A 115,343-nucleotide genomic window follows, 5' to 3' on the forward strand; every position below is an offset into this window, starting at 1 on the left:
ACAGCTCAATGAATTCTGAATTTATTTTAATATCTTTCGATATTGAATTGACTGTGCCGAATAATTACCGAAATAACTATTCTGTTGGTCACTCAGTTTTCAATTGAGACTCTAATTTTTTTGCCTCGCTACCTAAGTAGGTTGGCTGTTAGAACTCAATCTGTACGAGTGCCCACACAGATGATTGCTTTATATTGTTAAAGAACGTTTTGAGTCGCTTTAGCGTCTCAAGGGATGCGAATAATACACCCTTTATTTTTCGAGTCAACACTTAGTTTTAAACTTTCTTTCGACAATTTAAAACCGAAGTTTTATTTAACTCTCTGAGTAGTTCGTGCCTCGCTATGCGTTGGCGTTTCCTGTCTCAGTGGGGTCGCATTATAGGGAGCGGCGGATTTTACGCAAGCGTTATTTGCATAAAATAGTAATTAAAATTAAGCCCCAAGCAAGCACACACGATAAGCACAAGTTACCCACAAAACCCTGTTGATAACTCTGTTTTTGAACTTTAAAACTAAACACTTTTATCCTGATGTGATAAGTTGCGGTCACTTTTTTTAACTCATGTATTTAGGCAGTATCCATGACAGACATAATAAACAGTATAAGTGCCCTTCTATGGGGCCAAGTTCTCGTCTACTTATTAATAGCAGCAGGCCTCTTTTTTACTTTTCGACTAGGCTTTATTCAGTTTGTGCAATTTCCACATATGTTCAAAGTTATGTTTGGCTCTCGTAAATGTGCCGATAACGAAATTTCATCCTTTCAGGCTTTTTGTACTTCGTTAGCTGCACGCGTTGGTACAGGTAATATGGCTGGTGTTGCTGTTGCCTTATACCTAGGTGGGCCAGGTGCTATTTTTTGGATGTGGCTGATTGCATTAATAGGTATGGCTACAAGCTTTGCTGAAAGTACTTTGGCTCAGGCTTATAAAACAAAAGATGCTGAAGGCAATTTTAGAGGCGGTCCTGCTTATTATATGCAAAACGGTTTAGGTAAACGCTGGATGGGGACTTTATTCTCGTTATGCTTAATTTTAGCCTTTGGTTTGGTATTTAACGCCGTACAGTCAAACTCTATTGCTGCAGCATTTGAAGTAGCGTTTGATGTACCTAAGTATATAGTAGGCATTTGCTTGGTTATTGGCTCTGGTATTATTATTTTTGGTGGTTTGAAAACGATTTCTCGTTTTGCTGAAATGGTTGTCCCATTTATGGCATTAGCTTACTTGTTAGTGGCTCTTTATGTATGTGCTATTAACTTTACTGCATTACCTGATGTAATTGTACTTATAATAAAAAGTGCTTTTGGTATTGAACAAGCTGGTGCAGGTGCAATTGGTTATGGTGTTACACAAGCTATGATCCAAGGTATAAAGCGTGGCTTATTCTCAAACGAAGCTGGTATGGGTAGTGCAGCTAATGCTGCAGCCACTGCGACACCTTACCCTCCTCATCCAGCATCACAAGGTTATGTGCAAATGCTAGGTGTATTTATTGATACTATTGTTATTTGTACAGCGACTGCTTCTCTTATTTTACTATCGCAGCAATTAGTACCTGAATCTGGTGTTATGGGGATTGAACTTACACAAGCAGCATTACAAGAACATGTCGGCGACTGGGGTACTTACTTTATTGCCATTGCTATATTGTTTTTTGCTTTTACTTCTATTGTGGCTAATTACTCTTACGCTGAAACAAATTTAATGTTTTTAGAGCACAACTCTAATAAAGGTATGTTTATCTTTAGACTTGTTGTTTTAGGTATGGTGATGTTTGGTGCTGTTGGTGAGCTTGGTTTAATTTGGACGCTGGCAGATATATCAATGGGTTTAATGGCCATTGTAAACGTTATAGCGCTATTTATGCTTTCAGGTGTTGTTGTATGGCTCTCTAAAGATTACAACGAACAACGCAAAAAGGGCTTAATACCCACCTTTGACAAAAGTAAGCATCCTAAACTTGCTAAAGAGGTCGATCCCGAGGCCTGGAAATAAACAATAAACAGCGAGCTACGGCTCGCTTTTTTAGTTCTAAAAATAAAAAGTCCTGACACATAGCACTCGATCATTTATAAATAAAAGCTGTTACGGACGATAAGAACTGTATAGACATTATCTGATTATCAGCCTAGACAAGACAACCTACAAAAACAGATGTTTAATGCCCATAGCTCTGCATTATGTATAAGCACTTTATTGTTTACCTATTTGAAGTTCTCACCATAACTCTAGACTTACTCTTACCCGCGATTTTTAACTTCCAATGAGCATGTGTTAGCAACCAATTCGACAACTATACCAACCTGCATAAATCTCTGAGCAATTTAACGAATTAAATTGCACTATAACGTCGTTAAAAATTTTTATTTAGAACACTAGATACAAAAAATTTTGCCTAGATCTAGCGTAATTTCCTTAACCTTAAATAGACCCGATATATAAGCAGATTGGTATTACTTTATGCTACCAGCACATAGGTGTTTGAACTTTACTTTCAAGGTTGTTTGCTCTCGAGGTGTAGATTGCTTTACTGTTTTGAATTTTTTAAAGCTAATGGCCTACTTTACTGGTTGGTATCATAAGTCTATGACGCTTTAGTTCAGTTCAAAGTGTATTCATTAGCATTAAGTACTGTGTGTCGCTAAAGATTGCATGGCTGGTTTATTTGAGGCGCTATAGGATTGGGTTTGGAAATATTACATTATGCTTACTCATATATATCTTTAATACGATAGATATACAAACTCTTAATGAACTATCACACAACGCTATTATTGGGTAGACCATGCATAAAATAGTGCATATCAAGATAATATAAACCATAGAAAACATAAAAATGATAAATCAGGATTTTTACTGGATATTTTATAGATATTAGAAGATTTATTAGATATTTTTTAAGCAGAGCGCTTAATAGAGAGATGGTGCCCGAGGCCGGACTTGAACCGGCACGACTTGTTAGTCGAGGGATTTTAAATCCCTTGTGTCTACCAATTCCACCACTCGGGCATCGAGTTTGCTAATTAAAGCGTGTGGAGTAAATTATATGGAGGCGGAACCCGGAGTCGAACCGAGGTAAACGGATTTGCAATCCGGTGCATGGCCACTCTGCCATTCCGCCTAAATGTATCCAAATAATTTGGAGCGGTACACGAGGCTCGAACTCGTGACCTCGACCTTGGCAAGGTCGCGCTCTACCAACTGAGCTAGTACCGCAAAATACTGTTTTATCAACTTCAAATCATCTTGGTAAAATAATTTAAAGTGGTGCCCGAGGCCGGACTTGAACCGGCACGACTTGTTAGTCGAGGGATTTTAAATCCCTTGTGTCTACCAATTCCACCACTCGGGCATCGAGTTTGCTATTAAAAGCAAGTGGATAAAACTAATATGGAGCGGTACACGAGGCTCGAACTCGTGACCTCGACCTTGGCAAGGTCGCGCTCTACCAACTGAGCTAGTACCGCATCATATTAATTCTAAATTAACCATTTTATAAATTACACTTGGTAATGTAATTAAACCACAAAGTGGTGCCCGAGGCCGGACTTGAACCGGCACGACTTGTTAGTCGAGGGATTTTAAATCCCTTGTGTCTACCAATTCCACCACTCGGGCATCGAGTTTGCTAATTAAAGCGTGTGGAGTGTTGAAATGGAGGCGGAACCCGGAGTCGAACCGAGGTAAACGGATTTGCAATCCGGTGCATGGCCACTCTGCCATTCCGCCCCAATACTGGAGTAATAACCTTGAGATAAACTTGGAGCGGTACACGAGGCTCGAACTCGTGACCTCGACCTTGGCAAGGTCGCGCTCTACCAACTGAGCTAGTACCGCATTTTATTTATCAGTTATTTGAATTAACACATGATGATTTATGTGAACATTCAGGTAACTGATTAATTACCGTTTTGTTTATCTCGGGGGCTATGCCCTCTCAACACGGACGCATTCTACAGAGATTATTAAACGCGTCAATACAAAAAATGCTAGTTTTGAACTGTTTGCTTGTTTTTTATCTAAAACGGTGCGTTATTATACATTTAGAGTTAATTTTTAGTCAATTCACCCCATGCTGCACGTAAATATTGCATCATAGAACTCAAGGTTAAAAAGGTCGCAATGTACAGTAGTCCAAAACTTAAATAGTTCATCCACGTATCATATTGCCAAATCAAACCGATAATGGCTAACATTTGTGCAGCCGTCTTTATTTTACCCATATTTGATACAGCTACATTACCACGCTTACCCTGCTCTGCCATCCATTCACGAAGTGCAGATATGATAATTTCACGGCTTATTATAATAAGAGCAGGTATTGTCATGTACATTGACTGGTACTGATCAGATAACGCTACAAGTGCAGCACATACCATTACTTTGTCAGCAACAGGATCTAAAAAAGCACCAAAAGGGGTTGATTGCTCAAGCTTTCTTGCCAAATAACCGTCTAATATATCGGTGATCGATGCAAGCCAAAAAATAAAGGCGGCAGCAAAAAAAGCCCAGCTATAAGGCAAATAAAATATCACCAAAAAAACGGGGATAAGAAAAAGTCTAAATGTTGTGAGTGTGTTTGGAATATTCCACATAACTACTTGGATATGTCTTTTTTGCTATATTCGCATGTAGGGCTAGCCCTTGTCATGCAAATGGTTAAATATCTTCTCAGCCATGTCAGGGCTGATCCCAGGAACTTTCTTTAACTGTTCTATATTAGCAGCTTTTACACCCTGCATGCCCCCTAAATATTTTAATAATGTTTGGCGACGCTTAGAACCTACTCCATTTATTTCTTCTAGTAGTGATTGTGTACGTTGTTTTTGTCGTTTATTACGATGCCCTGCAATAGCAAAACGGTGAGACTCATCACGTATATGCTGAATCAAATGAAGCGCAGGCGCATCTGAATCCATCGGAATGGTTTTGCGTCCACCGTCAATCAATAGTGTTTCAAGACCGGGTTTACGACTCGTTCCTTTTGCAACACCGACTAATAAGGGCATTTTAGTGTGCGACCAATTAGAAAAGTACTGCTCAGCGCGTCCTAACTGCCCCTTACCGCCATCAATAAAGATAACGTCTGGAATTTTGTCTTCGTCTACTAACTTGTTATAGCGCTTGTTAAGTGCAAATTCCATTGCAGCATAATCATCGCCACCTGTAATACCTGTTACGTTGTAGCGCCTATACTCTTTTGTATTTGGGCCTTGTGAGTCAAATACAACACAGCTTGCAACGGTGTTCTCCCCCATGGTGTGGCTTATATCAAAACACTCCATTCGGGTAATATCGTCAAGTCGCAGTGTTGCTTTTAATTGTGCATAACGTTTATTAATAGAGTCTTGGGTACTTTGTTTAACCGCAATACTGTTTAATGCATTTTTATTGGCCAGTTGTAAGTATTGCGCACGCTCACCACGAGTGACCACTTTAAGGATTACTTTGCGCTCACTTATTTGTGTAAGCGCTTCGCCGAGTGCCCCGCTCTCTTCTATTTCAAACGGTAATATGATTTCTTTTGCAATACGCCCTGTTGCTCCTGGCGCTAAATAGTACTGTCCTAAAAATGAAGTCAATATTTCTTGCTCACTCGAATCTTTAGGTACTTTTGGAAAATAGGTTTTACTACCCAGTACTTTATGATCGCGGATCATTAATAAATGAATGCCGTTTAACCCGTTTAAATGCGCAAAACCGACAACATCCATTTCTGCAAAGTTGCCAGAAATAGACTGTTGCTCCTGCATTTTACGAAGTAGCATTATTTGGTCGCGAACTTTTGCCGCCAATTCAAAGTTTAATTGCAGGCTGGCTGCTTCCATTTTTTTTATTAAATCAGCAATAACTTCGTGAGATTTACCCGTTAAAAATTTACGAACATAGTCAACTTGCTCACTGTAATCATCATCAGTTACTTTATTTACACATGGAGCTGAGCAACGTTTAAGTTGATATTGCAGACACGGGCGACTTCTTGCGCGGTAATAAGCATCTTCACATTGACGAACAGGAAATATTTTTTGCATTAAGCGCAAGCTTTCAGATACCGCTCCTGCGCTTGGGAAAGGCCCAAAGTACTCACCTTTAATTTTACGACTGCCACGATGAAATGCTAAACGAGGGTGTTTATGGCTAGTGAGTAAAATATAGGGGTACGACTTATCGTCGCGTAATAATATGTTGTACCGAGGCTGATATTTTTTTATTAGATTATTTTCAAGCAGCAGCGCTTCGGTTTCAGTATTGGTGAGGGTGACTTCAATGTTACAAATATTACTCACTAAAACGCGTGTTTTGCTATCGGTAATGTTACTTCTAAAGTAACTGCTCACACGCTTTTTTAGATGCTTTGCTTTACCAACATAAATAACTTGGTTGTCACTATCAAGCATGCGGTATACGCCCGGCTCACTTGATAGCGTTTTGAGAAAATGTACGTGATCGAATTCAGACATAAATTATAGTTAGTACGAAACGTCTATATCAATCATTTTATGACGAATAGCTAAATGGGTAAGCTCAACATCACCACCTACATTTAACTTTTCAAACATACGGTAACGATAGCTATTTACTGTTTTAGAGCTTAAATTTAAGCGTTCAGCTATATTTTGTGCTTTTTCACCTTTGGTGATCATAAGCATAATTTGCAGTTCGCGCTCAGATAAACTCTGAAAAGGGTTTTCATCTGTGCGGCCTGTCACTTGTGCAAGCGCTATCTGCTGTGCAATTTCAGGTGCAATGTAACGCTGACCAGCATGAACACAACGAATGGCACGCACCATTTCATCAGAGCCCGCACCTTTAGTTAAAAAGCCATGTGCACCAATTTGCATTACCTTGCTCGGAAACGGGTCTTCACAATTAACAGTAAGCACAATAATTTTTACATCTGGGCAGTAACGACAAATCTTTTTAGTCGCTTCTAATCCGCCCATGCCTGGCATATTCATATCCATTAATACTATGTTTGGCGCATGCTGACGACAAAACTGTACAGCCTCTTCGCCAGTTTTAGCTTCGCCAATTACTTTAAACCCTCGTACGTCATCAAGAATACGCTTGATTCCTGTTCGTACAAGTTCATGGTCATCAACTAAAAGTACATTAATCAATGGAACATCCTCACTTACCTAACAACATGCAATTTAATTAAATTAATTTGCCACAGTAACATACATAAAGCGAAACAATAATTAATATTATTGCCTCGCTCTAATAGTTTAAGATGACGATTTTTCGCTAAATCTGTCAACCCATAACGCAATGATACCATCACCCGTTACATTACACGCAGTACCAAAGCTATCTTGTGCTAAATAAAGTGCAATCATTAATGCAACAGCACCTTCATTAAACCCAAGCATGCTTGTTAATAAACCAAGCGCCGACATGACTGCACCACCTGGAGCACCCGGTGCTGCAATCATTACTACACCTAACATCATAATAAATGGCAGCATACCCATCAATGAAGGAACTTCCATGCTTGGCGATAAAAACATAACAGCCATTGCACAGGTTACTATAGTGATAGTTGAGCCAGATAAGTGAATAGTCGCGCAAAGTGGCACTGTAAAGTTAGCTACATCTTCTTTAACGTTATTTGCTTTACTTGATTGAAGCGATACTGGAATCGTTGCTGCACTTGACATAGTACCTAACGCTGTAAAGTAAGCTGGTAGCATATTTTTAACTAATTCGATTGGATTACGTTTTAACAATATACCTGTCGCTATATATAAAACACTTAGCCATAACCAGTGCATAACAAGCGCTGCTATTAAAACTACGCCAAATGTTTGCAATGTATCAACCACAGTGCCTGCTACCGTCATTTCGGCAAATACGCCAGCAATGTAAAATGGTAAAGCTGGAATAATTACTTTCGATAATAACCCGTCCACTACATCACGACCCTGATCAGACACCTTTTTAAGCGTATCAAGTTCTAGTTGGCTCATGCCTGTACCAAATACAAAAGCAGTCACTAATGCGGTCATTACACCCATCAGAGGTGGAATTTCTAAATCAATAAAACTACCTATTTCAGTAGCAACTTCTGCTTCAAACGTAATACCACCGCTTAAAAACGGAATTACGGCACTCACTAATAAAAATGCAAGCGTGCCGGCAATAATGGTAGAGCTGTAAGCAAACCCGACTGTTTTACCAAGTAAGTGACCAGACCCTTTTGGTAGGCCAGCAATACCCGATGCAATAAAAAATAAAATGATAAGAGGGATGGTAAAGGAGATAATTTGACCAATCAGCTCTTTTACTGTGAATAAAAGTTCAACACCAGTTATAGGTACATATAGTCCGACTAAGATACCGGCCACAATACCGGCAATTAATTTTAAGATTAACTTCATTGTGATTGCTTAATTGAATTTAGATACGTGTTTTTATCATGTTTTAGACGCATTGTGTGATAAAACTATTCAAGTTACATTCATATGCACAAATAACGAACAAATACAGCTTAATCCAATGCTCTTTCGAACATTTTTTGACTAAACGAGTTTTTACTCTTTAAATTTCAAATTAAGCCCGCACCTACAATAATTAAAGCACCGTTAATAATTGATTTTTATTTCGGCTGGTTATAAGCCCAATAGATATATGTTATAGCCAAACTTTACTTTAGTTTTTTTAAACTCACAGTAAAGTGTGTTTATATAGTTAGTAGCAAAGGCTATTAACACGTTGATCAGATTGCATCCAAAGGAACATTATGTCTACTATTTTTGAAGATAACTCACTAAGCATCGGTAATACACCGCTGGTAAAACTTAACCGTGTTACAGGTGGGAATGTATACGCTAAAGTTGAATCTCGTAATCCAAGCTTTAGTATCAAATGCCGCATTGGTGCATCGATGATTTGGGAAGCTGAAAAGTCAGGTCAGCTTGTTGAAGGTAAAGAACTTATAGAACCAACATCGGGGAACACCGGTATTGCACTTGCATTTGTTGCAGCAGCACGTGGTTACAAGTTAACGCTTACTATGCCAAACACCATGAGCCTAGAACGTCGCAAGCTATTAAAAGCATTAGGTGCAAATCTAGTACTTACCGACGGTGCTAAAGGTATGAATGGCGCAATTGAAAAAGCAAAAGAAATTCAAGCAACAGCTCCTGATAAGTATATTTTATTACAACAATTCGAAAACCCTGCAAACCCAAAAATTCACTTTGAAACAACAGGCCCTGAAATTTACGATGCGCTTGACGGCAAAGTAGACTTTTTTGTAGCGGGTGTAGGTACTGGTGGTACTATTACAGGTGTTAGCCGCTACCTTAAAACAGAGAAAGGTTTAAACGTTAAGTCTATTGCTGTTGAGCCAACTAACTCTCCTGTTATTAGCCAAACGCTTGCCGGTGAAGAAATTAAACCTGGCCCTCATAAAATCCAAGGTATTGGTGCAGGCTTTATCCCTGGCAACTTAGATATGGACTTAATTGATGGTGCCGAGCTTGTATCTAACGAAGACGCAATTGCAATGGCGCATCAGTTAATGAAAAAAGAAGGTATTTTAGTCGGTATTTCGTCAGGTGCTGCGGTTGTTGCAGCTAAGCGAATTGCTGAAAAACCTGAAAACGCAGATAAAAATATTGTTGTTATCCTACCTAGTGCAACTGAGCGTTACTTATCAAGCCCAATGTTTGATGAAGAATTTAGTGAGCAAGAGTTAGTACAATAAGTAATTTTAAGATTTTTAAAAGGATGCTTTAGGCATCCTTTTTTATTATTTATTATCCAATTTTCTATTTATTGCCCCCCATACCTTTACATCTTCCTAGATAAACCACACACTTTAAAAAAACTAATTAATAATAACTAATATGAAAAAAATCACGAGTTTATTAAGTTTGGTTATCTGTTTATTTTTATCAGCCTGTGGAGACGATACCAAAACACTTGGCGACACTCCTGGCGATACAGCAACCGCTTATTTTGATGCGCTTTATAACCAGCAAGACCTTCAAAAAGCCAGCACCATGGCAACACCCAATCTTACGCGCATCATGAAATCCTACGGCACTGCAAAACAGTTTTCCCGTAACTTAGTAAATATGCAATATGATGAAGTAACCATTGAAGTTGATATGACCAATATGAGCATCCGTGAACAATACGGTGATAACGCCAAAATAAACCTTATTTTTACCGGCTATTTAAATGGTGATAAAATTGACGAAATGCGCAGTGTAAAAATGCTTCGTAAAAAGGGCAAATGGTACATAGATAAAATAGTTGCCGACCCTTACGCTCGTTAAAAATAAATGAATTAAACATAAAAAGGCCTTACATTCGTAAGGCCTTTTTATGTTTAGCTAGGGCGTGTTGATCTTTGTGGATTGAAGTTTGTTCAATCTAGGGGCGATTTAATCGCGGCGCGAGGTTTGTAACCTAGTGGGCTAAGTAAAAACCGAGCAACAAAGAGTTAATCGTCCCTAGAAAGAACCCAAAGGGCAGCGCATGTTTGGCATTTATGCTGCGTTATCGCCTATTTATGGGGAATAACCACACTACATAGGCTCTGCCTTGCCTAAAAACCAAACAGCCTGCTGCAAATTCAACCACGAAGGGTCATCACGCCCTAGTATTTAAAGTACTGCGCTACAGCTCGCCTGGTTGAAAATTATCAACTGCAATGGCTTTCTTTCGTAACTTATTAGCGTGATGCATTGCATCAGCATCCGTTTGCTCTAATAACTTATTTTCAAGCGCATAATTTATAGCACCTTCAATATCAAGCGTTGCAGGCACACTGCCCTTACGCTGCCATTGTTTTAGATCTTTAAACTGCGCCTGCATATCATGCATAGCTAAAAATGCGCTTTCCATGACCCCTGTACCTGCATTTTCATCTACATAACATAAATGCGTTAAGCGGTTTCTAAATACACCCGGTTGAGTCATACGCTCACAAATACTTTGTGCAATTTCATCACTTGGTCTGTGGTAATGATTTCCAAGCGGGAAGACGATACGTTTAAGGGTAAAATTAACAACCGGATTTGAAAAGTTTTTAAAGAAGCCATTAAACGCTTGGCCAATTTCAAATAATGAGTTCTCAATAGCATATTTTACAAATGGTAAATCAGCTTGTTGGCGCCCTTCGTCTTCATAACGTTTTAAAACAGTTGATGCTAAGTACAAATGACTTAATACATCACCCAAACGTGCCGATATCATTTCTTTTCGTTTAAGCTCACCGCCAAGCATTAACATAGCCACGTCTGTGCAAATAGCTAAGCCTCGGCTCATTCTGCTCAGTTGCTTATAATAAACAGCCGTTTCACCACCTACAGGCGCTTTAGCAAAATAACTACGTGTTAAGCCATGCACAAATGCCATACCTGCATTACTTGCTGCAAATATTATATGGTTCATTAATAAACCATCAAATTGTTCCAGTGCTGCGTCGTCATCTTCCATTGCAGCGGCTTCCATTTCTTTTAAAACAAATGGATGACAGCGTGTTGCACCTTGGCCAAATATCATTAAGTTACGCGTTAAAATATTCGCGCCTTCAACCGTAATTGATACTGGAATACCCATATAGCCATGCGCCAAATAGTTATTAGGCCCTACTTGAATTCCTTTACCTGAATGAATATCCATTGCATCGTTCATTACCGTACGACCCATTTCAGTCATATGGTATTTAGCAATCGCGGTTACAACCGACGGGCTTAATTTTAAATCAATCGCACCTGCGGTCATTAATCGGCACGACTCAAGTGTGTAAGTTAAACCACCAATACGTGCAAGTGCCTCTTGCACACCTTCAAACTGCCCTATAGATACACCAAACTGCTGGCGTACCATGGCATATGCCGATGTCATTTTTGAAGCTAAATGTCCAGTTGCTGCACTCAATGCTGGTAGTGATATACCACGCCCTGCACTTAAACACTCAACAAGCATTCTCCAGCCACGCCCTGCACACTCTTGACCACCAATGATCCAGTCCAGTGGTATAAATACATCTTTACCGTAAGTGGTACCATTCATGAAGGCCATATTAAGCGGATAATGACGCTCACCCGTTTCAACACCCGGATGATCGGTTGGTATTAGTGCACATGTAATGCCTAGCTCTTTCTTATCACCTAATAAAGCATCAGGGTCATACATTTTAAATGCTAAGCCGAGTACAGTAGCCACAGGTGCAAGCGTAATGTAGCGCTTTGACCAATTTAAACGCAGGCCCATTACTTGCTCGCCATTGTGCTCACCCATACACACCATGCCTGAATCAGGAATGCTGCCAGCATCAGAGCCCGCCTCTGGTCCCGTTAATGCAAAACAAGGAACATCTGTACCATTAGCTAAACTTGGCAGCCAACGATCTTGCTGCTCTTTAGTACCATAGTGAAGAAGTAACTCGCCCGGACCTAAGCTATTAGGCACCATAACAGTGACTGCGGCTGTTAAGCTTTTAGTCGAAATTTTTGACACTATCGTTGAATTAGCAATTGCCGAGAACTCACGACCGCCAAATTTTTCAGGAATGATCAGCGCAAAAAAACCTTCTGTTTTTAGGTAATCCCACACTTCTTTTGGTAAGTCTTTGTCTTTTTGTACAATTTGATAATCATCAAGCATCGCCAATAAGGTTTCTACTTGGTTAGCCATAAATGCGTTTTCTTTATCGCTAAGCTCTGGCTTAGGAAAGCGGTGCAGTTTTTGCCAGTCTGGGTTACCACTAAATAACTCACCATCCCACCAAACATCACCTGCTTCCATCGCCTCTCGCTCTGTTTGCGATAATGGCGGAAGCACCTTTTTGAACATTTTAAACGTAGGACGACTAATCAAGTTTAGGCGAATATCTTTAACCGCAAAAATAACCACCACCACGACCAGCAATATTATAAATATTAACATGCGCACATTCCTTACACATTGAATGAAAATAGTAACTTAATTATGACCCATCTTAATTTAAATACAATCATTGCACGACGAGTCGTGAGCCTTAACGCATTCATTTTATTGTTTTAAACATCACTGCTATTATCAACGTTTTAATAACAATAAATTAAAGGAATAGCATGACCCCCTTTCGATTTAAACTAAGTATGAGCGCCTTAATGGTAGCAAGTACTCTTGCTTTAACGGCCTGCGATGCGCAAGTAACGATAGACACTACCGATTCAGCACACACTAAAAAAGCTGTAACAGCTAAAGATGCAAATACATTTATAACAAACACAGAAAAAGAACTGAGTGCACTTTATTTAGAATCGAGCCGTGCAGAATGGATTTACGCAAACTTTATTACTCATGATACGTCGGCTCTATCGGCTGAAGTTAACCGTAAAATGACCGAAACAGTCGTGCGTTTAGCAAATGAAGCTGCAAAATACGACGAACTAGAGCTTGATTACGATGCTCGCCGTAAGCTTGATAAACTAAAACTAGCACTTACACTTCCTGCCCCACAAGACGCTGATAAAACAGCGCAACTTTCACAAATTGTCGCAGAGCTTGGCGGGCTATATGGTAAAGGTAAATACTGTAAAGAAGATGGCACCTGTTTAAGCCTTGGCGACATGACCTCAAAAATGGCCACCAGCCGAGATTACAACGAACTACTTGATTTATGGCAAGGCTGGCGTGAAATATCAAAACCCATGCGCCCACTTTACGAGCAACAAGTAGCACTTACCAACGAAGGTGCAAAGGAGCTTGGTTATGCCGATACGGGCGCTATGTGGCGCAGTAAATACGATATGCCTGCTGATGACTTCACCACTGAGCTTGACCGTATTTGGGGCCAAGTTAAACCACTGTATAACTCGCTACACTGCCATGTTCGCGCAAAGTTAGGTGAAAAGTACGGCACCGAAAAAGTACCTCAAGATCAGCCAATACCAGCGCACTTGCTTGGTAATATGTGGGCGCAAGCATGGGGTAATATTTACGATGTAGTTGCACCAGAAAACGCCGATCCGGGTTACGACGTAACCGAGTTATTAGCTCAAAATAATTACGACGAACTTAAAATGGTAAAAGGGGCTGAAAACTTTTTTACCTCAATGGGTTTTGACGCACTACCAGAGACATTTTACGAGCGTTCACTGTTTGTAAAACCAAAAGACAGAGATGTGCAGTGTCATGCATCAGCATGGAATATCGATAGCAAAGACGATTTACGCATTAAAATGTGTATTCAGCGCACAGGCGAAGAGTTTTCAGTTATTCACCATGAATTAGGTCATAACTTTTATCAACGCGCATATAATAAACAACCTTTATTTTATCAAGAAAGTGCAAACGATGGTTTTCATGAAGCCATTGGTGACACCATTGCCTTATCGGTTACACCGGGTTACTTAAAAGAAATCGGCTTACTTGAACAAGTACCTGATGAATCTAAAGATATTGGTTTATTAATGAAAATGGCACTTGATAAAGTCGCCTTTGTGCCGTTTAGCTTAATGGTTGATCAGTGGCGCTGGCAGGTATTTTCAGGGGAAGTAGCACCAGAAAATTACAATAAAGCATGGTGGGAACTACGTGAAAAATACCAAGGAGTGCAAGCTCCTATCGCACGTAGCGAAAATGATTTTGATCCGGGTGCTAAGTACCACGTTCCGGGTAACACGCCTTATACACGTTACTTTTTAGCGCATATTTTGCAATTTGAGTTTCATCGTAGCTTATGTGAAATTGCCGGTAACGATAAAGCCATTCATCGCTGCTCTATTTATAACTCAAAAGAAGCAGGGGATAAGCTAAACGCTATGCTTGAAATGGGTTCGTCTCGCCCTTGGCAAGAGGCGCTTGAAACTGTAACAGGTAAGCCGCAAATGGATGCAACAGCAATGCTCGATTACTTTGCACCATTACAAACTTATTTAGATAAACAAAACGAAGGCCGCAACTGCGGCTGGTAAATAGCGCTGAACAAAAAGCCCGCTCAAATGAGCGGGCTTTTTATTCATATTCTAATTTTCTGTTAAATTAGAACTGTAAGCTTACATTTGCAAAGTAGGCATCATAATCAGAATCATCCCAGTTATTGCCGTAACCTGCTTTTAAACCAACATTGTTGTTGAAAAAGTGTTGAGCACCAAGAGTGTAATCATCATTTTTATTAACTGTAACAAAAACCGATGTTGCTTTGCTGAAATAGTAGTTAGATGCTAATTCCCAGTTACTTGAACCGCCATCAACATCTTCAAATTTACCTTCAACAGTCAAGTAGTTACCTTGCTGTAAATCAACAAAGTACTTAGCTGCTACTGCACGGTAATCAAACTCATCATCTGCTGTTACTGTAAAGCCGATGTAATCAGTGCTGTTTAACTGATGGTTATATGCTAAGTCAAACACAAACTGATTGTCAGCATCTTCTACATCAACAAACGTTGCTTTTAATACAAGGTTTGGATTAAAGAAGTAACCCGCTGAAAGTTCAATTACATCCGTGCTTGAGCCAAAATCACTATCGAGATTATTGTACTGTGCACCTAATACAAAATCTTCTACAAAATACTCACCGCCAATGCTAGTAACATCTCCAAGATCATTATCACTGTATGCACCATAAACATTTGTTTGCTTATTGATGTATTCAAATTGATCGTAAGGACCTAAAGTCGCTTTTGGAGAAAAATAATATGTTGAGTCAACACTTACTGTGTCATCACCATCTACGTCCACATATCCTACATGGCTGATTGATTGGTAAGTATCTGCGGCTATTGCAGTGGTTGCAGCACTTGATAATAAAATGCTCGAAATGATAACGGCTAATTTTTTCATTTTAAATTCCCTATAAATATTACTTTTTATGCCTCAGCTGTCTAGCCAAAGTCGGGGCGCATCCTAACGTCAGAAAAATGAACAAAAACTGAATAAAAGGTCAGATTAAACTCAGTGTAATTGTAATAATTTATACGTAAATGTAAATACAAAGTATCCATTAAATCTACAAGACAATATCATGTCATCATTTAAATTTAAAAAGTAACAAATACGGTACAAACTGTCGCTAAATTGAACACAACTTAATTATTCGATAAACCTCATCAATATAATTTCCTCTCACTAAATTTTTTTAATTTCTCAAAAAAATTACTCTGTTTAATTCATTATTTCTGTATTTATAATGAAAAATAGGTTTGTATCAGTGCATATTTTTATCTGTTTTTTCCAATAACCATTGTTTACTAGCAAAAACAACTCCAATACTTACTATTTTATAGCTATTATCATCGACTGCACTTAATGGCTTTAATAACAATTTAGCCATTCATGGCGCTCTATTTATAACTTAAAGGAGTTATTTAGATGAGCAAAATAAAGTCCGTAATAATGGCTGGTAAAAGTTTATAGTTAAAAGCTCAAACGTTTAAAAACGACAAAGCCCGCTAAATTTAGCGGGCTTTTTAATATTACTTTTGTATTAACTAAGTACGGGACTTAATTAAAACTGAAAACGCATGTTAGCAAAGTACGCATCGTTGTCAGAATCATCAGCGTTGTTTTCGTAACCCACCTTTACACCAATATTTTTATTGATGAAGTGTTGAGCACCAAAGCTATAAGTATCTTGCTTATTGTAGTTAGCAAATACAGATGTTGCTTTTGAGAAGTAGTAGTTAGTTTCTGCTACCCATTGGTTTTGGGCATCATCAATGCTTTCGTATTTACCTTCAAAAGTAAGGTAGTTACCTTGCTGTAAATCAATAAAGTATTTAGCAGCTACTGCACGGTAATCAAAATCGTCGTCTGATGTAAGTGTAACACCTACGTAATCAGTGCTGTTTAGCATGTAGTTGTAAGCTAAATCAAATAATGCGTAATCATCGCCGTCTTTGTTTTCAACTAGTGTTACTTTTGCAAGTAAATCAGGGTTGAAAAAGTAACCACCCGTCAGTTTATAAAGCTCACTGTTAGAACCTGAATCTGGGTCGAGGTTTTCGTAAGATGCGCCAACAACAAATTCATTAATGAAGTATTCACCACCAACTGATGTTAAATCGCCAAAGTCGTCATCAGCGTAGCCACCATATACGTTAGTTTGTTTATTGATGTATTCAAACTGATCGTACGGACCTAAAGTTTTTTTAGGAGATAAGTAGTAAATAGAATCTACAGCAACGGTGTCGTTGTTATCGCTATTTTTATAGCTTAGGTTACTAATTGAATTGTAGCTGTCTGCAGCAGCCGCAGTGCTAGATAATAAAATGCTCGAAATAATAACTGCTAATTTTTTCATTGTAAGACTTCCCTATGTACATTGCTTTTTATGCTCTAGCTGTATTGCTAAAGTCGAGGCACATGCTAACGTTAGGAAACTGAATGAAAACTTAACTAACCAGTTGTATTTATTAAGTTAATTGTAAGGAAGTGTTGTAAACTGTAAAATTAAAGTAGTTGCAACATCTAGTCAACAACTACTTAAAACATGTACCGCAGCTTAAAGCGCGTGTTGGCTAATAATACGATAAACATCGTTAATATTATCGCCAGACTTAAACTCTTTACTAATTGGTGTTGGATCTGAGCCAACCCATATTTTTAGCTCGGCATCTAAGTCAAAATGGCCTGCACTTTCTTTACTAAACTTGGTAATTTTAGAGTAAGCAATACTCACCATTTCCATTTTAGAGCCGGTCATACCTTGCTTATCAATTAAGATTAAGCGCTTATTAGTAAAAATAAACATATCACGTACTACTTTATATGCTTTTTCTACTTGCTCGCCGTCAATTAATGTATTGGCGAGGATTTTCTCTAAATCAGAATCGTCAACTTCGCTTGCATTACCCATAAGTCCGCTAAGTAAACCCATTATACTTTCTCCTGTTTAAATATTTGATTCTCTAATGTGTGACCATTAACTAACTGCCTGTACTGCCAGTGTTGCTGATGACAAAAATTCAGTAGTGCAATATCAAGTGGATCGCTCGTTGGCTGATACTCAACAACATATTCTTTATGTTGGCTCATATACACCCGGCTCACCCCTGCAATTGCTTGAAGCTGTTGCTCAACATTTTGATAAGCTTCGCTTAGCATTAATGTATAAAAGTGTTTATCGGTATTGTTTGTTTTTGTTTGATGCTCGCTTAGTACGCCTTTATCTAAATGAAGCACCTGTGAGCATAGTCGTTCAAGCTCAGTTAAATCGTGAGAGCTTAAAATAAACGTAGCCTGTTCACTTAATTCAGATACTAGCTCGCGTACTTCTCTGGCATGAATCGGATCAAGCCCTGCGGTTGCTTCATCAAGCATTACAATTTGTGGCGCGCCAATAAGTGCTTGCGCTATCGTAACGCGCTTGCGCATACCGTGCGATAAATCCCCTGCACGCTGCTTTGCAATTTCTTTTAAGCCAACCAAGTCAAGTACACGTAGCGCCTCAGTTTGACTTTGCTTAGCACCCATACCTTGCAGTTTTGCATAAAAAGCGAGTTGCTTATCTATATTAAAACGAGGGTCAAGTTGCGCGTCTTGCGGTAATGCACTTACTTTATTAAATAAAGCAGCGCTCCCTGGCTTATGCCCTAATATTTCAAGGCTGCCTTTACTTGGCGCTATATAGCCGCACAACAAACTAAATAAGGTGGTTTTACCCGCACCATTTGGCCCAACAAGCGCAACTGGCGCACCTTTATTAATCTCAAAGTCCACATTATTAAGCGCAAGTTTTGTACCATACGATTTACTCAAACCGCTGGCTGTAATTAATGGTCTCATAGTGAGCTCCTTGCAAAAATACGTTGAGCAACGCTTAGTAATACCGCAGTTTGCACAAGGGGAATAGCCACAGCGCTTAATAATGGTAAATTTTGCCCCGCTAATAACTCTATTTGCACACCCGGAAATAAATAATCAAGCAAGCCTAATGCGGGTATTTGCCATTGCAGTATACCAACTACAATACCGCCTGCTGCAAAATATAAAATTGCCAATACAATAGATAAACGCGATGAGCGAGCAAAGGTATTTATTAACGTCATAAGTGCTACAAATGGACACAGAGTAATCACTAATATTAAAAATATAGAAAGCGCACGGGCAAAACCACCAGCCAGTAAACTTGGATCTCTAAACCCTAGTACAGCAAGCGTAGCCACAAGAGTAATGCCCACTAAGCAGGCTAATACCGCTAATTGTCCTAAAAAACGACCAAACAGTATTTCAAAGCGAGTGGAGCGCAGTGATAAAAACCTTAGTGTGCCGCGCTCTCTATCGCCTACCGTTTGGTCGCTACAAATAAATAAACCAAAAACGGGAAAGCTATACAGGGCTATTAACCAGTACATAGCAAATTCGGCCTCAGGCCAATCCAATAATTTACTTAAACCAATAGAACCTGATATATCACGGGCTATTTGCTCAAAATCGGGCGCACTTACAATGCCTACTGCCTGCCCTATTGGGTAGCGCAGTATTATTAGCCACACCAATGCAAAGGCAGCTAATGCAATAAGTCCACGTTTAGTTAAAAACATACGTACAAGCTCAAATCCCGCTATTTGCGTTAATCGCCCTACGTTTATCGGTAATGGTGTTGTCATTGACTATCCTTAATGACTTTTTATTTTCTGTGTATTTATCCACACTAAGTGTAAACACCTTGAATTACCAGCAAAAAAAAGCCCACCTATGGTGAGCTTTGTAACAATACATTTAAATGTAACAGCATAAATTGCGATATAAATTATAAATGCTGCTTATAAACCTCAAGTGCTTGGCTTAAATCACTAATTAAATCATCTACATCTTCAAGACCAATATGCAAGCGAATAACCGGGCCTAAATCCCAACCTGTATTTGAACGCAGCCCTTTCATAGTTAAATTAGCGGTTACTAAACTTTCAAAACCGCCCCACGAAAAGCCCATTTTAATATGCTCAAGGCTATCTAAAAATGCATCAATCGCTTTTTGATTGCCGGTTTTCATAACAAATGAAAACAACCCATTACTGCCATCAAAGTCACGTTTAAAAAACTCATGCCCTGGGCAGGTTTCAAATGCAGGGTGGCGAATATGATCAACAAGCTCATGTTGTTCAAGCCATTTAGCTACTTCTATTGCTGCTTTTTCATGTTGATTTAAACGCACACCCATTGTACGAAGGCCTCTAAGCGCTAAATACGCATCATCGGCACTGGTACATTGCCCTAGTAAGTACGAGTTTTCGCGCAAGGTTGGCCAGTACTTTTTATTAGCAACAGCCACACCCATCATCACGTCTGAATGGCCGACAATATACTTCGTTGCAGCCTGAATACTAATATCAACACCGTGCTCTAGCGGACGATAATGCAAACCGTTGCCGTAGGTATTATCAAGTATGGTCATTACGCTATGCTCATTGGCTACTTTTACCATAGCAGGCACATCTTGCACTTCCATCGTAATAGAACCTGGGGATTCTAAAAACAATACTTTGGTATTTGGCTGAATGTAGTCTTTAATACCTGCGCCAATGGTTGGCGGGTAGTAGGTTGTTGTAATGCCCAGCCCCACTAAAATTTTATCGCAAAAATCGCGAGTTGGTTCGTACACGTTATCAACCATTAAAATATGATCACCGGTTTTTAAAAACGATAAAAATACTTGGCTAATCGCCGCCGCGCCACAAGGGTATAGTGCACAGCCTTCGCCGCCTTCAAGTTCTGTAATCGCTTCTTGTAGCGCAAAGTGTGTTGTTGTTCCCCGGCGCCCATAAAATAACGTTTTATCGCCACGGGTTTTAGCTGCTTCTTTTAGATCTGCTACGGTATCAAATACAATGGTAGATGCACGCTGTACAACGGGATTTACTACGCCATGTGTATAGGCTTTTTTGCGCCCTGATGATACCAGCTGAGTGTTTTTATTACTTTTACTCGACATTGTTAATCCTTAAGGGTTTGTGCGCCAATGCTCAATTAAATAACGAGAGATAGAGTCGGTTCTAGGCAGCTTTAAATGCTCCCCTTCTTCGTGCCAATTACCAAATTGCTCTAAGTCTTCACGGCTAAACCATTTTGCATCGTCTAGCTCTTCTTTATCTACGTTAATTTCCTCAGATGTCGCCTCTGCAAAAAAACCAAGCATAATGGACGATGGGAACGGCCATGGCTGAGATGCAACATAACGTACGTTATCAACCTCTATACCTGCCTCTTCTTTAACTTCACGCGCAACAGCTTGTTCCAGTGTCTCCCCTGGGTCTACAAATCCAGCAAGCGACGAATACATACCAATAGGCCACGCGGCTTGGCGACCTAATAAACAGCGTTCTACTCCGTCAGCAAAGACTTTAGTAACGACCATAATTACCGCAGGATCGGTACGCGGGAATGTAGGATGCTTACAGTTTTCGTTTTCACATACACGAGAATGCCCTGCTTCCACTGAACGGTTTTTACTACCGCAGCGCCCACAAAAACGGTGCGTGGCATGCCAATAACATAAACCTCTCGCAAGGGCGGCTATTGAGGCATATTTAATGGTTACTTGAGGCCCATATTGGCGAATATCAAAAAACTGAGCGCCCTCTATTAAAGGCGTAAGTACGCTTTCATCCAGATCAGAAACATCCAATGCAAACACACCATGTTTAGCATTGTTTAAACCAACAAAAATAGCACTCGTTAAATCTAAATGCGCCACTTGTTGATACGTTAAATAGCTTACTTTAGGGGTATCTTTAATAAATAGGGTTTGATTATTTTTAACTAAAACCCATTTACTTTGCGCCGACATTTGCGCTTTAAGCCACGATGGGTCTTTACGAAAATTTGAGCCTCTATCTAGTGGCATGTTGCTGTAATGAAGCATGTAAGTCCTTGGTAACTCGTTATGCTTTAAAATTACCATAATCATTTAGCAAACCCAATTGATTACAGTAATAAAAAAAGCCTATATAAGGCTTAATTCATCTATTACGGCTTTGTATTAAAATCTCTCATGTTGCAGGCACTTAGCTTGCACCTTTTTAACTATTTTTTGCTGTTAAAGGAGCAAGGTATTATCAATTAAATGAAATTGCTCAGCGCTTTGTTTTAATACCTCTGCAGTTAACCGGTCAGCACCGTATACATCGCACGGTACATTATATTGATTTTTTAAATGCCCAAGTAACAAAGCAAAGTCACCATCGCCAGAGAGCAAAATAACCTTATCAAGATTCTTACCCTGCTCTAACATGTCTATTGTTATGCCTACATCCCAGTCACCTTTTGCACTGCCATCACGACGTTGAATAAATGGCTTTAGCTTTACGTCAAAGCCAATCGCACGCAAAATATTTTGAAACTGATTTTGCTTTTCATCACCTCGATAAATAGCGTACGCAAAAGCACATTCAATATTGTATTGCGCCTGCATTACCCGCCAAAACGCATTGTAGTCAAAGTTTTTTCCGTAACTCTCGCGGCACGTGTAATAAATATTTTGCACATCAACAAAAATACCTACGCGTGGTTTCGTGCTTTGCTGCTCGTTTTGTAAAGTCATTTAGTGTCCTAGTGAGGATTAATAGCAATAAAAGTAACATTATAAAATAAGTGTACCTTGCAATTTATATTTAAGTAACCTAAATTAGTTACATACCCTTATGTAACCAATATTGGTTACATATTAAAAAGTAACCATTTTGAGATTTTTATGATTGGTGTGATCAGCGGCGATATTATTAAATCGCAAACAATCCCTAAGCAGCAATACGATGCCATGCTTTATCAACTAGAGCAAAGTTTGCGAAACATTTCGGGGGAGCAAACACTTTGGAATATATACCGAGGCGATGCCTTTCAGTTACAAGTTAATAATCCTGAGCTCCTTTTTAAAAATGCCATACTTGTATATTTACACCTTAAATCGTCAGGTTATGAGCTACGGCAAAGCTTGGCACTTGGGCAAATAGATAACCCACGCAGCGATATAAAAACAGCAACCGGTTCTGCTTTTACCCTTTCGGGGCAAGGCCTTGATAAAATAGGTAATCAACGCTTTGTTTTTAATATTAATGAGCAGCAGCTTGATGAAAGCTTAAATCTTAATTTAGCCTTTGCCGACGTATTACTCACTAAAATCACGCAAAAACAAGCAAATGCCCTGTATGTCTATTTAACATCATCAGACAACAGCCACGCGGCACTGGCTAAAGAGCTTAAAACAAGTCGCGAAAATGTAACAAAACTACTAAATTTAGCGCACTACCAACTTATAGAACGCTTTATTAAGCACACACAACACGTTATAAAAAATATAATTAAAGGAGGTGAATAATGGAGTTTTCACTTTTACTGGTCGCGCTTATTATTGGCCACTTACTCGCTGATTTTTACTGGCAACCTATGAGCTGGGTAAACGACAGAAACACCCGTCACTTTAAAGCCAGTAAGCTTTATTTTCATGTACTTGTGCATGGTGTAACAAGTGCACTCATTATTACCGTGTGGGAATACACATTCGGGTGGCAACAACTAAGCAGTGTTTTAATTGCCACGGCGAGCATTATGTTGAGCCATTACTTTATTGATATAGCTAAATCGTATTCTAATAAAGGCGTGGTGCCTTTTTTACTTGATCAAATAGCGCACATACTCGTTATTATTGCGCTCAGTATTTGGCTAACTGATAACAATAGCTTTATGACAGCAATTAATAATATGCTCACTGATCCCAAAATACTGTGGGTGGTATGCGGTTATTTAATTATTTTAAGTCCTAGCGCCGTATTTATAAGAATGATGTTAGAGCGTTTAACAAGTAACTTTTCAAGTACTGGTAGCTTACCACTTGCAGGGCAAAGCATAGGTATGCTTGAGCGCGTACTTATGCTGAGCTTTATATTGCTTGACCAATTTGCAGGGCTTGGCTTTTTACTTGCGGCAAAGTCAGTATTTAGGTTTGGCGATTTAAGTGCAAGCAAAGATAAAAAACTTACCGAGTACGTTATGCTCGGCACACTACTTAGCGTAAGTGTGACTTTATTTGTCGGCTTGGGTATTAACTATTTAATCAGGTAGGCAATACAGTAAGTACAAATTACAGACAATAAAAAACGCGCTGCTTCTATTTATTCAAAAGAAGAGAGCGCGTTTTTTGTATCAGCCTTTAACCAAGTTCTAAATTAATTAAACGCCAATATGATCATTAATCGTTATTTGTGCGACGACGGCGTTGGCCACTACCGCCAACAGATTCACGCTTTGCCCATGGGTTTTGCGCGCTGTCATCTGTTTTAGCAGCTGGCTTTTTAGAACCACCACGGCGTGGGCCGGTACCATTACCACCATTATTTGGCTTTTTACTGTTAGGCTTGCTGCTATCAGATTTAGGCTTATTAAAAGGCTGCTTTTTCTTAGGCTTTTTAGACGGCAGTGGGCGAGCATCTAATGCGCGCTCTGCTACTGGGTTAATAGGCTCAAAACCGTCTTCTTCAGCACGTGGGATAAGCTCACCAATAAAGCGCTCAATACCGTATAAATCAACAGCATCTTCTGTTGTTACAAACGAAATCGCATGACCCGACGCACCGGCACGGCCTGTACGGCCAATACGGTGAACGTAATCTTCATATACGTTTGGTAAGTCGTAGTTAACAACATGCGGTAATTCAACAATGTCTAAACCACGTGCAACAATGTCTGTTGCTACTAGTACACGTACTTCACCACTTTTAAAACCATCAAGCGCTTTAACTCGTGCGCCTTGTGATTTATTACCATGAATAGCCGCGCCTACAATATCATCGCGCTCTAGTTGTTTAACTAAGCGGTTAGCACCGTGCTTTGTACGGCTAAACACTAATACTTGTTGCCAATCGTTAGTGCGAATCAAGTGGCTTAGCAATGCTGTTTTACGTGTTTTATCTACCGCGTAAACGCACTGAGTAACACTTTTTGCAGTGGTATTTTTTGCAGCAACTGAAATTTCAACAGGGTCATTAATTAACCCTTTTGCTAATGCACGAATTTCATCTGAAAATGTAGCCGAAAACATCAAGTTTTGACGTTTAGCAGGCATTTTAGCAATTAAGCGTTTAATGTCATGAATAAAGCCCATGTCTAACATGCGGTCAGCTTCATCGAGTACAAGCACTTCAACGCTATCAAATTTAACTGCATTTTGATTATGTAAGTCGATTAAACGACCCGGCGTTGCTACTAAAATATCAACACCTTTACGAAGACGCTGCATTTGTGGGTTAATTTTAACGCCACCGTAAACTACAAATGAGCTCACATCCGAATGCTTAGCGTACTCTTCAACGTTTTCGCTTACTTGCAAAGCAAGCTCACGTGTAGGCGTTAAAATAAGTGCACGTACGTGGTTACTTTTAGCTTTAGGGCCTGACGACAAACGCTCAATAAGTGGTAATGTAAAACCCGCTGTTTTACCTGTACCTGTTTGCGCTGCTGCCATAACATCACGGCGTTCAATAATTGCAGGAATTGCTTGAGCCTGAATCGGCGTTGGCGTTTCATAGCCCTTTTCTAAAACCGCATTAACCAAAGACTGTGATAAACCTAAACCTTCAAAACTCATATAAACTCTCTTTTAAATTAGGCTACATTAGCCAGTTGCGCGCATTATACCTGTAGTAGCTAAGAATGCATGCCATTATTTACGTTGCGAGCAATTGATCATAGCTTAATAAAATTAAACCTGTGCTCAAGTTGCTTAAAAATGCAAAAAACGGCCATAAGCCGTTTTATATTTATACTTAATTACTCTAAGTATAAGAGTTACTTAACACCTAACTCACGCAGGCGTTCTTGCAAGTAGCTATCTGCCGTGTAGCGCTCTGAAAGCACAACATCTGGATGCGGGTGTAAAAATAACGGTAGTGAAATACGCGATTTAGTAGATGCTTTACCCGTTGGGTTAATTACACGGTGAATTGTCGATGGGAAATACCCGCCCGACGCTTCTTGTAACATGTCGCCGATATTAATAATTAAGCTGCCAAAATCACATGGCACGTCTAACCAACCGCCATCTGTTTTTTGAACTTGTAAACCAGGCTCATTAGAAGCTGGTAATACAGTCAATAAGTTAATATCGCCATGGGCTGCTGCGCGAATAGCACCTGGCTCTTCATCACCCGTCATAGGCGGATAATGTAGGATACGTAACAATGTTTGCTCAGAGCCTGCAATCATGTCTTTTAAATCAATCGAAAACTTAGCACGTACATCAGCCGGAGATTCAGCCTGAACCCAGCTTAACAATGTGCCAGCAAATTCACTTGCTAAACGGTAGTATTCACGTACATCAGCTTCAAGCTCTGCAGGAACGCGACCTTTAGGGTACACATGGAAGTACTCTTTAATGTCTTTTATTGTAAAGCCTTTCGCTACTTCAGATACTGAAGGCGGAAAGTAACCGTCTTGAGTGTCTTTAGAGAATAAAAAGTCGTGCTTTTGCTCTGAGTTAAAAAAGTCTTGCCAATTTTTGTAAATAGACTCAACTAAAGACTGTGGGATTGGGTGGTTTTTTAAAACGCCAAATCCAGTATTTCTTAACGATTCAACAAATTGTGCAGCCGCATCGGGAGCTTTATAATCAACAGTAGGTAATTGCATTGTACGTTCCAGTGAATAGGTTGTGTGAAGTGAGTTGCTTTTAATAGTGCTAAATTACTTATATAAAGTAGCAAAGCCTTCATTATAGCGCTATGCGAGGATAGACAAATGACCTCAAAAACATAAGGACATATGTCCGCAAAGCATAGTCACCGCCACTTGGCTTGATCAAGATCAACTTATAAAAAAACGTTGAATTTGCAAGGTTTAGTGCTTATATATGGTCTACTAATATAATATATTTTATTTGTGTAAATAAGGCTCCCCATGCGACAAAAAGTATCTTTTAAAAGCGGCGATTTAGAACTTGCCGGCCAACTTGAACTTCCCTCTGGTGACGTTAAGTTTTACGCGCTATTTGCACACTGCTTTACCTGCGGTAAAGACATTGCAGCAGCCACCCGTATTAGCCGAGCTTTAACACAACAAGGCATTGCCGTACTACGTTTCGACTTTACCGGTTTAGGTAATAGCGATGGCGACTTTGCTAACAGTAACTTTTCATCAAACATTCAAGATTTAGTATCTGCGGCAAATCATTTACGTGAGCATTTTGCGGCGCCGCAACTACTCATTGGCCACAGTTTAGGCGGGGCTGCCGTTCTTGCTGCTGCGGAGCATATTCCTGAAGTATCGGCTATTACAACCATTGGTGCACCGTCAGATGCGCAGCACGTAGCGCATAACTTTGAAGCACACCTTGATGAAATTAACGCAGCAGGTGAAGCTAAAGTTAACTTAGCCGGCCGTGAATTTACCATTAAAAAGCAATTTATTGACGATATAGCCAAGTACGATAAAAGCCACATTAGTAAACTTAAGCGCGCATTATTAGTAATGCACTCCCCTATTGATGCGACTGTAAATATTAGTGAAGCTGAAAAAATTTATGCATCAGCCAAGCATCCTAAAAGCTTTATTAGCCTAGATAACGCCGATCACCTTTTAACAAATAAAAACGATGCCGACTACGCTGCACAAATAATAGCAACGTGGGCAAACCGTTATGTTAAGTACGACAAAACTAAATACACGGCAAGTTTAACGGGTGGCAATGTACTCGTTGAAGAAAAAGACCATGTATTTACTCAGCACGTAAGTACAAAAGATCATACTTGGCTTGCAGATGAGCCAATAAAAGTAGGTGGTAAAAACTTAGGTCCTGATCCGTATCATCACTTATTAGCGGGGCTTGGTGCCTGTACGGCCATGACACTGCGTATGTACGCTACACGTAAAAACTTACCACTGGAGCATGTAAAAGTAGAGCTTGATCACACTCGCGATTACAACAAAGATTGCGACGATTGTGAGCAAACAGGTAACCTTGAAGCCATTACCCGTAAAATCACCTTACGTGGCGACTTAACTGAGCCACAGCGCCAGCGTTTACTCGAAATAGCCGACAAATGCCCAGTACATAAAACACTGCATAACAACCCGGTTATTGTAAGTGAACTGGTAGAGTAACTACCATAAAATTAATATAGCGCAGCTAACACTGCGCTGTGATTTAACTTTTATAAACCTAATTTTTACTATCTAAAAATCCTTCTACTTCTTTACTCATTCTGTCCACCAGCCATTTTGGCCCGCCATCGTACATATCGTTATGGCGAGATTTTTCTATTAGTGTTTGTGTAACAGGAAACTTATCCAGCTCTGAATCGTTTAACAACACATTCGCATCAGCTGGGTAATCACTACCGCGAAGTGTAAGTACGCGAATGTTTTTATTGCGCGGGATCAACATGCGGCGATGATCGAGCGTAATAATAGTGCTAACTTCGTTTGGATAAATAGAGCCATATAATGCGGAAATATCACCGCCATTAGAATGCCCAAATAAGGTGAGTTTTGTAAAATCATACGCTGGGTATTTACTCGATAGCTCATTAACTAAAAACTTAAGCGTCACTACGCCACGATGCCAGTTTTCCATACGCGTTGTTAAGTAAGGCTGCTCACGATTAAGATCAGGGTCGCTTTTTAGTTCATGTGCAACGGCTACTGTTAAATATCCACGCTGACTAAACGCATTACTAACAAACGTATATTCATTATGGCTAATCCCGTAGCCCGCATTAATAAACGCTACAGAGCATTTTACTTGAGCTGTACACTTAGCATTGTTACTTGGCAATGTAATATTGATAGGAATAGTGCGATTACGGCTTTCATCAGTTATAACGCCATCGTTTGCATAGCTTGTTGCGCCTATTACTGATGTGCTTATTGCTGATGTACTTATTATTGGTGTAGTTAAGGCTAGTGCGCTTAATATAAAAAGCTTTTTAAGTGTTTTTTGCATATTTAAATTTATATAAATTATTGTTTTTAATTAAAAATAACTTTTACTTTATAGCTTTGCATTCTCTATTGTCAAACTATGCGATAATAGCCGCCATTGTTTAAATATATTTAGTAAAAGATCCAATAAATGAAATCATACAATAGCATTCAAGAACGTATAGAAATTTTAGAAGACAAACTAACTGCAATACATGACGAAATCGAAACACTAAAAGCACCTGCTAAAAACAACAATGAACGTATTATTTTTAAGTTTATTGAAACAGGCAGCACAGGTAAAACGAAGGATTTTGTTCGTGAGTTAGGTATTAAATCACCGCGTGACGGTTTGTTTTCGTCAGGTGACGTTACAAAACTAATTAAAGATGGCGCTGAAGATATTTCACCTGCGTTATTAGAAATCGCAAGACAGCTTGCCAGTGCACGTAATAAAAATGGCCCAAGCCGTTAATTACCCAGTCACGCCGTATCTAGAAGCCCAGCCAAGCTGTCGCTTCTAGATATGTAATCATATTAAACTAAATTAATCACACAATTCTATATTAAGGCAGGTAAGCAAATTAAGTGCTTCGAAGCGATCAAACTTAGCATTCGCTAAAATATTATTATTCAAATCTATATTAAACGCCGTGGCACCTACAAAATCACATTTTGTTAAGTTAGTTTGAAAAAACTCACTATCGCGAAAATCTGTTCCTGTAAATTCACTACCGCTTAAATCAGCGTGTCTAAAATCAACATTTTTGGCAAAGCAGTGTGTTAGTTTGAGGGCTTTGAGGGTTAATTCAAAAAAAGAACTATTACTGAGCTCGCAATAATTAAAACTCACCGGTGCGTTAATACTAAGCGCTGGCCAATCTACATCAGCCCATTGCAAACTATTTAATTTACAGTGGCTAAAACTTACATTTTCAAGCGAGCTGTAGTTCCATTTTAGTGACGATAAATTACAGTTTTTAAAACTACATTCTATAAATCGGCAATTTTTAAACTGCCCGCCTGAAAAGTCGCAATCGATAAATATACATTCTTCAAACTCAGAGTTTTCAGTTAGCTGCTCTGCGTACTGCAAAGCATTAAATTGCTCATCAAAATACTGGTTATTGTTACTTAACAACACAATTCACCTATTAAATTTAACCCGTGTAGCCATTACTTTTAGGTAAATCTTTTTTAAGCGCAAGCACTGCAATAAAAATCAAAGCAAATAGTGGAAATAGCGCTAAACAGCCACCCACAAAAGCTAAAACACCCGGCATAGTACTTTTACGCTTACCTATTTTGTAGCTAATTACAGCAAAAATAGGAATACACAGCACAATAATAAAAACTAAAAACTCACCAAATAAGGTTGCATTGATCGACATAATAATTCCTTTTCATCTGTTCGTTTAAAATACACTCTGCAGCAAATTTAACCATAAAAAAACCCTTAAGCATATAACTTAAGGGTTTTTAAATTTAGCTCAAAAAAGCGAAACAAAGATTACTCTTCGTTAGGTATCGCTTTTTCTACAACACTTATTGCAAGTTCAGCTAACGAGTCAAGGTTAGGTTTGCTTGGCGCGTTGGTTAATAAACACGACGCTTGTGTTGTTTTAGGGAAAGCAATAACGTCACGAATGTTATCGGTACCACATAAAAGCATTGCTAAACGGTCAAGACCAAATGCTAAACCAGCATGTGGTGGTGTACCGTATTTAAGTGCATCAAGTAAAAAACCAAACTTGTCTTGTTGCTCTTGCTCGTTAATACCTAAAATTCTAAATGCAGTTTCTTGCATATCTGCATTATGAATACGTACCGAACCGCCACCCACTTCGTAGCCGTTTAATACCATATCGTAGGCATCTGAAATAGCAGCTGCTGGGTTTGCTTCAAGCTCACTGGCGTTAATGTCTTTTGGTGCAGTAAATGGATGATGTACAGCATGTAATGTGCCTTCGTCATCTTCTTCAAACATTGGGAAGTCTACAACCCAAAGTGGTGCCCAGCTATTAAGGTTAGTGATTTCTAAATCAACACCAATCTTAACGCGCAGTGCGCCCATTGCTTCATTTACTGTATTGCGCTTATCGGCACCAAATAAAATGATATCGCCAGACTGTGCATTAGTACGCTCAAGTAATTTAGTGATTACGTCTTCGCTTAAAAACTTAGCTACTGGTGATTGAACACCCTCAGCGCCTGCAGTGTGGTCGTTTACTTTCATCCACGCCATGCCTTTAGCGCCATAAATACCAATAAACTTAGTGTAATCGTCAAGTTGTTTACGAGAAAGCTTAGCGCCACCCGGTACAGTTAACACAGCAACGCGACCTTTTTCGTCGTTAGCCGGACCTGAGAAAACATTAAACTCTACGTCTTTAACTAAATCTGCAACATCAACTAATTTCATTGGGTTACGTAAATCTGGCTTATCAGAACCGTAAAGGCTCATTGCCTCGCTGTAAGGCATGATTGGAAAATCGCCTAAATCAACGTTTAGCAATGTTTGCCACATCTCGCGGATCATTTTTTCAGTCATACCACGTACTTGATCAGAGCTCATGAAAGAGGTTTCTATATCTATTTGGGTAAATTCTGGTTGGCGATCGGCGCGTAAATCTTCATCACGGAAACATTTAACAATTTGGTAGTAACGGTCAAAACCAGACATCATCAACAATTGCTTAAACAACTGTGGAGACTGTGGTAATGCGTAAAAACTACCTTTATGAACGCGGCTTGGCACTAAGTAATCGCGCGCGCCTTCTGGCGTTGCTTTAGTAAGTACAGGTGTTTCGATGTCTAAAAAGCCGTTTTCATCTAAAAAGCGACGAACAAAGCTGCTTGCTTTAGCACGTAATTTAATACGGTCACTCATTTCTAGACGACGTAGGTCTAGGTAGCGGTATTTTAAACGACGCTCTTCTGAGTTTACTTGGTTAAAATCAAGCGGTAATGGCTCAGAGCGGTTAATAATATTAAGCTCTTTACCTAAAATTTCGATCTCGCCTGTTGCCATGTCTTTATTTACTTGGCTGTCTGGGCGTGCGCGAACAATACCTTTTAACTGAACACAAAATTCTTGGCGAAGTGTGTTAGCCGAACTCATTAACTCTTCAATGTCAGAGTCGAATACAACTTGTACTAAACCTTCTCTATCGCGTAAATCGACAAAGATAAGTCCACCAAGGTCACGTCGTTTGTTGATCCAGCCACATAGTTCAACTTCTTGATCTACGTGAGTTTTATTTAGCTGTCCGCAATATATAGAGCGCATAGTTTTCCTGTCAGATAAAAGGCTTAAACGGCTAAACTTATTTGTTTTAAGGCGTGTGATTTAAAAAACAGGTCACCACAATACAAATAAAGCCGCTAGCAATCTAAAAATAATCAAATTAAGCCCTGCATTATACTCAACTAACATTAAGATGCTAGGGCGTGTGCCGCTTTTGCCCCTGAATTTACAGCAGCTCGTTTTGTTATTTGCTACACTATCGCCACTTTATAATAAGGCGCTAGTTTGTATGTTATATATTGGATGCCCGCAGTGGTCGAGTAATGCATGGAAAGGCAATTTATTTTCAAGCCAATGTAAAAACGCCGATATGCTTAGCCAATACGCACAACACTTTAACTCTGTTGAAGGCAATACCAGCTTTTACGCTGATCCTTCGCCAAGCACCGTATTGCGCTGGGCAAACAGCGTACCCGACGATTTTAAATTTACTTTTAAGTTTAATCGTCGCTTTAGCCACGAGCTGCACCTAACTAATGTTCAAACCGAGCTTACTGATTGGCTTAACTTATTCTCCCCTATTTTAGAAAAAACTGGGCAAATCATGCTGCAATTACCTAAAGCATTTGGCCCTGGTGACTTACCCAAACTCGCCCAATTTATTAGCCTATTACCAAAAGAGGTTAATTACGGTGTAGAGGTACGTCATACGGCGTTTTTTCAAAAGGGCGAAGCCGAAATAGCGCTTAATCAGTTATTAATGGCAAACAACATAAATCGCATATCGATGGATACTCGCGCCCTATTTGCGGTAAAACCAACAACCGAAGCGCTAATAGACGCACAGCAAAAAAAGCCGCATTTACCCGTGCATGCCATTGCTACAAGCACGCAACCCATGGCGCGCTTTGTTATCGCCGATTTACAAAACGACTATAAACCCTTTTATAAACCGTGGCTAAGTAAAGTAAAACAATGGCTTGATGAAGGAAAAACCCCTTATGTGTTTTTTCATACGGCAGATAACCGAGAAGCGCCATTATTAGCAAGGCAGTTTTGCAAAGACCTTGGTTATGATCACAAAGCATTAAACCCATTTACTGGCGAAAAAGAAGCCCACCAGCAAGCACTTTTTTAAAAGTAAAACGACTGAGAAATAATAATGAGTGAATACGCACGTTACTTTACCGGTTACCCAGCTAACATTGTTGAGCAAGTATTAAGCCTTATAAATAACAAAAAGGTATGTGACTACTTACTTAAAAAGTATCCGCAAGCACACACTATTACCAGCGATAAACTACTTTATAGCTATGCAACCGAGCTTAAAAAACAATATTTAAAAAATGCGCCACCATTTGGGCGCGCTGCTTTTAAAAAGCAAGGCGATATGGTCACCAATGCATTCGGTACACATACGTATCGAATGCAAGGTAAAACCCGTAAGCACGATTTAGCGATAAACAGCGACTTGCTCCGCGCTCCCGAGCCGTTATTAAAAGCGTTAGTGGTACATGAGCTCGCCCACTTTAAAGAAAAAGACCATAACAAAGGCTTTTATCAACTTTGCTGCCATATGGAACCGAGTTACCACCAGCTAGAGTTAGATTTAAGAATTTTTTGTGTGGTAGTCGCAATGGGAGAAAATCCTTATTTAAAATAAGGATTTTAGCGTTATTTAACTGAGTGAAAATAACGCTATGCTTAAGTTAATATTTCCTTCCATAACCAAGCGTTCATACCCAGTCTTTTATCCCCGTAAGCAACTCACAACTTAACGCCTTTTCGCTTAATAAAAACAAAAAAGTTTAAAACTACATAATTGCCCTACATTTGAGAACTACACTCTTAATAGCTAATTCTTTCTATGTACTCTTAATCTTTGGAGTTTTAAATGATGAAAAATACCTATGCCTTTTTACTCAGTGCACTGTGCTGTGTAACCTTAAGTGCCTGCAACGAGCAAAATAGCCAATCGCTTGAACAATCAAGCCTCAATGATTTTACTCTAACAAGCTCAAAGGTAAGCGATGGCGGTAACTTGCCTATTACTTATACGTGCGATGGGCAAAGCATTAGCCCTCCACTTAACTGGAGCGGTGCACCTAACACAACCAAATATTATGCGTTAATTATGGATCATAAAGCGCCAGAGGGAATGCATTGGTATTGGACCATGTACAATATTGCCGCCGATAAAACACAAATTAAAGCAGGCGAAACTCTCGGTGAAGTAGGCTCTAATAGCGTAAACGATTTAAACCAATATGCGCCGCCTTGCTCTAAAGGCCCAGGTGAAAAAAGCTATACTTATACTGTGTATGCGTTATCTGCACCGGTTACCTTTAATAGCGATACAAAAGTAGATCGCTCAGCATTACTCGCCGCTGTAAAAGATATTACGCTCGATACTGCAAGTATGACGGTTAAATACTCGCGAAGCGCTAATAGCGCCGAGCAAAAACCGGATTCAAAACCAACACCAAACGAGCAACCAAAGCCTGACAAATCATATTTAACCGCTAACGTAAAATCACCTCGTTGTGATGCTATTACACAATCAGTAAGTAATGCAGGGTTTGATCAAAGCGTATCTGTTACGTGCGATGAACAATATGCTTATATTGCCTCATCTACTTATCCTGATCATGACGTAATGACTGGTATTACAGGTACTAACGAGCAAATACCTGTTCCAGCTAAAGACTACGCCGCACCTATAAAGCTAAATCCTAAAAAAGCAAAAACAATAACAACAATTGATGCAGCCGTAGGTGTTGCCGTTAATGGCGTACCAATATACGACTATTCTTCGCAAGGTGAACTGGACGTAAATAGCTACGATGAAAAACACGACACTTTAGCACTCGGACAGCTAGATATATGTGGCGGACACGCAGGACGAGGTGATGACTACCATTATCATGTATCGCCAACGTGTATGATAAACACAATGAAAAACCAATCAAGCGATGCCATTATTGGTTGGGCTTACGATGGTTACCCGCTGTATGGCAGTAAAAACCCAGACGGCAGTGCAATTGCCAAAGGTGACCTTGATGTATGTAACGGACAAACCGACGACACATTTGGCTATCGCTACCAAACATCAGCTACACCGCCGTATATTATTCAGTGCTTAGTAGGTGAAGTAGATACCGCAAAATTACCAAGAGTGTCACCACTGAGTGGCGATACTCAAGGTATAAGAGCCGATCTGCGCCCGCCACAAGGAGGCGTTGAAAACTTAACTCACACAATCTCTGAAAACGGCAGCCGTACAATGAGCTACTCATACAAAGGTGAAAACTACTTTACTACCTACAGCCCTGCATCACAGGGAAAAGACTGCTATAGCTTTAAACAAAAAACTATCAGTAATGGTGGCAAAGTTCAAACAGGTACATTTTGTAGAGGTCCGCAACCAAATCACCTTACTCCTACAGTCACTAAGCAAAATACAAATTCTGCCATTACAGGCAAGCATAACTTAAAGCTAGAAGCATGGGCTGATAACTGGTTTACAGCCTACATAGGCGAGCAGTTACTTGTTGAAGATTCTGTGCCTATAACCACAGAGCGTTCATTTAATGCACAAAGCATTACGTTTTCTGCAAACTACCCTATTGAGCTTAATTTAATAATTAAAGACTTTAAGCAAAACGACACTGGGCTTGAATACATCGGTGCTAAAAATCAGCAAATGGGTGATGGCGGTTTTATTATGCAACTTACCGAAACCGATACAAATAAAGTAGTTGCCGTAAGCGATCAAAGCTTTAAATGCGAAATACTTCACAAAGCGCCGCTTAACAAATTATGCGAAAGCGAAACAAACCCAGTTGCGGGCGAAGGTGTTTGTACATTTATGTCAAAAGAAGCGCCAACTAACTGGCTGCAAAGTAACTTTGATAACGCAAACTGGGCTAATGCAGTAGAGCACAACTTTGCCGATGTAGGACCAAAAGACGGTTACGACGATATTAACTGGGATGAAAACGCAAAATTCATATGGGGCGAAGACTTAGAAACCGACAACACCCTTATTTGTAAAGCAACTATTGAGCAACCTCAATAAACAAAAAGGTCAACCGCCTCAATAAAAGGTAGTAATTATGTATTTTTTAAAAAAATTAAAATGGCTAATGCTATCGTGTATTTTAACAAGTATGAGCACTCAAGTGAGCGCCCATGTGTTAAAAAACACAACAGCCCAAGTAATTTTAAGAGACGGGCAAGTTGAGGTTAAAGTATTAACTAATGCTGAGCATTTAATTTCAGCGCTGCAAAGCGAGCAAGCATGGCTTATGGGCGATATTGATAAGCTTATGCCTACAAACTTAAGTGCAGAGCAACAAGAAGAGTTTGTAAAAAATGCACTTAAACAAAAAACGAGCTTACGTGTAAATCAGCAAGTTATCGTGTTTGAACGCGTCGCTTTTACCACCAGCAACAACGAAGCGCACGACCTAGAAATTGTTTTTCAAGCGAAGCACACATTTACAACAGTAGATGATCTTGCTATATCGTTCCCTAAAAGTTTAGGTGCAGTACACGCAAGCTTTGTAAAACCACAATATAAGTTACTGGGTGCTGGCGATACCGCAAAAATAAAGTTCTAGCCCAAGAATCAACATACCTAAAAAGCTTACTTAAAAAGGATTTTAGTAAGCAACTCCCTAAATACGATAATTGTAGGCACATAATCAATATGCAATACTGCTTGGTACGTTAACGTCATGATTTTTACTATTTGCCAATCAGTGAAATTAATACATAAATTCTTTTTAGCTTTTTTTATCACTAATATCGCCCTTGTTGGGCTTATGTTTGTGTTTATATACATGACCTTTTCGTCAGGGTTTAACGACTTTATTGAACAAGAAGAAACAAAGCATGTAGCAATGGTTAAGCAGCAACTTATTGAGCTTTATAGCGAATTAGGCAGTTGGCAACCCATTACGCAAAACACACAATTATGGCGCTCTATTGTTGAGCCACAAAAAAAGCCAGGCGAGCCTGAAACGAATAAACACACAAGCACCCCACCCAAACCAAATAGCAGCAATGCAACGCCCTCTTTATTGTGGGTACACTTACCTGCAGGTTCCCTTAAAACTGGGCAGCGTATAAGTTTATATGATCAAAATAAAAAGGTTGTTGTTGGTAGAGCTAATTTAAACGACAACCCACATATAGAACCTATTTTATTAAACAATAACGTTATAGGCTGGATAGGTTTAGTCCCTTCAAAGCTTGTGCAAAGTAGCCCAGCAAAAGCATTTTTAGCAGCGCAATTTCATAACTATTTTATGATCACATTACTCGTTATTGCGCTCGCATTTATTATGGCTATTGTGTTATCTCGCCATTTAATAAAACCAATAAAGCAAATAGTAACTGGCACCGATGAGTTAACAAACGGAAATTTTGCCAGCAGAATATCCTCCTCTAGTAAAGATGAGCTAGGTACCCTATCCAACAATTTTAACGCCTTAGCCCACACGCTTGAGCAAAACCAACAAATGCGATTTCAATGGGTGTCAGACACATCCCACGAATTAAGAACCCCACTTACCGTACTACGCTCGCATTTACTAGCCATACAAGATGGCGTATTTACAGCCGATACAAAGCGCATTAATTTACTCATAAACCAAGTAGATAATTTAAGTCACATTGTTGACGACCTAGCTCAACTAGCACAAACAGATAGCGTTAATTTAACCTATAGCAATGCACGCATTGATTTAATAAACATTTTTGAGCAATCAATTGAAAACTACACCGCTCGCTTTAAAGAGCGTGAATTAAATGTAGACAGCAAAAGCTTAACCAAAGCCGGCAAATGTATAATAAATGGCGATAAAGAACGCCTTGTGCAATTATTTTCAAACCTGTTAGAAAATACCTGCAGATACACGCATAAAGGTGGGCAAGTAATAATACTTGCCAACAAAACACCCAATAACATTGAGCTTATTTTACAAGACTCAGCCCCAAGTGTTTTACCAAACGAATTACAAAAATTGTTTGAGCGTTTTTATCGCGTTGAAAAGTCTCGAAGCCGAGAGCACGGCGGCTCGGGCTTAGGACTTGCACTTTGCAAACAAATAGTAGAGGCACATGGCGGTCAAATATCGTTGCACAACTCACCACTTGGTGGGCTAGAAGTTAAAATAACGCTGACACTTTTAGGTTAAAATAATGGCATCACAAAAAATACTTATCGTTGAAGACGAAGAAAACATTGCCGAGGTACTTATTGCCTATGCTAAGCAACAAAATTACGAAACTGAGCACTTTAATAGCGGCAAAGGTGTAGTTAGTTTTGTAAAACAAAACACAGTAGATTTAATACTTCTTGATTTAATGCTGCCAGATGTTGATGGCATAGAGCTATGTAAGCAAATTAGAGCCTTTTCAAACGTGCCTATTATTATGCTTACCGCAAAAAGTGAGGAAATAGACCGCTTACAGGGTTTAGAGATCGGCGCCGATGACTACATATGCAAACCCTTCAGCCCTAAAGAAGTTATAGCGCGCATAAAAGCCGTACTAAGAAGAACCAGCCAGCCTAAAGCCAACATCATCAATCATAATAATTTTCAATTACACAAAGACGATTACGAAGCCCGCCTAAACGGCAAAAGCATTGGCTTTACCGCCGTCGAGTTTAAAATATTTTTATTATTTATAAGCCACGTAGGGCGTGTTTTTACCCGCGAAGATATTATTAATAACGTATACAGCGACACAACCGATATATCTGATCGCAACATAGATACACACATTAAAAATATACGAAAAAAGATTAACGACATTCAAGCAGGACTAAACCCAATAGCAGCGGTTTATAGTGTGGGTTATAAGTTTAAAGAACAGGTTTAGCAACTTAAAAAACAGCATTAGAAAAGAGGAAAGTATGGTTCCCAACGCATTAATTTGTCGAGAAAAAATGATTTGCTTCGGCGCACCTGAGCTATAAATAAAAACGTTAGTAGTACATGAGCTCGCTAACTTTAAAGGAAAAAGTCATAATTGGCGGCTATGAGAGAGGATCTATGCATTTAAATATAAAATAAGTTTTAGTATATTTAGCAATGCATTATCATCAATTAGATAGTTTTTGATATATTAAAAATAGAGATAATATGCTTATGCCTGAGTAGAATAATTCACTTCAAATAAGTAAAAGGAATTAATATGGATTTTGATCAAATATTACAAAAACCAAATATCGCACCTTTTGACAGTAATACACAAAGGATAAGAAGAAATTTAATTGTTACGTCAATTATTGCAATTGTAATGACGCTTGGATCTGCCAGCTTCAATGGTAGCCAGAATAGTTTTGCAGGATTTAAATTCGAAAATTTAAATATTTGTCATGTGTATGTATTATTGCTCATATCTATAGCTTATTTTCTAATTCACTTCATATGGTCTGCTTTAGATGATTTGAAAGAGAACAGATTAAAGCTAACCGGTATTAAAATACCCAAGGCAAGAGTCGCAAGTTACGCCTCAGCGAATGTATTTGAGCCTAATTCTGATGAGGAACGGCAATCAACCTTATTTTCTTGGTGGAAAGCGCATCGTAATCAAATAGATCACTTTGAAAGCATAATAGACTCAATAGAGGAATATATAAAAAGTGATGCATTAGATGCTGCAATCAATACATCTAGGGATAAAATTAAAGATATACATACAAAGACCTTATTTATTGAACATGCTCTACTCAAATTTGAAAAAGGTTTTTGGGGGCATGTCCGAAGCCAAATTTTAAGATGGTTCTTATTCGATTTTGGCGTTCCATGCATTTTAGCTTTAGTTTCTTGTTGTTTAATTTTAATAAAAATTTATGGTGGTTTTTATTAATAAACAAATATTTATAGATGCCTCCCAACATAAATTTAAAAAAACGCGATTTTATATCGCGTTTTTTTAATAACTCACTGACCGTTGAAAGCTAAAAGTTGAGAGAGACAGCGTGTTGGGTTTCGTTTCACTCAACCCAACCTACGTAAATAGACTTAAAGCCCTAAGCCTGCCATGAAATCATCATCGGCATCGTCTTGCTCTACTGCTGTAGATGCTTTTTCTTTGTCCGCTTTTTTACGTGCTTCGTTTTCAATTATGTCGTCTGGGTCTAGTGCTTCTGCAATATCAAAGTCGTGTAATTTAATAAACTCTGTTTTATCCATCGCTAATTCCAAGTAAAAGATATTTTGCTTACTTGTAGTGAATGTTACGCGGCGGGCTTGCGGGCGATCCATGGTGGTATCTACCGATATTTGCACTTGCTTGTTTATTGCCATCATTTTTGGCTGGTTTTGTGTAATTGAAGTATGTAACTGCTCGCGCACTTTAGACGTAAAGTCGCCAACAATTTGATTCATCAACTCGCCTAGTACGTTTGATACGTCGTCTGATAAATGGCTATGCGCTATTTCATCTTCTGGCATTCCCATGTTACGCATGTAATCGCCATAAATTTCCATCGCCGCTTGCGAAGTAAAGTTGGTAATTACAAGCCCTGTAAAACCGCCGTCAAATAAAACAAAGCAGCCAATATCTGGTCGCATACATGTACGTGTTATTTTTTGCACCATGGCTGAGTAGCTAATACCATTACCGCTGGCTGATGTGAGTACGCCTGTCACTGAATGACAAAGGGTTGCTAATATATCGTCTGTGCTGATGACCTTACTTTTGCTCATTTAATCTTCTCTTTTATACTTATTATTCATAATTCTAGTCAAGCTACTGAATTTATCACTGACTATCCAGTATAAAATGTTAAAATAGCGCCATTATTTACAAAGAGACTGCCTTCGTGACCATAAAAGACAGTATTTATGCCTCTGAGCAACAAGTAAAAGATTTTAGCTTTGACCAAAATGTAGTCGAAGTTTTTCCAGATATGATCCAGCGCTCTGTGCCTGGCTACGCAACTATTGTAAGTACAATGGGTAAACTTGCGGGTGAGTATGCACAAAGTAACTCAAATCTTTATGATTTAGGCTGCTCACTGGGTGCAGTAACGCTTAGCATGCGACGAAATATTCGCACCGATAACTGCCATATAATAGCGGTAGATAATTCTCAAGCTATGGTTGAGCGTTGTAAGGTACATTTACAAGGTTTTAAATCAGATGTGCCTGTTACTGTTACTTTGGGCGATATTAACGAGCTTGAGATTCAAAACGCCTCAGTAGTAGCAATGAACTTTACTTTGCAGTTTATTCCACATGCGCAGCGCCAAGCTGTGCTTGAAAAAATATATGCTAATTTAAAACCTGGCGGCGTATTACTGTTAAGCGAAAAAATTAAAGCTGAAAACGAGCAATGCGACAATTTATTGATTGATTTGCACCACGACTTTAAACGACACAATGGTTACTCTGAGCTTGAAATAAGCCAAAAGCGTACCGCCATCGAAAACGTTATGCGCCCAGATACACTAAGCGCTCACTTTACTCGCTTACAAGATATTGGTTTTAGCCAAACTCAAGTGTGGTATCAATGTTTTAATTTTTGCTCAATGGTAGCAATTAAATAAAGAGAGTCATCCATGTCTCAATGGTTTAACCAATTTTACGCATCTATCGCACAAAGCCCACTTAGTCATTGGCTAGAAACCTTGCCTGCACAATTAAAACATTGGCAAAACGAGGCTAGCCACGGTGATTTACCTAAATGGCAAAAAGTACTTAAAAACTTGCCAGAGGTGGCTACAACACACGTTGATATTTCTACTAAGGTAGAAATTGGCGCACCAGGGGAGATGAGTGATGGCGAGCAAAAGCAAGCCATGCATTTATTAAAACGCATGATGCCATGGCGCAAAGGCCCATTTAATGTGCACGGAATTGAAATAGACACAGAGTGGCGCAGTGATTGGAAGTGGGACAGACTCCTACCTCATATTGAGCCATTAAAAGGCCGCACCGTTTTAGATATTGGTTGTGGCTCAGGTTATCATTTATGGCGTATGCGCGGTGAAGGCGCAGAGTTTGTAGTGGGTATTGATCCGTCTGATTTATTTTTATGTCAGTTTCAGGCAATTAAACACTACAACCCAGACGAAAACGTGCATTTACTGCCACTAGGCGTTGAAGCATTACCGGAACTTAAAGCGTTTGATACGGTTTTTTCGATGGGCGTACTTTATCATCGTCGCTCACCTATCGACTTTTTAGCACAGTTAAAAGCGCAGCTTCGCCCAGGCGGCGAACTCGTACTTGAAACGCTAGTAATTGAAGGTGATGAAAACACAGTATTAGTCCCTACCGACCGCTACGCTAAAATGCGCAACGTTTGGTTTATTCCAAGTACTGCAGCATTAAAACTGTGGATGGAACGCGTTGGCTTTAAAGATGTGCAAATAAAAGATTGCGCTATTACCACGCTTGAAGAGCAACGCAAAACCGATTGGATGGAAAACGAATCGTTAATCGACTTTTTAGATCCAAACGATACAAGTAAAACAATTGAAGGCTACCCCGCTCCACTTCGAGCCATATTAACCGCAAAAGCATAGCTGTTAATTTAACGCCTTTAATACTAAAAAAACGCCTACGGGCGTTTTTTTGTTTATTTAAACAACAGACAGCGGACAAGTGTCCTTGTTAATTATTTCAAAATTACATTTGAGCTAGCCGCGACCTTGCAATTGTTGTAAAATACGCGCGTTTCTAAGCAACCCAAAACAACTATTTTGAGGAAAACCTGTGAGCGAACAAAAACAGTCTCTAAGCTATAAAGACGCGGGCGTAGATATCGACGCTGGTAATGCACTTGTTGAGCGTATTAAAGGCGTAGTTAAAAAAACTCGTCGTCCTGAAGTAATGGGCGGAATTGGTGGTTTTGGCGCACTTTGCGAAATTCCTGAAGGCTACAAGCAACCAGTATTAGTTGCAGGCACAGATGGCGTTGGTACTAAACTACGTTTAGCAATCGACTTAAAAAAACACGATACTGTTGGTATTGATTTAGTTGCAATGTGTGTAAACGACTTAATTGTTCAAGGTGCTGAACCCCTGTTTTTTCTAGATTACTATGCAACTGGTAAACTAGATGTAGACACAGCAGCTGACGTAGTTACAGGTATTGGCAAAGGTTGTGAAATTTCAGGTTGTGCCCTAATTGGTGGCGAAACAGCTGAAATGCCAGGTATGTATGATGGTGAAGACTACGACATGGCAGGCTTTTGTACAGGCGTTGTAGAAAAATCAAAAATTATTGATGGCACAAAAGTAGCAGCAGGCGATCAGCTTATTGCACTTGCATCAAGCGGCCCTCATTCAAATGGCTTCTCTTTAATTCGTAAAGTACTTGAAGTATCAAAAGCTGATACCAGCGCTGACTTTGAAGGTAAAACATTAGGCGAAACCTTACTTGAGCCTACTCGTATTTACGTAAAACCTTTACTTGAGTTATTCAAAAACGTTGACGTACATGCGCTTTCGCATATTACTGGCGGCGGTTTTTGGGAAAACATTCCACGTGTATTACCCGCTTCAGCAAAAGCTGTAGTTAAAGGTGATAGCTGGCAGTGGCCACCTATTTTTAACTGGCTACAAGAAAACGGCAATATTACTACACACGAAATGTACCGTACATTTAACTGTGGTGTAGGTATGGTTTTAGTAGTTCCTGCAGACAAACTTGAGCAAAGCTTAACAATGCTAAAAGACTTGGGCGAAAATGCATGGCACCTTGGTGAAATTCAAGATGCAGCAGCTGGCGAAGAGCAAGTTGAAATTGTAGGTGGTGCTAAGTAATGGCACCGACTCGTCTGGTAGTTTTAATCTCAGGTAGTGGCTCTAATTTACAAGCCATCATAGATGCCTGCGAACGTGGCGAGATAAACGGACATATAGCGGCTGTTATTAGTAACAAAGCAGACGCTTATGGCCTAGAGCGTGCAAAAAAAGCAGGTATTGCTACAAAAGTGCTCAGTCATAAAGATTTTGACTCGCGCGAAGCGTACGATGCGCAATTAATGAACGTTATCGACTCTTTTATGCCAAATCTAGTTGTATTAGCTGGGTTTATGCGTATTCTTACTCCTGGCTTAGTGCAAAAATATGTTGGAAAAATGTTGAACATTCATCCATCTTTGTTGCCTAAGTATCAGGGGCTGAATACCCACCAAAGAGCAATTGATGCAAAAGACGATGTTCATGGCGTAAGTGTTCACTTTGTTACTGAAGAATTAGACGGCGGTCCCGTTATTCTTCAGGCGCAAATACCTGTACTCAAGGATGATACAGCAGAAACATTAGCAAAACGCGTGCATGAGCAAGAGCATATAATTTATCCTTTGGTGGTCAAGTGGTTCAGTGAACACAGACTTACTATGGAAGCAGATTATGCAGTTCTTGACAAAAAACAACTTCCTGCACACGGCGCGCACTACTCACAATAAAAAAATAAGTGCCCTGTTGTTATGTGCGGGCGCTTTACTTCCAACTAGCCTAATTGCAGGCGAATTGACCCAATATCAAGCTAACTACGATATTTTACGCAAAGGTAAAAATCATGGTGAGGCTGTTCGTGAGCTCAAAAAAATGGGCGACGATACTTATGAACTAACATACCACAGCAATATTGAGTGGATGATTTTCTCTGATTCTCGTGAAGAAACATCAAAGTTTACCTTTAAAGATGGCAAGGTTACCCCGCATCATTACAATATGATCCGCACCGGTACAGGCCCAGATAAAGATTATAAAATTGATTTTGATACAACAAACAAAGTAGTGACTAGCAGCGCTAGCGAATACCCACTTAAATGCGAATGGACTGATGAATTTCAGGATGCTATTTCATACCAAGTGCAAGTGCGCGAAGGATTGAAAAAAGGCGAAACGAGCTTTTCATTCCCGCTTATAGACAAAAAAGGTAACCGCCGCGACTACAACTTTGAAGTTGTTGAAAAAGAGATGATCTCCCTACCTATCGGTAATGTAGAAGCCATTAAAGTAAAACGTTTATACGATAACGATAAACGCCAAGCAATTGCATGGTTTGCGCCAGAAATGGATTACATGCTGGTACGTATGTGGAAAGGCGAAAAAGGTATGGAGCAGTTTGAAGTTCAAATGAATTCATTTACTGTTACTGCGCCTACACCTATTGCGCCTGCTAAAGCACAACAACCTCAAGAAGCTAACTAAATTTAATTAAACCAAAGTTAATATTTAAAATAGGTGGGCTAAATTAGCTCACCCATTTTAAACAATGCAAATTCCCCCGGCTCCATTTTTTGCCAACGCTCATCATTCGTCAAAGGCCTTGTAGCTATAACTGTTACTACATCGTTTGGTGTAGTCTCTTGTTGAAAATCAACCACCATGTCGGCATCAATCAACGTTGCTTTACCAAATGGCGCACGGCGCGTTATGTAATGTAAGTTATTAGTGCAATACGCTAAAACAAACACCCCGTCGGTCAATAACATATTAAACACCCCTTTTTCACGAAGGGTATGCGAAAGCTTAGCGGCGTATCTAAAAACCGACGCCATATTACTTGGACGCTTTGGGTATTTTTCACGAATTTTATCAAGTAACCAACAAAAAGCGAGTTCGCTATCGGTGTTACCTACTGGGCGATAGTACTGCGGTTTTAAATCATGATAATTAGATAGCTGCCCGTTATGAGCGTAAGTAAGCTCGCGCCCCCATAACTCTCGCGTAAAAGGATGAGTATTTTCAAGGCATACTCTCCCGCGGTTACCTTGGCGAATATGGCTAATAACCGAGACACTTTTAATGGGGTATGCTTTGACGAGCTTTGCAATTTCAGATTGATAACTCGGCTCAGGATCTTTAAAGGTTCTACAGCCTTTACCTTCGTAAAATGTAATACCCCAACCATCTTTATGTGGTCCCGTGTTTCCGCCACGCTCTAAAAGGCCTGAAAAACTAAAACAAATATCGGTAGGCACATTGGCTGACATGCCAAGTAATTCACACATTAATAAAATAACCCTTAAAAACCATACATTAAAATAAATAGCGTTATATTTGTGTATTAAGCGTACACTAATTTGCAGCCCGCTATAACGGCTATACTTACTTAAAAAGTGTCATTTTGCTATTAGATTTATTTATTTTTACGTTAACACTACTTACGGTTAATGCTTTGACTATACGATAGTTATTGTGCGTTCCTCTGTCGGGTAATTAAATATCGTATTTAAGTTACTTTCTACTACAATTTAACATCGTTATGTACTTGAAAATTACTGTTACTAGCGCTACTCTAAGTGAGGTGGTCTGACCTCTATTAAGGAATAAAAATGACACTCATATTTACACTGGTTCTAATCGCGTTGCTTTGCACTGCGGTTTACCACAGAGCAAGTTGGAACACAGCACTTGGTGTTTCGGCTATAACTTTATTAATTGGTACCTTTGCAGGTGCTTTTGGTTTAATTAGCTGGTTGATCTTTTTGATCATCGCGGTTCCTCTTTCTGTTACTGGCCTTCGTCAGCAATATATCATCAAGCCTATTTTTGCTACGTTTAAAAAAGTAACGCCAAGCATGTCTGATACTGAAAAATCAGCTATTGATGCCGGTACGACGTGGTGGGAAGCTGACTTATTTTGTGGTAACCCAGATTGGAAAAAACTTCACCAATACCCAGTTCCTAAACTTACTATTGAAGAGCAATCCTTTGTTGATGGCCCTGTTGAAGTAGTATGTAGCATGTTGGACGATTGGGAAGCAACGCACGAACTAACCGACCTTCCTCAAGATGTATGGCAATATCTAAAAGATAATAAATTCTTTGCCATGATCATCAAAAAAGAATACGGCGGTTTAGAGTTTTCTGCATTTGCACAGTCATGTGTACTTCAAAAACTAACAAGTAAATCAACATTACTTTCGTCAATTGTTGGTGTACCGAACTCTTTAGGCCCAGGTGAATTATTACAACACTATGGTACAAAAGAGCAAAAAGATCATTACTTACCGCGCCTAGCGAGCGGTCAAGAAATTCCATGTTTTGCGTTAACTTCGCCAGAAGCGGGTTCTGATGCAAGCTCAATTCCAGACTACGGTGTGGTATGTAAAGGGCAATGGAATGGTGAAGAGGTTGTGGGTGTTAGTTTAACGTGGAATAAGCGTTACATTACACTTGCCCCAGTGGCTACCGTGCTTGGACTTGCGTTTAAATTACAAGATCCAGACGGCCTAATTGGCGATAATAAAGAGCCAGGCATCACCTGTGCACTTATTCCAACGGATACTCCTGGAGTTGAAATTGGTCGTCGACATTTCCCGCTTAACGTACCATTTCAAAATGGTCCTACTCGCGGTAAAGACATTTTCGTACCACTTGATTATATTATTGGTGGTCCAGATATGGCTGGTCAAGGCTGGCGCATGTTGGTTGAATGTTTATCGGTTGGTCGTGCAATTACATTGCCGTCAAACTCTGCCGGTGGCATTAAAATGATTGCTATTGCGACAGGTGCTTATAGCCGCATTCGTCGTCAGTTCCGTTTACCTATAGGTAAAATGGAAGGTGTTGAAGAGTCACTAGCTAAATTAGCTGGTTACGCTTACAGCTCTGATGCTGCGGTTAGTATGTCTACGGGTGCTGTTGATTTAGGCGAAAAGCCATCTGTTGTTTCTGCCATTATTAAATACCACCTGACAGAGCAAATGCGTGATGCAACTATTCATGCAATGGATGTACTTGGCGGTAAGGGCATCATGCTTGGGCCAAATAACTATTTAGGTCGTGGCTATCAAGGTGCACCTATTGCCATTACCGTTGAAGGTGCAAACATCTTGACCCGTAATATGATTATTTATGGTCAAGGTGCAATTCGCTGTCATCCATTTGTACTTACCGAACTAGGTGCGTGCGAAATTGAAGACCGCGAAGAAGCGCTTAACGTATTTGATAAAGCGCTAATGGGTCACATTGGTTTTACTATGTCGAACCTTGTACGTACTAAGTGGCTTGCTCTTACCGGCGCTCGTTTTACAAGTGTGCCGTACAACGACGAAACTGCTGAATTTTACCGTATAGCGTCACGCTTTAGTGCATCACTTGCACTTATGTCTGACATTAGCATGGCAGTATTTGGTGGTTCACTAAAACGTAAAGAACGTATTTCAGCACGTTTAGGTGACTTACTTAGTTACTTATACTTAGTGTCTGCAACGCTTAAGCGTTACAACGACGAAGGCCGTAAAAAAGAAGATTTTGCTCTAGTAAAATGGAGTTGCCAAGATCACCTTTACCATTGCCAACGTGCACTTGCTGATTTAATTAATAACATGCCTTCGGCTCCACTACGTGCCGTGTTAAAAGTATTGTTATTCCCGTTTGGTCGCCCGGTTCGTAAACCAACTGACCAACTTGAGCATAAACTTGCGCAACTACTACAAGTACCTAGTGAAACGCGTAACCGTTTAGCAAGCTATGTATACTTAACAAATGAGCCGCTTAACCTTGTAGGTCGTCAAGAGCAAACGCTTAAAGACGTACTTGCTGTTGAGCCATTATTTGACCGTGTATGCAAAGAAAAAGGTCTTAAACTGCCATTCTTCCAGCTTGATAAAGTAGCGCAAATGGGGCTTGAAGCAGGCATATTAAGCCAAGCAGAGGCTGATAAACTAGCTGCTGTTGAGCAATCTCGTTTAGATGTTATTAACGTTGATGACTTTGACCCTGCTGACTTACTTGCAGGCAAAGCCGCGCGTAATAGCGTTAAAAAAGAAGCTGATGCTGCTTAACTAAGCTAAGCATTTACAGACCAAAAGCCAGCATATAACGTGCTGGCTTTTTTGTGCACAATAAAAAGTTTTAACAACGTGATGGAGTAGTTTAATTCGTTAGATTGTTTAAATAATTATACAGCTTGGTATAACAGGCAGCTCTGACATCTAACCAACCCTAAAAGCTCTGTATTGATTAAATACCCTTAATTCATCTCTATACTCCTGTAAAAACTTAAACCCTCTCAAGAGCTCTACAAGTACAACACTATAAAGTTAATGACTATACCAATTAGCAATAATACTTAGAGCCTGCCTAGCAGTGTTAAAAGTCTCTGATATACGACTGCATGGATGCAGGAGATAGAGCAATGCAGGATCATTTGCCGAAAACAACTAAATAACGAATTATTCCTTATTATCGACATGCTTTTCTTACATCAAAATAGATTACTTAATTAAGCGAATTGGGGTTAAACCTGGCGTTAAGTTAACTGCGGTAAAAGTTTCAAAGTTACGAAAGAAGGGATACAGCGCAATGCACAAGCACTTAACCAGAGCATCGGCAGATTGATATAGGTATTGATACGGATAATAAGGAATATTATCAGGTTCGTGCAAGGAATGTGTTTGATAGCTGATAGCCAAAGAATGTTTTACTAAATTATTTAATCAAGGATTTTATAAACTTGTTATTGAGGAAATAACAAGTGGCGGAGTGGACGGGACTCGAACCCGCGACCCCCGGCGTGACAGGCCGGTATTCTAACCAACTGAACTACCACTCCGCAGTGGTATGTGCATGGGGTAATGCACTTACTAATTTTAATCATGATATCAAATGGCGGAGTGGACGGGACTCGAACCCGCGACCCCCGGCGTGACAGGCCGGTATTCTAACCAACTGAACTACCACTCCGCAGAGATATCATTATACTTGTTATTACTTAATTTGTTGGCGGAGTGGACGGGACTCGAACCCGCGACCCCCGGCGTGACAGGCCGGTATTCTAACCAACTGAACTACCACTCCAGCATACAAATTTTGTAATATAACATTGTTTAAATAGTTGGCGGAGTGGACGGGACTCGAACCCGCGACCCCCGGCGTGACAGGCCGGTATTCTAACCAACTGAACTACCACTCCAGCGCACATTTAAACTGTTATTTTTTCTTATTGGCGGAGTGGACGGGACTCGAACCCGCGACCCCCGGCGTGACAGGCCGGTATTCTAACCAACTGAACTACCACTCCATAATAAGAATATGTTTTACAACCATACGTTGTGTAAGTGTTGGCGGAGTGGACGGGACTCGAACCCGCGACCCCCGGCGTGACAGGCCGGTATTCTAACCAACTGAACTACCACTCCAGCTTTTACTTACAAGTTTTACGAAAATGGCGGAGTGGACGGGACTCGAACCCGCGACCCCCGGCGTGACAGGCCGGTATTCTAACCAACTGAACTACCACTCCATATTTCCGTTGCTGTTTAGGTCTCCCTGACAGCGGCGTGAATAATACGAACCAACCCCTATTTCGTCAAGGGCTTTTTTGTTTTTTTATAGGTTTTTTAGTCATCTGTCATCGAAAGGTTTAAAATTTCACCTGATCTGTCATTTTTTGAGCCGTTTTTACCGACTTGATTTTTTTCTGTGTCGGCAACATCACCTTCACTTGTTTTCTTTTTCTTTAAAAAAGGCAGCTTCACTTTAAATTTAATCGGTTTTTTCTGAACAAATATACGAATTAACAACCATCCGAGTAATAAAATAAGAGTATTGCAGCCTACAATTAAACTAATAATTGTCGATGTGGCCATTTTTTCTTCAACAGGTTCACTCTCAATCATTTTATCTGGTGTAATAATCGTTGCAGGATCAATTTCGGGCACCGCTTCTATGGGTCGTTCTATCTCAAATTTATACGTTGGTAGCGTTGCCATAAATTCACGGCCATTAATATTAGTGCCAAAAACAGACAGCTCAACACTATATCTACCCCAATCATAATTTTTTACACTAAGCTGACGTGAGTCTTTAGCTGCAGCATCTATGGTAAACATTTGCTCTTCGTTATTGGGATAGTAGATTTTTCCCTGGATGATGACTGTTTCTGGCTTAACAATACTTGGGTCTATATTTATAGTTAACAGATGCTCGTCTGTGTCTTGCTCTGCTAACGCGACTTCGGTTACAAAAGGTGGCTCGTGCACTTCTATTGTATTTTGCACAATGCGACGCTGCAGCAGAGGTGTTGCAACGTAAAGCTCTGGAGTCCATTCACCCGCTGGGAAATCTAAAGTAAACTCGCCGGTAAATACACCATCTTTAGGGCGCTCATCAAATCCACGCCCATCGTCTTTAAATTCAGCTACTTCTTGAATGCCTGCGCCAAAGTTAGCAAAGTTTTCATTGTTGGTACTTACAAAGTCAACATTAAGGCTAACAACATCTCTAAATAGGTTTGTGTTAATTGGCTCACCGTCATTTAGTATTTTTCCGGTGATTTTTATTGTCTCCCCCCTAAACAACATTGAAGGAAGAGGCTCTGCCTCAAGAGATATTTCGCCTAATACAACTATTCTGCTGTCGGGTAAAATACTGCCTATTACTTGCCAAGGACCTGCCATAGGTTTTTTTATGGTTACTAAATCGTAGCTGAGTTCGTCAAACCAATCTAAGTTAGGGTTCTTAACTGAGTCAGTAGCAAAGTACTTACTGCCATCGGGCCTCACTAAAATAACAGCAGGTGCACCTGATTTTCTAAAAAAAAGCAGTGTTATTTCATCTATTTTGCTATCTATGCGAAAACGATTATCAAGTAAAGGGATCTCATTTTGATGCCCATCGCGCTTGAGCACTTCTACTTGTTTTACGCCATATGCATTGCCAGTAAATAAACTAGCGGCACATAACGCTGTTACAAAATACATCGTTTTCATCAAATCGCCTTATTCAGCGCGCCATATACATTGGCCGCCTTCTTTGTTTACAAGATCTAATCGTGCTTCGTGTGCGCTTTGCTCAGCGTCGCTTGCTCGTAATACAACTAATGGGGCTCTATCACTATTTAAACGCTTTATACCGCCCTTCTGTTGCTCGCTGCCATCATCTTTGTTTTGATTCAAATTCAGCTTTGTTTGACCGCCCGTCATGGCAAGGTAAACATCGGCTAAAATCTCAGAATCCAGAAGCGCGCCGTGAAGCGTTCGTTTACCGTTATCTACATCGTAACGACGACATAATGCATCAAGGTTGTTCTTTTGACCTGGATGCAAGTCACGCGCCATTTTAAGCGTGTCGAGAACTTGACAAAAAGTATCTGTTTTAGGGTAGCCCTGATTAAGCAGCGCAAATTCATTATCCATATGGCCAACATCGAACGGGGCGTTATGAATAACTAACTCTGCCCCTTCAATATAGTCGAAAAACTCTTGGGCAATTTGATGAAACAACGGTTTATCACGTAAAAATTCGTTAGTGATACCGTGAACGTCGATTGCTTCTTCTTCGCTTGGGCGTTGTGGGTTTATATAAACGTGAAAATTATTGCCTGTTAAACGGCGATTTACTAACTCCACACACCCAATTTCTATAATACGGTGCCCTTGTTTAGGGTCTATGCCGGTGGTTTCTGTATCTAAAACTATTTGTCTACGTGCCATATCGAATTTAGCCTGATTCTGGTATCTTTCTATAATCACTTTATTGTACATAAGATCAAGGTAAAACAGTGCAAAAAACCGTAGAGATTTACACCGATGGCTCATGTTTAGGTAATCCAGGCCCCGGCGGTTATGGTATTTTTATGATTTATAACGGCCACGAAAAAGAAATGAGCCAAGGTTATAAACTCACAACGAATAACCGAATGGAAATGCTCGCGGCTATTGTAGCCCTAGAATCACTCACTCGAGAATGCGAAGTAAATCTAACAACCGATAGCCAATATGTTAAGCAAGGTATTGAATCGTGGATCACTAACTGGAAAAAACGTGGCTGGTTAACATCAGCTAAAAAGCCGGTTAAAAACGTCGATTTATGGAAACGCCTAGATAAAGCCTGTAGCGAGCACAATGTAACCTGGAAATGGGTTAAAGGGCATAGCGGCCATAAGTACAACGAAATAGTTGACGATTTAGCGCGCGATGCCGCTGGCAGTAAAGATTTACTAGAAGATGTAGGCTACCAGCCTTAATTTTTTCTAAGCTAGTTGTTATACCAATTTTATTAAAAACATGTTCATTCTATTGCATTAAATAACTCACTAACTGCGTTAAAAATCATTCATATAGAACAACTATATGTCACAATTTTCGCCTTGTTAATGTGCTATTTTCTTAGCGCTATAATAGATCACTTATTTAATGCAATTGGTATTATTTTCTTGCTCGCACGATTTAAAGTGTTGCTTTGACGTTTGTCTAAGCCCTGCCCCTTTTACTGGCGCAAACTGCGGCCTTGCATGCCACTTAGGTTTTATTGGCGTAAGTGGCGCAACTCTTTTTCGTGCCACCAGCATATAAACACTGCCCATCGGTTTTAAATACTGTTTTGCAAAAGTCCGCCAAAACTCAAACCTTGATAGCCTATTACCTCTTGCCAGTGATGAATAAATAAAACGTTCGTCACTTACAATTTCAAAACCCAATAAATTTAGCCAATCTTTAACCCTCGCAGGGGTAAAAAAGCGCCCCGTCCATGGTAATTTCTGACCACTAAAAGGCAGCATTTGTGCAAGTCCGCACAAACTAAACGGGTTAAATCCCGTAATTACTATATAGCCACCCGGAATAAGTGTGCGATGTGCTTCTCGTAAAATGTGATGTGGGTCTGAATGATACTCTAAGCAGTGACTTAGTATGCATGCATCAATGCTGTGCTCGTAAAATGGCAGTTCATCTATGTCAGCAACTACCCCAGTGTAAGGCCCAGGCTCTGCAACACACACCTGGTGTTTAATCGTACTTATACTTGTATTTAATTCGCCACTTAAATTACCTAGCTTAAGCATATGATAGCCAAACATACGCGGCAGCCATTGCTCCATTTTGCGTTCAATATCTTTGCGCAAATAATCCCCATGAGGAAACTGTTGCCACGACAGTGGTTTGGGTCCTTCTTGAAAACTAAGGGCTGGTTTCATTTTTTGAGCTCGTTATACTATGCGATAAGTGTCACTTTATAGAGCAATTTACCATGGTGCAAGTCAAAGCAATTAAAGCCTTTTCTGATAATTACATTTGGTGTTTAACTACCGATAACAGTAACCAAGCATGGGTAGTCGATCCAGGCCAAGCACAGAGCGTATTAGCGTATCTAGCTGAGCACAAACTAACGCTTGGTGGTATTTTAATTACGCATCATCACTACGACCACACTGATGGCGTAGCTGCATTAGTTGACGCCTATCCAGATATATCGGTTTATGGCCCCGCAAATAGTCCATTTAAAGGCATCACTCACGCACTCACGGATGGTCAAAGCATCAGTGTGCTTAATATTAACTTTAATATTTTGGCAACTCCTGGGCACACGCTTGATCATATTTGCTATACAAATGATGAACTTGCTTTTACAGGCGATACATTGTTTAGCGGTGGATGTGGGCGCTTATTTGAAGGCACGCCAAAGCAAATGTGGGAATCGTTTAATAAACTAAGAGAGCTGCCTGCAAGCTGCAGTGTGTATTGCACGCACGAATACACGCAAGCTAATCTTGCCTTTGCCAAAGCGGTTGAACCACGTAACCCAGAACTACTCGCGTACAGTAAAAAAGTAGATGAATTACGTAGTAATAACCAAATTTCCCTACCCACTTCTATTGGACAGGAGCTAAAAATAAATCCATTTATGCGTAGCGATTTGCCAACCATTACAGAGTTAGTGCCAGAAAAATTCATCTCGGTTACAAAAAACAATGAACCTTGGGGAAACTTTGCTAGTCTGAGACAGTTCAAAGACAATTTTTAATGCACAAACTAATACTTTAATATTTATTTTATTAGAATCATTAACTTAAGATATAGTGATGATTCTATTTCTGCGTTTTAAAAAGTCATTAAGTGGCAATGTTAACTCATAACAGGTAGTATTCGCCGAGTTTTTTACCCGATGTATTGGTATTTATGAATAAATCTCCCCTATTAGTAGCCTTGGCGTTAGCGCTAAGTGGTTGTCAAACTGTGACAACTCTAGACTCAGACTCTCAAGTCGCCACGCAAGCAAACCAACAACTCGAAGGCGCAAGTCCTAACGACATTAACAATGCATTGATGGTAAACGCACAATATCAGCAAGTTGACCCTGATGAGCAAGAAGCTCCCGTGTTTGATGATGTGTGGGAGCGAATTCGCTACCAACTTTCTATCGAAATACCGCAAAACCGCCCTGTTGTTACTGAACGTAATTATTACGCTCGCCACCAAGCCTATTTAGATCGTATTTCTAAACGTGCAGAACCTTACTTACACTTTATAGTTGAAGAAGTAGAAAAGCGCGAAATGCCAATCGAAATTGCACTACTGCCTATTGTAGAAAGTGCATTTGACCCGTTTGGTTATTCTAATCGCAGCGCATCGGGCATTTGGCAGTTTATGCCTGCAACCGGTGAGCGGTTCGATTTAAAACAAAACTGGTGGTACGACGGTCGTCGCGACATAGTGCAATCGACTCGCGCAGCACTTGACTACTTATCGTATTTACATAAAACACTTGAAGGCGATTGGCTAAATGCGATTGCTGCTTACAACTCAGGTGAAGGGCGTTTAATGCGCGCGATTAAAAAGAATCGTAAAAAGCATTTACCTACCGATTTTTGGTCTCTTGATTTACCTAGCGAAACAACAGCCTACGTACCAAAGTTATTAGCACTTGCCGATTTATTAAAACGCTCAGATGATTTTAATGTTACATGGCAACCAGTAATTAATGCACAAGTGGTTGAAGTGGTTGATGTTGGCTCGCAAATAGATTTAGCGCTTGCTGCTGATATGGCTGATATGACGCTTACTGAGCTATACAGATTAAACCCTGGTTTTAACCGCTGGGCAACTGATCCTAATGGCCCTCACTCTTTATTATTGCCTGTTGATAAAGCAGAGGAATTTAGCCAAAAACTAGCAAACACTGATGTTAAAAATAGATTACGCTGGCAGCGTTATATTGTGGCTCGAGGCGACAGCTTATCGGTAATTGCCAAAAAGTTTACAACAAGCTCAAGTGCAATCCGATCGCTTAATAAACTCAAATCAAATACGATTAAAGTAGGCCAAGAGTTATTAGTCCCGCTTACTGATGGCGCTATAAATAGCGAGCATTTACCAAAGCAGATGCGTTTAGCTGCTAATAAAGCAACTCGCACAAAGCTTTCGCACACAGTTAAAAGTGGCGACACGTTATGGGACATTAGCCGCGAATATGACGTAACTATGGATGAGCTGGCTAAATGGAATAAGCTAAAGAAAAACTCTGTACTGCGCCTAAATCAAAAACTAACTGTGTATAAATCAGCTAATAAAACACAAGCAACGGCAAGTACCAACCGTACTATTACATACAAAGTACGCCGAGGTGACTCACTTGCACGTATTGCGTCTAAGTTTAATCTAAGCGTTAACGAAATTATTAAGTGGAATAATTTAGCAGGTCAAAAATACTTACAACCTGGTCAGAAGCTAAAACTTAAAGTAGATGTTAGAAGTAGTTAATTTATAAAACTATATTAAAAGTAAAAAAGTAAAAAGGAGCGCATGCGCTCCTTTTTTAATACCTTAAAGTTAAGTATTAAGCCGGTAGTTTTTCTAGCCATACTTTTAACCAAGGCTCGGTTACTGGCCATGGTTCAAAATCTTCACATGCATCTATTTCTAGGCGGTTGCCCACAGGCTTTGCTTGTAAATCGCGTAGTAACTCGTCAAAGCTTCGCCCTGCGCCACAAAATGTATCGCCGTAACATCTGTCACCCATTGCAATTACACCAAACGGTTTATCGGTAAGCATTGGGAAAGTGCTATTCATTGCAAAGTACAACCCTGCCAAATTACTCGGTACATCACCTTGGCCTGTTGTGGAGGTAACAATTAAAATATGCGATGCATTTTTTATATCATCAAGTGATGCTTCAGTAATTACTGTAGCAGTATGACCCGCTTGCTCAATTGTGGTTGCAACTTCATCGCTTAAACGCTCTGCACCGCCATTAACGCTGCCTACAAAAATACTAATATGTGCCATTAATAATCCTTTTCTTGCTCTGGCCAACCTAGCTGCTTACATATTTCAAGCATGTCTTCACCTAGTGGCGCTTTAATTGTTATTGATTCATTACTATAAGGGTGCACAAAACTAAGCTCTGTTGCAAATAACATTAAGCGTCTTAGCTCAAAATGATCTCTAAAAAATTGATTATGTTGATTATCACCGTGATTTACATCACCAATAATAGGCAGTGATAAGTGCTTTAAGTGTCTGCGAATTTGATGCTTGCGCCCTGTTTTTGGAAAACACTCAACTAACGAGTAACGCACTGTTGGGTACTTACCAATAGGAATTGGCAATGCAGCTTGGTGCAAGCAATTAAACTGGGTTTGCGCTTCTTGCGGTGCTTTGTCTTGATCTGCAAACTTATCGGCTATTTTATCAAGTTCTTCTTTAAGCGGTTTATCTAAAAATACTGACTCTGGCGCAAAGCCGCGCACTAAGGCTAAATAGCGTTTAGCAATAGTACCTTCAATAAATAGCTGGTTCATATCGCGAGCTGCTTCAGAGCTCAGTGCAAACAGCAATACGCCCGACGTAGGTCTATCGAGCCTATGTACTGGAAATACATGCTGCCCTAGTTGGTCGCGCAGCATTTGCATGGCAAACTGGGTTTCGTGTTTATCTAAAAACGAGCGATGCACTAATAAACCTGAAGGCTTATTTATAGCCACATAGTTTTCATCTTGATACAAAATAGTCAGCTCGCCATATTCTATAGGCGCCAGACGCTCACTCATTTGGTTCTCCTAAAAAGGTATCAAGGGCTGTTAGTAATTCAATTATTTCATCGCTCCCTGCTTTACTCACAAGTGTCATTTGCGCCATAGGAGCAATAGCAAAGTTACGAGGCAGTGGTTGTTTATGCGTTATTAATTGCTGTATTTTATTAATAAATACAAATTGTAACCACTGCTCAAACGCCATTGTATCGTGACAAAAAGGAGTATTTGAAAGTAGTGCATCAGCGTCTATTGGCTCACTTTGCCAAAGCGCGTGTTTTTGTAAAAGTGCCGTTAGCTGCACTAAATAAGTTTGGGTTTGCTGGTACATAACCACCCTCTTTTATATATGTAATGCAATTATACCCTGTTCCCTCATAGGCGGCTATGACGTATAATTAATGTAATTTTGCAGTAAAAACAGTTGAGAAAACAATGAGTGATCAAATAGCTACATTAGGTCAGCTTTTAGATGGTGCGGGTACTCAGTGGCGTGCTTTTGATATTGGCAGGCATATTACTAAACTCGATAAAAAACAATTTTTAGCTATTGAACAAGCTCAAGTGCCTTACCCTTATCCTCTTGCTGGCCACGCTTGGCTCGCTATTCAATTTTGGGATACTAAAGCCAGTAAAGAACCGTATGTATGGTTTTTAAAGTTTCCACTTGATGAGCAAAGTATGCTTGTAAGTGCTAGTCGCGATCACTTTGCTGATATGGTTATTCAAGCGCTAGGCACTGAAATTACAGGTGAGCAAGCCGATGGAAAACTTGATAATAACCCTTATGTTTTTACACCAAACGCAAATAAATTAGCGGCATTTAACGCCCAAGTAAAAGTACTATTAAAACAGCCTGCGTCACAGTATTACGAGCATGCACAGTTATACTTTAGCGGTAAAATTGGTTTTGATAATTGGCAAAGTGTTGCACTGCAGGGTATTGCCGATTTTGCACTACGCTTAGACAGCGATACAAACTTAAGTAATCTGCAAAAAGCATGGGCGCATTTACCTATTGAAGTACTGCAACCACTCAGTGCCATGCTTGAACACGTTGAAATACCAACATCAATGAGTGAGTTACTTGTTGATTACACGCAGGCCGCAATTAGTAATAACGATACATTAGCTATAACCGCAGCACTAAGATCTGTTTCAAAAGGTCAAGCTCAAGGGTTATGCGCTCAATTAGTTGATACTGTACTAAGCTCGCCGGTAAGGCACGACTCTGACGTGTTACTAACAATAGCTGGGCGGTGTTTTAAACAATTAGAAAACCCTGAACGCTTACATGTATTTATGGATAATTGCGCACATCATCAAAAAATTGAAGAATTGTTTCCAAGTATTTTTGCTGACTTAGTTGCAATACCGACTATTCGCCCGCATTTATTAGGCTTATTACGTAAAGAAAATCGTAGCGAAACCCTCGCGCGTGCAATTGGAAGGTTATTCTCTTAAATGGCAAGTTTATGGACGTTCATACTTATTGGTAGTGTAATTTACTTATTTTGGCTTAACCGAAAGGTTGCTGAAGCGGCGAACGTTCATGCTAAACGTCAAAGTGAGCAATTGCAGGTGCAGTTGATGAGTGTTGCATGCACAAAACGCCGCTTTGGTTTTTTAAAGAACGGCAAGCCAGGCATCAAAAGTGAATTTGTATTTGAATTTTCAAGCGATGGTGAAAATGCTTATCAAGGTGTGTTAATTATGGAAAATGAGTTTTTGAAAAGTGTGGTTGTTCCACCGCATAAAATATAAAACTGAATATACTTTAAGAGTATTTGTCTTAAGTTGATAAACTTAATTCAACACAAAAAACTAAGGCGTAACTAAAGTTACGCCCCAATTGGACTGCATCCTGCTAGATATCCATTATCTTAAATCCGTATTATCATCCCCTGAACGAGTAAACAACCTTGTTTACCCTCACATTGCATCCTGCAATATCCATAGCCACCTTGGCAAACCCACGAAATCTATCGTTTGGCTACATACTGTAGCATCATCCCTGGTAATCCTTTTAAGTAGCTCCTGCCACTTTTTGCATCCTGCAATATCCATAGCCATCTTGGCAAACCCACGAAATCTATCGTTTAGCTACATCCCGTAGCATCATCCCAGGTAATCCTTTAAAGTAGCTCCTGCCACTTTTGCATCCTGCAATGTCCACTTGCCATCTTGGCCGTCCTGCGTAAACTAACGCTCCTGCTACTTCCTGTAGCGTCATCCGTGATTATCCTAAAGTAACTCCTAGCTACTAAGTGCTTCATGCACTTCCTTATTCTTCCTTGTATCCGTTTTAGCTTGTCCTTTATGCTTCCTGCTAGCGTCCGCTATGTTGCCTATTCCGTATCCTTGGCAGTAACTCAATCATTGAGCTATGTCGTCTTGACAAAGAGAAGTTTAAAGCAATCAGGGGGGAGAAGTAGGACTTAACACTAAATAAATAAACGTCACAAAAATGAAAAATAGAAATAAACTTTAAATAACAATAACTTGAATGAAAAAAGGCTACTTATTAATAGCCTTTAACTGACAATGCTCACGATAATGTGAGATATATCTCACGGCCTTATGTCCGTTTGGGCGCATTGGCTTACATCATAATTTTAAATAGTTGGCTCAATTATTGATTTAAACAGTAACTCGCCCTCTACTTGGTTAAAAGTAAGGTGTTTAAATGCTTCAAACTTTTCGGTTTTAAAAAATTCAGTGTGTTCTTTACGCGTTACAAATACAGCCATCCCCGTTGACTCAGCGTTACATTTAACTAAATCATCAAGCCCTCGTAGTAAGTAACGACCAAACCCTTGCCCATGAAAATGTGGATCTACGGCAATAAAAGCTAAAAAGTAGTAATTGCCTTTCTCTTTAAGGGCATCTCTAATTTTTTGTTCTTTATCTATTAATTGATTTGTTTGTAAGTAGCCCGCACTCAACATTAATTTTAAACGCCAGTGCCAATAACGCTGCGCTTGTAATTGGCTATTAGATTCAAATACACACGCTACTGCTTTTAATTTATCGTTGCGGTATAAACCAATTAATGGCTGCTTTTCTTGCCAAAAACTACTGAGCTCTTCGCGAATTAATGATCGTAATTTTTTTTCGTATACTGATTTATTTTCGTCATTGTAGCTAAGCATGTTTTGTAATACAGGATCGTCATGATAAGCCTGATAAATTAGGCTTGCTGCAGTGCTAATATCTTCTGCGGCTAAATACTGTACGCTGAACGTATCAGCTGGCGTGGTTACACTCATTGTATTTCCTTTATTATTTTAGCTGTAGACTGTTTAACTTTATACCTAACTATATACCTAAAATTATTAACCGTAAATTCAGCTAGAGTTTAACTAGCTAGGAGTAGAGTTAATCCTTAGAATAAGTTTTCATTCGTTTAAAGGAGCAATATCATGGATACGACTAAACACGACATCAATACACTATTTGCACAGCTTGGGTTACCTAATTCTGATGAACAAATAGATGCATTTATTGCCTCACATGAATTAAAAGACACAACATTACTCCAAGAAGCTTCTTTTTGGGATGAGGCACAACAGCACTTTTTAGCTGAATCGCTTGCACAAGACGGTGATTGGAGTGAAGTAATTGACGAGTTAGATGTACGCATTCGTCAAAGTAAGTAATTTTATTTAATGTACCCTCCCTTATTTATTGCTAACATAGCATCTGCGCAGCATTTATATGCTGCGTATTTATTTTATTAAAGAGTTATATATCTAATGAATTCAGTTGTATTTGATGCAATCAAAGCCCTTCTCGATGAAGGCAAAACCCCTACTGTAGCACTAACTAAAAGCCGTTTGGCGCAACCGGTTCCTATGCCGATGATTATTGCAGCAGTAAGCCAATATAAAAACAATCCTGATTCAATTAATAACTTCATGAGAAACCCACAGCAGTCAGATAATACTGAGCTTAAAACAAGTCAATTAGATAGAATTGAGCAAAAACTCGATAAACTTCTTGCACTGCTAGAACAAAAATAATTTGAGACTATAAATGTTCGTTGTTGATTTAACTTTTGATTGCTACCAAGACACCACCTTAGAACAAGCCGAACAAGCAATAAATCGCTTAGTAAATGCACTGCGTTTTAATGGTCAAATAATGGGTGAAGAGTTCCCAACCGTTTTAAAAGACGGCTTTTTTATTACCCGTGTAATGTGCCCTACTGAAGATGCAATGCACCCGCTAAATAACAGCCCGTTTGTTAAGCACAGTATCGAAAAGTTACATAGTGCGGGGCTACTTGCGCCAAAAGTAAAAGTGATTGGACAAGATATTCACTCCAATGGTGCTGACTGCTGTAAAGAACCATCCAGTTATATTTTATACACAACCTATGTGCATACGTGTAGCCCGCTTTATTGTGGTGATGACTTTTTGCCTGTGCCGTTATTTCGTATTCCGGCAATTGCTAATGGTGACTATAAAACACTTATAAAATGGCAAGAAGATTGGCAAGCCTGCGATCAAATTCAAATTAATGGCGCAACCCGTTGTGAGTTTCCGGCACTTGAAGAAATATCGAGTATCCAAAGCGACTTATACAGACGCGGAAAAGACATAACAAAGCGAATTAGTTTTTTAACTAAAAAGCCAACCTATTATTATTTATACCGTGTAGGCGGCGTAGATAAAGCGTCTGAACTTGAACGAAAATGCCCCAGCTGTAATGGCGATTGGAAATTACCTGAATCGTGGTTTGGGTTATTCGACTTTAGGTGTGAGCCATGTGGCTTAGTGTCTAATATATCGTGGGATTTTCAGTAACCATTAGGGCGTGTTGACCTTTGTGGATTGAAATTTGTTCAATCTAGGGACGATTTAATCGCGGCGCGAGGTTTGTAACCTAGTGGGCTAAGTAAAAACCGAGCAACAAAGAGTAAATCGTCCCTAGAAAGAACCAAAAGGGCAGCGCATGTTTGGCATTTATGCTTCGTTATCGCCTATTTATGGGGAGTAACCACACTACATAGGCTCTGCCTTGCCTAAAAACCAAACATACAGCTGCAAAATCAACCACGAAAGGTCAACACGCCCTAGTAATGGCTCTAAAAATCAGCTTAGTGATAACGCTAAGCTGATTTTTAAATGCGTTTTAAACCTCTAACGCCTTTAAAAAAGCATTAATGTTAGGTGCAAGTACATGGTGTGTTTTTTTGCCTACGTGCTCTAAACATACTTCGCCAGTGTGCACCAATACACTTACTAGTAAATCATCTTGATCTGTTAAACCAATAAACACTGTTTCTGGCTGCTTAAGCTTGCGTTTCATTAACACGTGGCCCGTGATATTTTGCTGTAGCAAATTAAAGTCTTCTTCATTCCATGCTTGTAGTAATTCAACCTGATGCCCATCAATACTTGCTAAAATACTTCCACCGTACATATGTCCGTATAGCTCGCTAAGCTCTTTTGGAAACTCAAGTTCTAGTGCGCTGGCTAAATCATTAAGCGAACCTGCAGGTTGCTGACGCGCGCCCTGCCATTGAATGTTTCCTTGCTCGTCAACCTCACCAACTTCACATGGGCTTGGCCATTGTTCGTCGTGCGCAATAAGTGGGTACTTTGTAGTGTTTTTCAAGATATTTTCGCTAAATGTTTGATGAAGTTGTTCTATAAGCAATGCAACAGACATACTGTGAAACTCATTTAAATTAGATATAATGTCCCTATTGTAACTATTTAAGAGCAAACATGACAGATTACAGCAATTCTCCAGACCTTAAAGGTAGCGTATTAGGCCAATCTACTGAGTATGTAGATGTGTACACGCCAAGCTTGCTTTTCCCTATTGCGCGCAAACTAAATCGTGATGCTTTAAATATTGACGAAGCAGAGCTTCCATTTAAAGGCCAAGATATTTGGACAGGTTACGAGCTTTCATGGCTAAACAATAAAGGTAAACCGCAAGTTGCCGTAGCCTTATTTACCTTTAAGTGCCAAAGCAGCCATATTATTGAGTCAAAGTCGTTTAAACTTTATTTAAATAGCTTTAACCAAACCCGATTTGAAAGCATTGATATAGTAAAACAGCATTTAATTGATGATTTATCAAACGCGGTTAACAGCCCTGTCAAAGTGACTTTATATAATCCTGATGATTACAATTGCTTACCGTGTACGGCGCTGCCAGGTGAATGTATTGATGACTTAGATATTGAGATTAATAATTACGATATTGATGCTAATTCACTTAAAGCAAAAAGTGATAACGTAGTAACAGAAACGCTCTATAGCCATTTACTTAAGTCGAACTGTTTAATTACCTCTCAGCCTGACTGGGCAAGTGTGATTATACGATACACAGGCGAGCAAATATGTCGCGAATCGTTACTGCGTTATTTAATTTCGTTCAGAACACATAACGAATTTCATGAGCAGTGTGTTGAGCGTATTTATAGCGATTTAACAACACAACTTAATATTAAAGAATTAGAGGTTTACGCGCGTTATACTCGTCGCGGCGGGCTTGATATAAACCCGTATCGCTCTACGCATTATAACGACACGCCATTTGCAGTTAAAATTAATCGTCAGTAGTTTATTTTAAACTGAAATATGGGTATTAAAAAAGGAGCCTAGGCTCCTTTTTACATTTTTTAATTAACTTCGCGCTTAGTGGGTATGGGCATACCACACACATCAACGTAATTATGTGCTTTAACAAACCATGGCTCAACACGGTTTTTACGAGCACTGATTAAGTTTTTAAACACAGATGAGTTTGTTTTCATCACTTTAAATATACTTTTATCGCTTTGTACATCGCCAAGTACTTGTATATTGGTAATTGGGTTAAATGCTTTTCCTTCACTTGGTGTGCGCGCTAAACGATTAAAATGCTCTATACCTTCGAGCACTCGACCAAACACCGTAATGTTTTTATCAAGGTAGCGCGGGCCTTGCCCTATCGTTACAAAAAACTCCGTACTCGCACTATTTATATCGTTATCGCGCGCCATTGCAAACACACCACTACAATGCACTTGCCATGTTTGCGTATGTGCTGAATTTTGAGCAACTGCAAAGCCGTTTAAAAAGCCAGTAACTGGTGCATATCCGTCGCCATTTAGCTCAGTAATTAAAAGTGGTTTGTTTGTTGTTAAATAAAACTCAGCAGGGACTGTTTTATCTGCCGTTTTAATTAACTTTTTACCCGAGCTGTCCCCGCCTTGCGCTACAAAACCTTCAACAAACCGATAAACGCTAGTATTTTTATAAAACCGTTCTCGCGCTAACTTTTTAATGTTTTGAACGTGCTTTGGGGCAAGCAGTTCATTGAGCTCAATGTACGCATCGCCCGTTGGCAGCGTTATCTTTAAAATATTTTGAGCGTTCACTACTCGCCAGTCATTATCTGTTGCACTCGCAATTACTTCACTCGCGCTCAATAAAGGTAGCTCTTGATTAGCAACATCATCACCGAGTTGTTGAGCACAACCGCTCAACAAAACACTAAGCAGAGCTGGCAATATAATTTTTTTCATCGCTTATATCCTTATAATTATTATAGTTTTGGTTATTCCCAATCAAACTTATATAGCACATCAACATTTTGATATAGGCCGCTCGTTATTTCTATGTATAACTGTGAAAGTAACTGATAACGCACAGCCACTTCACTGAGCGAATCAAATACACCCACGCTATATTTAACTTGTAAGCTAGGTGCTACGTAACCTGATATTTCTACTTTGGTGCTATCACCACTACCTGATGAGCTTAAACTTACATCTGACAGCCCAAAGGTTTCACCTACCTTAGAAACAACCCCTTCGCTGCGGCTAACCCCTTGAGAAAGCAATAACTGCGTAAGCATCGCATCGCTTGACGAACTTTCTCCATCGCCTAAAGGTTGGCCATTAAGTAAATATGCAAGTGCTTGTGCTTGATCCATCGCAGGCTCAGAAAATATTTTGAGCGTTGGTTGTTCAACATTCCCCGTAAGCGTAACCCCTGCAATCACACCATTTGCAGTCGTATCGGGGTTACGTATTGCTTTAATATTTAAAAATGGTTGTTCAATTGAACCGCTAAAACCTACTTGCCCGGTGCTGATTATTAAATCTTGCCCAAAGGCTAAGTAAGTACCTTCAATCAAGTTAAGCTCACCTGTGGCTATAATTGGCGCACCTTGACTCATTTTTATCGCTAAATCACCCGCAACTTTTGATTCCAAGCCAAACGACTCTACTTTTACATCGTTTTTAACAATCACTTTTAAATCTATGTCGTAATCAAACGGGACTGTTTCGGTGGCCTCAGTTTTTTGATCAACAATAATTTCATCATCGCTAACTTGCACCGCACCCTCAGGAAGCTCTTCAATCATTATACGACCGTAAGGCACAATTACCTCACCAGCAAGCTTGAGTGCATTATTAGCCAAGCCTATTTTTAAATCCGGCGATACTTTAAAAGTAACCCCTTGCTGCGCGCGTACATAAAACTGCTCGCCAACTACAGCCACATTTACAGCAGGTTGCGCACCTTGCCAATCAACGTCACCGGTGAGATTTATTTTACCGCCCTGATTGTCGTTTAAGTTGCCTTTTATTGTGGCTGTTGCTTTATCAAACAATACATTTATATTTGAGTTTTGCAGCGCTATAGGTAATTGCTCGCCCTCTAAACTAATATCGCTAACATTAAGCTCGCCATTTAATAAAGGATCTTTTAACGTACCTGCTAACGCCACTTTACCGCTAATATCACCTTTTAACTGCTCGAGGGTTTCAAGAAAAGGTTGTAAGTCTGAAAGGAGTATTTTATCAATATTAATGGTGCCATTAAGCGCTTGCGTATTTTGTATATCGTCGATATTAATTTGTGTATTAATTTTGCCTAATACACTTGATTCTAAATTAGCTTCAAGCTTGCCAATTTGAGAATCCGAAAACGCACTAATACTTAATGTTTCGATTGGTAATTTAAAACGATCTTCTTCCGAGGTTAGCACTGCTTCTAAGTCGCTAGAATCGATATTTGCGCGTAATGTTTTAAGCGCACCGCTTTGCCAATTAAGTGCTACATCGCCAGCTATATTACCGCGAGTACGAATGCTATTAGGTAAAAAGTGCTTAAGCTCCTCAAGTGCTAAGTTGCTTAGTTTCGCATTTAACTGACCGAGATTTTTTGACTGCGCTAAGGTGTCTATGCATAATTCACTTTGATCAGATGCCCAACAATGTGCACTTACATCAAAGTCGCCACTTTGCGTATTAACCATAATGGCAATATTTTTAGTATTACTAAAACTAAGCTTTTTATCGCTGAGCGTTACATTACTAAGCTCGCCATTCCAAGTGGTATTATTAATTTTGCCATTAACTTCAAGCTCTACACTGCCTTGCTCGGCATCTATAGATGCCGTAAGTTGGTGATCTGTTTTGTCGCCGCTAATATCAATTTTAACGCTATTAATTTGCTGTTCGGCTACAAGCGCCGAACCAACACTTACCGAAACATCGGTTTGCCAATCGGCTGCGGTATCTAACTGCCCTTTTACTGATAGTTTATTAATGTTTATTTCATCAAAAATAAAGCGATCTAGTATTAGTGCTAAATCAACAGAGGGCGTTAACCTTTCCCCTCTCACTTTTAAATTTGCGTTGCCGTCGGCAGTAAATGGAATATTAGCTTTTTCATCACTTTTTAGTGTTACTTTGCCATCAACCTGCCAAGTGTCATCAACTTGCCCGCTTAGTGCTAATTTATTGGTGCCGCTACTTAAATAAAAGCTATCAATATTAGCTTTTAACGTATTGTCTAGCTTAAAGTTTGAGGCAAATTCTAGTGGCACGTCGTTAAGTAATCCGCTTAACTTTGTATTATTCATTTGTAGCTGCCACTTGTCGTCAGCTGCATTAAACGAGCCTTTAAACTGTCCCGAAATATCACTGGTAGCGGCATCAGTTAAGTACTGCGCTTTTAAGTTAGCAAGCGTGCCATTAAAGTTAGCCTGTATGCCTTTTTGCCAATCAACATTGGCTTTTATAGTTGCACTGCTTTCGTTCGCTTTAATGCTTAGCGCTTGTAAAGTTGCTTTGGTGAGACTGCCTTTCAATTGGGTATTTAAGTCAACAGCTGGGTACGCACCTAATTGGCTATTCGCCTGAAGGCTAAGCTGATAGTCGTCAGCATTACCTTGTGCGTTAAGGCTTACATTTCGCACTTTAAGCTCATTACTTTGTGCATCAATAAGCCACTGCTTAATTTTGCCATTTAACTCAAACGGATAGTTTTTTTGCTTTAAATTTGCCGTTACCGTTAAACTAAGCGGATATTGCCCCTGTGTTTCTAAATTTAAGTTTAGATTTGATAAGTCGCCATTCAACTGCAAATTGGCTTGGTGCTCATCACTTTGTAAAACAACATCCCCTTTGACGGGCAAATTCCCTGCAAGCTCAGCGTTAAGATGCGTATTAAGCTGCCACTGTTCATACTTTGCTGAGAATGACTCTAAATTAATAACCGCATCTTCCACACTTAATTGCAGCGAGATGTTTTCAATAACATGTTGGGCTTCGTTTTGCTCAATCGTAATTTTAGCTATTTCAAAGTCTTCAACAACTAAATCAAGTGGCGAAGTAAATTCTATATTAGGCAATGCGGGTAGGTGCGTTAAAGGCGCTTGAGTATTTTGCGCCGTTTGTGTTTTCGCATCTTGTTCTTGCTCTTTTAAGGCAACAAGTATGGTGGGAATATTCAGGCTTTTAACCGTCAGCTTTGAACCCTCTGCTTTTGCTGAGAGTTTAAAGTTATTAACGCTTACGTTTGCACTTGGATGCTCTAGAGTAAATTTATTGATCGCAATGTTTTTTACAGCAATATTAAAAGGTAGGCTGATTTTTTCAAGCGGCTCTGCCGCGGCTTCTTCTTGTGAATCTACAGTTTTTGGTAATGTTAAATTTATAGATTTAGCACTTAAGTTATCTATACAAATTCCATCGCACTGCCACCAAAACAAATCAATTTTCAATTGTTGTGCATTAAAGTCCAATCCGTTGCTAGCAAAGCGTACATTAAAGGCATCATTATAAATAAAACGGCCATCTTTAATTTCAATATGTAGTCCATCTACCGCTTTGTTTGCACTATAAGCAATAAATTGATTACCGGGTGCGGTAAATAACAAACAAAATAGTGCAACAACTAACGTAACAAAAATAGCACTTACGGCGGCTGTAATCTTTTTTAATAATGGCATTAAATTTCTGGCCCTATGGTAATACTTAAACGTGTGCTTTTACTTTCTTTTGTTAATCCCCAAGCGTGGTCTATACGCACGGGGCCAACGGGTGTTAAATAGCGAAAACCAAAACCAGCACCTACTTCAAAATCATCAGAAAAATCATTAGTCGCAGTACCACCATCAACAAATAAAGCTGCTCGCCAATTTTTAGCAAACTGGTAGTTATATTCCATCGTGCCCGATAGTAAATACTTACCACCTATTAGCTCTCCATCATCGTTCTCGGGCGAAATTGATTGGTACGCAAAACCACGAACGCTTTGATCGCCACCTGCGTAAAACCGAAGTGAAAATGGCACGTTGTTAATATCATCAACAAGCATTGCTCCCACATTCGCTTTTAAAAACACCAAGTGGCGGTCAAAATAAGTGCGTAGCCAAGCATGTTGCATTTGCACCCTAATCAGATTAGTACTCGAAAGCACATCATCTAAGCCAAACTCAGCAGATATAAGCCACTGCTCTCCCCAATAGGGAGTCGTGCCGCCTTTTGATTTTTTGCGCGCGTAGCTAATGCCAGGCATTAACATTTCGGTACTTTCTTCGTCTTCATCACCAATACGGTAGGTTTCTTGGTCGCGGCGTAAAAATGCAGTACGCACCCACTTATTTTCAGTCAACCATTGGCGCTGAACCTGCCCTGTTAATATTTCACTGTAAGTGTCGTTTGTGAGCTCATCTTCTAATTTATAACCGACAGAGAATCGCCATAAATCATCATTAGGGTCATCCACCGGAATTGTATAAGCCATGGAAATATCTTGCTGCTTTTGTGCCACATTTAAATTAGTTTCGAGGTAGTGGCCGTCTTCTGTGATCCACGGTTTACTCCATTTAAAACGCACCTTGGGTCCTAAGTCAGTACTAAAACCACCGCCAATTTCATAGCTGTTAGCTGGCTTGGGTAATACTTCAACTTTAATCGGTACTTGGCTATTTTTGCGCGCTGCTATGTCAGCATAAACACGCACACTGGCAAAATAAGGGGTACTTGATAAATCCAAGTTATAGTCAGCAATATGTGTTGATTTATAAGGTTGGCCCTGAGAGAAAGGCGCTATAGAGCGTATGTATTTTTCAGCGGGTGTACTACTGGCAATTTGTATATCGCCAAACTGATACCTAACTCCGGTATCAATTATGAAAGTAATAGCAGCACTATTTTTTTTAAGCGACACTTCTAATTTGCGCGCTGGCCACTTAGCATCAAAATAACCTAGCTCTAGTAGCATAGATTCTATTTTTTTATGAGCAGAGTCATATTTACCATGATTTAAAACATCACCTTGCTTTAAGTGATTGCTTTTAATCAATGCCTGTAATTGGGTATCGCTTTGACCATCACCGTTTAGCGTAATATTAATTGCTTCTATGCGAGTTGCAGGCCCCCGTTCAACTTTAACAATTAGTTCGCTGTCGTCTTTATCATAAATAACCTCGACGGTCGGGCTATAATAGCCAAGTGCTTTGATGCTATTTTGTACTTGTTTTTGAGCATAACGGCGAAGTGTACGGGTTGGCTTCTCGCCAATTAACTGCTTGAGGTAAAGAGCTACGTTATTTTCTAAATCGCCACTTAACCCTTCAATTTCGTAATCTTCTATGACTTTTTCTGCCGCATAGCTATTTGTCGCAATTAAAGCGCTCACAACACACATGCAACGTAAAAACTTAATAAACAAGTAAATATCCTTACTTTTAATATCTTACAAAAAACTGTTTAATTACCCGCATATTAGCATAGCCATAATGAGCAACACATTAACTTAATAACAATCTAACGCGTAAATTTAACTTTGAATAAATATCAGCATAATTAAAATTAGTACGCGTTAAGACAATATTTTAGTTACAATAGTGCCTACGAATAAAAAATTAATTTTAAATGAGTTTTTAATGCAATTCCCTGATGATGATAACGGCCAACTTTTAGCCGAAATAGCCGCTGCTGGCATTGATTTAAATAAAATGCACCAAGTCGATTTTTTTATTTTATTTGAACAAGAAGCCGATGCTGAAAAATTTGCTAAAGAAATAGTCTCTGATGCATTAGTTCAAAATGCTGAGCTTGAAAAATGCAAAGACACTGGCGTTTGGGAAGTAATCACTCAAGTACAAATGGTGCCAGAGCACACCCTTCTAGGACAAGCAGAGCAATACATTGAAAGTATTGCTAATAGCTTTAATGGATACGGTGATGGCTGGGGATTAATGGACGGTGACGAGGCTTAATCGCCTTTTAGTTCAATGTACTCTATCAGTTAAGCTTAGCGGCTTAACTGATTTGCCTTTCTAAAACCCCCTTTATAGTCAAATAGCTTATCAGCCACTTTCCAACCATACTTTTTGCTTTTTCGTGCAATAACAAAATCCGGTGGTACTAATTCAAATTGTGCGTTTACTACTTGCGCTGCAGTTTTAAAATTAATAGGTGTTTGCCCAAGCCCCACACGTTGACCAAATTGCTTATTAAATATAAATTGCCCGCCTTTATTTGCGAGGTTATATACTTCATCGCAACTTGCACCATCTTCATCAAAATACGTTATTTTAATAAGTTCATCTTTAATTTGAGTTACCGATAACCCACTACATCGAAGCACAAGTGCGTCTTTTAAGTTTAATGCATTACGTAACTTATCATCAGGGTCGGCCATTACCGCGCCACAATCATGGCATTTACGTGCAGCAATATCATTTTGGACACCGCACTGCTCACACTCTTTAAACCTAAAACGATAATCGCACTGCTCTTTATGCCCATCATCATTTTCTAACAGCCCTTTACAGCGCCTGCCAAAGTGCTCTATTACTTTTCCTGCAGAATCAGTTTTACCCCAAAATATATTCGCAAAACCACAGCCAGGACAAAGTACCTGCACAGGTTCATTATCACTATCGCCTTTTTTATCGCCTACTTCTGGGTGAAATAAATTAAAACCATTGCCAGCATAATCTATTACTAAGCAATCCGTTTTTGATTCAGATAACCTGAGACCTCGCCCCACAATTTGTTGATATAAACTAACTGATTCTGTAGGTCTTAAAATAGCTATAAAGTCGACATGTGGCGCATCAAAGCCGGTTGTTAGTACCGATATATTAACTAGATACTTTAATTGCTTAGCTTTAAATTGCTTAATGATTTTATCGCGCTCAGTGTTTGGCGTATCACCTGTTATAAGTGCACTTTGCTGAGCTGGTAGGTAGCTTAATATTTCCTGAGCATGCATTACCGTGGCTGCAAAAACCATAACACCTTCACGCTCTTCACTGTATTGAATTACTTGCTGTAATATCGCTTTCGTTGCGCGCTCACTGTTTTTTAAAAGCGCATTCATATCATCAGTCGTATATTGCCCAAATGCATTGCTATCTAAAGACGAAAAATCATAATGGCTAATCGCTGCATCAACTTCGTTTGGCGGCGTTAAATAATTATGTTTGATCATATACCTGAGTGGTAATTCAAAAATACAACTTTTAAACGGGCTTTCATTAGTCCCTTTAACAAAGCCATGATAATGATGATGGTATATCCACCCCGTTCCTAGCCGATAAGGTGTTGCTGTTAAACCCAATACTTTTAACTGAGGGTTATATTCTTTTAAACTACTTATTACTTTTCCGTACTGGCTTTTTTTATCCCCATTTACCCTGTGGCATTCATCAATAATAAGTAACGAATAATGCTCATTTAATTTATTTAAATTACGAGAAAGTGATTGCACACTGGCAAAGGTTACTTGATGGTTTAATGACTTTTCTTTTAAACCTGCTGAAAATATACTCGCCTCTAAACCAAAACTTTTATATTTTTGCGAATTTTGCTCTACCAACTCTTTGACATGAGCAAGTACTAATATTTTTTGCTTAGCAATACGGGCAAGTTCAGCAATAACAAGGCTTTTACCTGCACCGGTCGGTAGCACAATAACGGCAGGATCATTACTCTTTCTAAAGTGTAAAACGGTGCGTTCTACGGCTTCTTGCTGGTAAGGTCTTAGTTTATAGCTCATGGGAAAACAAATAAGTTTGAGTGAAGAGATTTTAGCAAATAATAGCTGGGAGTTTTAAACTTTAATTATATTTTATTGAGGAGTAAACAAAAAAGAGAAGCCGAAGCTTCTCTTATATTTAGCTTTAGGCTAAAAATTTCTCAAGCTCAACACCTTCAAACGCTTTAGGACGACGGCCACGGCCTGTCCATTCAATAGTCTCACCATTAAGTTCCATGCGGTACTTAGGCTTAACTTTAGTACGTTTGTCTGATGCTCCATCTTGTAAATCTTCTAGCGTAAGTCCTTTTTCTTTTAAAAGATCCAAAACTTCCTGTTTCGCTTTTTGCTGCTGGGTATATTTTGAAATTGCATCATTGATAAGCTGTTGGGCTTTTTCAAGATCCGTTAATGATGCTGTTTTAATAAAAGATCGGACTTCTTTCATTTATATCTCGCTAAATTGTGTGATTAGATTTATTTAAATATTCTTTTTTAGTATAAGGGTATTTTTCAAAAATAACTACGACACATAATTTATTAATGTATATAAAATTTATTTATAAAAAAACCGCGATTAAAATCGCGGCTTTTATCATTTTATATAAATAACAATTAGAACTTAGTAGTAAAGCTTAACTGGAAATAACGACCAGTAACATCATAAGCTTCACCAACAGTGTTTATACCTGATGCTCCACTTACAGAACTTTGGTTTGCTACAGGAGGTTGCTTATCAAAAACATTTCGAACTGACAAAGTAACGTCTGTTCCATCAGTGATGTTATAAGTACCTGATAGATCATGATAAATAACAGTCGGGAAGCGATTAAACTTTTCTAAAGGAGCACCAGTTGAGAAATTTTGGTTTCCTTCAATATTACTATCATTTGAACTTGCCCAGTACTTCATGCGCCATGATACTGCAAAGTCATCAACTGCATAGCCTAAATTTAAATTTGCACGATTAGTAGGAGTTAATACTTCACCTCTGTAATCTATCTCTTCACCAGATTCAATTGATGTTTCAGCATACTCATACAAATGATTCCAAATCAAGTCAGCTGATAATTGCCCGTAAGCAAATTCTTGTTTATAGCTTAATTCAATATCCAAGCCTTTTGTGCTTAAATCATTTTCATTGCTAGTACCAGAGCTAACTTCTGTCAAAGCACCTCTTGTATCACGTATTGCCCCACCACATGTCGCATCAAAGTCTGATGGATTAACACCGTAGCATCGGTTTAATACCGTTGTTCTAGCAGTGGTAGCAATAGCGTTATCTACAGCAATATCGTAGTAGTCAAGCGTTAATGAAAATTCATCAGTCACTTGCCAAATAGCGCCAACACTAAATGAATCAGATGTTTCTTCTTTTACATCTTCATTACCACCAACATAACCGCCAGTGCTTTGACGTTCAATAGTTGTTAAATTGAATGCGCCTTCAGTAGCAACTCGATTAGCCACTTCAGCGATAGAAAGACAGTTAGCCGCTACATTTCCGGTAGATGATGCAGTAATTGCATCACATGGATCTGCAACACCTGAAAATGTTTCACCTCTACCACCGAATAAATCAGCAATATTTGGAGTTCTAATAGCTCGCGCTGCTGATGCTCTTAATTTTACTGTATCTGTAGGAGAGTATTGTACACCTGCATTCCATGTTGTTTGTCCACCAACAATTTCATGATCTGAATAGCGAGCGGCTAAATCTAGTTCAACATTTTCGAGAACTGGTAATACAGTTTCAACAAAAACATCGTTAGTGTAGAAGCTACCATTCGTAGGCTCAGATTTATTTGTACTTGAAGCACCAGTTTGCGCTAAATCACCTGGAGAGTATGAACCTTTTTCAAGACGATGTTCTGCACCAACTGCTAGACCAACCATACCACCTTCTAGCTCAATTGGTAATTCACCTGAAAGGGTTGTTGAAAATATAAATTGCTCAACTTGACCTTGAGATTTTGCAGGTGATCTTACATATGCAACAGCTTCATCAGACAAAGTTCCTGCACCGAACAAATCTAAAGGCACACATCCTTGAAGTACTGCTAAATCATTAGAACATTGGACGTTACCTTCTGCGTTAGTGTATACATCTAATGCATTTGCAGCACGTTCAACATTTATTTGACCACCGTTTTCTTGGCGCTGGTCAGTTTTACCCCATGAAATATAAGAGTTTAAAAGCCAGTTGTCATTAATTTCCCAGTCTATACCTGTCGCAATACGGATAGTATCACGCTCTAAATCTGTTGAACGAGCACCAAACTCAACCATACGGCGAACTAACGTTGGAATATTATTATCCATTGTTAAATCAGTATTATCAGACATTAAATTTTGGCGTAAAAGGTCTGGAACTAAAGGGCTTCCCAGTTTAATCCCACCAACGCCACCACGTGAAGGTAGATATACATCATCCGTAGTAAAAGGAGTTGGTTCAATAGTCGAGTTGTATGTTTTAGATGAATTCCAGTTTACTTCCGTGAAAGAGTGAACACTATCTGAAATATCTTGTTTAAAATTAACTGCTGCGTATTTACGCTCAAGCGGGGTAACTAACTGTCGGTAAGAAGCACGATTGAATGAATTCTCATCACCTACATAAGGTGTCCCATCTGCATTGTATGCGCCAACACGGCCTTGAGGCGGATATGAAGAATTCTGAATACCAACATATTCACCACCCTCATCATTCAAAAATATAGCTTCATCATATTTTGAGAAGTCTCGATCGGATGACTTCAGACCTTTATCATCATCATATCCAGCAGCAATTGTTACACTACCTGAATCCCAGCTATTACCAGCAGTAAGGTTTAAAGAATATTTTTCGCGATCAGACTCATCTGAAACACCTGTTTGAGCGTTAACTTCAACACCTTCAAAATCGCTTCGCGTAATAATGTTCACAACACCAGCAACAGCATCTGAACCATAAATCGCTGAAGAAGCACTTTTAAGAATATCAATACGTTCAATCATTGATGCTGGTATTGCATTTAAGTCAACCGCATAACCACTTGATGGAGAAACGCCTGATACAAAGCGACGACCATTCACTAATACTAATGTTCTTGAAGAACCTAAGTTACGTAAAGATGTAGTGTTAAGACCAACGCCTGTAGTACCAAATGCACTATTTGATTGGTTTGAACCAGCAATAGTGACCGGGGATTGATTCAAAACATCAGCTACATTCAATGCGCCCATTTGAATAATATCACTTCGGCCAATTGATGTGATTGGCACGGTTGTTTCAATATCAGTGCGCTTTATGCGTGAACCCGTTACTTGAATACGCTCTACTTTCTCAACACCTTCGTTTGCAGCGATTGTGTTCATAGAAAAAACAGCTGTAGATGCTGCACCAAAAGCAATCGCTAAGCGAACAGCTTTTGAAACTTGATTATTTAACATTGGATTCTCCCTAGAATACTATTTTAATTGTTTTGCCTTCAAAAACGGTCTGCATTTAATTGCAGTACCTATTTTGATTCGAATAGTAGTCCTAACTTATGCAAAAGGTCAACACTTGGCTAACCAAATAAAACTCTTTATTTACAAAGCTTTAAAGTAACAAAAAACAAACACGATGCCCTTTTTGCAATAATTTATTATTGTATTGCTGTCTTGTTATATGGTTGTATTATTGCAAAAAAATAATTTAAAATAAGTGCTGCCTATAGAAGAAATCATATCTAAATCTCGCCTAAAACAAATTACTTACTTCCTTATTGTGGCAGATTATGTAAGTGTAAAAGCATGCAAAAAAATGAATAGTTAATAGAAAATAAAAAAATTAACAAAGCCAATTGAGACAACTATAGCTATTCAACTATCTGAAAAGCACTATTTCGCCTTTCTAAAAAAGAAAACATCCATAAAGCTATATGTTCATTGATTTCCTAAATCGCGCACAAATAGCAGGCTAACTAAAATAGCTGAGTCACTTTTAGTAGTAATTACTATTAAATATGTATAAATGCTTAGTCTGTATTTCAGAAAGTCGGCGAGGTAGGAGTGTTAATAACTCCTTATATAGATAAAGACGCTATGCGAGTGACGCAAGCTTAATACTGAAACGAAAAAGTGAAAGAGCTGCTGTTATGCGTGATGTAATGTGATGTTGCTGATAGCTTTAAAACTCAAAGATATTAAAGCACCACCCTATTCATCAGATTAGAATGTAATAAATTTAGAATAGGCTTTTAAAGGATACGAAGACGTTGTTAACGTAGCTTTGAAGCACGTAACCACTCTATCAATAGAGTAATTGGCCTATCAGATATGATCAAGGTTGAGGGCTGTACTACCCAAGAATATATCCAATCACCACATTTTCAGCTTAAGTAATGAAACATAATCTTTCGTTGGTATCCATTCTGTTTTTTAAACGTCTGAAGAACCGCTAAGTAAATCCAACATTTTCCTATCTTACGAAACGTAATATCAACTAGATATAAAAAATTTCTGCCTAGTTATAGCGCGATTTACTTATCGTTAAATAAATCCCTATATAGGCCGGTTGGTATAAACACATATTAGGGCAAGTAAAATATAAAAAAAGCCTACTGAAATTTCAGTAGGCTTTAATATTAAACACTTTCGTTTATAAACTTATTAACTAAAGATATTAGAAACGTAAGTTTAGTCCTAAGTTGAAACGTCTGCCGTATACGTCGTAATACTCACCTTCATCGTATGTGCCAGGATTTCTAGGAGGTGTAATATCAAATAAGTTTGAAACACCTAATCTTACTTCAAGCATTTCGCTAACAGTATAACGACCGTTTATTGACCATTCTGTATAAGAAGGAACATCATTATAGTTGTTATTTTCAGCAGTCCACTCTCTGTCTAATACTGTTGAATGGCGGTATTTACCAATCATACCTACGTATAAATCATCGTAAGTATAGCCTACCGTTAGGTTACCCTGCCAACGAGGGTATCTTACTTCACCAACTGTAGGTGTTGGTTCATAGCCTTCGCTAGAAACATCTGTATTAAACTCTCTATGCTCAAGGTAACTTGCTAGTAAACGGAAGTTAAATGAACCGTAGCTCGTTTCATACTTGTATGTACCTTCTAAATCAACACCTTTAAGAGAGTAAGATGCTAAGTTATATGGTCCATTACGAACCTCAGAAATATCAAGAGTCGTAGGATCACGGTCAACTAAGTCACAAGCACTATTATCTAAACTAGACGCTTCGTAACAATCATCAATAACACGCTGTGCACCTAAAGAGTTAATTGCATCTTCAACGTCAAAACTCCAATAATCTGCAATTAACGTGATATTTTCAGTTGGGGTATAAATTACACCAAATAATGTATCGTCAGACGTTTCTTCTTGAAGGTTTGCATTACCTGAATTCACACTTGGTGGAGTAACACTACGCCAATCATCAGATGGTCTCCAATCTCCAACTGTAGTACCTGGGTTTGGAATACCTGCAGCTTGACAGTTAGCAATTAAGTTTGCTTTTTTGCTATCACTCGCTGTAGATATATTAGTTTGGTCACATGGATCGCCATAAGACGCGAATGACTGAGTACCAGCAGAATAAAGTTGAGATAATGATGGAGCACGAACCGACTTAGACTTTGTACCACGGAAACGAAGTTCATCGTTCATTGCATAGTTAAAGCCTACCTTCCAAGCTACATTATCGCCCACTGAAGAGTAATCCATGTAACGAGCGGCTAACTCAAGGCTTAATGAATCAACAAATGGTGCATCCACTAATAATGGAACTGACATTTCAACACCAATTTCATCAACTGTAAATTCACCATCCCATGCTTTTACAAAGTTACCAAACACTAGATTATTCTGCATTGCTGCACCAGGTTCATTAGAACCAGTTTCTTTACGATGCTCAGCACTTAAAGCAAAAGAAACACCACCGGCAGGCATATCAAAAGCATAACCAGAAATAACACCACCAATAACTTGCTGCTGTTTAACTTTAGAAATTGATGCTGAGGTAGTAACGTAATCTAAAGCTTCTTGAGATGCACCATTAAGACCGAACAGGCTCAATGCCTGACAACCATCTAACGCACCAACTAAAGAACCATCTGAATCACGGTCTGCACAACGAATTGCTCCGTCAATTTCTACCGCGTCAATAGCCTTGTTAAAGTTCTCAGTAAGGAATTCACCGTTCCATGTAGTGTCGTTTTTATTGCGACCGTAACTAAAATATACTTCGTAATCGAACTCTTCTAGTAGTAACCCTTGGAAAGAAAGAGTTGTATTAAGTGTTGTGCGATCATCTTCATAGGTACGATTACCGAAACCCGAAGCTAGCTTATAAATTGTAACTGAATCTCTATCAGCTTCATCTAGTTGTGCTTTAGCAGCCGGGTCTAAAAATGCATTATCTGAACGAATCGATTCAGCAAGGAAAATTGGGCTACTTTCTGCATAAGCACTTGCTTTTGAAAAAGAAACTTCAAAATTCATTGAATGATCGTCAGCATAATTATTTACAATGTTTGTAAAAACATTAAAACGATTAAGTGGTGTTGCAAGATCTTGATGTTCAATAAATTTGTAACCATTAGAGAAGCCGTCACCAAAATATCTAAGTTGATTATTCGGCGCAGGTCTTGTTACACCACCAACTATAACGGGACTAAATTCACCATTATCACCAAATACAACATGGCCATCAGGTAAGAATGCATCACCTGCACGATCGTAATAGCCTAGTGTTTGCAAACCGGCAAACTCACCTGTAGCTAAAATATTCTGTGGAATTCCATCTGTGTCAGAAACATTATCAGGGTTTAACATCCCAGAAACTGGGTTACGAAGAAAGTCACGGTCTTGAGCTTCAAGCTGTTCTGTTTCTGAGTAAGATAAGCTCGTAATAAAACTTATTTTGTCGCTTTCACCACCAAATGTGAATGAAAAAGACTCTTCTTCACCACCACTTTGTTCTGTAATAGATTTTTTGTAGTTGAAGTCCATAGTATCTTGAGACTTTTTCAAAATAATATTAACTACACCCGCAATTGCATCTGAACCGTAAACTGCTGACGCGCCGCCATGAACAATATCCATACGTTCAATCATTTCAGTCGGAATGCCGTTTAAATCTACCGCAGGATTATCTACAGAAGCACCTACGTATCGACGACCGTTTACAAGTACTAAAGTACGACCTTCTCCAAGCTGACGAAGATCTGTAGTATTTATACCCGCACCAAAAATAGTGTTAGTAGTTGTTGTAGGTGCAGAGCCTACGCCAGATGAAGGCAGCTTTTGTAACAAATCTGATATGTTTGTGATGCCGGCATTAGATAGCTCTTCGCCAGTAATTGTAGTTACAGGAGTAGGTGAAACCTCTGAAAAACGCTTAATACGCGAGCCTGTAACCTCTATACGTTCTACTTTTTCAACGCCTTCTTCTGCCGCAATTGAATTTGCAGCGAAAACAGCCGTTGATGCTGTACCAAAAGCAATCGCTAAGCGAACTGCCTTTGAAATTTTATTGTTTAACATTTGATTCTCCCTAGAATACTATTTTATTATTTATGCTTAATTTTTAAAATTAATGCGCAATAAAGCCACTTAATAAGACTAAAAATGCCTATATGAAGGTACAGTAGGACTTTATTGTGTGACGGATGATAGTACTAGAGAAACAAAGAGGTCAACACATTATTAACTTTAAACCAGCAAAAATAACAAATGTATCTTTCACCATTACATTAAAATCAACAGTAAGCAGCTGATTTTATTGAAAAAGTAATATGTGTATATTTAAAGCTTATATCACCTTAAAATAAAATACTTTAATAACAATAACTTGAGCGTTTGTAAAGATTTGTAACAAAGCATCATTAAAATATATAAAAACATTCATATTTAGTAGACTTATCTAAAGCTGCAGGTTTAAAAAAGTGTCTCTTTTATTTAAGGTGAAATAAAAAATAACCTTACTATCAATTAGATAACCTCACTTTTATACCTTAACAATAAGATGTATATGACTTATAGTATGCTTGTAAAATTTATTATAGGAATGGACCCAATTAATGTGTAAACATACATAATTACTTACTCCTTCCTTATTTTGCAATCTGAGTTGTAAATTTTATGTTTTTTAACTTAGATATGTGGAAAAAACCTTTTGAAGTAATCACTTAAATTTTATCCTGATCTTTTTAGGATAGGCAGATTATAACCAAGCTACCTGTGTAGCTTTTATGTAAATACCTACTACTGCCTGCATTTAATTTGTTTGAAAAATTCAGTTTAGAACTATTGGTACACATGTCAGATTATAAGTTTGGTTATATTATTTTGTAATTTGGCCTACATCGTGTTTAACCTGATTTATTGAGCTAGCCAGCTGCAAATCATAAATAAACTTTCTTTGATATGTCGTAAAAATGTTCATTATCATTTTTATACTCGAAAAGAGCATCGACTGATGAGTGTTTGTTTAATGAGAGGAAATTATGAACTCAATTGTGAAGGTAGTGCTTGAACATTTGGTTATTAACTGGCCAATATTATTCCTTAATACTTGTTCTAATAATATTGAAACCATCTCTTTATTTACTAATTTGGTAACATTCATCTGAGTATCACATTAACCGGTAAATCAAAGTTAAAACATCCAAAATTATCAGATAAGCTACATGTATTTGATACGGCCTTAACTGTTAATATTGAATGTACTTAAGAAGAGTTACTCCCTATTAAGTGTAATGCGGGATACCCTCTATATTCATATTTACAGATACTTTTGCCGGGAGCCTCTACAATGATTATCGCTAGAAATAGAACAACTAAAGTTTATAATTACTCAGAATAAATAAGCTATAAATTATAAATAACGACAAACACTTAAAACACTTATTACAATTAAAATCAACCACTTAACTAAACCAAGAGATAAATCATATATAATAATTTTGTAAAACATACGTTATTGAAATACGATAAAGCACCAACTAAATACAAAGTTACCACGTTAACAAGGTTTGGCAGATAGTCGAAAATCAATGAAATAATGTAGCCTGGAGGAGGGGTAAGTTTAATAGCAAATAGTTTACTTAATATAGATAACCTGTCCGTATTATTATTAGTACTAACACATCAAGATTTCAAAAATAAGTTAAAATATTGCAATTAAACTTAGTAGTAAAATTAGTTCCTATCTTGGTAAATATTTCCTCTTTTGTTAATTTCTCTCATTGCCTCTTGGTTTTTTTTGCGTCTTTCTTCTGCCAACTCTTTTGACATGCATGTACGCTTTTTAATATTACTACCTGTCACCGCTATTTTTTCGCATACCATATTTTCATTACTGCTCAGAGAGTCTTCACTCAGTGAACTACAACCAGATAGAAATAGTAAACTTGAAATGATTATTACGATTAGCTTTTTCATTTTATTCCCTTAAAGTAAAAGCGCTAATATTATAAATATTAGCGCTTTATTATTGTTTTTCTGAACTCTAGAACTTAGCGTTAAGAGTCAAGAATATATGACGACCAGTTGTATTGTAAGTACGAGGGTCTGTATTATCGTTAAACCCTGTTGCTGCATACGGAGGATCTTCATCAAATACGTTATTAATACCAACAGTAGCTGTGTAGTTATCAAGGAAGTAACTAAAGCGAACATTGTGTATTACTTGTGAGTCAACGGTTCTAATAACATCATAAGAATCAAGAGTACCACCGATATTAACGGCTTCAGTTCTAAATGAAGAGTTAACATCAGCTAAATCATCAGGATCAATATTTGTAAAGTTTTCTTCAACTTCACCAATGTAACGCAATGCATAAGTTGCAGACCAATTCTCTTGAGCTAACGATACATTGAAGTTAGTTTTCCACTCAGGGAAGTTACCATCACCACTATTTCGGCGGTAGTATCCAGCATTTTGAAGTGTTGAACCGTCGGCTTGAGTTATTGTGTAGTCGTCATAGTAAGTTGCATCTAAACTTGCTGATAATGAACCAATTGACGTATCAGTTGTATAAGCAACATTAAAGTCGTAACCAGATGACTCTACACCACCAACATTTATGTTTCTGTTATCAATGTCACTTGAGTTACCAGCTAAAATACCTGATGTATAACGAGTTATTTGATCACAGTATGTACCGCTTTCAGCACACTTGTTTAAAATTAACTGCTCGCCTACAGAGCTAATTGCATTTTCCAGCTCGATATCCCAGTAATCGATTGTGAAAGATAAACCATCAACAAACTCAGGGCTATAAACTACACCAACTGTAAATATATCAGCTTCTTCTGGTTGCAACTCTGGGTTACCACCAAGAGTAGAAGATAATTGGTCACCAATAGGTTCAAAACCAGCTGCTGGTACGCCGTCAGCTATACAGAATGATGTAGGGTTAGTAGCACACGGGTCCGAAACTTCAGGGCTATTATCTGATGCGCCAGAGAATAAATCAGAAGTTGAAGGTGCTCTAAATGCAGTAGATGATGTTCCTCGGAACATAAGGCCGTCCATAGGAGACCATTTAATTCCTACTTTATGGTTTGTAGTATCGCCAAAAGTATCATAATCAGAATAACGAATTGCTAAATCTAGCTCTAATACTTTTGCAAAAGGTGCGTCATATAATAGCGGTACATTAAACTCAGCATAAGCCTCATCTACAGTGTAGCTGCCTGATGTTTCTTGACGGCTAGATCCAGATGTAATTCCTAATGCTATTAGTGCATCAGGGAAATCACCACCTTTCTCTTCACGATGTTCTAGACCAAATGCCATACCTAAACTACCTGCTGGTAATTCAAATGCACTACCAAACACACTACCACTAATAATTTGCTGTTCGTTTGAACCAAAATCGTGAGCTTCAAACGAAATAAAATCTAACATTTCTTGAGTAACTTGAGTATCAGTTCCTGGGATACCAAATACATTTAATGATGTACAACCAGCGATAGGATCATCTACAGTTCCACATACAATGCTACCGTCAACGTCTTGGAATGAAGGACCTACGGCTTGTGAAACTTTTTCAAAGTTTACGCCACCAGCTCGTTTAGTTGTAGAATCACTTGAACCAAAGATGTATGAAACTTCATAACCCCAATCGTCATTGATATCGCCTTCAAAACCAACTACTGCGCGAACTGTATCTACGCGAAATTGAGTATCTCGACCGCCAGTTTCAACCATACGACGGCGCCAATCAGAAATCTCAACTGAGTCACCATTTCTGTCTTTAGGACCAAATTGTTGGTTATAGTAGTTATCTGCAGAATAATTTGCATTTGTCACACCAAAGAACGCAAGTGGTGCTAGAGGTAATGGAGCAAGCTTAGTATCTGAAATACGGCGGTTTAAACTAACTTCTGAAAAGAAACGAACATGATCAGAAAACTCATAGTTACTCTGAACAAATACGCCATATCGCTCAGCCGGAGTTAAGTGAAAGTTTACAGGCGCAAAGTTGTAAGTATCTTTATCCCAATCCCAACAATCATAACCAGTTGGATTAGAAAAATCGCTTGGATCTGATTGACCAGGACCATTAGCTGCACCGTGAGTAAAAGAAGAACAATCTTCACCAGCTACTGAACCATCAATACCGTTGTAACGACCCCATGGTGGAGCTGAAGAACCACCTTTAGAAAGCTCACCTGTATGATCCATGTCTAAAGAAAATTTAGACCAGTCTCTATCACCAGAAGACTGAGAACCTTGCTGAACGTAATATGCACTAGCTACCACGCTGCCTTTATCGCTTGTTAAACCTACAGTAAAATCGTAGCTTTTAGTTTCGCCATCACCGCCATGTGTCGAAGCATCGTAACTTGCTGTAGCTTCAAAACCTTCAAAATCATCACGTGTAATAACGTTAACTACACCGCCAATAGCATCTGAACCGTAAATTGCAGAAGCACCGTCTTTTAGAATTTCAACTCGCTTGATAATTGCTGTAGGGATTGTACTTAAATCTACAGAAGAGTTTGCACCACTACCCGACGCAACCATTCTACGGCCGTTTAATAATACTAGCGTTCTTGAAGAACCCAAACCGCGTAAAGATACACGCACCGCACCTGAGCCACCATTATTAACAGAAGCATTAGTACCCGCACCAGCAACTGAAGGAATTTCTTGAAGAATGTCACCTACGTTACCAATACCTGAAGCAATTAGGTCATCGCGTGTTAATATTTGTACTGGATTCGCACCTTCCATATCAGTTCTTTTGATACGTGAACCAGTTACTTCAATTCTTTCTACTTTATCGGCGCCTTCGGCTGCCATTGTATTACCTGAAAATACAGCTGTTGAAGCTGCACCAAATGCAAGTGCGACACGCACTGCTTTAGCTACTTGATTGTTTAACATTTGATTCTCCCTGGTGTCACTACTTTATAGTAGCAATCATTATTTAATTATTTTAGTTACATAAGATTAACAGTAACTAAAGCAAATAATAAACAAAAACCACCAAAAAGCCAACAAAAAGTTAACAAAGCTTTGCGGAAAAAGAAATATTTGCGAATATAATAATTAAAATCGCAATAAACTAGAATAAATAAGATGTGGACAGTATGAAAACACAGATATGTTGCTATTTATGGTGTTATTAAAAAAGTTCCTCTTGTAAATTTAACCCAAAAGAAACACTTGAGTGCGAAACAAGATCAACCATTTCAATTAACGGTACAATCTGTTTTTCTACATAAATTGCATAGTCATAGCTATGAAAGCCTTGATACAGCTCAACTCCAGCGGTTGTGTAAACAAATGTAACAAATTCACCCCTATTGACCGTAAATTCGCTATTTTTTTTCTGGTGTTTTTTAACTGCTTGAATATGAGGGGGGATATTTTTCTTATAATCGATTAAGTTTTGACCTAATCTCTTTTTGAAAATGAGTAAATGATCAAAATCACCTTGGTATAACTTTGTTGTATAGTCTTTAACAAGGTCATTTATATTTAAATTTCCATCAAAAAGACTAGTAAATAGGTCGAACTGGAATTGTTGAGCAAGTTTAGTCCAATCACTTCTTACTGTTTCTAATCCTTTAAATACTAGTTTTGATTCGTTTGGTTTAATTAATTTACCGACATAGCGCTTTTTAGAGCCAACTAGCTTTCCCCTTATGGTTGGCAAAAAGAAAGGGCTATAAAGAGATTCAAATTCTATTTCTAAATGACTTGTTAAGTTGTGCGTTTGTTTAATCTCGTTAATCCAATCTGTAGTTATCTTTTTAGCTAAAAACACGCCAATTTCATTACACTCGTCGTGGGTTAAATCATCATCCAACTTAATAAATGTAGAATCGGTATCACCATAAATAACGCTATAACCAAGCTCTTCTATCCATTTTTTAGTTTGTAGCATTATTTCGTGCCCTCTTAATGTAATAGAGCTAGATAACCTGGGATCGTAAAACCTGCACCCTTTTGAGCCTAAAACACCATATAAGCTATTCATTATTATTTTTATTGCTTGAGAAAGCATTTGATCTTGATTGTCTTTGGCGAGCTGCCTTTGGGACGCTAAGCTTTTAACAAGTAAAGGTAAGTGATGCTTGTCTCGCGAGAATAGGGCTTTATTAAAACCCTGCACACTTTGGTTTGGATTTTTTAAACCTTCTATCAGTCCGAGTGGATCAATGTAGAAAGTTTGCATAATACTGGGGTACAAGCTTTTAAAATCTAAAACAATGACATTTTTATAAAGCCCAGGAATAGACTCCATTACATAACCGCCTGGGCTTTCAAATGTAAGTCCATGATCGCCCATATTAGGGGCAACATAACCGCTGCGATGCAGTAGTGGTAAATACATATTAATAAAAGCAGCGACAGAGCCGCCCTTTTTTTCAAGCTCTAATCCTGTGAGCTTTGTTCTTATAATAGAAAAATCGAGTAGCTTTAATTTATCAAAAATTTTATTTACCAAAATACAATCTTGTCGATTATATTTTGCTAAAGAAAGCTTATCTTCATTAAATTGCCTAATAATTTCCTGCAGACTATTAGCCGTGTCGATTAATTTGGACTCACCCAACACTTGATTTGAAACATTAGCTAAAGAAAAACTCTCAAAGCTATATGTACCATTTTTTAAAGTGTCTATTCCATCAACCACACATCGCCCAGGGATCGATACTCGAGTAAAGTGTCCTTTGCGAACATATAAAGGTTGATCTCCCCTACCCAGTAATAACTTAATTCCTAGTGCTTCAGCTCTTTCATGAATAACCGAAAAATCGAACTCAATTACATTCCAGCCAATTATGACATCAGGATCGCTAAGCTTAATAAAATGCTCCAATCCCTTTAAGAGCTCAGCCTCATCTACACACCAAATAATATCAAACTCTAGGTTTTCAGCTTCTCTATCTGGCTCGCCAATCATTAAAACACAGTCTAAATTGCAGCCCACAAGTCCAACAGAAAACAAAACACCACTTTCGTTACATTCAATGTCTAACGACAGCTTATTAAGAGTTGGGGAGTACTCATCATTTGCTTTTAATTTTGCCTCTGTTACTAATGTATAACCATTTTGATAAAAAACATTACCCGTTACCCAAGCACCTCCTTTTATAAAGCGCTCCATTAAATAGCGCTCTATTGGTCGAATATCTTCTTCAAATAATACAACTCCACGTTGCTTTAAAGCTTTAGCAGCAGAATAAAAATGCTTTAGTGATTTGAAGTAACAGGCCGACATATCTTCTTGCTGAAAGTTTTTTAACCCAAGACTTTTAATATTAAAGATAAGTGACTCAGCTGCTAATATTTCATGCGCTATTTCAGCATCTTTACTTTTGATAAAAAACAGCGCATTTTCGTTAACTGATATTGTTTTTATAGGCCCTTTATCACTACAAAACCACGCTTCGTAGCAGATGCCGTTAGCAGTATCATAAGCATGAGAAGAAACAATAAAACCGGCTGTTAAGTACATTATTACTAAACCTTATTCATATATATGTAAGTTGTTACTTAATTCAAAATGCTTTAAAGCCATACATTCAACCTAAATAAACACTCAGATACTTTATTTGCTAAATTAATCTCATCACTTCTTGTAGTTACACTCTTATAACTCTAAAATCCATAGCACTGTAATTATATACATACTTTAGGTAAATCATCCCATGCTTTCTGACTCACTAAAAAAAACAATTAGGCAAGTACACCAGCATGTGGCTAGCAACCTAAACGATTATCGCCCTCGTAGCAGTCAAAACTACCTTGTAGCCGAAATAGCAAAAACGCTTGCTGGCGAATACCATAAAAAGCAGCGCATTTGCGTAATTGAAGCAGGCACCGGTACCGGTAAGTCTCTTGCCTATTGTTTAGGCGCGTTGCCTCTTGCCTTAGCACAAAAAAAGAAGCTCGTTATTTCTACCGCAACCGTTGCATTGCAAGAACAATTAATAGCAAAAGAACTGCCATTTTTTAAAAAGCATTCAGGTCTCGACTTTAAATTTGATTTGGTAAAAGGTCGCCATCGTTATATTTGTGCCCACAAACTACATAATGCTGTAAACGGCGATAGCCAAACACAAATGGACTTTATGCCAACGCTTACTTCACCACTGAGCACAATGGAAACCAAGTGTTTGAATGAGCTATATAACGCCTATGTAAATAAAAAATGGCAAGGCGATAGAGACAGCTGGGCCGATACTGTACCCGATAGAGTGTGGAACTTAATAGCCTGCGATAAACATTCATGCCAACGCCAAATGAAGGCCCATCAAACGTGTCCGTTTCAGCTTGCTCGTAATCAATTAATGCAAATGGATGTGCTGGTAATTAACCACTCTTTATTACTTGCCGATTTAGACCTAGGCGGTGGTAAAATTTTACCAGAGCCCGACAACACCATTTATGTAATTGATGAAGCGCACCATTTAGCACATATAACACGCGATTTTTCATCAGCTGCTGCCACAATTAAAGGCACGATAGAATGGCTTGATAAGCTCACCAAGTTTAGCGGGAAAATGGCGAAGGTTTTAGTGGGGCAAAGAGCTATTGGGCAAAACTTTAAACTTTGCGACAGCATTAATGACGCGAATAAAGATTTAAAAGTAGTGCGCGACATTCTTGATAATGCTGACTTTGAATACTCAAAAGACGATACTTACCGCTTTGAACACGGTGAAATTCCACAATCGCTGCACAGTAAAGCAAAAGACATAAGCGAAGCCACGCAAGATGCGCTGCGCTGCTTAAACAAAATGCACGACACACTCACCCAAGATGTAAGTGACGGCGACATAAAACCTTACGTTGCCGACCCAATACTAGGCGAAAGCGGGCAATACATAAACCGATTAGAGCAGCTAAACAAACTTTGGTTTAGTTACGCTAAAAAAGGTGAAGGTGCTCCGCATGCACGGTGGATAAAACGCCTTGAATACAAAAGCCATCACGATCACTTATTAAGCGACTGCCCTATTGAGGTCGGTTACTACCTAAAAGATAAATTATGGCGCGAATGCGCAGGTGCTGTTTTGTGTTCTGCTACATTAAGTGCACTCGGCTCATTTGATCACTTTGCTTACGAAACAGGGCTTGCCAAAGAAGAAGGCGTTAAATTTATTAAAGTACCTTCTCCTTTTGACTACCCAAAACAAGCCACTTTACGTATTCCGGTATCTAAAGTAGAACCTACCGATAAAGACTTTAGTGATCACCTAGCTAAAACTTTACCAGAGTACCTAAATGATAAAAAAGCGAACCTTGTACTATTCGCTTCTTACTGGCAAATGGACCACGTAACAAAGTTTCTTAGAACAAAAGGTTTTAACTTATTAGTACAAGGTGAGATGTCGCGAGAAGCGTTGCTTAAATTACACACCAAAAATGTAGATGAAGGCAAAGGCAGTATTTTATTTGGAACACAAAGTCTTTCAGAAGGCCTTGATTTACCTGGAAAATATTTAGAGAACTTAATAATCACTAAAATTCCGTTTGCTGTACCTACTTCGCCGATAGAAGAAGCGCAAGCAGAATTTGTACAAAGCAAAGGTGGTAACCCGTTTTTAACGATTACCGTGCCAGACGCCGCAAAGAAATTGGTACAAAGCTGTGGTAGACTGCTGCGAAAAGAGAGTGATGAAGGCTGTATTACTATTCTCGATAGGCGCTTAGTTACTAAGCGATACGGTAAAGCCATGCTCGACACCCTACCACCTTTTAAAAGACAAATAGATTATTAATGTTTGAACTCGCACTCGATCCAACAACTTGGGCTGTTTTATGTGCTGTTGCACTTGCCGCAGGTTTTATAGACGCTATCGCCGGTGGCGGTGGTATGTTAACTGTGCCCGCTTTATTAACTGCAGGCTTACCTCCACATTTAACATTAGGCACCAATAAACTAGCAGCAAGTTTTGGCTCCTTAACAGCAAGCTATACTTATTATAAAAAGAACTTATTTAGTCCAAAGTTTTGGGCTGCCTCTATTATTGCTACCGCAATAGGTGCATTGATAGGCACTGTTATTGTTGATCATTTAAGTATCGATTTTTTAAACAAACTACTACCCATTATTATTATTTTAGTTGCCGCTTATAGCTTATTTGGTAATTTAAGTACCACAGAAGGCGATGAGCTCCCTAAACTAAACAAAGCGATGAAAATAAAACAATGGCTACAGGGTTTAGCATTAGGCTTTTTTGATGGTTTAGCAGGCCCAGGTACGGGGACATTTTGGACCGCTTCTAATGGCATGCTTTATAAAATGAACTTGCTACTCAATTGTGGTTTAGCGCGTTCAATGAACTTTGTTTCTAATTTTATATCGCTCATCACCTTTGTAGCACTCGGCCATGTAAACTTTTTACTTGGCATAACAATGGGCTTTTTTATTATGCTAGGCGCATGGTTTGGAGCACATTCGGCAATACGTTTTGGTAGCAAATTTATTCGCCCAGTATTTAATACTATGGTTATACTTTTAGCTTTAAAACTAATTTACGAGGCTTACTTTTAATATGCATTCAATGGCTTTAGATAAACTACGTCAACAAGTTGCAACGCTAAAACAACAAGCTGAGCAATTTGATAAAGCTAAACTTTTTTCTAAAAATCGTTACATGCAAGCGCAACCTAGCTTGTTTGACCGCGCAGTTTTTAGTACAAAAAGCATGAACCTCGTCGATTACGTAATAGAAATAGAAGATGAAGTGTCAAGATTACCGCCAAGTGAGCATCGCCATGCTTATACTTACGCGCTTGAACGTATAGGAGCTCAGGTACAAGCTGTATTCAACGTTATTAAATCAACGCCTATTTGGGTTAAAGAAAACAAAAGCCATTATAAACCACGCCCTAAGCAAACCGTTTATAAGCAAGCGGTACAAAAAATAATGCAATCATCGCACGAGCTTTACGACGAATTAAAACAAAACCATGAGTTTGAACGCCGTTTAGTGCTCATGATTGAAGAGCGTAAAATGCAAATGGATAAAGCCTCGCCAGCTAAAGCACAAAAGCTTAACCTTGAAATATTAAGCACACACGCTCGATTAGGCCGCTGCAGAAAAGCAATTTCTGCCACTGAGGATAAAATACAACAAGTAGAAAAACAGCAGCTGCGTTAAGCCGCACTTTACTATGCAGCTTTATTATCATCCATTGTATTCAGACCTTATCCTTGCAGAACGTCATCGATTCCCTATTCAAAAGTATAAGTTACTTACAACCGAAATAGAAAATCTAGGTGTTTCGGCTATTCACTTTCAAGAGCCTAAAAAAGTAACCGTATCTCAACTTGCGCTATGTCATAGCCAACGTTATATAGATGACTTTTTAAATGGAACGCTAAGTGATAAAGCAATTAAAAAGATAGGATTTCCCTATTCGCAACAACTTGTAGAGCGTACTCTTTTATCAATTGGCGGGAGTATTCAAGCTGCTGAAGCGGCTTTTAGTCACGATCTAACCTTCAATTTAAGCGGTGGTTATCATCATTCTCATAGTGATTTTGGCAGTGGCTTTTGTATTTTTAATGATTTAGCTATTGCAGCAGCACATTTAATAAATACAGAGCAAGCCGACACTGTTTTAATTTTTGATTGCGACGTACACCAAGGCGATGGCACAGCACAAATCACTCAAAACCATAACCAAATTATTACCTGCTCAATTCATTGTGAGCAAAATTTTCCTCGTAATAAGCAAGAGTCCACTTACGATTTTGCATTGCCCGCTAAAACAGCCGACGATGAGTACCTTGCTACATTAAAGCAAGCACTCGATTTTTGCGTGCGCATACATAACCCTGATATTATTTTGTATAATGCAGGCGCTGATATTTACACTAAAGACGAGTTAGGCTTGTTTAATATATCGCTCAATGGCGTATATGAGCGCGACTTGTTTGTTCTCAACTTCTGTAAGCAACATCAAATCCCACTAATGTGCGCTTTAGGTGGCGGTTATCAGCGTAATTTGAGTTCACTAATTAATGTTCATAAACAACTATTTAAAGCCGCTATCGATTTATAGTAAGCCTTAGTATAGACTCAGTTAAACGGATTATTTTAAAGCGGTGGGAATATGCGATTACACGAAGATATACACAACTATTACGAAAAGATTGTAGTTGAAGAAATCATCAAACTTAAACTTGATGAAAAATATGGTGAAGATGTAATGGCTGACTTTTGTTGTACGGTACTAAATCAGCTCCCGCCACGATATATTCGCTACGATGTAGATATGGCGTTTTATTTACCGCAATCAGAACGCATACATATGGAACAGCGTGTGCAAACAGCAATAAATGTCGCCATTAGTCAAATATCAAAAAAGAAAGAGTTAAATGACAAGCCCACTTGATCAAGCCCCTACACATATTAAACTTGCAGTAGATTTAATTATGATACTAGAGCAACACGATGTTGCTCCAGAAGAGGTCTTAAAAGCACTCGATATTGTTAAAAGCGACTTTGAAAAAAAGCTAGAAAAGCCATAACTCTATTCTATTATTTGTATGTCGTACTCGGTAACGATACCTTCGTGCTTAGTGCAATCAATTTTAACTTCACCAAATGTGCGCCTAGGCGAAGTTGAACGACGACAGGTCATATTTTGTGCTTTAACGCCAAATTGCGTTATATACAACGCAACTGTTTCATCTATTAGTTGTTTTTGCTGTGTACTCGCTGCACTATAAAATGCATCGTATTGCGCAGTCCAATTTTCAACCCCCGCTTCTTTTGCAACGCCTAGCCAGCCCATCCCTAGTTTAGTAGATTGCTCCAAGTATTGGCCTTTCAAAAACATAAACGCCAACGTGTATTGTGCACTTTTATAGCCTAGTCCAGCAGGCTCTTTTAAATAATTAAAAGCGGCCTCAAACTGTCCTTTTCGATACGCTTTAATACCATTGTATTCATTCTTTTTCATGGTGGTATCACTGTAAAGGTTGATTGGGCTTGAATTACATCCCCCCAACAAAGTAATAAATACCATAGAAGCTACTGAGAACTTTTTCATTCTTATCCTTAATTTATTATTTTTATATGCCAGTTCCGAATATGGCTTACACTTTTTATAAACCCTGTTATTCTAAAAGCCAATCAGCATAATTAAAATACTATCATGACCTTAGCAAGCTTACTGCGATTATTTTTTCTGGCCGCTATTTGGGGCGCTTCTTTTTTATTTATGCGAATGGCCGCTAACAGCTTGGGGCCTGCGGTATTAATTGAGCTTAGAGTAGGCTTTGCTGCAGTTACTTTATTTATTGTTGCTTTGTATTTAAAACGCCGCTTAGCCTTTACTGAACACAAAAAACACTTTTTTATTATAGGCGCGTTTAATTCTGCTCTACCATTTTTATTTTTTGCTTACGCAGCTCAAACTATAAGCGCTTCTACTTTATCAATTTTAAATTCAACAACCCCTATTTGGGGCGCAGTAGTTGGCATTTTATGGACAAAAACAAAGCCCACCAAAAGTATAGTGCTTGGCTTATTGCTTGGCTTGATAGGTGTTGCAATACTTGTTGGGCAAAATCACTTTGTATTAAATAGCCAATCAATTATAGCCATAGTAGCAGCATTAAGCGCTTCACTTTGCTATGCCATTGCATCGCATTACACTAAAAATGCGCCCAAATTGGCTCCATTCAATAACGCTCATGGCTCAATGTGGGCGTCGAGTTTTATGGTATTGCCACTTATTTTATTTATGCCAATACGTGAAGTTCCAACCACCAACGTTATGCTAGGTGTATTAGTACTGGGCGTAGTATGTACCGCGCTTGCGTATATATTATTTTTTAAACTTATTGACGATATAGGCCCAACTTCAGCACTCACTGTCACCTTTTTAATTCCATTATTTGGCATATTTTGGGGGCATTTATTTTTAGATGAGCAAATAGGGCCAAATACATTACTAGGCGCACTATTTGTAATTGTAGGCACTATGCTGGTTACTGGTTTCTTACCACGAAAAAAAGCACTTAGCTAAAACAAGCTAAATGCTTTAAATTGCATACTACTCCTTGCGTTAAGATTTACTGCTTATTCACTAATTTGGGATTGCTGAATAAGTAACAATAACTCAGCAGTAGCCGTTGCATCAGCAAGTGCGCGGTGATGGCTGGTTAAATTTAAATTAAAATGCGTACTAAGGTTACCAAGCGAATACGACTTTAAGCCTTTAAACGCTTTGCGCGATTCAACCACGGTGCACATTTTTGGCATTTTAAAAAAGTGCCCTGCCATCTCGCATTCTTTTTTAATAAAGCCGTAGTCAAAATTAACGTTATGGGCTACAAAAATACTGCCTGCTAGTTTATCAATTAGTGGCTTTACAACCTCTGCAAATACGGGCGCGTTATAAACCATGCTGTCGCTAATACCAGTTAGTGACGTTATAAATCCAGGTATATGGCGCTCGGGGTTAACTAAGCTCGTCCAGGTATCAATTACTTTACCGTGCTGCACTTTTACAAGGCCTATTTCGGTAATACGGTTACCGCCTTTTAAGCCGCCTGTGGTTTCTATATCAACTACGCTGTAAATACGGTTTGGATCTACAAACCATTTAACCGCAGCAATGTGTACCTCAAAGCCTACGTTTTTTAAGTTATCAATAGTGGTTAATTGGTTGCGCCTAAGCTTATCGCCCGGTGCTTTTACTTCTTCAAAATGTACTTGGCCATTATTGATAACCATTAAGTCGGGGTAGCCGTCTTTTAGCTGTAAATAATGTTTACTCATGGCTGTTAAATGAGTAATTAATGCCTCAAGTGGGCTGTTTAAAATAAGTGCTTCTAACGGCTCTAATAAATTGCTGCGCCATCTAAACAAGCCGTTAGGTTGATCAAAGTATTGCGCTGCATTTTTGCATACTAAATTAAGTAATGCTTGCGACGTTTGGCACTGTGCTAAGCGCTCATTTATCTGTGTTTGCTGCGCTTCATAAAAATTACCAAGTCTTAATACTTGCGGATAAATATCAAACTCATTGCATGGTGGATAAGGCGACTCCACAAATAGCTCATGCCAAAATACTAAACCAAACAAACTTTGCCAAAGCGTGTTTTCGGTATTAAATACAGCCATACCTTGGCGAGTATAATAATCGTTTACGCCCTGCTCTACTTCACCTCGGTACAGTTCATCTATTTCCAGCACGCATTGGGTGTCGGCAAGCATTGCACTTAAACGAGAACGTGTTTTTTTATTAAACTTACGCATTAAAAAATCGTCAGCAAAATAAAGTAAATCATCAGTGAGCGGGTTTTCGATAATGGCTTCTAATCGTGCTTTTACCCACTCTTTATTACCAAGCCTATATTGCTCTCTTATTTGAATTTCTTGTGCTTCACTATCATCCACGCACCCTTCAAGTAAGCTAAAAGCAAGTTCGCTATCAACTGTTTTTAGCTGCCTATAAAGCCTAACTAATAATTTATTTTTTAATGCAACGGCTATTGCACCATGTGCAGCTTGCACTAAAACCTGCGACGCTAAAGCAACGTAATCGCTCTCATCTGTTATATTTTTAAATGCTAACCGGTAACGGTTTAATAAATAGTTTGATTGCGCTTCGTCTAGTGTTTCAAAGCGTGACAAGCTCTCACTGTGCCCTTCGCGCGTAGCGGTTAAGCCTAAGTCTCGCATTACAAAACGGTTTTGATGATTCACATCACCACGGCTTAGTTTACCTGCAAATAAAAACTCAAAATACTCGTAGTAATCACTGCGGTTGTTAATTACATACTGGCTATTAAGTGGCGCAAGCTCTTGTGGGCAGTCTTTAAAAAACTCCCGCGCAATATCCACCAGCGCGCCTTTAGCTGCGCTCTTTTTAAAGCTTATTTGCTCACTGTAATTACTTAGCAACTCAACCAAAGAAGGTTTGGTTAAGTGCGCTAAAAGCTGCGAATAATGCTGCTCGTTTGGCTCAAATAAAATATCGGCTTTTTTAAGCGTATAAATAGCCTGATGCGGCGATGTTATTTCTTCATAATTGAGCGATTGCGCCTGAACCAAATAAGGCTTTCGCGAGTATACCCGCGCTAACATGCACTGGCTTTGCTCATCTAGCTTGTTAATTTTACTAATAAATTCACTATGTTTAGGCTCAAGTAAATGCATACATTTACTTGTTACAAACTCAATAAGCTCTCTAAAATGCGCTAAATAGTATTTTGCTGGTAATTCTTTTTTCATAATATCGCCATAACTGTATATAAAAACAGTATCTAGTATTTGCGCTTATTATTCAATCTTAAACTTGTAATCAGTAATGGTTATAGTTGCCATATATAAATAATGTAGAGTCGATAAGCACTAAATGTAAAAAGCGACATATTACAAGCCATACAATACAAACAAACCATTGCCATACATTGCAAAGGCGGCGCTGGCCGCACAGAGTTGGTAGCTGCACTTATTTTAAATTCGACAGGTTACACAAAAGAAGAGGTATACAACCTAGTACAAGGCATTCGCCCTAAAGCACTCACTATAGAATTACAAAAAGAGTACTTTGATAACTTTGAGGTGTAAGACAGAGGTTGGGGAAGATTTAGCACTATAAATAGTGCTAATAATTCTATTTATAGCCTGTAATGAATTAGCACTGATAAGATTGATCACTTGTTATGCAACTCATTTAAACTTTGCCAAGAAATCATTTTTAATACATGCCTTAATACAGAAACTACTATAATTGTTAAAACGCATTAATTGCCAGATGACACCTTGTCCAAAGTCCAAATAAACTGGTTTTGTTGCTTTAAACCAAACATATCTAGGCCTTTTCCACTCAAAGAGGAAGTGTCCTACATGCGTGGATTTAATTATTCCATCTATTTTATCTGAGCTATGTATTTCTACTAACTCATTCGGACCTCGATACTCAGAAATAAAAGAATAAACGAAATGAGTTTTATGATTACTTGAATGAATAGATATATCTTCCATTGATTCATGCAGAGGATCAGGAAGCATCGCACGTAATTTTATGTTTTTCGCTAGATTACGACCATTAATTACCCAAATCATATCCCCGTAGAAATCCTCTCTTGATTTCAACTCAGCTTCAGACATTGGGGAGTTTTGAAATTCAATTACAATATTCTGCTCATTAACAACATCTGCAATATGCTTTTCACCACTTTTATCAAAGTATACTATTTCTTGATTACGATCTTCCCAATGATTTTTCCAATCTCGATGCCATTGGGATTCATTATCCCACCAAGGATCACAACTACATTTTACCTTGTGCGCCCAATGCCATCTAATTTTTGAACCACACTTTGCTACGGTTGGACTACCACAATATATACAAACTCCTTTCATCTTGGGCAGAGGAGCTTGCTTAAATCCGTCAACTAATGAAAATTTCATAAGTACATAACACTCGGTTGTATAATGCCTCAATCAGCCGCTGCTGGATTGGCTTGTTATATTTATTTACCCAATTCAGGAGCGGGTAAAGTTTTTGTAATACTTTTATTTAGCGAATGATTGTCAAATGCTATAGAAACCATTGAAAGCTTCGCCACCAATTTTTTCCCCTTAAATAGAGCTAAATCCGTTCCTAATTCTGCACCGTCAAGATCGGAGAGTGGAAAAGTTTTGTCAATTTTTTTCCAGCCAGATAATCCTTTAAGTAGGATTACTTCACTGTCTATTTTGATTTCGTATTGCCGAAAGCTGAGTACCATCCACCAAGCAAAAATAGATGTTGTAACCAAAGCGAGAATTAACGCCAAAAGTTGTTCATTTGGCGATAACGAAGTATTACTCTCGCTAAGGAATAAAAGAGCGCCAGCATATATTGCAAAGAATCCGATACAGTTAAATAATAGTAAAAAAATTGATTTAAAAATGATTTGAAAAACTGAGCTACGAATTACAGACATGGTATCTCTATAAATATGACAATTTAATCTACGACATTTGACGCTTTATAAACCGACAAATGTCCCTATTTTATAATCTATTAACCTTAACCACCAAATAACCACATGTAAACAATTACTAAACCTCATATCAGTTTATGTAATTGCAAAAACATACCAAAATGGTAGAGAACAGTGATATTGCTCCAACAGGCACTTTCCATAAAGTGCATATTATTCTTTGAAATTTAGTTTTTGTTATTAAAAGGCGCTACTTAATTTCAAAGTATTGAATCTAACGCCTTTAGCTAATACCTTTAAATTGAAACCTTTAAAAACAACTTAATTTATACTTGCCAATCCCTTTATACCCGCACAAGCATATTCAACCATAACGCTTTACGATATTATGCTCTTTTATATTTAATTTAACTTTCAGGGCATATAATGACAACGCACACACCGCCTTCCCACTCAGCCAACACAGCTGAAAACACCTCTCTTTTTTACGTAATTTTTATCTCTGCCGTTGCTGCTATTGGTGGCTTTTTATTTGGTTTTGACTCGGGCGTTATTAACGGCACGGTGTCGGCACTGGGTAATGCCTTCAATTCAAGCAGTGTGGCTACGGGGTTTAACGTAGCGTCTGTGTTACTTGGCTGTGCCTTAGGTGCGCTTGCTGCGGGGCCGCTGGCTGATAAGTTTGGTCGCCGTGCAATTATGATCATCACCGCGATTATTTTTGCCATTAGTGCTTTTGGTTCGGGCATTAGCGAAAGCTCTGCGGAGTTTATTTTTTACCGCTTGTTTGGTGGTTTAGGTATTGGTGCTGCATCGGTATTAGCGCCAGCTTACATTGCAGAAGTTGCGCCACCAGCACTACGTGGCCGTTTAGCTACACTACAACAACTCGCTATTGTATTGGGTTTATTTGCTGCTTTTTTAAGTAACTACTTAATTGCTGATGCAGCAGGCAGTGCGCAAAATATTTTAATGCTTGATATAGCCGCTTGGCGCTGGATGTTTTGGGCTGAGCTTGTGCCTGCTGTGTTATTTTTAGTGGGTGTTTTGTTTATTCCAGAGTCGCCTCGTTATTTAGTGGCGCAAGGTAAAGTAGATGATGCAAAAGCGGTATTTAGTAAAATATCGGACGACAATGCAGATAAACAAATAAGCGATGTAAAACGCTCATTGCATAGCGATACAAAGCCAAGTATTCGTGATTTATTTATTGATGGCAGTAAAAAAGTACATCCAATTGTTTGGGTGGGTGTGGCGCTGAGTGTGTTTCAGCAATTTGTGGGTATTAACGTGGTGTTTTATTACGGCTCTGAGCTGTGGCAAGCCGCTGGGTTTGATGAGTCGCAATCGCTATTTATAAATGTGCTCGCAGGTACTACTAATATTGTATCGACCTTTATTGCCATTGCCCTAGTTGACAAAGTTGGCCGTAAACCACTGTTGCTTGTAGGTAGTATTGGTATGTTTATCAGCTTAAGCGCGCTTACTTATATATTTGGCAGTGCAGGCCTTGATGAAGCAGGCAAACTTGCCCTTAGCGATAACATGGGTACGTTTGCGCTTATTATGGCTAACTTATTTGTGGTGTTTTTTGGCTTAAGTTGGGGCCCAATTGTATGGGTATTATTGGGCGAAATGTTTAATAACCGTATTCGTGGTGCTGCCCTTGCCGTTGCTGCCAGTGCGCAGTGGATTGCTAACTTTGCAATTACCATGACCTTCCCTATTATGCTGGCTAACATTGGCCTTGCAGGCGCTTATGGCTTTTATGCGTTATCGGCACTTATAAGCATATTTTTTGTTGTTAAATATATTAAAGAAACACGCGGTAAAACGCTTGAATCTATGTGATTTTTAAAAGCGGTGATATTAATCGCCGCTTTGCTTTTACATACATTCGCGTTATTTAAGAATGATTTTTTAGATGAGCTAAACGTTAATTAATAAATATATTTTAAACTGCTGTTGATACGTAAACACTCTTTTTACCAGCAAAATTTTAATACCAAAGTGTGTAGCTACAGATTGCATGCTTAAATATCACTATAGCTCAATACGTTAGCGAACCTTTTAACTTAAGCTAAGGTTGAATAGCAATCTACGCTCATTTATTTTAGCTTTATAACTATTGCCGTATTACCTTTTATTATAACTAATCTATTTAAATTCCTTTTTAGAATATCAAAAATTAGCTATTGTCCGCCCATTCCAACTTTATGTATTTACTAAAATGAAAAAACAGTTAATTTCAGGCTTAGCTTTAACGTGTGCGTTAGGTTCGTTCAGTGCATTTGCTACTAATGGTTATTTTACTCACGGCTATGGCATGACCCACAAAGGCATGGCTGGTGCAGGTGTAGCGCTGTCAGAAGAGTTAATGTCTGGCGCTAATAATCCAGCAACTTTTTTACCTAACGGAACAGAGCTATCACTGGGCTTAGAGCTTTTTTCACCTGAACGAAAATATACTGCATCAAAAGTAGATACTTTTTACCCTGGCGCATTTTATCTTGAAGCAAAAACACAAAAAAGCGACAACACCGTATTTGCAATTCCAGAGTTTGCTATTGGCCATCAATTAAATGAAAAAGTAAATATTGGTTTATTAGTGTATGGCAACGGCGGTATGAATACCGAGTACGGCGCAGAATCCTCTCCTGAGGGGACTTTTTACGCTGGTACAACAGGCGTTGATTTAAAACAACTCTTTATTAGCCCAACAGTAAGCTATAAGTTGAATGAACAAACACGCCTTGGTGTATCCCCTATTTACGTGGTGCAACAGTTTGAAGCACAAGGGCTTGGAAACTTTGCTCCTTTTTCGCAATCACCAGAAGCGCTTACAAATAATGGTACCGATACAAGCACAGGCCTAGGCATTCAACTGGGTATTAGCCAAGATATAAATTCGTCATTAAGCTGGGGGGCAAGTTACCGCTCATCAGTGTCTATGCAAGAGTTTGATAGCTATAAAGGTTTGTTTGCAGAGCAAGGCGGATTTGATCTACCAAGTTCGTTTCAACTTGGCGCAGCCTACAAGCTTACCCCAAGTAATCAGGTTGTATTTGATTGGCAAAAAATAAATTACAGCGAAGTAAAAAGTATTGCAAATCCAGTTAATAACTTGATGTCAGCGCCTTTAGGGGCTGATGCAGGAGCTGGGTTTGGCTGGAACGATATGACTATTTATAAGCTTGGCTATCAATGGCAGCGTACATCGCAACAAAAAATTCGTTTTGGGGTGTCTTACACCGAGCAACCGATTCCTTCGTCCCAAGTTATATTAAATATTTTAGCGCCGGGTGTTCAAGAGTGGCATTTTACAACTGGCCTTAGCCATTCTTTTACCAACAAGGTACAATTAAACGCTATGGCTTTTTATTCGCCAGCAAAAAAAGTAACGGGTGCTAACTACTTAGCGCCTAATCAACAATTATCAATCGAAATGAAACAAACCGGTTTAGGCGTTTCTATTGTTTGGGAAATTTAAAAATGATAACAGAATTCACCCCAGTATCGGCTGCAATAGGCGGTGCATTAATAGGTATAGCGTGTACGTTATTACTGGTTTTATACGGAAAAATTGCGGGCATATCAGGCATTGTTAAGTCTGTATTTGCTAAAGCAAATTCAGACTCTCGTTGGCAGTTATACTTTATTTTAGGGTTATTGTTGGCAGGAGTGGCTGTAAGGGTATTTGCACCTTCTTTATTAGAAGGCGAATTGCAATTACCGCCTTGGCTTATTGTTGTTGCAGGGCTTTTAGTTGGCGCTGGTACAACTTTAGCTAACGGGTGCACAAGTGGCCATGGCGTGTGCGGCATGTCGCGCTTTTCTGCTCGCTCTTGGGTTGCAACATGTACATTTATGCTTGTCGCCTTCATTACAGCAAACCTTGTAGGATAAATAATGAAAGCAATTATGATGGTTGTTATAGGCTTTATATTTGGCTTAGGACTTATTGTTAGCGGGATGACAAACCCTGCTAAAGTGATTAACTTTCTTACCTATGGAAACCAATGGGACGCAAGCTTAGTTATAGTGATGGCTGTTGCCATGCTAATAATGATGCTTACATGGTTATGGGTTGCAAAAAAAGAGAAGCCACTTCTTTCAGGAACGTTTAATTTAAGTAATTTAAAAAATATTGATGCGCGCTTAATTATCGGCTCAGTACTTTTTGGTTTAGGCTGGGGTTTAAGTGGTATATGTCCAGGCCCTGGCTTGGTTCAATTGGTGTCTCTTAAAATGGAGTTTTTGTTATTTTTTGCAGCCGTCTTAGGCGGTATGTGGTTAGCCAAAAAAGTATAATATTTGCTGCCGACTAAACTCGGCAGCTACTTTTACCCAAACAAAGGTACATAACTTGCTGCAATATATATAAAACTATATTGAACAGGTTTAAGTTATGCTAAATAAAGCGCTGGAATTTTCTAATAGCACACCTTGGTTAAGCGCAGCGCCCTCTCTTTTACTTATAGCTATACTACTGTTTTTAATTCGTTTTTTTGTAATGTACTGGCTAAAAAAATGGACTTCAAAAACCAAATTTATATTCGATACTTTACTAATAGAGTCAATATCTAAACCGCTAACACTGTGCACAATTATTGTGCTACTCACCATTTTAGAGCACGACACCTTCATTATTAGTACTTCTATTTCTCAACAAATTCCTTTTAATAGCATTAATATTGTACTAGCTCTACTGGCACTTATTATGTTTTTAGACCGCTTTATTATTGGCACTATTAATTACTATGGTAAACAATCTGCCGTTGTTTTTAATTCAAAAAGCATAATTAAAGGCGTGATACGCGTTACATTATCATCCGTAGGAATACTAGTATTAATGGGCACGTTAGGTATTTCTATTACACCCATTATTGCCTCGTTAGGTATTACATCACTGGCTGTTGCCCTTGCTTTACAACCTACCCTCGAAAACTTTTTTTCTGGCGTGCAGCTAGTGATAGATAAACCCATAAGAGTGGGCGATTTTATTGAGCTTGAATCAAAAGAACAAGGCTTTGTAGATCACATAGGCTGGCGCTCTACATGGGTTAAAATGCTACCTAATAATATGATTATTATACCTAATAGCCAATTATCTAAATCGCGTATTATTAATTACTTTTATCCTGAAAGAGAGCTAAGCGTCCCTGTAGATATAAGCGTGCATTACGATTCTGATTTAGAATTTGTTGAACAAGTAACACTTGAAGTGGCTCGTGAAATACTTATTTCACACGAATGGGGCGTTGATGATTACAATACCTTTGTGGTTTTTCATACCTTTGACAGATCAAGTATTAACTTTACGGTTATGCTGCGCGCAAAAGAATACTTTAATCGCTTTTGGGTTAAATCTGCTTTTATAAAAGCCCTGCATAAACGCTATAAAAAAGAAGGCATTGTAATTCCCTTCCCTATTACGGCTATTAACACTACACAAGAATCCGCTAAATTTAATAGTGATAAAAAGGGGCAAGGCGATACTTAAAACAAAGCGCGAGAGACTCTCGCGCTAATAAGTATTAAAACTTGTAGGTTATTTGCCCAACAATTTCTCGCGGGCTACCCGGAAAGTGACCGTTACGCTGGCTAAATCCGCTTACAGCATATTCCTTATCAAACAGGTTGTTAATATTTACACTTAGTAATACGTCATCAAAGCGACTCGTCCAGCTCATATCAAATACGGTAAACGGTTTTACTTTTTGACCATCGGAGCTTACTTGCTCACTCACATAATTAGCGCCAAACGCAATAGAGGAATTAATCGAATCGAGCCCAAAGCGTGACCATAAACCCGCCTGATGGCGCGGCGCATTAGCAAAGCGCGAGCCATCACCAAATGTATCTGAAAGCGTATCACCCGTTACGCCATCTACTACTTGCGTATCGTTGTATGCGTAGTTAGCCGTTATTGTCCAGTGCTCGGATAAATCACCTACTAAAGTTGTTTCAAATCCACGGCTTTCTACTTCACCTATATTTAAAAGTGCGGCAATACCATCACCCGCGCCCGTATCGTCAGGGTTGCTCATTACCACGTTTTCTTTATTAATTTGATAAACAGCAAATGTACTCATTATTTTGCCGTCAAACCATCGGTTTTTCATACCCAGCTCGGTTTGCTTACCTGTTTCTGGGTCTAAGTTGCCCTCGCCTACCACATCTTCCTGATCGCCCGACGATGTAGGATTAAAGCTTTCAGAGTAGTTTATGTAAACAGAGGTGTTTTCTATTGGCTGGTACGTTACTGCAACGCGAGGTGTAACACCGTTATCAGAATAGCTAAAGCCTGTTTCCTTATTTAATTCTTTAAAGTAATCGTAGCGTAAGCCTGCAATTACGGTCCATTGTTCGCCAATACTTATAACATCTTGAGCGTATACACCAAAGCGATCGGTATCTACACCATCACGATCTAAATCGGTTAAGTTATAGGTGCTAGGGTCTGTTTCACCGTAATTAAGTGTATAAATATTTAAGTTTGCTACACCATCAGCCTCATATCGGGCACGCAAGTAATCGTACTGCGTTTCTACCACATGGTAATCGCCACCAAATAAAAATTGATGCTCTAAATTACCTTGCTCAATGTTATATACAAAATCAGTTGTTAAGCTTATTTCTTCGTTTGCTCGAAACTGTTTGCGGTATTCTCGTCTTATAGTTTCATCATCTATATTAGCAACGCCATCACCATTTACGTCAACCCAATTTTGCGACTCGTGATACGCTTGGTCGCGCTCATTATCAAGGTATCGCACAGTAGTGCTAACAGAGAAATCATCAGAAAAACTATGATTTAACTCAGCTTGAAGCACCAAAGCTTCCATATCTTGATAGTCAAATGATTCGTTCGCGTTATACGAAGGGTCTACCAGAAAGTTGCCGTTATCATCTACCGGTACTCCACGTAAGCGATTGCCACCTAAGTCTTGTTTTATGTAATCAACACTTGTTGTAAGCGTTGTTGAATCACTCAAATCAAATAACAATCCGCCTGTTAGCTCCGTATTAGCTGAATCGGCGTTGTTACGAAAGCTGTCTTGCTCCTCATAAAAACCACCCAATCTATAAGCCATCGTATCGCTTAAACCACCGGTCATATCGAGTGATGCGCCACGCGTGTTGTAGTTACCTAAGGTGAGCTTTAATTCGCGCTTTTCTAGGTAGCTTGGTTTTTTGGTTACGTAATTAATCATTCCACCAGGTTCGCCACCGCCATATAAAGCTGAGGCTGGGCCTTTTAATACTTCAACACGTTCAACATTAAATAACTGCGGTACACCAAAGCCTGAGTACGGGTCGCCGCGCACACCATCGTAAAATACATTTGCGTCATCTCTAAAACCACGAAAAGTTACGCCTGAGTAGCTATATTCGCTCACTCCCGCAATAGATCGGTACAAATCGGTAATGTCACGAGCTGCTTGGTCAATTATAAGTTGCTCTGTTAACACCTGAGCCGATTGCGGAAGCTTAATAAGATCTAAATTAGTTTTAGTACCAATTTTACTTTCGGTTTCTAGGTAAAATTGCTGGGCACGGCCAGTTACTTCTATTTTTTCAATATCGTTATTTTGCTCTGCAAATGCCATATTAGAAAAAGCAGATAAAGACGCAGCAATACTTAATGCCAAATAATTAGGGTTAAACATGATAATTCCTGGGAGAAGTGTAGATAGCCAACAAGCTAAATGATAACTCTTATCATTTTCATAATCAACACAGGAGCGGGTTTAATACATCTAAATATTAGAACTAATTTTACTTAAAACAGAGCGCTAGCCCTTTTATTGCAGTTAAAATAAAACCCCTACTGTATTAAATACAGTAGGGGTTATTAAGTAATTCTTAAATTAGTTTTAGCGTGTAATTTACCCAGCAATATTGCTAATTTGAATTACTGGAGACACGTTAGTAAAATTAACTAAATCAGCGGCTATTGCCTCTTGATGAGGTGCAAAGGCTTGCTGAAAAGATTCTACCGATTCAAACACTAAATGCCCCATAGCAATATAAGTTGGCGCTTCGCCCGGTGCGCCACCAGCTAAACCTGCATCTGCACTACTTGATATAAGCGCTTTACCAACTAACTCTGCAACTAGTGGTAAATGTGTTTTACAGTAGTAGTCCATATCGAAAGTAGCACTTTCATTATTTGGGTATAATACGCTTACTTTAATCATTACATTCTCTCTTTTATTTACTAAAAAATTTAAAGCGTCTTTTGAAACAGTATGAATCATACATAAGTAAAAAACGCATAAGTGAGCAGTCGCTCAATTATGCGGTATTCATACTCATAGCGCCAGTAATTTGATTGCATTGCTTATTTTAATTAAGGTGATACTTCGCTAATTTACTTAAGTGCGGGTCGTTTTTTAAAAGGTTTGGGCAGCAAAGGTTCTACAAAGTTAACGCACGTATTTATTCAATATGCTAAATCAGACTCAAAACCTTCAGGCAAAATATAAACCAAGCCCTTAACTGGTTTTACTGTAAGGTCGCTCTTCTAATCCTCTATAAAATGCCATTTAGTACCTGTATTTTTAATAAGCACATTACACACTTAATAATGGTAGTAGCACTTAAACCTAAGTGAATAAAATAACAGTAATGAAGGTGATTAAGAAAGGTATGCAAAGAGTAGGTATAAAATTATTTTGGGCTTTAAGTTTTTATCAAACCGCACTAATCAAAGCTGATTGAGCTGACACTAGTGCGGTTCAAAAGTAAGTATAAAACTAACTAATTCAATTTTAATAAACCAAAATGCTTATGCAGACAGTTGCACTGGAGCATCTGCTGCAGATACTTTTTTCATGCTGCCTTGTTGTTCAAGGCGAATATGCCAACTAAATGCTTCTTCTAGTAAATGAGGGGTATGCCCGCCACGCTCACATGCACGATTGTAGTAATCTAACATATCGTCACGATAATCTGGGTGCACACAGTGCTTAATGACTTGTATCGCTCGCTCACGCGGCGCTAAACCGCGTAAATCAGCTAAGCCTTGCTCGGTTACTAAAATATCAACATCGTGTTCGTTATGATCAACATGACTCGCCATAGGCACTACGCTTGAAATAGCCCCATCTTTAGCAATCGATTTAGTCACAAATATTGCTAAATGAGCATTGCGAGCAAAATCACCAGAGCCACCAATACCATTCATCATCCGTGTGCCACAAACATGTGTTGAATTTACGTTGCCATACATATCAAACTCAAGCGCAGTATTAATTGCAATAATTCCTAAACGGCGCACTATTTCAGGATGGTTCGAAATTTCTTGAGGGCGTAACACTAGCTTGTCTTTGTATTGCTCTAAGTTATTAAATACTTGCGCGTTACAACGCTCAGACAACACAATTGAGCTGCCCGATGCAAAACTAAGCTTACCTGCGTCAATTAGGTCAAATGTCGAATCTTGTAGTACTTCAGAGTACATTGTTAAGTCTTTAAAGTCAGAGTCGAGTAATCCCATCATTACAGCATTTGCAATATTACCAATGCCTGCTTGTAGCGGTCCTAAATTAGCTGGCAATTTATTTTGAGCCACTTCGTCTTTAAAAAAGTTAACTAAATGGCGCGCAATAGCGGCGGTGTCTTCATCAGGGTCGGTAACGGTAGAAAACGAATCGCTTTGGTTAGTAAAAACAATACCAACAATTTTTGCAGGATCGATAGGAATAGCAGTACTACCAATTCTATCATCTACTTTAACTAACGGCATTGGTTGACGAGTAGGACGATAAGATGGAATGTATATATCGTGCAAACCTTCAAGATTCGGGTTATGCAGCATATTAATTTCAACAATGACTTCTTTGGCAAAAATAGCAAAGCTTGCTGAGTTACCAACCGATGTAGTTGGCACAATATGCCCTTCTTCGGTAATGGCAACGGCTTCAATAACAGCTACATCAGGCATGGTTAATTGATGATTTCGTAGATGCTCAACTGTTTCAGATAAATGCTGATCAATAAACATTACTTCACCGTTATTAATCGCTTTACGTAAAGTGCTATCTACTTGAAAAGGCATACGACGCGCTAAAATGCCCGCTTCTGTTAATAGCTTGTCGAGATCATTACCTAATGACGCACCCGTCATTAAATTTATTTTGATTGGATTTTTTTTGACTTGCTCAATTAATGCTCTGGGTACTGCTTTAGCTTCTCCGGCGCGAGTGAAACCACTCATCCCTACAGTCATTCCATCTTTAATAAATTGGCTTGCTTGTTCTGCCGGCATCACCTTGTCATGCAGGTTACTATTGCGAATACGTTCCAAGTGCATACTGAGCTCCTCTCTAAATTTGACATTATTCTAATCCTAACTTCGTACTACACAATCTAGACTTAAGTCGTATTTACGAATCGAGGATGAGCAACATGTTTAAAAGGGAGGTTAATTTACTTTTAATTAATACTATCATGTAGTTATTAGTAATATTTTTAACAAAAATGACATAACAATCTATAACGTAATTTATAAAGTAATCTATAAATAAATAGTATTATTTAATTAGAGGAATTATTTTTGAGGAATTAAGTTTATTAGTTCAAACACCCAAATGAGGAATTTGGGTGGCAGTCTTACCAGCCACATCTCGGCACACACGTCACAAACTGTGGCTGCTCCCTTCCGGGCCTGACCAGGTTCGCCTGCTAGTGTTGCGAGAGGACCAATAAGACTACCATTGAGGGCCTTGGTTGGCGCGGGAGGGATTATCTCTACTTTTGCTCTGTTATTCAAGGGATAATCTAAAAAGAAAGTGCGATTGCATACTTCATATACAATCGCGGCGTATTTAGCTATTTTAGTGCGTATTAATTGTTCTCTAACTGCGCTTTTATATTACGTAATGCTGCTTTTACTTTTTTCATGTTTTCTGGACCCATACGTAAAAGCTGTTTTTGTGCATCTGGTAATTGCTCCCACTCCGAAAACGCATACTGATACGTTACTGAATCACGAAGTAACGGCAAGTCACCTTCAGGCTCTGGCGTATCAAGTAATAAATCGATTGCATCGGTTAGCGTTTGATTAAACTCGTCATCGCCGTAACCAATTTCACTGTATGCATTATTAATAAGTGGCTTGTACTCTTCGTACATGCGAACGGCTTGCGCTGCACTCATACTGGTAAATATTTTCACATACGGTGTATAACGCTCGTAGCTGTTAGGGTTAATCGTTAAGATATCACCTTCATTCACGCTAAATTTTTCTTCTGGCTGTACAACAGGCATGTGTTTTTTAGCTATTTTTCCTTTTGCTAAGTTATCTACATATACCACACCACGACGAATAACATCGTCGGTCACCATTAAGCTCATTACTGAGTCGCTTAGGTACTCGTCCATTTTAGCAACAACAACTGCATCACTTTCGTTAAGCGTTGGTAGTGGCTCTACTTCTGGCACAGGCTCACTTGGACTTTGTGCTGGTACTTCAAGCTCTGCTGGCTTTTCTGGATTTACAGACGGCGCATCTACCACGGGGTCGTTCTCGGGTTTAAGCTCCATCATAGGTTGTTCTTTAACTGTGGGCTCTACCTCAGTGCGTGTTGCTTGCTCGTCACTGGGTGTTAGCAATACGAAGGCGGCCGCACATGCTACGACTATTAAAATAATAACGGCGAAAAGAATATTGTTATTAGGTGGACGTTTTTGAACATCTGATGCTTCTGGTTTATCTGACATACGAACTCCATAAAAATTAAAATGCGATATCACTTAGAGTACGCTAAGTGGATTAAATTCATTCTTACACAAATACTATTACATTTTATAATACGGCAATTATAGCAAAGTAAGCTACGTACTAAATTGGGTGATTAAACAATGTAATAAGTATTAGGGCAGTTATCCTTTGATTCTTCTAGCTTAAAGACTTACAGTTAATAAATAAAGTAAAGACGTAGAACAGTTTAACCACCAATATGAAAATCAAGCAAGTTGATCCACAAAAACCTAAAATTGCCTTATTACTCACAGGTGGTGGCGCACGTGCTGCTTATCAAGTGGGTGTTCTTAAAGCGCTAGCTCATAGTATGCCTCGTACCGCTCCATTGCCATTTAGAGTAATAAATGGCACCTCTGCTGGGGCTATTAACTCAGCTGCGTTAGCATGTTACGCCTCCTGTGCGCATTTGGCTGTACGAAAGCTTGAATCAGTTTGGAAAAACTTTTCAACCTCTATGGTCTATAAAAGTGATTTTTTAAGCGTATTTGGTCATATTGCGCGTAATATTTTAACGAGCTTTCAGTCAGAACATATTAACCATCCACCAGCGAGCTTGCTAAACAACCGCCCTCTGCGCGGTTTATTAAACGAAATTTTAGATTTACACCGCATTGAGCGCAATTTACATCGTAATTATTTAGATGCGCTGTCTATTACGGCTTCTAGTTATACCACGGGCGACTCTGTTGCATTTTTTCAATCTAATACGCAAACATCATGGCAGCGTGCTAAACGCGAAGGCCGTGCAACTCGTATTAATGTTGAGCACTTAATGGCATCGAGTGCTATCCCTATGGTGTTTCCAAGTGTAAATATTTATAACCATTACTTTGGGGATGGCTCTATACATCAACTTTCTCCGCTGAGTCCGTCGATTCATTTAGGCGCTGAAAAAATATTTATTATTGGGGTCGACCAACCCAAAGAATTACACCCACCGGGTTACTCGCCACATTATCCGGGTCTATCTGCTGTTGCAGGGCATTTACTCGACAGTGTATTTACCGACACTATGCAATCGGATTTAGAGCGTTTGGCTCGTGTTAACCGAACATTAGGGCTATTACCCGCTCGCGACAAACATCAAGAACTTAAACAAATAGATACCTTTGTCATTAACCCTTCGCAAAACTTTAATGCCATTGCAGCGCAGTATTACGACGATATGCCATGGGCCATTAAAGTATTGCTACGTACCATAGGTGTAAAAAAGCATTCGCAATCGAGCTTAACCAGTTACCTATTGTTTGAAAAACGCTACACCCAGCATTTAATGCAAATTGGCTATGAAGATGGTATGGCGCAGCTGCCTAAGATGCGTGAATTTTTAGAGTTAGATTAATCTAAGTAACTATTCGATTCCGTCGAGCAGGTAGTGCTCTACCCGCTCAACACGCCTTGGTTTACCTTGTAATACTAAAACGTCATTAGCCAATAATGTTGTTTGCGCTGATGGCGTATCTATTTCGGCTCCTTCTCTGCGCAGTGCTTTTACGAGCACTCGCCGCTTTTCTAAATTAAGATCTTCAATTGTTTTACCCACGGCATAAGCTTGCTGAGGTAGTGCTACAACATGTAAGTATTCTAATCGTTCACTTGAGGCATCTTCGCTATCTTTAAAATACCCTGCATAAAAGCTTTGCATTAACGGATAACGATTACGACGTTCTTTACTTACTCTACGCACAATACGCGTCATCGGTACGCCCGACATAGACAACACATGCGACACGAGCATTAAGCTCGCCTCTAACGACTCTGGCACTACTTCGGTTACGCCTAGCCCTTTTAAATAATCTAACTGGCTATCGTCACGAGTACGAATAAGTATTTTAACGTTGGGCGCTATTTGTTTTATGGCATCAATAACAACTTGTGCGTGATCAAGCTCTGTAAAAGTAATAATAACCAAGCGAGCTCGCTCTACTCCTGCGCACTTTAAAATATCTTTTTGTTTAACATAGCCAAATATAACAGGCTCACCTGCCGCTTTGCCTTCTTGTACTAAAATTGGGTTACTTTCAATGGCAACGTAGTCTATTGCTTCGGGCTTTAAAAAACGCGCTATAGTTTGCCCAACTCGCGAAAAACCACAAATAACAACATGGTCGCTATAAAGTGTACTACTTTGTGGCTCACTCTCCAGCGCTAAACTAGGGCGATCGAGTATACCCAAACGCTTTAAAATAAATGGCGTTTTATCAATCAAAAATGGTGTAAATGCCATTGATAACACACCAAGGGCAATTAAAAATGAAGCTTGCTCTGAGTTTAGTAGCTGATGCTGGCCAGCAAGTGCGATAAGTACAAAACCAAACTCCCCCATTTGCCACAGCATAATGCCACAGGCGAGCGAGTCTTGGTTTCGCTCATGCATTAGCCGCGCACTAAGTGTTACTACTGTAATTTTTAATACGAGTAACCCAAGCAATGCGCCAATAATTATTACTATATGCGCCAGTACAAATAAAATATCCAACTGCATACCCACAGTTACAAAAAACAGCCCCATTAAAATATCGCGAAATGGACGTATATCGGCCTCTAACTGATGCCTGTAATGGCTCTCACCTAACATCATTCCCGCTAAAAAAGCGCCCAATGCCATAGACAAGCCAAACATATACGTTAAAAAGCCCGCAAATAAGGCTACTAATATAGTGGTAAGCACAAACAACTCATCGGTTCGTACTTGCGCTATTTCTTTAAACACAATGGGCAATACCCATTTACCAATTGCCCAAAGAAGCACGCATACAAATGCGCCCTTACTTAGGGCAAACGCTAAAGCCCAACCAATACTTTGAGAGTCGCTTGATGCAAATAAAGGAAGTATTATTAATAGAGGAACAACAGCAATATCTTGAAAAAGCAGTACACCAACGGCCAATTGCCCACGGCGCTGATTAAGCTCACCCGTTTCTTTTAATAGCTTAACCACTACAGCCGTAGAAGAAAGCGCCATAATTGTACCAATGGTAAAACTGGTGAGTAGGGAAAAGTCTAAACAATATAAAATAATAATGAAGAGTAAGCTGGTTATACCTACTTGTAACGAGCCCAGCCCAAATACTAGGCTTCGCATTGCCATTAGTCGCGAAATAGAAAATTCTAACCCCAAACTAAATAACAAAAACACAATCCCAAGCTCTGCTACAAACTCTATTTCATGAGATTGCGCTAACCAACCAATACCATGACTACCGGCTAAAACCCCCGTTGCTAGGTACGCCAAAATAGGCGGCAAGCCAATGCGTTTAAAAAACCACACAAAAAGAACTGCAGCCACTAGCAAGCCAAAAATTTGAACGTTAATACTCTGCAAATTCGGCCTCACGCGTCAATTAAACCAAGGGACTTACTTTAAATATAGCAACCTTCTGTTTTTCAGCCAGTTTTAAAATATGGCACAAAAATCGCTTAGTAATTGCAAAGTAACACCCTCGGGGGAGAATTTAATGGAAAACGTCCATATTTTGACGCAGCGTGTGTCTGGTCGCGGTGATTTTTTGCCGTTTTCGGCTGAACATTCGCCAACAAATGAAATAACAGAAACACATAAACTCGTTACAGAGCTACAAACTAGCTTAGTGATTGAGGATGTTTTAGCTATATACGCAAAATTTACAAAACAATTGTTAAATTTCTCTGGTTTACAGTTTCAGTCAACACTGGGAACTACGCAAACATCACAGAGTGATACAAATAGTACACCCTATATTTTTGATTTGGCGATTGGTAAAGAACATTTAGGGCAGCTAATTTATTTTAGTAAATTCCCACTTGGTCAAGCCATTGAGAAAAAGCTACATACTTTGCATACTGCGCTGGTTTATCCACTTCGTAATGCAATGATGTATAGCCGAGTACTAAAGCTTGCCACAAAAGATGCGTTAACCGGCTTAAATAACCGTAGTCAGTTTAATGACTTTTTACTGCAAAAACTTGAAAACTGCCGTCGTTACCAGCGTCCATTTAGTTTAATGCTGCTTGATTTAGATAATTTTAAACAAGTTAACGACAACTTTGGCCATAAAATTGGTGACGATACACTTAAAGAGTTTTCAAAAGTACTGTGTAGCAGCATACGCGGCACTGATTCGGTATTTAGATTTGGTGGTGATGAGTTTGCTTTACTTATTGAAGACCCTGAGTTTACAACGAATAAAGTGATTGCTGAGCGGATAATGTGCTTAGTAAGAAAATCGCCCCTAATGTCTAAGTATAAAGTAACAACCAGTATTGGTTTTACTTTAGCTAACAGCCAAGACAGCGAAACTGAAATATTTGCTCGCGCCGATAAAGGCTTATACAAAGCAAAGGCATCTGGTAGAAACTGCGCAAAAGCATATTAGTTTTTACTTAACTGCATTAAATAAAAAGCCTAGCTTCCCCCGCTAGGCTTTGCACTTACCAATTTATAAATAAACAACGCGGCACAAAAACCAAAAAAGAATCCGCTAATTAAATTAAGTAATGCGGTAATAGTAGCAAGCGGTGTAAATAATACTAAAAGCAGTGGCAGGCTCACGCCTAAAATAAAAAACAATCCACCTTTACCTAACCAATAAGCTAATAAAAGCACTGCAGATACAATTCCACCCGCAACTGCATAACCTAGCGTAACTATATTTAGCTCAAGTAAAATATTAGCAATAATAGCTATAACGGCCGTTATTAGCATACCCACTGGCGCTTTAGTAACTAACGACAAACCAACATGCGGCTGTTTACTCATTTATTTACACTCCCAAAAAATACCATTTTCATCAATATGTTTAGCACTTATAAAATAACCAACCACTTGAACTAATTCATCATTATAAAAAATAAGCGGCACACTGGCGCGAAGCCAGGGCGCTATTTTTGCATCTTTAAACCAATGCTTAACTGTATTACTACCAGGCTTTTTAAGTGGTTTAATGCGTGCGCTATTGCAATTAAAGCGAACAATTACTTGCTCATTAGCGTGTGGAGGTCTTACTCCAAAACCGGT

At 39.0% G+C, this 115,343-nt stretch carries 96 protein-coding genes, 15 tRNA genes, 1 other RNA gene and 1 pseudogene (1 of these 113 running past the window's edge); 46 read left to right on the plus strand and 67 right to left on the minus strand.

Going from position 1 to position 115,343, the window contains the following annotated elements; translation table 11 throughout:
• The first annotated feature begins 583 nt into the window (after nt 1-583).
• Nucleotides 584-1,999 carry a sodium:alanine symporter family protein gene (locus QL995_RS14120; RefSeq protein ID WP_024591297.1) on the plus strand — a complete coding sequence of 472 codons (1,416 nt, stop codon included), beginning with the start codon at nt 584-586 and terminating at the stop codon, nt 1,997-1,999.
• 927 nt (nt 2,000-2,926) lie between these two features.
• Here the strand turns inward: QL995_RS14120 and QL995_RS14125 are convergent.
• From QL995_RS14125 to QL995_RS14180, 12 genes are all read right to left on the minus strand, one after another.
• A tRNA-Leu gene (locus QL995_RS14125) sits at nt 2,927-3,013 on the minus strand.
• A 38-nt stretch (nt 3,014-3,051) separates the two neighbouring features.
• Nucleotides 3,052-3,125: transfer RNA gene (locus QL995_RS14130), tRNA-Cys, on the minus strand.
• Between the two features lie 19 nt (nt 3,126-3,144).
• Nucleotides 3,145-3,220, minus strand: a tRNA-Gly gene (locus QL995_RS14135).
• Nucleotides 3,221-3,269: 49 nt separating this feature from the next.
• Nucleotides 3,270-3,356: transfer RNA gene (locus QL995_RS14140), tRNA-Leu, on the minus strand.
• Between the two features lie 39 nt (nt 3,357-3,395).
• Nucleotides 3,396-3,471, minus strand: a tRNA-Gly gene (locus QL995_RS14145).
• Between the two features lie 64 nt (nt 3,472-3,535).
• Nucleotides 3,536-3,622, minus strand: a tRNA-Leu gene (locus QL995_RS14150).
• Between the two features lie 37 nt (nt 3,623-3,659).
• Nucleotides 3,660-3,733, minus strand: a tRNA-Cys gene (locus tag QL995_RS14155).
• 32 nt (nt 3,734-3,765) lie between these two features.
• A tRNA-Gly gene (locus QL995_RS14160) sits at nt 3,766-3,841 on the minus strand.
• A 212-nt stretch (nt 3,842-4,053) separates the two neighbouring features.
• A complete protein-coding gene (gene pgsA, locus QL995_RS14165; protein WP_032827134.1) occupies nt 4,054-4,599 on the minus strand; it encodes a CDP-diacylglycerol--glycerol-3-phosphate 3-phosphatidyltransferase in 546 nt (181 codons plus the stop codon).
• Nucleotides 4,600-4,641: 42 nt separating this feature from the next.
• Entirely contained in the window at nt 4,642-6,465 is a 1,824-nt protein-coding gene (gene uvrC / locus QL995_RS14170; protein ID WP_290294437.1) for an excinuclease ABC subunit UvrC, read from the minus strand.
• 9 nt (nt 6,466-6,474) lie between these two features.
• Nucleotides 6,475-7,125 (minus strand): UvrY/SirA/GacA family response regulator transcription factor, encoded by a 651-nt coding sequence (gene uvrY, locus QL995_RS14175; protein WP_002963136.1) that lies wholly within the window; start codon nt 7,123-7,125, stop codon nt 6,475-6,477.
• A 108-nt stretch (nt 7,126-7,233) separates the two neighbouring features.
• On the minus strand, nt 7,234-8,385 hold the full coding sequence (locus QL995_RS14180) for a dicarboxylate/amino acid:cation symporter (protein WP_290294438.1): 1,152 nt from the start codon (nt 8,383-8,385) through the stop codon (nt 7,234-7,236).
• 362 nt (nt 8,386-8,747) lie between these two features.
• Between QL995_RS14180 and cysK the strand changes: the two genes are divergently transcribed.
• Together cysK and QL995_RS14190 are read left to right on the plus strand one after the other, a co-directional pair.
• Nucleotides 8,748-9,716 carry a cysteine synthase A gene (gene cysK / locus QL995_RS14185; RefSeq protein ID WP_002963138.1) on the plus strand — a complete coding sequence of 323 codons (969 nt, stop codon included), beginning with the start codon at nt 8,748-8,750 and terminating at the stop codon, nt 9,714-9,716.
• Between the two features lie 142 nt (nt 9,717-9,858).
• Nucleotides 9,859-10,293, plus strand: coding sequence for a hypothetical protein (locus QL995_RS14190; protein WP_007587009.1), 435 nt, complete (start codon nt 9,859-9,861; stop codon nt 10,291-10,293).
• Nucleotides 10,294-10,636: 343 nt separating this feature from the next.
• Here QL995_RS14190 and QL995_RS14195 read toward each other — a convergent pair whose 3' ends face one another.
• Nucleotides 10,637-12,913, minus strand: a complete 2,277-nt coding sequence (locus QL995_RS14195) for an acyl-CoA dehydrogenase (RefSeq protein ID WP_290294439.1) — start codon at nt 12,911-12,913, stop codon at nt 10,637-10,639.
• 167 nt (nt 12,914-13,080) lie between these two features.
• Between QL995_RS14195 and QL995_RS14200 the strand changes: the two genes are divergently transcribed.
• Entirely contained in the window at nt 13,081-14,928 is a 1,848-nt protein-coding gene (locus QL995_RS14200) for a M2 family metallopeptidase (RefSeq protein ID WP_290294440.1), read from the plus strand.
• A gap of 67 nt (nt 14,929-14,995) precedes the next feature.
• Here QL995_RS14200 and QL995_RS14205 read toward each other — a convergent pair whose 3' ends face one another.
• The 9 genes from QL995_RS14205 to QL995_RS14245 form a co-directional block, all read right to left on the minus strand.
• A complete protein-coding gene (locus QL995_RS14205; RefSeq protein WP_169044391.1) occupies nt 14,996-15,799 on the minus strand; it encodes a putative porin in 804 nt (267 codons plus the stop codon).
• Nucleotides 15,800-16,163: 364 nt separating this feature from the next.
• The gene (locus QL995_RS14210; protein WP_290294441.1) at nt 16,164-16,289 is read right to left on the minus strand and encodes a hypothetical protein; all 126 of its coding nucleotides are present in this window, start codon (nt 16,287-16,289) and stop codon (nt 16,164-16,166) included.
• A 174-nt stretch (nt 16,290-16,463) separates the two neighbouring features.
• Nucleotides 16,464-17,258: a putative porin gene (locus QL995_RS14215; protein ID WP_024591302.1), complete on the minus strand. Its 795-nt coding sequence runs from the start codon at nt 17,256-17,258 to the stop codon at nt 16,464-16,466.
• Nucleotides 17,259-17,459: 201 nt separating this feature from the next.
• Complete coding sequence (locus QL995_RS14220; protein WP_007377979.1) at nt 17,460-17,834, minus strand: PH domain-containing protein; 375 nt, start codon at nt 17,832-17,834, stop codon at nt 17,460-17,462.
• The gene (locus tag QL995_RS14225; protein WP_290294442.1) at nt 17,834-18,742 is read right to left on the minus strand and encodes an ABC transporter ATP-binding protein; all 909 of its coding nucleotides are present in this window, start codon (nt 18,740-18,742) and stop codon (nt 17,834-17,836) included. The genes QL995_RS14220 and QL995_RS14225 overlap by 1 nt, the downstream gene beginning before the upstream one ends.
• On the minus strand, nt 18,739-19,566 hold the full coding sequence (locus QL995_RS14230) for an ABC transporter permease subunit (protein ID WP_290294443.1): 828 nt from the start codon (nt 19,564-19,566) through the stop codon (nt 18,739-18,741). Before QL995_RS14230 ends, QL995_RS14225 begins: the two co-directional genes overlap by 4 nt.
• 143 nt (nt 19,567-19,709) lie before the next feature.
• Nucleotides 19,710-20,891, minus strand: a complete 1,182-nt coding sequence (locus tag QL995_RS14235; RefSeq protein ID WP_290294444.1) for a cystathionine beta-lyase — start codon at nt 20,889-20,891, stop codon at nt 19,710-19,712.
• Between the two features lie 9 nt (nt 20,892-20,900).
• A complete protein-coding gene (gene nudC, locus QL995_RS14240) occupies nt 20,901-21,821 on the minus strand; it encodes an NAD(+) diphosphatase (RefSeq protein ID WP_165722920.1) in 921 nt (306 codons plus the stop codon).
• 174 nt (nt 21,822-21,995) lie between these two features.
• Nucleotides 21,996-22,499 (minus strand): NYN domain-containing protein, encoded by a 504-nt coding sequence (locus QL995_RS14245; protein ID WP_024594121.1) that lies wholly within the window; start codon nt 22,497-22,499, stop codon nt 21,996-21,998.
• Between the two features lie 150 nt (nt 22,500-22,649).
• Here QL995_RS14245 and QL995_RS14250 point away from each other — a divergent pair, with 150 nt between their 5' ends.
• Together QL995_RS14250 and QL995_RS14255 are read left to right on the plus strand one after the other, a co-directional pair.
• The gene (locus tag QL995_RS14250; RefSeq protein WP_010555313.1) at nt 22,650-23,273 is read left to right on the plus strand and encodes a hypothetical protein; all 624 of its coding nucleotides are present in this window, start codon (nt 22,650-22,652) and stop codon (nt 23,271-23,273) included.
• On the plus strand, nt 23,273-24,016 hold the full coding sequence (locus QL995_RS14255; RefSeq protein WP_024594122.1) for a DUF3307 domain-containing protein: 744 nt from the start codon (nt 23,273-23,275) through the stop codon (nt 24,014-24,016). The genes QL995_RS14250 and QL995_RS14255 overlap by 1 nt, the downstream gene beginning before the upstream one ends.
• A gap of 127 nt (nt 24,017-24,143) precedes the next feature.
• Here QL995_RS14255 and QL995_RS14260 read toward each other — a convergent pair whose 3' ends face one another.
• A complete protein-coding gene (locus tag QL995_RS14260; RefSeq protein WP_007377987.1) occupies nt 24,144-25,538 on the minus strand; it encodes a DEAD/DEAH box helicase in 1,395 nt (464 codons plus the stop codon).
• A gap of 200 nt (nt 25,539-25,738) precedes the next feature.
• Complete coding sequence (locus QL995_RS14265; protein WP_007586986.1) at nt 25,739-26,578, minus strand: 2OG-Fe(II) oxygenase family protein; 840 nt, start codon at nt 26,576-26,578, stop codon at nt 25,739-25,741.
• Between the two features lie 267 nt (nt 26,579-26,845).
• On the opposite strand from QL995_RS14265, the gene QL995_RS14270 reads away from it, so the two are divergent.
• A complete protein-coding gene (locus tag QL995_RS14270; protein WP_007586983.1) occupies nt 26,846-28,048 on the plus strand; it encodes a bifunctional alpha/beta hydrolase/OsmC family protein in 1,203 nt (400 codons plus the stop codon).
• Nucleotides 28,049-28,106: 58 nt separating this feature from the next.
• Here QL995_RS14270 and QL995_RS14275 read toward each other — a convergent pair whose 3' ends face one another.
• A complete protein-coding gene (locus QL995_RS14275; RefSeq protein ID WP_290294445.1) occupies nt 28,107-28,889 on the minus strand; it encodes an alpha/beta hydrolase in 783 nt (260 codons plus the stop codon).
• Between the two features lie 129 nt (nt 28,890-29,018).
• Between QL995_RS14275 and QL995_RS14280 the strand changes: the two genes are divergently transcribed.
• Nucleotides 29,019-29,342: a hypothetical protein gene (locus QL995_RS14280; protein WP_010555318.1), complete on the plus strand. Its 324-nt coding sequence runs from the start codon at nt 29,019-29,021 to the stop codon at nt 29,340-29,342.
• A 72-nt stretch (nt 29,343-29,414) separates the two neighbouring features.
• Here the strand turns inward: QL995_RS14280 and QL995_RS14285 are convergent, their stop codons facing one another.
• The 3 genes from QL995_RS14285 to aspS form a co-directional block, all read right to left on the minus strand.
• A complete protein-coding gene (locus QL995_RS14285) occupies nt 29,415-30,011 on the minus strand; it encodes a pentapeptide repeat-containing protein (protein ID WP_024591307.1) in 597 nt (198 codons plus the stop codon).
• 16 nt (nt 30,012-30,027) lie between these two features.
• A complete protein-coding gene (locus tag QL995_RS14290; RefSeq protein ID WP_007586979.1) occupies nt 30,028-30,258 on the minus strand; it encodes a hypothetical protein in 231 nt (76 codons plus the stop codon).
• Between the two features lie 119 nt (nt 30,259-30,377).
• Nucleotides 30,378-32,156, minus strand: coding sequence for an aspartate--tRNA ligase (aspS, locus tag QL995_RS14295; RefSeq protein WP_024591308.1), 1,779 nt, complete (start codon nt 32,154-32,156; stop codon nt 30,378-30,380).
• Nucleotides 32,157-32,403: 247 nt separating this feature from the next.
• Between aspS and QL995_RS14300 the strand changes: the two genes are divergently transcribed.
• The 7 genes from QL995_RS14300 to QL995_RS14330 all read left to right on the plus strand — a co-directional run bounded on the left by QL995_RS14300 (nt 32,404) and on the right by QL995_RS14330 (nt 39,998).
• Nucleotides 32,404-33,252 carry a DUF72 domain-containing protein gene (locus tag QL995_RS14300; RefSeq protein ID WP_290294446.1) on the plus strand — a complete coding sequence of 283 codons (849 nt, stop codon included), beginning with the start codon at nt 32,404-32,406 and terminating at the stop codon, nt 33,250-33,252.
• A 24-nt stretch (nt 33,253-33,276) separates the two neighbouring features.
• Entirely contained in the window at nt 33,277-33,777 is a 501-nt protein-coding gene (locus QL995_RS14305; RefSeq protein WP_290294447.1) for a YgjP-like metallopeptidase domain-containing protein, read from the plus strand.
• A gap of 231 nt (nt 33,778-34,008) precedes the next feature.
• Complete coding sequence (locus QL995_RS14310; RefSeq protein WP_290294448.1) at nt 34,009-36,192, plus strand: YHYH protein; 2,184 nt, start codon at nt 34,009-34,011, stop codon at nt 36,190-36,192.
• A gap of 37 nt (nt 36,193-36,229) precedes the next feature.
• Nucleotides 36,230-36,736 carry a hypothetical protein gene (locus QL995_RS14315; RefSeq protein ID WP_121954347.1) on the plus strand — a complete coding sequence of 169 codons (507 nt, stop codon included), beginning with the start codon at nt 36,230-36,232 and terminating at the stop codon, nt 36,734-36,736.
• A gap of 222 nt (nt 36,737-36,958) precedes the next feature.
• On the plus strand, nt 36,959-38,317 hold the full coding sequence (locus QL995_RS14320) for an ATP-binding protein (RefSeq protein ID WP_290294449.1): 1,359 nt from the start codon (nt 36,959-36,961) through the stop codon (nt 38,315-38,317).
• A gap of 4 nt (nt 38,318-38,321) precedes the next feature.
• Nucleotides 38,322-39,005 (plus strand): response regulator, encoded by a 684-nt coding sequence (locus QL995_RS14325; protein ID WP_290294450.1) that lies wholly within the window; start codon nt 38,322-38,324, stop codon nt 39,003-39,005.
• A 315-nt stretch (nt 39,006-39,320) separates the two neighbouring features.
• Entirely contained in the window at nt 39,321-39,998 is a 678-nt protein-coding gene (locus tag QL995_RS14330) for a hypothetical protein (RefSeq protein ID WP_290294451.1), read from the plus strand.
• 155 nt (nt 39,999-40,153) lie between these two features.
• On the opposite strand, the gene QL995_RS14335 is transcribed toward QL995_RS14330, so the two are convergent.
• Nucleotides 40,154-40,840, minus strand: a complete 687-nt coding sequence (locus QL995_RS14335) for a DUF3334 family protein (protein ID WP_007586957.1) — start codon at nt 40,838-40,840, stop codon at nt 40,154-40,156.
• A 116-nt stretch (nt 40,841-40,956) separates the two neighbouring features.
• Between QL995_RS14335 and cmoA the strand changes: the two genes are divergently transcribed.
• From cmoA to QL995_RS14360, 5 genes are all read left to right on the plus strand, one after another.
• The gene (gene cmoA / locus QL995_RS14340) at nt 40,957-41,682 is read left to right on the plus strand and encodes a carboxy-S-adenosyl-L-methionine synthase CmoA (RefSeq protein ID WP_007378000.1); all 726 of its coding nucleotides are present in this window, start codon (nt 40,957-40,959) and stop codon (nt 41,680-41,682) included.
• A gap of 12 nt (nt 41,683-41,694) precedes the next feature.
• Nucleotides 41,695-42,663: a tRNA 5-methoxyuridine(34)/uridine 5-oxyacetic acid(34) synthase CmoB gene (gene cmoB, locus QL995_RS14345; RefSeq protein WP_290294452.1), complete on the plus strand. Its 969-nt coding sequence runs from the start codon at nt 41,695-41,697 to the stop codon at nt 42,661-42,663.
• A gap of 190 nt (nt 42,664-42,853) precedes the next feature.
• Complete coding sequence (purM, locus tag QL995_RS14350; protein WP_002959993.1) at nt 42,854-43,906, plus strand: phosphoribosylformylglycinamidine cyclo-ligase; 1,053 nt, start codon at nt 42,854-42,856, stop codon at nt 43,904-43,906.
• Nucleotides 43,906-44,553 (plus strand): phosphoribosylglycinamide formyltransferase, encoded by a 648-nt coding sequence (gene purN, locus QL995_RS14355; protein ID WP_007586949.1) that lies wholly within the window; start codon nt 43,906-43,908, stop codon nt 44,551-44,553. The genes purM and purN overlap by 1 nt, the downstream gene beginning before the upstream one ends.
• A gap of 16 nt (nt 44,554-44,569) precedes the next feature.
• The gene (locus QL995_RS14360; protein WP_282115333.1) at nt 44,570-45,304 is read left to right on the plus strand and encodes a DUF3108 domain-containing protein; all 735 of its coding nucleotides are present in this window, start codon (nt 44,570-44,572) and stop codon (nt 45,302-45,304) included.
• 38 nt (nt 45,305-45,342) lie between these two features.
• Here the strand turns inward: QL995_RS14360 and QL995_RS14365 are convergent, their stop codons facing one another.
• Complete coding sequence (locus QL995_RS14365) at nt 45,343-46,107, minus strand: class II glutamine amidotransferase (RefSeq protein WP_024591316.1); 765 nt, start codon at nt 46,105-46,107, stop codon at nt 45,343-45,345.
• A 324-nt stretch (nt 46,108-46,431) separates the two neighbouring features.
• Here QL995_RS14365 and fadE point away from each other — a divergent pair, with 324 nt between their 5' ends.
• The gene (gene fadE / locus QL995_RS14370) at nt 46,432-48,888 is read left to right on the plus strand and encodes an acyl-CoA dehydrogenase FadE (protein WP_282115332.1); all 2,457 of its coding nucleotides are present in this window, start codon (nt 46,432-46,434) and stop codon (nt 48,886-48,888) included.
• Nucleotides 48,889-49,581: 693 nt separating this feature from the next.
• Here the strand turns inward: fadE and QL995_RS14375 are convergent.
• The 9 genes from QL995_RS14375 to dnaQ form a co-directional block, all read right to left on the minus strand.
• Nucleotides 49,582-49,658 (minus strand) — tRNA-Asp (locus QL995_RS14375).
• Between the two features lie 54 nt (nt 49,659-49,712).
• Nucleotides 49,713-49,789 (minus strand) — tRNA-Asp (locus QL995_RS14380).
• Between the two features lie 37 nt (nt 49,790-49,826).
• Nucleotides 49,827-49,903 (minus strand) — tRNA-Asp (locus QL995_RS14385).
• A 38-nt stretch (nt 49,904-49,941) separates the two neighbouring features.
• A tRNA-Asp gene (locus QL995_RS14390) sits at nt 49,942-50,018 on the minus strand.
• 31 nt (nt 50,019-50,049) lie between these two features.
• Nucleotides 50,050-50,126 (minus strand) — tRNA-Asp (locus QL995_RS14395).
• A gap of 41 nt (nt 50,127-50,167) precedes the next feature.
• Nucleotides 50,168-50,244: transfer RNA gene (locus QL995_RS14400), tRNA-Asp, on the minus strand.
• Nucleotides 50,245-50,271: 27 nt separating this feature from the next.
• Nucleotides 50,272-50,348: transfer RNA gene (locus QL995_RS14405), tRNA-Asp, on the minus strand.
• Between the two features lie 97 nt (nt 50,349-50,445).
• On the minus strand, nt 50,446-51,816 hold the full coding sequence (locus QL995_RS14410; protein ID WP_024608203.1) for a TIGR03503 family protein: 1,371 nt from the start codon (nt 51,814-51,816) through the stop codon (nt 50,446-50,448).
• 9 nt (nt 51,817-51,825) lie between these two features.
• Complete coding sequence (gene dnaQ, locus QL995_RS14415) at nt 51,826-52,539, minus strand: DNA polymerase III subunit epsilon (RefSeq protein ID WP_007586004.1); 714 nt, start codon at nt 52,537-52,539, stop codon at nt 51,826-51,828.
• A gap of 68 nt (nt 52,540-52,607) precedes the next feature.
• On the opposite strand from dnaQ, the gene rnhA reads away from it, so the two are divergent.
• Nucleotides 52,608-53,072, plus strand: a complete 465-nt coding sequence (rnhA, locus tag QL995_RS14420; protein ID WP_007378210.1) for a ribonuclease HI — start codon at nt 52,608-52,610, stop codon at nt 53,070-53,072.
• A 162-nt stretch (nt 53,073-53,234) separates the two neighbouring features.
• On the opposite strand, the gene QL995_RS14425 is transcribed toward rnhA, so the two are convergent.
• Nucleotides 53,235-54,020 (minus strand): class I SAM-dependent methyltransferase, encoded by a 786-nt coding sequence (locus QL995_RS14425; RefSeq protein WP_101217180.1) that lies wholly within the window; start codon nt 54,018-54,020, stop codon nt 53,235-53,237.
• Between the two features lie 53 nt (nt 54,021-54,073).
• Between QL995_RS14425 and gloB the strand changes: the two genes are divergently transcribed.
• The gene (gene gloB / locus QL995_RS14430; RefSeq protein WP_165735687.1) at nt 54,074-54,847 is read left to right on the plus strand and encodes a hydroxyacylglutathione hydrolase; all 774 of its coding nucleotides are present in this window, start codon (nt 54,074-54,076) and stop codon (nt 54,845-54,847) included.
• Nucleotides 54,848-55,002: 155 nt separating this feature from the next.
• Complete coding sequence (locus QL995_RS14435; RefSeq protein WP_290294453.1) at nt 55,003-56,583, plus strand: LysM peptidoglycan-binding domain-containing protein; 1,581 nt, start codon at nt 55,003-55,005, stop codon at nt 56,581-56,583.
• Between the two features lie 76 nt (nt 56,584-56,659).
• On the opposite strand, the gene QL995_RS14440 is transcribed toward QL995_RS14435, so the two are convergent.
• From QL995_RS14440 to QL995_RS14450, 3 genes are read right to left on the minus strand one after another with little or no spacing between them, the layout of a single operon-like run.
• On the minus strand, nt 56,660-57,109 hold the full coding sequence (locus QL995_RS14440) for a flavodoxin (RefSeq protein ID WP_193154415.1): 450 nt from the start codon (nt 57,107-57,109) through the stop codon (nt 56,660-56,662).
• A complete protein-coding gene (truC, locus tag QL995_RS14445) occupies nt 57,109-57,873 on the minus strand; it encodes a tRNA pseudouridine(65) synthase TruC (protein WP_024604126.1) in 765 nt (254 codons plus the stop codon). Before truC ends, QL995_RS14440 begins: the two co-directional genes overlap by 1 nt.
• Nucleotides 57,866-58,186: a YqcC family protein gene (locus QL995_RS14450; protein WP_010553682.1), complete on the minus strand. Its 321-nt coding sequence runs from the start codon at nt 58,184-58,186 to the stop codon at nt 57,866-57,868. Before QL995_RS14450 ends, truC begins: the two co-directional genes overlap by 8 nt.
• A gap of 104 nt (nt 58,187-58,290) precedes the next feature.
• On the opposite strand from QL995_RS14450, the gene QL995_RS14455 reads away from it, so the two are divergent.
• Complete coding sequence (locus QL995_RS14455; protein ID WP_290294454.1) at nt 58,291-59,319, plus strand: DUF3549 family protein; 1,029 nt, start codon at nt 58,291-58,293, stop codon at nt 59,317-59,319.
• Entirely contained in the window at nt 59,320-59,619 is a 300-nt protein-coding gene (locus QL995_RS14460; RefSeq protein ID WP_165735684.1) for a DUF3301 domain-containing protein, read from the plus strand.
• An 851-nt stretch (nt 59,620-60,470) separates the two neighbouring features.
• Here QL995_RS14460 and QL995_RS14465 read toward each other — a convergent pair.
• Nucleotides 60,471-61,124: a GNAT family N-acetyltransferase gene (locus tag QL995_RS14465; RefSeq protein ID WP_290294455.1), complete on the minus strand. Its 654-nt coding sequence runs from the start codon at nt 61,122-61,124 to the stop codon at nt 60,471-60,473.
• Between the two features lie 153 nt (nt 61,125-61,277).
• Between QL995_RS14465 and QL995_RS14470 the strand changes: the two genes are divergently transcribed.
• From QL995_RS14470 to QL995_RS14480, 3 genes are all read left to right on the plus strand, one after another.
• Nucleotides 61,278-61,514, plus strand: a complete 237-nt coding sequence (locus QL995_RS14470) for a DUF2789 domain-containing protein (protein WP_149591909.1) — start codon at nt 61,278-61,280, stop codon at nt 61,512-61,514.
• Between the two features lie 96 nt (nt 61,515-61,610).
• Nucleotides 61,611-61,877 carry a hypothetical protein gene (locus QL995_RS14475; protein ID WP_007378199.1) on the plus strand — a complete coding sequence of 89 codons (267 nt, stop codon included), beginning with the start codon at nt 61,611-61,613 and terminating at the stop codon, nt 61,875-61,877.
• A 13-nt stretch (nt 61,878-61,890) separates the two neighbouring features.
• A complete protein-coding gene (locus QL995_RS14480) occupies nt 61,891-62,664 on the plus strand; it encodes a Zn-ribbon-containing protein (protein WP_002958242.1) in 774 nt (257 codons plus the stop codon).
• A gap of 328 nt (nt 62,665-62,992) precedes the next feature.
• On the opposite strand, the gene syd is transcribed toward QL995_RS14480, so the two are convergent.
• Nucleotides 62,993-63,532, minus strand: coding sequence for a SecY-interacting protein (gene syd / locus QL995_RS14485; RefSeq protein ID WP_290294456.1), 540 nt, complete (start codon nt 63,530-63,532; stop codon nt 62,993-62,995).
• A 59-nt stretch (nt 63,533-63,591) separates the two neighbouring features.
• On the opposite strand from syd, the gene queF reads away from it, so the two are divergent.
• Nucleotides 63,592-64,437, plus strand: coding sequence for an NADPH-dependent 7-cyano-7-deazaguanine reductase QueF (queF, locus tag QL995_RS14490; RefSeq protein ID WP_169044411.1), 846 nt, complete (start codon nt 63,592-63,594; stop codon nt 64,435-64,437).
• A 59-nt stretch (nt 64,438-64,496) separates the two neighbouring features.
• Here the strand turns inward: queF and QL995_RS14495 are convergent, their stop codons facing one another.
• The 3 genes from QL995_RS14495 to QL995_RS14505 are packed head-to-tail and all read right to left on the minus strand — an operon-like array spanning nt 64,497 to nt 70,833.
• A complete protein-coding gene (locus QL995_RS14495) occupies nt 64,497-65,384 on the minus strand; it encodes a peptidylprolyl isomerase (RefSeq protein ID WP_290294457.1) in 888 nt (295 codons plus the stop codon).
• A gap of 32 nt (nt 65,385-65,416) precedes the next feature.
• Nucleotides 65,417-69,106: a translocation/assembly module TamB domain-containing protein gene (locus QL995_RS14500; RefSeq protein WP_290294459.1), complete on the minus strand. Its 3,690-nt coding sequence runs from the start codon at nt 69,104-69,106 to the stop codon at nt 65,417-65,419.
• The gene (locus QL995_RS14505) at nt 69,106-70,833 is read right to left on the minus strand and encodes an autotransporter assembly complex family protein (protein ID WP_290294460.1); all 1,728 of its coding nucleotides are present in this window, start codon (nt 70,831-70,833) and stop codon (nt 69,106-69,108) included. The genes QL995_RS14500 and QL995_RS14505 overlap by 1 nt, the downstream gene beginning before the upstream one ends.
• Nucleotides 70,834-71,047: 214 nt before the next feature.
• On the opposite strand from QL995_RS14505, the gene QL995_RS14510 reads away from it, so the two are divergent.
• Nucleotides 71,048-71,383: a ribonuclease E inhibitor RraB gene (locus tag QL995_RS14510; RefSeq protein WP_007378192.1), complete on the plus strand. Its 336-nt coding sequence runs from the start codon at nt 71,048-71,050 to the stop codon at nt 71,381-71,383.
• Nucleotides 71,384-71,418: 35 nt separating this feature from the next.
• Here QL995_RS14510 and QL995_RS14515 read toward each other — a convergent pair whose 3' ends face one another.
• The 7 genes from QL995_RS14515 to QL995_RS14545 all read right to left on the minus strand — a co-directional run bounded on the left by QL995_RS14515 (nt 71,419) and on the right by QL995_RS14545 (nt 88,122).
• Nucleotides 71,419-73,170 (minus strand): DEAD/DEAH box helicase, encoded by a 1,752-nt coding sequence (locus QL995_RS14515; RefSeq protein WP_290294461.1) that lies wholly within the window; start codon nt 73,168-73,170, stop codon nt 71,419-71,421.
• Between the two features lie 124 nt (nt 73,171-73,294).
• A complete protein-coding gene (locus QL995_RS14520; RefSeq protein ID WP_007586043.1) occupies nt 73,295-73,597 on the minus strand; it encodes an H-NS histone family protein in 303 nt (100 codons plus the stop codon).
• Between the two features lie 167 nt (nt 73,598-73,764).
• Nucleotides 73,765-76,581 (minus strand): TonB-dependent receptor, encoded by a 2,817-nt coding sequence (locus QL995_RS14525; protein WP_290294463.1) that lies wholly within the window; start codon nt 76,579-76,581, stop codon nt 73,765-73,767.
• Between the two features lie 1,216 nt (nt 76,582-77,797).
• Nucleotides 77,798-80,683 carry a TonB-dependent receptor gene (locus QL995_RS14530; protein WP_024593663.1) on the minus strand — a complete coding sequence of 962 codons (2,886 nt, stop codon included), beginning with the start codon at nt 80,681-80,683 and terminating at the stop codon, nt 77,798-77,800.
• A gap of 1,656 nt (nt 80,684-82,339) precedes the next feature.
• Nucleotides 82,340-82,582, minus strand: a complete 243-nt coding sequence (locus QL995_RS14535; RefSeq protein ID WP_024593662.1) for a hypothetical protein — start codon at nt 82,580-82,582, stop codon at nt 82,340-82,342.
• A gap of 67 nt (nt 82,583-82,649) precedes the next feature.
• Nucleotides 82,650-85,538, minus strand: coding sequence for a TonB-dependent receptor (locus tag QL995_RS14540; protein ID WP_007584034.1), 2,889 nt, complete (start codon nt 85,536-85,538; stop codon nt 82,650-82,652).
• A 241-nt stretch (nt 85,539-85,779) separates the two neighbouring features.
• Nucleotides 85,780-88,122, minus strand: coding sequence for a DNA polymerase II (locus QL995_RS14545; RefSeq protein WP_290294464.1), 2,343 nt, complete (start codon nt 88,120-88,122; stop codon nt 85,780-85,782).
• Between the two features lie 193 nt (nt 88,123-88,315).
• Here QL995_RS14545 and dinG point away from each other — a divergent pair, with 193 nt between their 5' ends.
• The 6 genes from dinG to QL995_RS14575 are packed head-to-tail and all read left to right on the plus strand — an operon-like array spanning nt 88,316 to nt 93,153.
• Nucleotides 88,316-90,391, plus strand: coding sequence for an ATP-dependent DNA helicase DinG (gene dinG, locus QL995_RS14550; protein WP_290294465.1), 2,076 nt, complete (start codon nt 88,316-88,318; stop codon nt 90,389-90,391).
• Nucleotides 90,391-91,167 (plus strand): TSUP family transporter, encoded by a 777-nt coding sequence (locus QL995_RS14555; RefSeq protein ID WP_024593658.1) that lies wholly within the window; start codon nt 90,391-90,393, stop codon nt 91,165-91,167. Before dinG ends, QL995_RS14555 begins: the two co-directional genes overlap by 1 nt.
• 1 nt (nt 91,168) lies before the next feature.
• Nucleotides 91,169-91,777, plus strand: a complete 609-nt coding sequence (locus QL995_RS14560; RefSeq protein ID WP_007584039.1) for a primosomal replication protein — start codon at nt 91,169-91,171, stop codon at nt 91,775-91,777.
• Between the two features lie 13 nt (nt 91,778-91,790).
• A complete protein-coding gene (locus QL995_RS14565) occupies nt 91,791-92,684 on the plus strand; it encodes a histone deacetylase (protein WP_121954053.1) in 894 nt (297 codons plus the stop codon).
• A 51-nt stretch (nt 92,685-92,735) separates the two neighbouring features.
• Nucleotides 92,736-93,017, plus strand: coding sequence for a late competence development ComFB family protein (locus QL995_RS14570; protein ID WP_165725429.1), 282 nt, complete (start codon nt 92,736-92,738; stop codon nt 93,015-93,017).
• A complete protein-coding gene (locus QL995_RS14575; RefSeq protein ID WP_007584045.1) occupies nt 93,001-93,153 on the plus strand; it encodes a DUF2496 domain-containing protein in 153 nt (50 codons plus the stop codon). Before QL995_RS14570 ends, QL995_RS14575 begins: the two co-directional genes overlap by 17 nt.
• Before the next feature lie 2 nt (nt 93,154-93,155).
• Here the strand turns inward: QL995_RS14575 and QL995_RS14580 are convergent, their stop codons facing one another.
• Entirely contained in the window at nt 93,156-93,677 is a 522-nt protein-coding gene (locus tag QL995_RS14580; RefSeq protein ID WP_290294466.1) for a sel1 repeat family protein, read from the minus strand.
• 105 nt (nt 93,678-93,782) lie between these two features.
• Between QL995_RS14580 and QL995_RS14585 the strand changes: the two genes are divergently transcribed.
• Nucleotides 93,783-94,658 carry a DMT family transporter gene (locus QL995_RS14585; protein ID WP_290294467.1) on the plus strand — a complete coding sequence of 292 codons (876 nt, stop codon included), beginning with the start codon at nt 93,783-93,785 and terminating at the stop codon, nt 94,656-94,658.
• A 53-nt stretch (nt 94,659-94,711) separates the two neighbouring features.
• Here the strand turns inward: QL995_RS14585 and QL995_RS14590 are convergent, their stop codons facing one another.
• The gene (locus tag QL995_RS14590) at nt 94,712-96,871 is read right to left on the minus strand and encodes an exonuclease domain-containing protein (RefSeq protein WP_290294468.1); all 2,160 of its coding nucleotides are present in this window, start codon (nt 96,869-96,871) and stop codon (nt 94,712-94,714) included.
• Between the two features lie 129 nt (nt 96,872-97,000).
• Between QL995_RS14590 and QL995_RS14595 the strand changes: the two are divergent.
• Nucleotides 97,001-97,210, plus strand: a pseudogene (locus QL995_RS14595) (protein phosphatase); the annotation flags it as partial.
• Nucleotides 97,211-97,312: 102 nt separating this feature from the next.
• Here the strand turns inward: QL995_RS14595 and QL995_RS14600 are convergent.
• Nucleotides 97,313-98,056, minus strand: a complete 744-nt coding sequence (locus QL995_RS14600; protein ID WP_165721627.1) for a competence protein CoiA family protein — start codon at nt 98,054-98,056, stop codon at nt 97,313-97,315.
• A gap of 62 nt (nt 98,057-98,118) precedes the next feature.
• Nucleotides 98,119-98,574: a hypothetical protein gene (locus tag QL995_RS14605; protein ID WP_096793441.1), complete on the minus strand. Its 456-nt coding sequence runs from the start codon at nt 98,572-98,574 to the stop codon at nt 98,119-98,121.
• A 426-nt stretch (nt 98,575-99,000) separates the two neighbouring features.
• Between QL995_RS14605 and QL995_RS14610 the strand changes: the two genes are divergently transcribed.
• The 5 genes from QL995_RS14610 (at nt 99,001) to QL995_RS14630 (ending at nt 104,077) form a co-directional block, all read left to right on the plus strand.
• Nucleotides 99,001-100,425, plus strand: coding sequence for a sugar porter family MFS transporter (locus tag QL995_RS14610; RefSeq protein WP_197116737.1), 1,425 nt, complete (start codon nt 99,001-99,003; stop codon nt 100,423-100,425).
• 379 nt (nt 100,426-100,804) lie between these two features.
• Nucleotides 100,805-102,064, plus strand: a complete 1,260-nt coding sequence (locus QL995_RS14615) for an outer membrane protein transport protein (protein WP_165735664.1) — start codon at nt 100,805-100,807, stop codon at nt 102,062-102,064.
• A gap of 2 nt (nt 102,065-102,066) precedes the next feature.
• Nucleotides 102,067-102,480, plus strand: a complete 414-nt coding sequence (locus tag QL995_RS14620) for a YeeE/YedE thiosulfate transporter family protein (protein ID WP_007584056.1) — start codon at nt 102,067-102,069, stop codon at nt 102,478-102,480.
• Nucleotides 102,481-102,483: 3 nt separating this feature from the next.
• Nucleotides 102,484-102,885, plus strand: a complete 402-nt coding sequence (locus QL995_RS14625) for a DUF6691 family protein (RefSeq protein WP_290294469.1) — start codon at nt 102,484-102,486, stop codon at nt 102,883-102,885.
• A gap of 97 nt (nt 102,886-102,982) precedes the next feature.
• Nucleotides 102,983-104,077 (plus strand): mechanosensitive ion channel family protein, encoded by a 1,095-nt coding sequence (locus QL995_RS14630; protein WP_290294470.1) that lies wholly within the window; start codon nt 102,983-102,985, stop codon nt 104,075-104,077.
• Between the two features lie 34 nt (nt 104,078-104,111).
• Here QL995_RS14630 and QL995_RS14635 read toward each other — a convergent pair whose 3' ends face one another.
• From QL995_RS14635 to QL995_RS14655, 5 genes are all read right to left on the minus strand, one after another.
• Nucleotides 104,112-106,247 (minus strand): TonB-dependent siderophore receptor, encoded by a 2,136-nt coding sequence (locus QL995_RS14635; RefSeq protein WP_290294471.1) that lies wholly within the window; start codon nt 106,245-106,247, stop codon nt 104,112-104,114.
• Between the two features lie 219 nt (nt 106,248-106,466).
• Nucleotides 106,467-106,778, minus strand: a complete 312-nt coding sequence (locus tag QL995_RS14640; RefSeq protein ID WP_007584064.1) for an EthD family reductase — start codon at nt 106,776-106,778, stop codon at nt 106,467-106,469.
• A 590-nt stretch (nt 106,779-107,368) separates the two neighbouring features.
• Nucleotides 107,369-108,895, minus strand: coding sequence for an acetyl-CoA hydrolase/transferase family protein (locus tag QL995_RS14645; RefSeq protein ID WP_290294472.1), 1,527 nt, complete (start codon nt 108,893-108,895; stop codon nt 107,369-107,371).
• A 297-nt stretch (nt 108,896-109,192) separates the two neighbouring features.
• Nucleotides 109,193-109,289, minus strand: an RNA gene (ffs, locus tag QL995_RS14650) — signal recognition particle sRNA small type.
• 139 nt (nt 109,290-109,428) lie between these two features.
• Complete coding sequence (locus QL995_RS14655; RefSeq protein ID WP_101164364.1) at nt 109,429-110,304, minus strand: DUF3014 domain-containing protein; 876 nt, start codon at nt 110,302-110,304, stop codon at nt 109,429-109,431.
• Nucleotides 110,305-110,543: 239 nt separating this feature from the next.
• Between QL995_RS14655 and QL995_RS14660 the strand changes: the two genes are divergently transcribed.
• Complete coding sequence (locus tag QL995_RS14660; protein WP_007584072.1) at nt 110,544-111,689, plus strand: patatin-like phospholipase family protein; 1,146 nt, start codon at nt 110,544-110,546, stop codon at nt 111,687-111,689.
• 9 nt (nt 111,690-111,698) lie between these two features.
• Here QL995_RS14660 and QL995_RS14665 read toward each other — a convergent pair whose 3' ends face one another.
• On the minus strand, nt 111,699-113,672 hold the full coding sequence (locus tag QL995_RS14665; RefSeq protein WP_290294473.1) for a monovalent cation:proton antiporter-2 (CPA2) family protein: 1,974 nt from the start codon (nt 113,670-113,672) through the stop codon (nt 111,699-111,701).
• A 133-nt stretch (nt 113,673-113,805) separates the two neighbouring features.
• Between QL995_RS14665 and QL995_RS14670 the strand changes: the two genes are divergently transcribed.
• Complete coding sequence (locus QL995_RS14670) at nt 113,806-114,702, plus strand: GGDEF domain-containing protein (RefSeq protein WP_024590733.1); 897 nt, start codon at nt 113,806-113,808, stop codon at nt 114,700-114,702.
• A gap of 29 nt (nt 114,703-114,731) precedes the next feature.
• Here the strand turns inward: QL995_RS14670 and QL995_RS14675 are convergent, their stop codons facing one another.
• A complete protein-coding gene (locus QL995_RS14675) occupies nt 114,732-115,085 on the minus strand; it encodes a hypothetical protein (protein ID WP_010553734.1) in 354 nt (117 codons plus the stop codon).
• Nucleotides 115,086-115,343, minus strand: partial view of a tRNA lysidine(34) synthetase TilS gene (tilS, locus tag QL995_RS14680; RefSeq protein ID WP_290294474.1) — the end only. The gene runs 1,047 nt beyond the window's last position; the window shows 258 of its 1,305 coding nt (coding positions 1,048-1,305); the start codon falls outside the window, past its right edge; it ends in the stop codon at nt 115,086-115,088. It abuts the gene before it with no gap.

It is taken from the genome of Pseudoalteromonas sp. APC 3358, assembly GCF_030408075.1.
Lineage (GTDB): Bacteria > Pseudomonadota > Gammaproteobacteria > Enterobacterales > Alteromonadaceae > Pseudoalteromonas > Pseudoalteromonas arctica.

What these genes read in the sequence shown, in the direction of transcription:
- QL995_RS14120 (WP_024591297.1), top strand. Translation starts at nt 584, where the DNA reads ATGACAGACATAATAAACAGTATAAGTGCCCTTCTATGGGGCCAAGTT.
- pgsA (WP_032827134.1), bottom strand. Translation starts at nt 4,599, where the DNA reads ATGTGGAATATTCCAAACACACTCACAACATTTAGACTTTTTCTTATC.
- uvrC (WP_290294437.1), bottom strand. Translation starts at nt 6,465, where the DNA reads ATGTCTGAATTCGATCACGTACATTTTCTCAAAACGCTATCAAGTGAG.
- QL995_RS14180 (WP_290294438.1), bottom strand. Translation starts at nt 8,385, where the DNA reads ATGAAGTTAATCTTAAAATTAATTGCCGGTATTGTGGCCGGTATCTTA.
- cysK (WP_002963138.1), top strand. Translation starts at nt 8,748, where the DNA reads ATGTCTACTATTTTTGAAGATAACTCACTAAGCATCGGTAATACACCG.
- QL995_RS14190 (WP_007587009.1), top strand. Translation starts at nt 9,859, where the DNA reads ATGAAAAAAATCACGAGTTTATTAAGTTTGGTTATCTGTTTATTTTTA.
- QL995_RS14195 (WP_290294439.1), bottom strand. Translation starts at nt 12,913, where the DNA reads ATGTTAATATTTATAATATTGCTGGTCGTGGTGGTGGTTATTTTTGCG.
- QL995_RS14200 (WP_290294440.1), top strand. Translation starts at nt 13,081, where the DNA reads ATGACCCCCTTTCGATTTAAACTAAGTATGAGCGCCTTAATGGTAGCA.
- QL995_RS14205 (WP_169044391.1), bottom strand. Translation starts at nt 15,799, where the DNA reads ATGAAAAAATTAGCCGTTATCATTTCGAGCATTTTATTATCAAGTGCT.
- QL995_RS14210 (WP_290294441.1), bottom strand. Translation starts at nt 16,289, where the DNA reads ATGGCTAAATTGTTATTAAAGCCATTAAGTGCAGTCGATGATAATAGC.
- QL995_RS14215 (WP_024591302.1), bottom strand. Translation starts at nt 17,258, where the DNA reads ATGAAAAAATTAGCAGTTATTATTTCGAGCATTTTATTATCTAGCACT.
- QL995_RS14220 (WP_007377979.1), bottom strand. Translation starts at nt 17,834, where the DNA reads ATGGGTTTACTTAGCGGACTTATGGGTAATGCAAGCGAAGTTGACGAT.
- QL995_RS14225 (WP_290294442.1), bottom strand. Translation starts at nt 18,742, where the DNA reads ATGAGACCATTAATTACAGCCAGCGGTTTGAGTAAATCGTATGGTACA.
- QL995_RS14230 (WP_290294443.1), bottom strand. Translation starts at nt 19,566, where the DNA reads ATGACAACACCATTACCGATAAACGTAGGGCGATTAACGCAAATAGCG.
- QL995_RS14235 (WP_290294444.1), bottom strand. Translation starts at nt 20,891, where the DNA reads ATGTCGAGTAAAAGTAATAAAAACACTCAGCTGGTATCATCAGGGCGC.
- nudC (WP_165722920.1), bottom strand. Translation starts at nt 21,821, where the DNA reads ATGCTTCATTACAGCAACATGCCACTAGATAGAGGCTCAAATTTTCGT.
- QL995_RS14245 (WP_024594121.1), bottom strand. Translation starts at nt 22,499, where the DNA reads ATGACTTTACAAAACGAGCAGCAAAGCACGAAACCACGCGTAGGTATT.
- QL995_RS14250 (WP_010555313.1), top strand. Translation starts at nt 22,650, where the DNA reads ATGATTGGTGTGATCAGCGGCGATATTATTAAATCGCAAACAATCCCT.
- QL995_RS14255 (WP_024594122.1), top strand. Translation starts at nt 23,273, where the DNA reads ATGGAGTTTTCACTTTTACTGGTCGCGCTTATTATTGGCCACTTACTC.
- QL995_RS14260 (WP_007377987.1), bottom strand. Translation starts at nt 25,538, where the DNA reads ATGAGTTTTGAAGGTTTAGGTTTATCACAGTCTTTGGTTAATGCGGTT.
- QL995_RS14265 (WP_007586986.1), bottom strand. Translation starts at nt 26,578, where the DNA reads ATGCAATTACCTACTGTTGATTATAAAGCTCCCGATGCGGCTGCACAA.
- QL995_RS14270 (WP_007586983.1), top strand. Translation starts at nt 26,846, where the DNA reads ATGCGACAAAAAGTATCTTTTAAAAGCGGCGATTTAGAACTTGCCGGC.
- QL995_RS14275 (WP_290294445.1), bottom strand. Translation starts at nt 28,889, where the DNA reads ATGCAAAAAACACTTAAAAAGCTTTTTATATTAAGCGCACTAGCCTTA.
- QL995_RS14280 (WP_010555318.1), top strand. Translation starts at nt 29,019, where the DNA reads ATGAAATCATACAATAGCATTCAAGAACGTATAGAAATTTTAGAAGAC.
- QL995_RS14290 (WP_007586979.1), bottom strand. Translation starts at nt 30,258, where the DNA reads ATGTCGATCAATGCAACCTTATTTGGTGAGTTTTTAGTTTTTATTATT.
- aspS (WP_024591308.1), bottom strand. Translation starts at nt 32,156, where the DNA reads ATGCGCTCTATATATTGCGGACAGCTAAATAAAACTCACGTAGATCAA.
- QL995_RS14300 (WP_290294446.1), top strand. Translation starts at nt 32,404, where the DNA reads ATGTTATATATTGGATGCCCGCAGTGGTCGAGTAATGCATGGAAAGGC.
- QL995_RS14305 (WP_290294447.1), top strand. Translation starts at nt 33,277, where the DNA reads ATGAGTGAATACGCACGTTACTTTACCGGTTACCCAGCTAACATTGTT.
- QL995_RS14310 (WP_290294448.1), top strand. Translation starts at nt 34,009, where the DNA reads ATGATGAAAAATACCTATGCCTTTTTACTCAGTGCACTGTGCTGTGTA.
- QL995_RS14315 (WP_121954347.1), top strand. Translation starts at nt 36,230, where the DNA reads ATGTATTTTTTAAAAAAATTAAAATGGCTAATGCTATCGTGTATTTTA.
- QL995_RS14320 (WP_290294449.1), top strand. Translation starts at nt 36,959, where the DNA reads ATGACCTTTTCGTCAGGGTTTAACGACTTTATTGAACAAGAAGAAACA.
- QL995_RS14325 (WP_290294450.1), top strand. Translation starts at nt 38,322, where the DNA reads ATGGCATCACAAAAAATACTTATCGTTGAAGACGAAGAAAACATTGCC.
- QL995_RS14330 (WP_290294451.1), top strand. Translation starts at nt 39,321, where the DNA reads ATGGATTTTGATCAAATATTACAAAAACCAAATATCGCACCTTTTGAC.
- QL995_RS14335 (WP_007586957.1), bottom strand. Translation starts at nt 40,840, where the DNA reads ATGAGCAAAAGTAAGGTCATCAGCACAGACGATATATTAGCAACCCTT.
- cmoB (WP_290294452.1), top strand. Translation starts at nt 41,695, where the DNA reads ATGTCTCAATGGTTTAACCAATTTTACGCATCTATCGCACAAAGCCCA.
- purN (WP_007586949.1), top strand. Translation starts at nt 43,906, where the DNA reads ATGGCACCGACTCGTCTGGTAGTTTTAATCTCAGGTAGTGGCTCTAAT.
- QL995_RS14365 (WP_024591316.1), bottom strand. Translation starts at nt 46,107, where the DNA reads ATGTGTGAATTACTTGGCATGTCAGCCAATGTGCCTACCGATATTTGT.
- fadE (WP_282115332.1), top strand. Translation starts at nt 46,432, where the DNA reads ATGACACTCATATTTACACTGGTTCTAATCGCGTTGCTTTGCACTGCG.
- QL995_RS14410 (WP_024608203.1), bottom strand. Translation starts at nt 51,816, where the DNA reads ATGAAAACGATGTATTTTGTAACAGCGTTATGTGCCGCTAGTTTATTT.
- dnaQ (WP_007586004.1), bottom strand. Translation starts at nt 52,539, where the DNA reads ATGGCACGTAGACAAATAGTTTTAGATACAGAAACCACCGGCATAGAC.
- QL995_RS14425 (WP_101217180.1), bottom strand. Translation starts at nt 54,020, where the DNA reads ATGAAACCAGCCCTTAGTTTTCAAGAAGGACCCAAACCACTGTCGTGG.
- gloB (WP_165735687.1), top strand. Translation starts at nt 54,074, where the DNA reads ATGGTGCAAGTCAAAGCAATTAAAGCCTTTTCTGATAATTACATTTGG.
- QL995_RS14435 (WP_290294453.1), top strand. Translation starts at nt 55,003, where the DNA reads ATGAATAAATCTCCCCTATTAGTAGCCTTGGCGTTAGCGCTAAGTGGT.
- QL995_RS14440 (WP_193154415.1), bottom strand. Translation starts at nt 57,109, where the DNA reads ATGGCACATATTAGTATTTTTGTAGGCAGCGTTAATGGCGGTGCAGAG.
- truC (WP_024604126.1), bottom strand. Translation starts at nt 57,873, where the DNA reads ATGAGTGAGCGTCTGGCGCCTATAGAATATGGCGAGCTGACTATTTTG.
- QL995_RS14450 (WP_010553682.1), bottom strand. Translation starts at nt 58,186, where the DNA reads ATGTACCAGCAAACCCAAACTTATTTAGTGCAGCTAACGGCACTTTTA.
- QL995_RS14455 (WP_290294454.1), top strand. Translation starts at nt 58,291, where the DNA reads ATGAGTGATCAAATAGCTACATTAGGTCAGCTTTTAGATGGTGCGGGT.
- QL995_RS14460 (WP_165735684.1), top strand. Translation starts at nt 59,320, where the DNA reads ATGGCAAGTTTATGGACGTTCATACTTATTGGTAGTGTAATTTACTTA.
- QL995_RS14465 (WP_290294455.1), bottom strand. Translation starts at nt 61,124, where the DNA reads ATGAGTGTAACCACGCCAGCTGATACGTTCAGCGTACAGTATTTAGCC.
- QL995_RS14470 (WP_149591909.1), top strand. Translation starts at nt 61,278, where the DNA reads ATGGATACGACTAAACACGACATCAATACACTATTTGCACAGCTTGGG.
- QL995_RS14475 (WP_007378199.1), top strand. Translation starts at nt 61,611, where the DNA reads ATGAATTCAGTTGTATTTGATGCAATCAAAGCCCTTCTCGATGAAGGC.
- QL995_RS14480 (WP_002958242.1), top strand. Translation starts at nt 61,891, where the DNA reads ATGTTCGTTGTTGATTTAACTTTTGATTGCTACCAAGACACCACCTTA.
- syd (WP_290294456.1), bottom strand. Translation starts at nt 63,532, where the DNA reads ATGTCTGTTGCATTGCTTATAGAACAACTTCATCAAACATTTAGCGAA.
- queF (WP_169044411.1), top strand. Translation starts at nt 63,592, where the DNA reads ATGACAGATTACAGCAATTCTCCAGACCTTAAAGGTAGCGTATTAGGC.
- QL995_RS14495 (WP_290294457.1), bottom strand. Translation starts at nt 65,384, where the DNA reads ATGAAAAAAATTATATTGCCAGCTCTGCTTAGTGTTTTGTTGAGCGGT.
- QL995_RS14500 (WP_290294459.1), bottom strand. Translation starts at nt 69,106, where the DNA reads ATGCCATTATTAAAAAAGATTACAGCCGCCGTAAGTGCTATTTTTGTT.
- QL995_RS14510 (WP_007378192.1), top strand. Translation starts at nt 71,048, where the DNA reads ATGCAATTCCCTGATGATGATAACGGCCAACTTTTAGCCGAAATAGCC.
- QL995_RS14515 (WP_290294461.1), bottom strand. Translation starts at nt 73,170, where the DNA reads ATGAGCTATAAACTAAGACCTTACCAGCAAGAAGCCGTAGAACGCACC.
- QL995_RS14520 (WP_007586043.1), bottom strand. Translation starts at nt 73,597, where the DNA reads ATGAAAGAAGTCCGATCTTTTATTAAAACAGCATCATTAACGGATCTT.
- QL995_RS14525 (WP_290294463.1), bottom strand. Translation starts at nt 76,581, where the DNA reads ATGTTAAATAATCAAGTTTCAAAAGCTGTTCGCTTAGCGATTGCTTTT.
- QL995_RS14530 (WP_024593663.1), bottom strand. Translation starts at nt 80,683, where the DNA reads ATGTTAAACAATAAAATTTCAAAGGCAGTTCGCTTAGCGATTGCTTTT.
- QL995_RS14535 (WP_024593662.1), bottom strand. Translation starts at nt 82,582, where the DNA reads ATGAAAAAGCTAATCGTAATAATCATTTCAAGTTTACTATTTCTATCT.
- QL995_RS14540 (WP_007584034.1), bottom strand. Translation starts at nt 85,538, where the DNA reads ATGTTAAACAATCAAGTAGCTAAAGCAGTGCGTGTCGCACTTGCATTT.
- QL995_RS14545 (WP_290294464.1), bottom strand. Translation starts at nt 88,122, where the DNA reads ATGTACTTAACAGCCGGTTTTATTGTTTCTTCTCATGCTTATGATACT.
- dinG (WP_290294465.1), top strand. Translation starts at nt 88,316, where the DNA reads ATGCTTTCTGACTCACTAAAAAAAACAATTAGGCAAGTACACCAGCAT.
- QL995_RS14555 (WP_024593658.1), top strand. Translation starts at nt 90,391, where the DNA reads ATGTTTGAACTCGCACTCGATCCAACAACTTGGGCTGTTTTATGTGCT.
- QL995_RS14560 (WP_007584039.1), top strand. Translation starts at nt 91,169, where the DNA reads ATGCATTCAATGGCTTTAGATAAACTACGTCAACAAGTTGCAACGCTA.
- QL995_RS14565 (WP_121954053.1), top strand. Translation starts at nt 91,791, where the DNA reads ATGCAGCTTTATTATCATCCATTGTATTCAGACCTTATCCTTGCAGAA.
- QL995_RS14570 (WP_165725429.1), top strand. Translation starts at nt 92,736, where the DNA reads ATGCGATTACACGAAGATATACACAACTATTACGAAAAGATTGTAGTT.
- QL995_RS14575 (WP_007584045.1), top strand. Translation starts at nt 93,001, where the DNA reads ATGACAAGCCCACTTGATCAAGCCCCTACACATATTAAACTTGCAGTA.
- QL995_RS14580 (WP_290294466.1), bottom strand. Translation starts at nt 93,677, where the DNA reads ATGAAAAAGTTCTCAGTAGCTTCTATGGTATTTATTACTTTGTTGGGG.
- QL995_RS14585 (WP_290294467.1), top strand. Translation starts at nt 93,783, where the DNA reads ATGACCTTAGCAAGCTTACTGCGATTATTTTTTCTGGCCGCTATTTGG.
- QL995_RS14590 (WP_290294468.1), bottom strand. Translation starts at nt 96,871, where the DNA reads ATGAAAAAAGAATTACCAGCAAAATACTATTTAGCGCATTTTAGAGAG.
- QL995_RS14600 (WP_165721627.1), bottom strand. Translation starts at nt 98,056, where the DNA reads ATGAAATTTTCATTAGTTGACGGATTTAAGCAAGCTCCTCTGCCCAAG.
- QL995_RS14605 (WP_096793441.1), bottom strand. Translation starts at nt 98,574, where the DNA reads ATGTCTGTAATTCGTAGCTCAGTTTTTCAAATCATTTTTAAATCAATT.
- QL995_RS14610 (WP_197116737.1), top strand. Translation starts at nt 99,001, where the DNA reads ATGACAACGCACACACCGCCTTCCCACTCAGCCAACACAGCTGAAAAC.
- QL995_RS14615 (WP_165735664.1), top strand. Translation starts at nt 100,805, where the DNA reads ATGAAAAAACAGTTAATTTCAGGCTTAGCTTTAACGTGTGCGTTAGGT.
- QL995_RS14620 (WP_007584056.1), top strand. Translation starts at nt 102,067, where the DNA reads ATGATAACAGAATTCACCCCAGTATCGGCTGCAATAGGCGGTGCATTA.
- QL995_RS14625 (WP_290294469.1), top strand. Translation starts at nt 102,484, where the DNA reads ATGAAAGCAATTATGATGGTTGTTATAGGCTTTATATTTGGCTTAGGA.
- QL995_RS14630 (WP_290294470.1), top strand. Translation starts at nt 102,983, where the DNA reads ATGCTAAATAAAGCGCTGGAATTTTCTAATAGCACACCTTGGTTAAGC.
- QL995_RS14635 (WP_290294471.1), bottom strand. Translation starts at nt 106,247, where the DNA reads ATGTTTAACCCTAATTATTTGGCATTAAGTATTGCTGCGTCTTTATCT.
- QL995_RS14640 (WP_007584064.1), bottom strand. Translation starts at nt 106,778, where the DNA reads ATGATTAAAGTAAGCGTATTATACCCAAATAATGAAAGTGCTACTTTC.
- QL995_RS14645 (WP_290294472.1), bottom strand. Translation starts at nt 108,895, where the DNA reads ATGCACTTGGAACGTATTCGCAATAGTAACCTGCATGACAAGGTGATG.
- QL995_RS14655 (WP_101164364.1), bottom strand. Translation starts at nt 110,304, where the DNA reads ATGTCAGATAAACCAGAAGCATCAGATGTTCAAAAACGTCCACCTAAT.
- QL995_RS14660 (WP_007584072.1), top strand. Translation starts at nt 110,544, where the DNA reads ATGAAAATCAAGCAAGTTGATCCACAAAAACCTAAAATTGCCTTATTA.
- QL995_RS14670 (WP_024590733.1), top strand. Translation starts at nt 113,806, where the DNA reads ATGGAAAACGTCCATATTTTGACGCAGCGTGTGTCTGGTCGCGGTGAT.
- QL995_RS14675 (WP_010553734.1), bottom strand. Translation starts at nt 115,085, where the DNA reads ATGAGTAAACAGCCGCATGTTGGTTTGTCGTTAGTTACTAAAGCGCCA.